The sequence below is a fragment of the Leucobacter chromiiresistens genome, assembly GCF_900102345.1.
GTDB classification, from domain to species: domain Bacteria; phylum Actinomycetota; class Actinomycetes; order Actinomycetales; family Microbacteriaceae; genus Leucobacter; species Leucobacter chromiiresistens.
Genome location: NZ_FNKB01000001.1, coordinates 1,754,099 through 1,866,812, shown reverse-complemented (window position 1 = coordinate 1,866,812; position 112,714 = coordinate 1,754,099). Strand labels below are relative to the sequence as shown.

Sequence of the window (112,714 nt, the reverse complement as noted above, 5' to 3'; positions counted from 1 at the left end):
TCCTGGTGTACCTCGTGATCGGGTTCTTCGTCTTCTTCGTCATGCGAGCGCTGGGCGAGCTGCTGCTCTCGAACCTGCACTACAAGACGTTCGGCGACATCGCGAAGGACATGCTGGGGCCCTGGGCCGGGTTCTTCGTCTCGTGGAACTACTGGTTCTCGTGGGTCATCGCGTGCGTCGCCGACATCGTCGCCATCACCGCGTACGTGCAGTGGTTCAATCCGAGCATCCCGGCCTGGGTGCCCGCGCTCATCACGGCCGCCGTGCTCACGCTGCTGAACCTGCAGCCCGTGAAGTTCTTCGGCGAGACCGAGTTCTGGTTCGCGATCATCAAGATCGTCGCGATCCTCGGCCTCATCGTCGTCGGCGTGATCCTCATGGCGACGCAGTTCCAGTCCCCGGACGGCACGACCGCCTCGATCGCGAACCTCTGGGAGCACGGCGGCGTGTTCCCGATGGGCCTGAGCGGCTTCGTACTCGGCTTCCAGATGGGCATCTTCTCGTTCATCGGCGTCGAGCTCGTCGGCACCGCTGCGGCCGAGACGGAGAATCCGCGGAAGAACCTGCCGAAGGCCATCAACTCGATCGTCGTGCGCATCCTGATCTTCTACATCGGCGCGCTCGCGGTGATCATGGCGGTGACGCCGTGGAACGAGATCTCCCCCGACGAGAGCCCGTTCGTGGCGACCCTCGCGACCGCCGGGTTCGGGCTCGCCGCGGTCGTGATCCAGCTCGTCGTGCTGACCTCCGCCGCGTCGAGCGCGAACTCCGGCCTCTACTCGGGCACGCGCATGCTCTTCGGCCTCGCGAAAGACGGCCACGCGCCCGCGAAGTTCGCGCTCACCGACGCCCGCGGCGTTCCGAAGCGCTCCGTCTTCTTCACCTGCGTCTTCCTCTTCGCGGCGATCCCGCTGCTGTTCGCCGGCGACGGCGTCATCGCCGCGTTCACGTTCGTCTCCTCGATGTGCGCGACCCTCATCCTGTTCACCTGGGGGTCGATCGTCGTGAGCTACATCGTCTACCGCAGACGGCACCCGGATCGCCACGCGGCCTCGGGGTTCAAGATGCCGCTGTCGCGGGTCGCCCCCTGGCTGGTGCTCGCCTTCTTCGTGTTCATCGCGGCGACGCTCCTCTACGGCGACGACACTCGGGCGTCGATCCTCGCCGCACCCGTCTGGTTCGCGATCCTCACCGTGCTGTGGCAGGTCCGCAAGCGCCGGCTGATCCGCGAGGGGCGCCCCCTCACCGGGGTCGTACCCACCGTGCCGCACCCGCTCGACCGCGAGTGAGGGTCGGGGTGCTGCCGCCCGTGCACCGCGCGCGGCAGCACCCGGGAATAGCGGGGGCCGGGCCGCGTTGCACCCCGCATGGTTGAAAATTCACATACCGGCGGCACGACGAGCGCTCCCACCGCCGCGACGGTGCGCACCCGGGTGCGCGTGCCCCTCCGCTTCCCCGACGGGTACACGGCCGAGGCCGACGTGTTCACCTTCGACGGCCTGGCCGACGGCGAGGAGCATCTGCTGCTCGGGCTCGGCGACTGGACGCGCACCCTCGCCGCCGCCACCCCGGCCGCTGCGGCGAGCGCGCCCGCGAGCGCACCGCCCGCTCCCCTCGTGCGACTCCACAGCGAGTGCCTCACCGGTGACGTCTTCGGCTCCGAGCGCTGCGACTGCGGGCCGCAGCTGCGCGAGGCCGTCGAGCGCATCTCCGCCGAGGGCGGCTTCCTGCTCTACCTGCGGCAGGAGGGGCGCGGGATCGGACTCTACGCGAAGCTCGACGCGTACGCGCTGCAAGACACCGGGCTCGACACGTACGCCGCCAACGTCGCCCTGGGCCGCGGGGAGGACGAGCGCGACTACACCGCCGCCGCGCAGATGCTCGAAGCGCTCGACGTCACCCGGGTGCGCCTGCTGAGCAACAACCCCGACAAGGCCCTCCAGCTCGGCGCCCTCGGCGTCGCGGTCGCCGAGCGAGTGGCCACGGGGGTGCACCTCACCGGATCGAACCGCACCTACCTCGAGGCGAAGCGCGACCGCACCGCGCACACCCTCGACCTCTCGGCCGCGTGAACGATCAGCCGACTCGGACCGGCACGGAGCGCCGGTTGGGCGACGACGAGATGCGGGCCTGGCTGCCCCTCATCAGGCTCGCGCAGCTCCTCCCCCAGGCGCTCGACCGCACCCTCCGCGTTCGCACCGGCATCAACCACGCGCACTACGCGATCCTCGTGATGCTCGCGCGCCCCGGAGACGCGCGACCGCCGATGTCGGAGATCGCCCGCGTCGCGGGGTTGAGCCGATCGCGCCTCAGCCACGCGCTCGATGCGCTCGGCGAACGCGGCTGGGTCGAGCGCTCGGCCTGCGGCGAAGACCGCCGAGCCCGCTCCGCGCACCTCACCCCCGAGGGCCTCGCGGCGCTGCGGTCGGCCGCACCGGCCCACGTCGCCCAGATCCGCGAGCTCGTGCTGGATCCGCTCGACGCCGCGGAGCGCGAGCAGCTCGGCGCGATCCTCGGCAAGCTGCTGCCGGGCATCGAAGCCGCCGTCTGATCCCGGCCCCGCGGCGCACCGGCCAGCGTGCTGCGGTCACCGCGCTGCGGTCACCGCGCGTCACCGCGCTCCGGTCACCGTGCGTCGCCGATCGCGATGCCCGCGGTGTGGATGCGATGCGCCTCGAGCTCCGTCTCCACGTTCGGCTCCGATCCCGCGAGCGGCCTGCCCGCGCTCTCGGGCACGAAGCACACGGCGACGAGCCCCACGACCGACATGCCGATCAGGTAGTACGCGGCGGCCAGCGGATCGCCCGTCAGGCGGATCAGCGAATCGATGACGAGCGGCGCGGTGCCGCCGAAGAGCGCGATCGACACGTTGTACGAGACGCCGAGGCTCGTATTGCGCGAGCGCGTCGTGAAGAGCGCGGGGTAGGTCGACGCCAGCGTGCCCATGTACAGGGCCACCGGCAGCCCGATCAGCGCGAGTCCGCACACGATGCCGAACGGCTGCGCGCCGCCGATGAGGCGGAACGCGGGCACGCTGAGCACGATGACCCAGATGGACGCCGCGAACAGCATCGGCTTGCGCCCCACACGGTCGGAGAGCATGCCGACGAGCGGCATGCAGACGGCCATGAGCAGCATCAGCGGCAGCGAGAAGAGGTTGCCCTGCACCGCGTCGTGCTCGAGCACCGTCGAGAGGTACGTCGGCATGTACGACGTGAAGGCGTAGCCCGCGGAGTTCGCCGCGGCGACGAGCAGCACGACCAGCAGCATGGGCTTCCAGTTCGCGGCGAACACGCGCAGGGGGTTCACCCGCAGCGTGGGGCGCGGGCCCCCGCCGACGCGCCCCTGCGACGCCTCCTCGGCGAGCAGCGCCGCGAAATGCGGCGACTCCTCGACGCGCATGCGGAGGTAGATCGCGACGAACCCGAGCGGCCCGGCGATGAGGAAAGGGATGCGCCAGAGGCCGTCGACCATCGCCTGCTGACCGAAGCCGATCTGCAGCACCGTGACGATCGCCGCGCCGAGCACGAACCCGAGATAGCTCCCCGCGTCGAGGAAGGCGGCGTAGAAGCCGCGCTTGCGATCCGGAGCCGACTCGCTGATGAAGGTCACCGCGCTGGTGAACTCCCCGCCGGCGGAGAAGCCCTGCACGATCTTCAGCAGGATGAGCAGCACCGCCGCCGCGATGCCGATGGTCGCATACCCCGGCAGGAGCCCGATGAGGAAGGTGGCGAGCGCGACCATGGTGAGGGTGAGGAACAGGACCCGCTTGCGCCCGATCTTGTCGCCGAGCCAGCCGAAGAAGAGCCCGCCGAGCGGCCTGAAGAGATAGGTGCTCGCGAACGTGCCCAGCATGAAGATGACCTGCGTGGCGGGGTTCGCCTCGGGCAGGAACACCGGGCCGAGCGTGACGACGAGGTAGCCGAAGACGCCCACGTCGTACCACTCCATGACATTGCCCACGAACGTGCCGCGCACCGCTCGGCCCAGTTCGCGCTTGCGCACGATGTTCACCGCGCCGGTGTCGAGCGCGGCAGCCCTCGGCTGCTGATCTTCCGTCATCGTCTCACTCCTGTGTTCGTCGTGCGGTACCGGGCGCGCGTCGTCGAACGCCCGGGGTGTTCAGCCCTCGGCGCGACGTCGCCCGAAGACCGCGAAGTAGTAGCAGAGATATGCGGCGAGCGTCGCCGTCATGTCCTGGTGGTCCGTCATCGGGTTGACCTCGGTCACGGCGAAGGAGTCGCAGTGGGGCGCGAGCGCCATGATCGTGTCGATCGCCTGCCGCGACGTGAGTCCTCCCGGTTCGAGCGCGCCCGCTCCGGGGGCGTGCGCCGGGTCGATCGCGTCGATGTCGAAGCTGAGGTGGACGTGATCGGCGCCGTCGGTGCGCGCGAGGATGCGCTCCACGGCCGCGGCGGTGCCGATCGCGTCGAACTCCGTCGCGGTGATGCGCGCCAGGCCCGACCGCTGCAGGTAGTCGTGCGATGACGGGAAGTTGAAGTGGCGCAGCCCCACCTGGATGCTGTGCTCGGTGCGCGCCCGCTCGAGTTCGAGCGACCGGCGCATACCGCTCGACTGGCTGTGGGTGCCCTGCTGCTCGTTGCGATCCATCACGTCGAGGTGCGCGTCGAAGTGGATCACCCCGACCGTGCCATCGGTGGCGTCGTGGAGCCCCTTCGTGCCGGCGAAGAGGAAGCAGTCGTCGCCGCCGAGGAGGATCGGCACGTTGCCCGATCGCACGCTCTCCGAGACGCGCGCACTCGTGTGCGCGAGGGTGGCCTGGAGATCGTGCCCCACGACGTGCGCGTCGCCGCCGTCGATGATCCTCGGCGCGTCGTGGAGCGCGCCGGTCTCGAGCGAGAACACCGCTCCCGCCTCGACGCGCTGCGTGATCCAGCCGAGCTGCTGCCGGATGCGGTCGGGCGCGTACCTGGAGCCCGGGTAGCCGAGCGTCGCCGCACCGTCGAACGGTGCTCCGATGATCTCGAATGAGCGTGCTGCGTCCGCCATGATCCCTCCCGGCTGTCGCGAATCGGTGAGGTTCCAGCATCGTGGCCGGGAGAACCGGACGCAATCGCGCTCAGCGCGAATATCGGCAGGTAAACTCACCCTGACAGTGATTCGCGAGTGCCGGCGCCCCGGCGCAGGAGGACCCATGCCCGCTCGCCGCCCGGCTCCCCACCCGACGCTCGCCGATCTCGTCTCCGCGCGCGAGCTCGATCTCACCTGCGTCGTCGGCCACGAATGGCTGAGCCGAGCCGTCACCTGGGTGCACGTCGCCGAGGTCACCGATCCGAGCCCCTGGCTCACCCGCGGCGTGCTGCTGCTGACGACCGGCCTCGTCGAACGCACCCCGGAATCGCTCGACGAGCTGTTCCGCCGGCTGCGCGACCACGGCGTCGCCGGCGTCGGGTTCGGGGTGGGGCTCACCGTGCAGGAGATCCCCGATGCCTGGCTCGTCGCGGCCGCAGCGCACGGGGTGCCGCTGCTCCGGGTCCCGCTCGACATCCCGTACATCGCCATCGCCGAGCACGTCTCCGCCCGCATCGCCGAGTCGCAGCTGAGCCAGGTGCAGCGCCTCCTCGACGTGCAGCAGCGCCTCGCCGCGACGACGGGCGAGGCGCTCGACGCCGAAGCGCTCGAGACGCTCGCCGCCGAACTCGACGCGGCCGTCGTGCGACACGACCGCAGCGGCGAACCGGTCGCCGTCGGAACGGGCCTCGGCGAGGGCGAACTCGACGCCATCGCGGGCGAGCTCTCCCGGCACGCCGCCTCGGGCCGGCGGTCGTCGAGCGTCTCCCTGGGCTCCCGGTTCGTGCACATCGCCAGCACCGCCGGCGGGCCGATCGCGGTGACCCGGATGCGACGCTACACGCCGCTGGAGCAGGGCATGATCGGGTCGATCGCGCTGTTCATCGGCGGCGAGCGCGATACTGAAGCCGGTGAGCTCATGGCGGTCTCGTTTCGCGAGCGGGTGCTCGCCGACGCCCTCTCCGGGCGACTCGACGACGAGGCCCGACTGTTCGAGCTCCTGCTCGGGTCGAGCCCCCGGTGCACCGTCGTGCATCTCGCCCCCTCTCCCGACCCGGAGGTGCGCAGCGCGAAGGATCCCGCTGCGGGTCTGCTGCTCAAGGCCCACCTCGCGAACGCCTGGAGCGGCGCCGAGCTCACCGTGGTGCCGCTGCTCTGCACGTTCGGCTCGGAGTTCGTCGTCGTGCTCGCGGGGGCCGATCAGCGGGATGTGCAGCCCGTCGTGGAGCGGTTCCTCGGGAACGAGACCGGCAACCTCGCGAGCTGGCGCGCCGGCATCAGCCGCACCGGGCCGGCGGGAGCCCTCCCCCGGCTGCGAACGGAGGCGGCGCGCGCCCACCGCGGCACGCGCGATCGCGGAGCCGTCACGCTCTCGTACGATGACCTGACCCGGCGCGAGGCCTGGGGCGCGGCGATCGACGCCGCGCAACCCGCACCGGTGTTCGCCGAATGGCGGCGGCGCCTCGATCTGCTCGATCCGGGCCGCGCGGAGCGCGCGCGCGCCGCCCTGCGCGCCTATCTCGCGGTCAACGGGGCGATCGAGCGCGCCGCGGGCCGGCTGGGCGTGCACCGCCAGACGCTGCGCAGCCGCCTCGACGCCGCCGAGCGGGATCTCGATGTGCGAGTCGACGCCCCGACCGATCGCGCGCTCCTCTGGCTCGCGCTCGAGTCGGGGGCCCTCGGCACGGACGCGGAGCCCTCAGGCGCCTGAGCCGTGAGCCCCGGGGGTCACGCGAACGCTGAGAGCCCGGTGATGTCGCGACCGATGATGAGCGCCTGAACGGTCTCCGTGCCCTCGTAGGTGTGCAGGGCCTCGATGTCGGCGAAGTGCCGCGCCACTCGGTTCTCGAGCAGGATGCCGTTGCCGCCGAGCAGGTCGCGCGCGTTGCGGGCGAGATCGCGCGCGGTGCGCGTCGCGGTGTACTTGCCGAGGGAGGCGCCCGGCCCCGAGAGCTCCCCGCGCTCCTCGGCCCGCGTGAGCTGCATGAGCAGCGTCTGCAGCGAGGTGAGCGCGCTCAGCATCTCGGCGAGACGCGCCTGCACGATCTGCGACGCCGCGAGCGGGCGCCCGAACTGCACTCGCTGACGCGCGTAGTGCACGGCGGACTCGTACACGGCGATCGCGTGCCCGAGCGCCGACCACGCGACGCCGAGCCGGGTCGCCTGCAGCACCCGGGCCGTGTCTGCGAAGCTGTTGGCCCCCGGCATGCGCGCGCTCGCGGGGACGCGCACGCCGTCGAGCTCGATGTGCGCCTGCCAGATGGCCCGCAGCGAGACCTTGCCCTCGATCGTCGTCGCCCGGTAGCCCTCCGCGCTCTGCGGCACGAGGAACCCCTGCACCTGGCCGTCGTCGCCGCGGGCCCAGACCACCGAGACCTCGCCGACGCTGCCCGACCCGATCCACTTCTTGTGACCGCTGATCACGTACTCGTCGCCGTCGCGCACGGCGCTCGTCTCGAGGCTCACGGAGTCGGATCCGTGCGTCGGCTCGGTGAGTGCGAACGCGCCGAGCTCGGTGCCGCGCGCCAGCGGCTCGAACCACCGCTCGTGCTGCGCTGCGGAGCCGCAGAGGGCGATCGAGCGCAGCGCGAGGCCGCCCTGCACGCCGACGATCGTGGCGATCGATCCGTCGCCGCGCGCGAGCTCCATCATCGTGAGGCTGGCGGCCAGCAGGCTCTGCTCGGGGAACCCCGGCACGTCGATGCCGTCGCGCAGCAGGTCGAGTTCGCCGAGGCGGCGGGCGAGTTCGAGCGGGTACTCGGCGCGATCCCAGATCCCCGCGATCACCGGGCGCACCTCCTCCTGCACGAAGGATCGGGCGCGGTCGCGGTAGGCGAGATCCTCGCGGGAAACGCCCCGGAAGACTCCGGCCACATCGGGGTCCAGCGGCTCCCAGAGCGCGTACTCGGGCTCGGCGGTTCCCTGGCTGACGATCTTGGACCTCGACATCGGTTCCTCCCCGCGGCGGGCCCGCGCCGCCGCATCTGCACCGAGCATGCCTGACACGCGGTGTCACGTCAAGCGATCCACGGCGCGCCCGTGTCGCCGTGCGGCTCGCTGACTCGCCGGGAGCGGTGGAACCGCGTCCCAATTCGTGGGTGCTGTGCTAGTTTCGGTGCATGTCAGCGCGCGCCTCCGCACCCCCGCCCGAGAGCTCGACCGCCGCGATCCGCCATCTCGCGGAGCGCGGCTACGAGGCGACCACCGCCGAGGCCCTCGCAGCGGCGGTCGGGATGAGCCGCAGCACGTTCTTCCGCAGGTTCGGCAGCAAGGACGACGTCGTCTTCGCGGATCACGACCTCGCGCTCGCCCGGCTGGAGGCCGCGCTCGACGGCACTCCCCTCGCGCCGGCGGAGGCGCTCGTGAGCGCGACCACCGACGTGCTGCGCCTGCTCCTCAGAGACCCGGAGGCGGCGCGCCTGCGCTTCGAACTCATGCGCGTCACGCCCGCGCTCCGCGATCGCGAACTCGTGATCACGCACCGCTACGAGCGGGTGTTCACGCGCTACATCCGAGCGGTGCAGCAGACGGGAACGCCGGCCTGGGTCGCGTCCACCCTCGGCGCATCGCTCGTCGCCGCCCACAATGCGGCGCTGCGGGCCTGGCTGCGGGGGCGCGTCGACGATGCCGCGTCGGCGCTGACCCGCGATCTGCGCGATCTGACGGGCCTGTACCGGCGCTGGCTCGACGGCGGCGACGGCCCGCAGGAGGAGACCCGCGTACTCGTCGCAGTCTACGACGCCGCCGGATCCCCCGATCGCGTGCTCGACGAGGTCGCGCAGCGCCTGCGCCGCTGAGCCGCGCCTCATCCCTCCCAGCGGTACCGCCCGCCGCGCGCCGCGAACTCGGCGTCGACCGCGGCGCGCAGCTCGGCGTCGGCGAGATAGTCGACGGCCACCGCGCCGAGGGCGGCCGCCGCATCGCCCATCGCCGCGAACGCCGCCGGCTGCACCGTCCACTCGGCGAAGGCGGCGTGGTGCGGGTGCACGTCGTCGGGCCCGCCCAGGCCGATCGACGGATGGATCGCGGGGATGAACTGCGTCACGTTCCCCATGTCGGTGGAGGGGCCGGCCTGCGCGGGCACGGCCGGCGGCGGCGGGGTCGCCCGCCCGCGGTCGCCGAGCGCACCGGCCCAGCAGCGCATGAGTTCGACGTTCGGCTCGAGCGGCAGGTACGGCGGCACCGGGTCCACCTCGATCTCGGCGGTCGTGCCGGTCGCTCGCGCAGCGCCCTCCAGCGCATCGACGACGCGCTCGGTGAGCACCCGGAGGGTATCGATCTCGCCTGATCGCACGTAGAAGAGCGCCGCCGCCCGCTCGGGCACGATGTTGGGCGCGGCGCCGCCGTCCGTGATGATCCCGTGCACCCGGTCGATCGGGAGGATGTGCTGGCGCAGCTGCGCCACCGACTGGTAGGCGGTGACGACCGCGTCGAGCGCGTTGACGCCGAGCCAGGGCTCGCCGGCGGCGTGCGCAGCGCGCCCCCGGTAGGTCACGGCCACCCGGCGCACCCCGGTGGTGCGCTCCCCCCAGATCGGGGAGACGCGCGATCCCGCCGCCGGGTGCACCATCGCGGCCGCGTGCACCTCGTCGAACACGCCGGCGCGCAGCAGAAGCTCCTTGCCGCCGCCGTTCTCCTCCGCCGGCGTGCCGAGCAGCGTGAGCGTGCCGCCGAGGTCGCGCACGATCGGCGCTGCGCCGAGGAACGCGCCGACGGCGATGGCGGCGATGAGGTTGTGGCCGCACGCGTGCCCGATGCCGGGCAGCGCATCGTACTCGGCGAGGATCGCGAAGTGCGGCCCCGCTCCCGTGCCGATACTGGCCCGGAGCGCCGTATCGAGGCCGTGGACGCCCACCTCGGCGTCGATGCCGTGCTCCTGCAGCACGTCGGCGACGGCTCGCACCGAGCGGTGCTCGGCGAACCCGATCTCGGGCGCCGCGAAGAGCCGGGCCGCCAGCGCCTCGAGTTCGGGCTGCAGGGCGTGCACCGACCGCGAGAGCCGCGCGCGGGCCTCCTCCCCCGCACCGTCGAAGCGCGAGGGCCCGTCGGCCGGAGGTTCCGGCGGGGTCCGCGCTCGTAGCTGGTAGTCGAGGTAGACGTCGTGGAAGTCGGTCACCGCTTCGCCCCTCAGAACTCGACGACGCCGCCGTCGGCGCGGCGCAGTGCCAGGCGATAGCGGGCTCGCGGCCCCGCGACGAGGCCGGCCGCCCCGTCGCCGAGGCCGAGTGCGTCGAGCGCGTGCTGCAGCGCCGCGGGGTCGGTCTCCTCGCGCACGAACGAGACGAGCTCGATGACGGGCAGGTCACCGGTGCCCGGCTGAGGCGTCGTGCCCCAGTCGATCAGGAACGGCACGTCGAGGCGATCCGCGGCCGCCCCGGTCAGCCGCCACTCGAGGAGGTCCCCGGCCGGGGTGCGCCGCGACAGCCCCCAGACGTCACCGGGATCGAATCCGTGCGCGCGGGCCCGAGCGACGACGGCGTCGATGTCGACGGGGTGCACCGCGTACGCCTGCACGCTGGGGCCGTCGAGCGCGTCGATGCCGAACGTGGTGGGGAGCGCCGCGTCGTCGCGATCCGGATCCGGCCCGATCAGCTCGATGTACTGCGGACCCCGCGCGCCGGCCACGGTGAGGGCGACGAGCGCATTCGCGGTTCCGGTCGGGTGCGCGCCGCCCGGGGCTGCGGTGACGCCGGTGCGCCGGGCGAACCAGTCCACGAGTTCGGGCAGGTCGGGGCCGGCGATGACGATGTGGTCGAGGAGGCGGGGAATGCTCATGTCGAGAGTCCACCACACCGGGCGCGCAGCGCGCGACGGTGTGCGTCACACCCCGTCACGCACCGCGTGCTAGTGCCCCCGAGCGATCCACTCCTCGAGGTGCGGCGCCTCGTCGCCGATGGTCGTCGTGTCGCCGTGGCCCGTGTACACGACCGTCTCCGCGGGCAGCGTCAGCAGCTTGCCCCGGATGGACTCGATGATGAGCGGGAAGTCGCTGAACGAGCGGCCGGTGGCGCCGGGGCCGCCCTGGAAGAGGGTGTCGCCGGTGAAGACCGCGCCGAGGCCGGGCGCCGAGAACGAGGTCGATCCGGGCGAGTGCCCCGGCGTGTGCAGCGCCGTCAGCTCCACGCCGGCGACGGAGAACGCGTCGCCCTCCGCGATCTCCGCGTCGGGAGCGGTCTCGTGCACGGTCTCCCAGAGCATCGCGTCCGCCGGGTGCAGGTGGAGCGGCGCTCCCAGACGCTCGGCGGTCTCGCGCGCGGCTCGAATGTGATCGTCGTGCCCGTGGGTGAGCAGAATCGCGACGGTGCGCCGGCCGCCGACGGCCTCCGACACCTCGGCGGCGCTGTGCGCGGGATCGATGACGATCACCTCGTCGTCGTCGCCGACGATCCACACGTTGTTGTCGACCTCCCATGTGCCGCCGTCGAGCGAGAACGTGCCGCTCGTGACGAGGCGCTCGATGCGCGCGGCCATCAGAGCACCACCACCGAGCGGAGCACGGTGCCCTCGTGCATGCGGTCGAACGCGGCCTCCACGTCGCCCAGCCCGATGCGCTCCGTGACGAAGCCGTCGAGATCGAGGCGGCCGAGCCGGTACTGGTCGATGAGCATCGAGAAGTCGCGGCTCGGCAGGCAGTCGCCGTACCACGACGACTTCAGCGATCCGCCCCGCCCGAACACGTCGAGCAGCGGCAGCTGGAGCTGCATCTCGGGCGTGGGCACGCCGACGAGCACGACGCGGCCCGCGAGGTCGCGCGCGTAGAAGGCCTGCGTGTAGGTCTCGGGACGGCCGACCGCGTCGATCACCACGTCGGCTCCGAAGCCGTCGGTGAGCGCGCGAATCGCCTCGACCGGATCGTCTGAGCGCGAGTTCACCGTGTGCGTGGCCCCGAAGCGCTTCGCCTGCTCGAGCTTCGCGTCGTCGATGTCGACCGCGATGATCGTGGTCGCCCCCGCCAGCTGCGCTCCCGCGATGGCGGCGGTGCCGACACCGCCGCAGCCGATCACCGCGACCGACTCGCCGCGCTGCACGCCTCCGGTGTTGATCGCGGCGCCGATGCCCGCCATCACCCCGCAGCCGAGCAGGCCGACGGCGGCCGCGTCCGATTCCTCGTCGATCTTCGTGCACTGGCCGGCGGCGACGAGCGTCTTCTCGATGAACGCGCCGATGCCGAGCGCCGGCGACAGCTCCGTGCCGTCCTCCAGCGTCATCTTCTGCCGCGCGTTGTGGGTGTCGAAGCAGTACTGCGGCTGGCCCTTGGCGCAGGCGCGGCACTGCCCGCAGACGGCGCGCCAGTTCAGGATCACGCGGTCGCCCACGGCGACCTCGGTGACGCCCTCGCCCACCGCCGCCACGCGGCCCGTGGCCTCATGACCCAGCAGGAAGGGGAACTCGTCGCTGATGCCGCCGAGCTTGTAGTGCAGATCGGTGTGGCACACGCCGCTCGTCAGGATGTCGACGACCGCCTCCCCCGGGCCCGGGTCGGGTACGATCACCGTCTCGATGGAGACCGGGGCGTTCTGCTCTCGAACGACGACGCCTTGCACTCGGTAGGGCATGTGGGTTCCTTTCGCGGGGTCTCGGGGGCGCGCCCGCCTGCTCGCGGCTCGCGCATGCGTTCACCCCAGGCTACCGAGTGCCGCCGACACCCGCCCCCGCGGTTCACCCGATCTCGGTCACGCCGCACCACTCGGCGATGAAGAGCGCCATCGACTGCGTGCAGCGCCGCACCGACTCGACGCTCACGCGCTCGTCGAATCCGTGGATGTTCTCGGAGACCGGGCCGTAGACGAGCGTGGGCGTGTTGCCGTAGTTCACGAAGACGCGGCCGTCGAGGTAGCCGGGCGTGGTGAAGCTCGTGAGATCGCGCCCGAACGCGGCGCGATGCGTGCGCTCGAGCACCGCCTCGGCCTCGCCGCCGGGTTCGAGCACGTAGCCCTCCGCGTAGAACCCGTCGGGGGTGACCCGCACGTCGAACGGGCGCCGCTCCGCCGAACCCGACGCCGCCGCTCGCACGCAGTCCTCGACGGCCGCGTGCGCCTCGGCGGCGGTCATGCCGGGGTAGAGCGCCACGCGCAGCCGCAGCTCGCACCACGCAGGCACGCTCGACGGCCAGTCGCCGCCCGAGATCCCGCCGATGTTGAAGTTGATGGGGTGATCCAGATCCTCGAAGAAGCGGTGGCGATCCCGCTCCGCGTTCCACTCCCGCTCCAGACCCCGCAGCGCGCCGATCACCGCGTAGGCCGCATCGATCGCGTTGAAGCCGCTCGCCATCTCGCGCGGATGCGTGGGCTCCCCGCTCACGCGGATCGTGCACCACAGCACCCCGACGTTCGCCCGCACGAGCGCGTCCTCCTCGGGCTCCGAGATGATGACGGCCTCGGCCTCGTAGCCGCGCAGCAGCGCCGCGAGCGACCCGTTGCCCGTGCACTCCTCCTCGACCACCGACTGCAGGTGCACCCGAGCGGTCGGCGCGAGGCCCGCGCGGCGCAGCGCGTCGAAGGCGAACAGGTTCGCGACGAGGCCCGCCTTCATGTCGCCCGCGCCGCGGCCGTACATCCAGCCGTCCCGCACCTCGGCGTCCCACGGGGAGCGCGACCACTGCGTCTCGGGCCCCTCGGGCACGACGTCGATGTGCCCGTTCAGAATGAGCGACCGGCCCTCCACGCGCTCCGGGGTGAAGGTGCCGACCACATTGGTCATCCGCGAGTAGTCGACCGTTGACGGGCCGTAGCCCGGGTGCGCCTCGAGCTCGGGCGACCCGATCGTCCACCGATCGATCTCCAGGCCGAGCGCCGCCATGCGCGCCTCGACGAGATCCTGCGCGGTCTCCTCGTCCGCGCGCAGCGACGGCGCGGCGACGAGGTCCGCCGTCGCGCGCAGCTGCTCGTCGAATGCCACGTCGACGGCGTCGAGAATGCGCTGCGCCTGCGTGTCCGAGATCATGGGTGCCTCCGATTCCGTGTGCTCACCCGGCGGCGCCGAGGCGGCCGGGCGCGGGTGATCCCGCATGCCTTCGAGGCTAGGGCGGGGGCGCGCCGCGATCCGTGTCGGATCGCCCCCGCTTGCCGCCGCTCCGTGTGCAATCGGACACTCGCCGGCCGGTCACAGGTCGAGCATCACCATCGCGATCGCCGCGTCGCGCGGCACGGTCACGTCGAGCCCGCTCAGATCTTCGAACGCCCGCAGCCGCTTGAGCACGGTGTTGCGGTGGAAGAAGAGCTCCTCCGCCGTGCGCTGCATCGATCCCGTCCTGATGAAGGTGCGCACCGTGACGGCGAGACGCTCGCGCTCGCCCGCGGGCGCGGCCTCGAACGCCCCGACGAGCTCGTGCGCGAAGCCGTCGACGCGTTCGAGCATCGTCTCGCGCGCGATCGAGGCGAACCCGTCGCGCAGCCGGCAGACCGAGCCCGCGGCGGCGCGCTCCGCGAGATCGACGGCGAGCGCCGCGGCCCGCCCCACGAGTGCGAGCCCCGGCACGCGCGACACGTACCCGCCCGAGAGCCGGTCGTCGGCGTCGACCCAGTCGACGGGGCCGCGCCGCGGCCGCAGCAGCATCGTCGTGTCGCCGTCGTCGAAGTACTGCCCGCCCGAGCTCACCACCTCGCTCACGAGGCGCTCCACGTCGTGGGCGGTCGCGAGCATCTCGTACTCGGCATCGGGGCCGAGCCGCAGCATCTCGGCGATCGCGGCGAGCTCCTCGCCCTCCGCCTGACCGGAGAAGAGCCGGGAGCGGGCGCGCTCCTTCGCCGTGCGATGCTGCTGCGCCATCGATGCGGACTCCGCGAGGAAGGCCCGCTGCACCTCGGTCGCGTAGCGCTCGACGACGTCGAGCACCTGCTCGCCGTGCGCGAGCAGCGCATCGGTCAGGTCGGGGCGGGCGGCGCGCTCGAGACCGCGCCACAGCACCCGGAAGTTGATGCGCACGGCCTCCATGAAGCGCTCGACGCGCACCCCCTGGCGCGCCCTGCGCCGGCCCAGGGCCTCCGCGAACGCCGACGGCTCCTCCGCGCCGGCGTCACCCGCGAGACGCGCTGCGAAGAGAGCGAAGGCACCGCGCGCCGTGCGCTCGATGTCTTCGGCGGCCACCGCGTCGCCCACATAGCCGTCGTGCGTGCGCAGTTCGGCGAGGAAGTCGTCGAGGAGCCGCGGTGTACCCGCGCGCACGCGTTCGATGAGCTGGAGCCAGCGCGGATCGTGCATCTTTCCATTGTGCGGCACGCGGCGCCCGGTGCTACTCCAACTCGGCGGAGAGCTCCAGCCAGCGCTCCTCGAGCGCCGCGACCTCGTCCTCGAGCGCGGTGATCTTGGTCATCTCCGCGTTCAGCGCGGTGTAGTCGCTCTGATCCTTGGATGCGAGGCCCGTGCGCGCCTGCTCGGCATCGCGCTGGAGGCGCTCCATCTTGCGCTCGACGGCTGCGAGCTCCTTCTCGGTCGCGCGCCGCTCGGCGCCGCTCAGCGCGGACGAGCGCCCGGCCGACCCGTGATCCGCACCGCCCCCGGCAGACGCCCCGCCCGCGGTGGTCGCCCCGCCCGCGGAGGTCGCAGGCGCCGGAGCCGGCACGGCGGGAGCGCCCGATTCCTCGGCGGCGCGCAGCTCGAGGTACTGATCGACCCCGCCCGGCAGATGCCGCAGGCGGCGGCCGAGGATCGCGTACTGCTGATCGGTGACGCGCTCCAGGAAGTACCGGTCGTGCGACACCACGATGAGCGTGCCCGGCCACGAGTCGAGCAGGTCCTCCATCGCGGCCAGCATGTCGGTGTCGAGGTCGTTGGTCGGCTCGTCGAGGATCAGCACGTTCGGCTGGTCGAGCAGGATCAGCAGCAGCTGCAGCCGGCGCTTCTGGCCGCCCGAGAGATCTTTCACGGGCGTCGACAGCTGCGCGCTCGTGAACCCCATGCGCTCGAGCAGCTGCCCGGGCGTGAGCTCCTGCGCCTTCGATCCGCTGCCGACCGTGAAACTCGTGCGCAGGCCGGCGATCACCGTGCGCACCGGATCCTGCAGGTGCTCCTCGAGCTCGTCGAGGCGCTGCGTGAGCGTGGCGACCTGCACCGTCTTGCCGCGCTTCACCCGACCCGAGGTGGGCTCGACCGCACCCGAGATGAGGCCCAGGAGCGTCGACTTGCCCGCCCCGTTCACGCCCAGGATGCCCGTGCGCTCGCCCGGCGCGAGCAGCCAGTCGACGCCGTCGAGGATCACCCTGCCGTCGTACGCGACCCCCGCTTCGACGAGGTTCACCACCTCTTTGCCGAGGCGCGCGACGGCCATGGACTGCAGCGACACGCGATCCCGGATCTCGGGCACGTCGGCGATCAGCTCGTTCGCCGCGTCGATGCGGAACTTCGGCTTCGACGTTCGCGCCGGCGCGCCGCGACGCAGCCAGGCGAGCTCCTTGCGGGCAAGGTTCTGCCGCTTCTGCTCGATGGTCGCCGCCTGACGGTCGCGCTCGACGCGCTGCAGGATGTAGGCGGCGTACCCGCCCTCGAACGGCTCGACGATGCGGTCGTGCACCTCCCACGTCGTGTTGCACACCTCGTCGAGGAACCACCGGTCGTGGGTGACGACGAGCAGCGCGCCCTGCCCGCGGGGCCAGCGCCGCTTCAGGTGGTCGGCGAGCCAGGCGATGCCCTCGACGTCGAGGTGGTTCGTGGGCTCGTCGAGGAAGAGGATGTCGTACTGCTGCACGAGCAGCCGGGCGAGCGCGACGCGGCGGCGCTGCCCGCCGGAGAGGGCGTCGAGCGGCGCGTCCCAGTCGAGATCGGAGACCAGGCCCGCGATCACCTCGCGCGCCTGCGGGTCGCCGGCCCACTCGTACTCCTCGCGGTCGCCGACGACGGTGCGCCCGACCGTCGCGCCGGCGTCGAACGCGTCCGCCTGGTCGAGCACTCCGATCGTCGTTCCGCCGCGCATCGTCACCTTGCCCGCGTCGGGTTCGCGTCGCCCGGCGAGCATCATCAGCAGACTCGACTTGCCGTCGCCGTTGCGGCCGACGATGCCGATCCGATCGCCCTCGCCGACGCCGAGCGTCACCGAGTCGAACACGGTCTTGGTCGGTACTTCGAGGTGCAGGGCCTCGGCTCCCAGTAGATGCGCCATATCCCCTCAAGCGTACTCGGCCCGGCGCGGTGCGTCGGAGATTCGGCGTGCGTGAGACGTGCTCCCCCGATCCGGTCTCACCGAGGCCGAATGTCTCACCGGCGCGGGCGCACGGCCCGCCCGCGCTTCAGGCGCTGCCGCTCATCGCACGGGCAGGGGCCGCTTCAGGCCGCGCAGCAGGATCCGCCGCAGCAGGATCCGCCGTCGCCGAGCAGGTTCATGATCTCCCGCGATTCGGCGTCGGCGAAGGAGGCGGCGCCGTCGAGGCCCGCGTACGCGGCCGTCGGCTCGGCGACCGTCGGGGCGGCCGCGGCATCGGCGCTGACGGCGCTCGTCGCGCTCCCGCTGCTCAGCGCGCTGTCGGCGGTCTCGGCTCGGTTCTGCTCGGTCATGGGGTGCTCCTTCGTCGTGGGTCGAGTCTAGACGGCGCTCGCCGGCGCGTCGCCGCGGCGGAACCCGAGCACCTGCTCGAGCACGTTCTCGAAGGCGTCGGCCGATTGCGCGCCCGAGACGCCGTACTGCTCGTCGAGCAGGAAGAAGGGGACGCCGCTGATGCCGAGCTGCCGGGCGCGCACGATGTCGCGCTGCACCGCTTCGCCGTAGGCGTCGTCGTCGAGCGCGGCCCGCGCCTCCGCCGAGTCCAGACCCGCCTCGGCGCCGAGCCGCGCGAGCGCGTCGGCGCTCGACAGATCCTCGCCCTCCGCGAAGTAGGCGCGGAACAGGCGCTCCAGCACCTCCGTCTGCACACCGCGCTCGCGGGCGAGGTGCAGCAGGCGGTGGGCGCGCTGCGTATTCGCGTGCCGCACCTCGTCGAAGCGGAACTCGACGCCCTCGGCGGCGCCGAGTGCGGTCATCTGCCCGAGCATCTGCTCGACCTGCTCCGCCGGCATGCCCTTGTGGCGCACGAGGAAGTCGACCTCGCTCCCCGAGAAGTCGAGCGGCGTGTCGGGGGCGAGCTCGAAGCTGTGGCTCTGCGTCTCGACCGCGACGTCGGGGTGGCGCTCGCGGAAGGCGCGCACGCCGGCTTCGAAGCGGTGCTTGCCGAGGTAGCACCAGGGGCAGGCGATGTCCGACCAGATGTCGACGCGGATCGTGGTGTCCGCAGGCGTCGTTTCACTCACGCCCAGTGCAGCGTCGGGCGATCCGCCCGTATTCCCGCCGCGCCCGAAACGCGCGGCGGCGGGCGTCGGCGCTCAGATGACGCGCGCTCCCGGAACGGGCCCCGACACGGTCAGCGCGCGGAAGCCGCGCCGACCGAGCACCGTGCGCACCTCCGCCGCTTCCTGCGGTGTGCCCACGAGGAACGCGATGGTGGGCCCGGAGCCCGACACGATTCCCGCGAGCGCGCCGCGCGACTCCCCGAGTTCGAGGATCTCGGTCAGCTCGGGCGCGAGTTTCAGGGCGGCGACCTGGAGGTCGTTGTGCATGGCGTCGGCGAGCGAATCCGCGTCGCCCACGCGCACCGCCTGCAGCACGGCGGTCTCCACCTTCACGAGGTCGGGCTGCGGGCCGAGCGCGCTCGCGTGACGGTCCCGGTGCTCGTCGAGCGTGCGGTAGACCACCGGGGTGCTGAGGCCGGAGTCGGAGAGCGCGAGCACCCAGTGGAAGTCGCCCTGCGCGAGCGCGGGGCTGAGCTCGTCCCCGCGGCCCGTGCCGACGGCGGTGCCGCCTTCGAGCGCGAATGGCACGTCGGCGCCCAGCTCTGCGGCGAGCGGCAGCAGGCCGGCGCGGCCGAGCCCGGTGCCCCACAGCTCGTCGCAGGCGACGAGCGTCGCGGCGGCGTCGGCCGAGCCTCCGCCCATGCCGCCCGCGATGGGCACGCGCTTGAGCACGGTCAGAGACACCCCTCGGCTGCAGCCGGTGCGCTCGGCGAGCAGCTTCGCGGCCGCGATGGCGAGGTTGGAGTCGTCGAGGGGCAGGGCCGAGGCGTCGACGGGGCCGACGAATCGGATCGAGAAGTCGTCGGCGTCGACGGCGGTGACCTCTTCGAACAGCGAGACGGCCTGGTAGAGCGAGGCGACGTCGTGATACCCGTCGGATTGCAGCGCTCCGACGCGGAAAAACACATTGATCTTCCCGGGTGCGCGCACCGTGACCGGGCCCCCTCGGCTCCTACCCATGGTCCTACGCTAGCGCAAGCGATCCCCTCGATCCGACGGATCCGCAACAGGCGTTCGTTAGTTGACACCCGTCAACCAAGTGCTATAGTTGATCTCCGTCAACAGTTGACTTGCATCAACCGACGCCTCTGCCGCATCCGGCGCCCCGCTCCGCGCCCGATGCCGCCCGTCAGCCCACAGAATCAGGTGTTCATGTCCCTTTCCGCATCCGCTCCGTCGCATCCCCCGAAGATGACCCATCGCCAAGTGCTCGAGGCGCTCTCGGGCCTCCTCCTCGGCATGTTCGTGTCGATGCTGGCCTCGACCGTGGTGTCGAGCTCGCTGCCCGTCATCATCCACGACCTCGAGGGCGACCAGGCCGCGTACACGTGGGTCGTCACGGCCACCCTCCTCACCACCGCGATCTCGACCCCGATCTGGGGCAAGCTCTCCGACCTCTTCAACCGCAAGCTGCTCTTCCAGCTCGCGATCGGCGTGTTCGTGCTCGCAACCGCTGCGGCCGGGTTCTCACAGGATCCCGGCACCATGATCGCGTTCCGCGCCGTGCAGGGCGTCGGCGCCGGCGGGCTCGCGGCCCTCAGCCAGGTCATCATGGCCGACATCATCAGTCCGCGCGAGCGCGGCCGCTACATGGGCCTCTTCGGCGCCGTCATGGCGCTCTCGACGGTCGGCGGGCCCCTGCTCGGCGGCGTCATCACCGACTCCATCAACTGGCGCTGGAACTTCTTCGTCGCCCTCCCGTTCGCCGTGGCGGCCCTGTTCATCGTGCAGAAGACGCTCCACCTGCCGAAGCGCCCCAAGAAGCAGACGAGCATCGACTACTTCGGCATCGTGCTGCTCTCCGCCGCCGTCTCGCTGCTGCTCATCTGGATCACCAACGCCGGCAAGGACTACGACTGGTGGAGCCTCACCACCGTGCTCATGGTCGGCGGCGCGATCGTCGCCACGGTGCTCTTCATCATCGTCGAGCTGCGGTCGAAGGAGCCGCTCATCCCGCTGACGCTGTTCCGCAGCCGCACCTTCACGCTCGCGGTCGTCGCATCGATCGCGACCGGCATCGCGATGTTCGGCTCCTCGGTGTTCCTCAGCCAGTACATGCAGCTCTCGCGCGGCGCCACCCCGACCCAGGCCGGCATCATGACGATCCCGATGATCGCCGGGCTGCTGCTCGCATCCATCGGCGTGGGCGGCCTCATCACGAAGTACGGCAAGTGGAAGCCGTACCTGATCGTCGGCGGCGTGCTGCTCATCGCCGGGTCGACGATGCTCTCGACCATCCACTACGACACCAACTTCGCCCTCGTCTCCCTCTACATGTTCCTGCTCGGCGCAGGCGTCGGCATGACCATGCAGAACCTCGTGCTCGTCGTGCAGAACACCACGGAGCCCTCGCAGATCGGCGTCTCCAGCTCGGGCGTCACGTTCTTCCGCAGCCTGGGCGGCACCATCGGCGTCTCCGTGATGGGCGCGGCACTCGCGACGAAGGTCGCCGACCTGATGGGCTCGGAGTCCATCACGGCGAAGATGACCGCCGCCCTGCGGTCGCTCGGCAAGGAGGGCCTCGCAGTCGCGGAGCAGCTCCAGTCGGGCGCGCTCCCCGAGGTCTCGAAGCTGCCCGAGGCGGTTCGCGTGATCATCGAGGACGTGTATGCGCAGGGCATCTCCCATTCGTTCCTGATCGCCGTGCCGTTCGCCGTGATCAGCCTCATCGCGATCGTGTTCCTCCCGAACGCGCCCCTCACGCAGATGACGAACACCGAGCGCGCGCAGGCCGCGGAGGCCGATCTCGCGACGGTGTCGACCTCCGAGGGCATGGGCGTGCTGACCGCGACGGGCGGCATCCCCGTGATCGACGACGAAGAGCCGAATCGGTCGTCGAGGAGGTAGCGACGTGCCTGCTCAGCCCGATCGGGGTCCGGTCGATCCCGCTCCGTCCGCCGATCCCGCCGGACTCCCCGCGGAGGCGGCGGGATCGGCGGGATCGGACGGCCCGGCGGCAGCGGCCGGCCCGGCGGGGTCGCCCGGCGGCGACTCCCGATCCCGGGCCTTCGAAGCGCTCGAGCGGGAGTTCGAGCACATCTTCACCCAGTTCCGCCGCTCGGCGATGGCCAATGCATCGCAGGTGAGCGCGGGCATGCTTCCCGGGGCGTACAAGGTGCTCACCACGATCTCGCGGATCGGCAGCGCCACGCTCTCCGAGCTCACCGAGATCCTGCTGACCGACAAGGGCCAGATGAGCCGTACGATCCGCGAGCTCGACGAGCGGGGGCTCATCGACCGCTCCCCCGACCCGTGCGATGGCCGCTCGATGCGCATCTCCCTGAGCGAATTCGGCGCCCACCGCCTCGCGGTGACCCGCGGCGAGAAGGAGCACGAGCTGCGCGACGCGATGGGCCGGTGGACGGTCGGCGACATCGTGCGGTTCACCGAGCTGCTCCACGCCCTCTCGCGCGGGCTTACGCCGCGGGATCCGTGACCCGAGCCGCAGCGCGCGCGATCGCGAGGAACTCGTCGATCGTCAGCTGCTCCGCCCGCGCCTCGGGGTTCACCCCGGCGTCGGCGATGATGCCGACCGTGCGATCGAACGCTCCGAGCACCGGCTGCAGCGCCTGCCGCAGCATCTTCCGCCGCTGGGCGAACGCCGCGCCCACGACATCGAAGGTCAGGCGTCGCTCCGGCTCGGTGCCGAGCGGCGACTCGCGCCGCTCGTAGCGCACCAGCACCGAGTCGACGCCGGGCACGGGCCAGAAGATCTTGCGGCTGACGGTGCCCGCGATGCTCCACCGGCCGTACCAGGCCGCCTTCGCGCTCGGCGAGCCGTACTCCTTCGACCCCGACCGCGCGGCGATGCGGTGGCCCACCTCCGCCTGCACCATCACGAGGCCTCCCCGCAGCTCGCGGAGCAGCTCGAGCAGGTGCATGAGGATCGGCACCGAGACGTTGTAGGGAAGGTTCGCGACGAGCAGCGTCGGCGCACCGCCCGCCGTGAAGTCGTCGCCGGTCACCTCGAGCGCGTCGCTGCGCACCACGCGCAGGCGCGGGCTGCCCGCGTCTGCGAAGACGTCGGGCTGCAGCGCGGCGACCGTGGCGGGAAGCTCGGCGGCGAGGCGGTGGTCGATCTCGACCGCGGTGACGGCGGCTCCCGCCTCGGTGAGGCCGAGGGTCAGCGACCCCAGACCCGGGCCGACCTCGACGACGCATTCGCCGCGGCGCACATCGGCGAGGCGCACGATCTTGCGCACGGTGTTCGGGTCGATCACGAAGTTCTGCCCGAGCTTCTTCGTCGGCGAGACGCCGAGCCGTTCGGCGAGCTCGCGCACCTGCGCGGGCCCGAGCAGCGCGCTCGTCTCGCGAGCCGCGTCGTTCACGCGTCGACCGCTTCCGGCTCGGGCTCCCACGACCCGTAGACGCGCTCGGTGTTCGCCCCGAGCAGCGCACACACCTCGTCGAGCGGGCGACCCAGCGTGTCGGCGAGGCGCCGCACCGTGTACGGCATCAGGTAGGGCGCGTTCGGGCGGCCCCGGAAGGGCTCGGGGGTGAGGAACGGAGCGTCGGTCTCCACGAGCAGCAGCTCGGGCTTCGCGATCGCGATCGCCTCGCGCAGCTTCGGAGCGTTCTTGAACGTCGACGGCCCCGCCACCGACAGGTACCAGCCGCGCTCGTTGCAGATCTTCGCGAGCCTGACGTCCCCCGAGAAGCAGTGGAACACGGTGCGCTCGGGCGCGCCGACGCGCAGCAGCGTCGACACCACCTCGTCGTGCGCGTCGCGGTCGTGGATCTGCAGCGCGATGCCGTGCGCCTTGGCGATCTCGATGTGCGCCTCGAACGATTCGATCTGAGCTCCGCGGCCCTCCTCGCCGGTGCGGAAGAAGTCGAGCCCGGTCTCCCCGATGGCGCGGACGCGGGGTTGCGCCGCGAGCCGCGCGATCTCCGAGAGCTGCTCGTGCAGCAGCCCCTGCTCGGCCACGAGCGGCGCCTCATTCGGGTGCAGCGCAACCGCGGCGAGCACACGCGGGTCGCTGGCCGCCAGCTGCGCACTCCACCGGCTCGTCTCGAGGTCGGTGCCCACCTGCACGACGCCGCGCACCCCGACCGCCTCGGCTCGCGCGAGCGAATCGAGGGGGTCGAGCTGATCCACACCGTCCTCGAACTCGAGATGGGTGTGATTGTCGTAGAGGGGATGCGGAAGCGGTTCGGGCGCCTCGGGGCGCGAGAGATCGCGCCCCGAGGACCCGGCGCGCTTGCGCAGTCCTCCGGCGGGCACCTCCGGCGCGGCCCCGCTCACTTGCTCGTCTCGTCGGTCTCGATCCGGGGGAAGAGCACGGCGAGCGCCTGCTGCTCGGTGCCCGGCGCGAGCTTGCCCCAGACGGCCGCGTCGCGGATCGGCTGCTCGTCGAGCGCGCCGAGCGTCGCCTCCGCGCCGAGCGCGGCCCACAGCTTGCCCGTGGCGACGGGCACGACGGGGGCGAGCAGCTCCGCGAGCACGCGCAGCCCCTCCGTCGCGGTGTAGAGCACCGTGCCGAGCCGCGGCCGCTGCTCGGGGTCCTTCGCGAGCGCCCACGGCTCCTGCTCCGTGATGTACCCGTTCAGGGCATCGACGAGCTCCCAGATCGCCGCGATCGCCTCGTGGATCGCGAACGCCTCGATGTGCGCGTCGGCCCGCGCCGCCGCAGAGGCCGCCAGCTCGCGGATCGCCGCATCAGCGTCGGACTCGTCGCCCGCCTCGGGCACCTGCGATCCGAAGTACTTCGCGTTCATCGCGAGCACCCGGCTCGCGAGGTTGCCGAAGCCGTTCGCGAGCTCGGCCTGGTAGCGCGCCGCGAGGTCCTCCCAGCTGAACGAACCGTCGTGGCCGAACGAGATCGCGCGCATGAAGTAGTAGCGGAACGCATCGGAGCCGAAGGTGTCCGTGATCTCGTTCGGCGCGATTCCGGTGAGCTTCGACTTCGACATCTTCTCGCCGCCGACGAGCAGCCAGCCGTGCGCGAAGACGTGCTTCGGCACCTCGAGCCCGGCGGCCATCAGCATCGCCGGCCAGATCACGGCGTGGAAGCGCAGGATGTCCTTGCCGACCAGATGGTTCGCGGGCCAGCGCCGCGCGAACTCCTCGTCGTCCTGCCCGTAGCCGATCGCGGTGACGTAGTTCAGCAGGGCGTCGAACCACACGTAGGTGACGTGCGAGGAGTCCCACGGGATCGGGATGCCCCAGTCGAACGAGGTGCGGGAGATCGACAGGTCTTCGAGCCCCTGCTGCACGAAGACGACGACCTCGTTGCGCGCGCTGGCCGGCTGCACGAAATCGGGCCGCTCCTCGTAGAGGGCGAGCAGCCGATCCTGGAACGCGCTCATCTTGAAGAAGTAGTTCTTCTCCTGCAGCAGCTCCAGCGGCTTCGAGTGGATCGCGCACACCTTCTGGCCCGCGAACTCCCCCGCCCCGTCCACGATCTCGCTCTTCGGCTTGAACTCCTCGCACCCGACGCAGTAGAGCGCCTCGAACTCGCCCGCGTAGACGTGGCCGTCGTCGTGCAGCTTCTGCAGGAACTTCGCGACGCCCGACTCGTGGCGCTCGTCCGTCGTGCGGATGAAGTCGTCGTTGGAGATGTCGATCAGGTCAAGCAGCGGCTTCCACGCCGACTCGACGAGTCGATCGGCCCACTCCTTCGGGGCGACGCCGTTCGCCGTCGCGGTGCGCAGGATCTTCTGGCCGTGCTCGTCGGTGCCGGTGAGGAACCAGGTGTCGTCCCCGGCCTGACGGTGCCACCGTGCGAGCACGTCGGCCGCCACCTCGGTGTAGGCGTGCCCGATGTGCGGGGCGTCGTTGACGTAGAAGATGGGCGTCGTCAGGAAGAACGAGGAGGGGTTGGCCATGACCTCCATTGTATTGGGAAGCGGGGGCCGGGCCCGCCGATCCGCCTCCGCGCGGTCACGAGGCCGGGGCGACGACGATCTCGGGCTCGTGGCGCACCGGGAAGTTCACCGAGTTCGCGATGAAGCACGCCGCCGAGGCCTCCGCATGCGCCGCTCGCGCCGCTTCGACCATGCCGGCCTCGGCCACGACCACGCGCGGGCGCAGCACGACCTCCTCGAACGCGCCGCCGATCCCCCGCTGCCGCATGGCGCCGGTCGCAGCGTCGGTGTACGCCGTCACGACGACGCCGGCGCGCACCGCCATGTGCAGGTACGACAGCATGTGGCACTGCGCGAGCGCCGTGACGAGCAGCTCCTCGGGGTTCCACCGGTCGCGGTCTCCGTGGAAGGTCGGATCGGCCGAACCCGCGAGCGCCGGCTTGCCGTCGGCGCGGATCAGCAGCTCGCGCCCGTACGCGCGGTACCCGCTCGTCCCGCTCCCCCGGTTGCCCGTCCACTCGATGCCGACGCGGTACTCGTGGAGATCCTTCATGCCCCCACTCTAAACCGGCCCGCAGGGGCGCGAGAGTAGGATCGGCAGCATGAGTTCAGCGATCAGCACCGCAGCCGTCCGCACCGAATCCTCCATCCCCCAGGAGCGCCTCGTGCGCACCGAGATCCCGGGGCCCCGATCGCAGGAGATCCACGAGCGGCGCCGCGCGGTCGTGCCGCCCGGCGTGCACAGCGTCCTGCCGGTGTACATCGAGCGCGCGCACGACTCGATCCTCGTCGACGTCGACGGCAACCAGATCGTCGACGTCTGCGGCGGCATCGGGGTCACCACGGTCGGCCACACCGATGCCCGCGTGGTCGAAGCCGCGACGGCGCAGCTGCAGAACGTGACCCACACGCTGTTCACGATGACCCCGTACGAGCCCTACGTGCAGGTCGCCGAGCGCCTCGCGGCGCACGTGCCGGGGTCGACGACCGCCGCGCCCTACAAGACGCTGCTCATGAACTCGGGCGCCGAGGCCGTCGAGAACGGCGTGAAGATCGCGCGCAAGTTCACGGGCCGGCCGGGCGTCGCCGTGCTCGAGCACGCGTACCACGGCCGCACCCTGCTCACGAGCAGCATGAACCATAAGGCCGCGCCCTACGCGCTCGGCTACGGCCCGCGCGTCGGCGACATCTACAAGGCGCCGAACTCGTACCCGCTGCACGACGGCCTCTCGGGCGCGGAGGCCGCCGCGCGCACCATCGCCTTCCTCGAGAAGCAGGCGGGCGCGCAGGATCTCGCGTGCCTCGTCGTGGAGCCCATCCAGGGCGAGGGCGGGTTCATCGTGCCCGCCGACGGCTTCCTCCCCGCGCTCGCGGAGTGGTGCCGCGCGAACGGCGTCGTGTTCATCGCCGACGAGGTGCAGGCCGGCATGGCGCGCACCGGCACCGTCTTCTCCATCGAGCAGTTCGGTGTCGAGCCCGACATCGTGCTCTCGGCCAAGGGCATCGCCGGTGGCCTGCCCCTCGCCGGGATCACCGGCAGGGCGGAGATCATGGACCAGTCGCAGCCGGGCGGCCTCGGGGGCACCTTCGGCGGCAACCCCGTCGCCTGCGCTGCGGCTGTCGCCGTGTTCGAGCAGATCGACGCGCTCGACCTGCTCGGCGAGGCGCGGCGCATCGAGGCCGCGTTCGGCGGCGGCCTGCGCGCCCTGCAGGAGCGCGTTCCCGCGATCGCCGAGGTGCGCGGGCGCGGCGCGATGCTCGCCATCGAGGTCACGAAGCCCGGCACCCTCGAGCCCGACGCCGACCTCGTGGCCGGGGTGATCGACGCTGCGGCGCAGCGCGGCGTGCTGCTGCTCAGCAGCGGCGTGCACAATCAGGCCATCCGCTTCCTGCCGTCGCTGAAGATGACGGACGAGCTCATCGCCGACGTGATGCAGGTGCTCGAGGAGTCGTTCGCCGCCGCGAGCGCGTAGCAGCGGGAGCCGCTCGGGGGCGGGTGACGAGCGTCATCCGCGCCCGAGCCGGCTGTGATCAGGCGCGTTCCGCCCGCGGCGTCGGCGGCGCATCGGGGAGGATCACCGGTTCGAGGTCGTCGTACTCGGCCGAGCGGTCGTCCGCGAAGCCGTCGGCGGACGCGTCGTCTGCGCCGGGAACCTGCTCTCGGTCGGTGGACGCCCGATCTGCGTCCTCGCGGCCGGAACGCGGCGACGCGGTGACGGCCGCCGCAGCTCGACTCGCGCCGCTCTCGAGCGGTGCGCTCCCCCCGGCCTCGACGAGCTCGATGCCCGACCCTGCGAGGCTTCCCGTGTCGACGACGTCGCCCACTGCGTGCACGTCGATGACGACGACGGTCACGTTGTCGCGCCCTGCGTTCTCGAGCGCGTGCCGCACGAGCGAGCGCGCGGCGGACTCGGCGGTGGGCTCCGTCGCGAGGAAGTGCTGGATGCCCACGTCGGTGAGCTCCTTCGTGAGCCCGTCGGAGCAGATGAGGATGCGCTGCCCCGGGATGAGGGCGAGCGACGTGTAGTCGGGGATCGGCGCCTCGTTGAACCCGACCGCGCGCGTGATCACGTTCGCGTGCGGGTGCACTTCGGCTTCCTCCTCGGTGATCGCGCCGGTATCGATGAGGTGCTGCACCACCGAGTGATCGACCGTGATCTGACTGAGCGCGCCCTTGAAGTACTGGTACACCCGCGAGTCGCCGATGTTGAAGACCTTCCACGTCGGCTCGGCCTCGGTGCCGAGCACGACGCCCGTGACGGTGGTGCCGGCTCCGAGTTCTGTGTCGCCCGCGTCGAGCTCGATGTCGTCCACTGCGTCGCTGAGCGTCTCGTCGATGTCCTGCTCGCTCACGAGCTCTCGGCCGCCGAGTTCCGCGAGGCGCCGCACGACGGCGGCCGAGGCGATCTCGCCGGCGGAGTGCCCGCCCATGCCGTCCGCGATCGCGAAGACCGGCGGCGTCGTGACGTAGCTGTCCTGGTTGTTCTCCCGGCGCCTGCCGACATCGGTCACTGCGAACCACGAGAGCTCGAGCTCCAGCTCGCCCCCGGCGCGGTAGTTCAGGCGTCGCCGAACCCCGTTCTCTCCGCGAGCCGTCACAGCTTCCCTCTCATCGACACCCGAGCCATATTACCCTGCATCTGACGGGCGCGACGTCGCGTCTCCCGGAGCTCCGAGCTCGGTGACGAGGGTGATCGCCTCCGCGTCGGGGTCCACATGCAGTTCCAGGCCCGCCGCGGCGCCCCACGCGAGCAGGGCGTCGACGTCGCAGAACTCGGCCTGCGCCTGCGCGAGTCGGCGCACCAGGTCGCCCTTCGCCGCTTTGTTGAAGTGGTTCAGCGCGCGCACCCGACCGTCGGCGCTCCGCTGCGCGACGTTGACGAACCAACCGGCGCCTGCCGGAAGCGGGGCGAGCGCGGCGTAATCCTTCGAGCGCAGATCGAGCACGATGCCGCGGCCCTCCGCCCAGGGGATCGCCGTGTGCGCGGCGCTCCACACCCGCTTCAGCGGAGCGCCGAGCTCGGGCAGGCGAGAACTCGCCGAGAGCCGGTAGGCGGGAATCTCATCTCCGGCTCCGATCGTGCCGAAGAGGGCCGACTGGACGGCGACGTGCGCGTCGAGCCAGTCGCGGGCGGCTGCGTCGAGCGACGCGACGTCGAGTGCGTCGTACAGCACCCCGGTGTACCGCTCGATGGCCGGCAGCACACCGCTGTCGCCGAGACGGAGGTTGTGCGCCAGCTCCCCGCGGTTCTTGACGCCGAGCTTCAGCGCCTTCGCCGCCGCCGCCTCGTCGCCGCTCAGCGCCTCGAGCGCCTGCCGCACGCGCGTCCTGCCCTCAGAGAGCTCCGCTGCGAACCGCAGACGCGCGGGATCGAACGCGCCGGAGCCGCCGGGGCGCTTCGTCTCGGACGGAGGGAGCAGGATGAGCATGACGGCCTTTCGGGGTGGGCAGACGAAAGGCCGATCGCTGCTCCCGGAGGAGCACGACCGGCCTTTCGTGACTGCTGTGGACTACGCGACGGTGGCGCGGCCCGCGACGATGGTGATGGTGTCGTGGTCGACGGACAGGAACCCGTCCTCCGCCTCGACGGCGACCTTCTCGCCCCCGGCCGTGGTCACACGGACCTCGCCCTTCGCGAGCAGCGCGAGCAGAGGCTCGTGGCCGCTGAGGATGCCGATCTCGCCTTCGACCGTCTTCGCGACGACCTGGGAGGCCTCACCCGCCCAGACCTGCCGCTCGGCCGAGACGACGCTCACGTTCAGCGCCATCGGTTAGGCCAGATCCTTCTGCATCTTGGCCCAGTTCTCCTCGACGTCGCTGATGCCGCCGACGTTGAAGAACGCCTGCTCCGCGACGTGGTCGAACTCGCCCTTGGCGATCGCGTCGAACGACTCGATGGTCTCCTTGAGGGGAACCGTCGATCCCTCGACACCGGTGAACTTCTTCGCCATGTACGTGTTCTGCGAGAGGAACTGCTGGATGCGACGTGCGCGCGACACGGTGATCTTGTCCTCTTCGGAGAGCTCGTCGACACCGAGGATCGCGATGATCTCCTGCAGCTCCTTGTTCTTCTGCAAGATCGCCTTGACCGTGGTCGCCACGCGGTAGTGATCCTCGCCCAAGTAGCGGGGATCGAGGATGCGCGAGGTCGAGGTCAGCGGATCGATCGCGGGGTAGAGGCCCTTCGATGCGATCTCGCGCGACAGCTCCGTCGTCGCATCGAGGTGCGCGAAGGTGGTCGCCGGTGCCGGGTCGGTGTAGTCGTCCGCGGGAACGTAGATCGCCTGCAGCGAGGTGATCGAGTGTCCGCGGGTCGAGGTGATGCGCTCCTGGAGCACGCCCATCTCATCGGCGAGGTTCGGCTGGTAGCCCACGGCGGAGGGCATGCGGCCGAGCAGCGTCGACACCTCGGAACCGGCCTGCGTGAAGCGGAAGATGTTGTCGATGAAGAGCAGCACGTCCTGCTTCTGCACATCACGGAAGTACTCCGCCATGGTCAGCGCCGACAGGGCGACGCGGAGACGCGTTCCCGGCGGCTCGTCCATCTGGCCGAACACGAGCGCGGTCTTGTCGAAGACGCCCGCCTCCTCCATCTCGTGGATGAGGTCGTTGCCCTCACGGGTGCGCTCGCCGACGCCGGCGAACACCGAGACGCCGCCGTGGTCCTGCGCCACGCGCTGGATCATCTCCTGGATGAGCACGGTCTTGCCAACGCCGGCACCGCCGAACAGGCCGATCTTGCCGCCCTGCACGTACGGGGTCAGCAGGTCGATCGACTTGATGCCCGTCTCGAAGAGCTCGGTCTTCGACTCGAGCTGATCGAAGGACGGCGGTGTGCGGTGGATGCCCCAGCGCTCCGTGACCTCAATGCTCTCGCCCTCGGGCAGGTTGAGCACGTTGCCGGCAACGTCGAAGACCTTGCCCTTGGTGATGTCGCCGACGGGGACGCTGATGGGTCCGTCGGTGTCGAACACCTCCTGGCCGCGGACGAGGCCGTCCGTCGGCTTCAGTGCGATCGCGCGGACGAGGTTGTCGCCCAGGTGCTGGGCGACCTCGAGCACGAGCTTCGAAGAAGCGGTGCCATCGCCGAAGTCGACGCTCGTCTCGAGAGCGTTGTAGACGTCGGGAATCGCATCGTGGGGGAACTCGATGTCGACGACGGGGCCGGTGACTCGAGCGATCCGCCCGACAACCTTGGTGGCCTCAGTCGCCACTGCGGCGGTTTCGGTCATGATTCTCTCTCTTCGTGCTGGATTAACCGGACAGCGCGTCAGCGCCGCCCACGATCTCGGAAATCTGCTGGGTGATCTCCGCCTGGCGCGCGTTGTTCGCGAGGCGGGTGTAATCCCGGATCAGCGAGTCGGCGTTATCACTTGCGGACTTCATCGCCTTCTGCGTCGCTGCGTGCTTCGCCGCAGCCGACTCGAGCATGGCGTTGTACACGCGGGACTCGATGTAGGCGGGGAGCAGGCGGTCGAGCACGGTGTCTGCGTCGGGCTCGAACTCGTAGAGCGACTCCGGGGCATCGGTCGCCTCGGCCACGCCCTCGACGATCTGCAGGGGCAGCAGTCGGTGCACCTGGGGCACCTGACTGACCATGCTGATCAGACGGTTGTAGACGAGGTGGATCTCCTGGGCGCCGCCCTCGGCTGCCGGGCGACCGAAGATCTCGAGCAGCGACTCGGCGACTTCGCTGCCCGTCTCGAACGTCGGGTTCTCGGTATCGCCCGTCCAGACGCGCTCGGAGGGACGACGGCGGAACGAGAAGTACCCCTGGGCCTTGCGGCCGATCAGGTAGTACACGACGTCCTTGCCCTCGCTGCGGAGCAGCTCGCTGAGCTCCTCCGCTTCGCGCAGCACCTGCGAGTTGAAGGCGCCGGCGAGGCCGCGATCCGAGGTGAAGATGACGACCGCTGCGCGCTCGACCTTCTCAGCCTCGGTGAGCAGCGGGTGGTCGGAATTCGAGTGCGTGGCGACGGCGGAAACCGCGCGGGTGATCGCGGTGGTGTACGGCGTCGAGGCTTCGACCCGCGCCTTCGCCTTCTGGATGCGAGATGCCGCGATCAGCTCCATCGCACGGGTGATCTTCTTGGTCGTCTGGGCAGAACGAATCTTCTGCCGGTAGACCCGAAGTTGCGCTCCCATGTCTCTCCTGTAGTGGTTGGGGCTGGCTGGTGATCAAGGTTCGGGACGGGCGGGGGCGCGGCCCCCGCCCGGGGTTCCCTACTTCTTGGTGACGACCAGCTGCTCCTGCTGGATCTCGGCTTCGTCGATCGCGTCGAACTGCTCGCTCAGGCTCTGCCCGCTCGACGTGCGGAACTCGCCCGTGAACTTGCCGATCTGGCGCTCGAGCTCGGCGACGATCGCGTCATCGAGGACGTTGGTCTCGCGGAGGGTGCTCAGCACCTCGGAGTTGCGGCCGAGGTAGTCGAGGAACTCGCGCTCGAAGCGGAGGATGTCCTCCACCGGCACATCGTCCATGAATCCCTTGGTGCCGGCCCAGATCGAAACCGTCTGCTCCTCCACCGGGTACGGCGTGTACTGCGGCTGCTTGAGCAGCTCGGTGAGGCGCGCGCCGCGTGCGAGCTGCTTGCGGCTGGTCGCGTCGAGGTCGGAGGCGAACATCGCGAACGCCTCGAGCGCGCGGTACTGCGCGAGCTCGAGCTTCAACGTGCCCGAGACCTTCTTGATCGACTTCACCTGCGCATCGCCGCCGACGCGCGACACCGAGATGCCCACGTCGACCGCGGGACGCTGGTTCGAGTTGAAGAGGTCCGACTGCAGGAAGATCTGGCCGTCGGTGATCGAGATCACGTTGGTCGGGATGTAGGCGGAGACGTCGTTCGCCTTGGTCTCGATGATCGGCAGGCCGGTCATCGAACCCGCGCCGAGCTCGTCGGAGAGCTTCGCGCACCGCTCGAGCAGACGGGAGTGCAGGTAGAAGACGTCGCCCGGGTAGGCCTCGCGCCCCGGCGGACGGCGCAGCAGCAGCGACACGGCGCGGTAGGCCTCAGCCTGCTTCGAGAGGTCGTCGAAGATCACGAGCACGTGCTTGCCGGCGTACATCCAGTGCTGGCCGATGGCCGAGCCGGTGTAGGGAGCCAGGTACTTGTAGCCCGCGGGGTCGGAAGCCGGCGAGGCCACGATGGTCGTGTACTCCATGGCGCCGGCGTCTTCGAGCGCGCCCTTCACCGAGGCGATGGTCGAGCCCTTCTGGCCGATCGCGACGTAGATGCAGCGCACCTGCTTCGTGACGTCGCCCGACTCCCAGTTCGCCTTCTGGTTGATGATCGTGTCGATCGCGATCGCCGTCTTGCCGGTCTGGCGGTCGCCGATGATGAGCTGGCGCTGGCCGCGGCCGACGGGGATCATCGCGTCGATCGCCTTGATGCCGGTCTGCAGCGGCTCGTGCACCGACTTGCGCTGCATGACGCCGGGGGCCTGCAGCTCGAGCGCACGGCGGCCCTCGATCGCGGTGATCTCGCCGAGGCCGTCGATCGGCTTGCCGAGGGGATCGACCACGCGGCCGAGGTAGCCCTCGCCGACGGGAACGGAGAGGACCTCACCGGTGCGAGTGACCTGCTGGCCCTCTTCGATGCCGGTGAACTCGCCGAGCACGACGACGCCGATCTCGTTCTCCTCCAGGTTCTGCGCGAGCCCGAGCGTGCCGTCCGCGAAGCGGATGAGCTCGTTCGCCATCACGCCCGGGAGGCCCTCGACGTGCGCGATGCCGTCAGCGGCGTCGACGACCGTGCCGACCTCGGTCTTGCCAGCCTCGGTCGGCTCGTACGACGCTGCGAAGTCCTTCAGCGCGTTACGGATCTCGTCCGGGCTGATTGAGAGTTCTGCCATTTCGTTTCCTCTGTCTGTTCCGGAAGCGCCGCCCCCGGGGGTGAAAAGTTGTCGCTATGCAGCGAGCTGCTGTCGGAGATCGGCGAGTCGCGCGCGAACGCTGCCGTCGATGACGTCATCGGCGATCTGCACCCGGATGCCGCCGACCAGAGCCGGATCGACGACGGTCGTGATGCGCACGGGGCGCCCCGCCGACCGTTCGAGTGCGCGTGCCAGACGCTGCTGCTGCTCCGCCGTGAGCGGCGCTGCAACGGTCACCGTTGCGAGCTCGCTCCCGGCCTCATCCGCCGCGAGGCGCGCGGCCTGACGCAGAGTCGCATCGAGGCGACGCCCGCGAGGGCTTGCGACGAGATGCGAGAGGACCGCCAGAGCCGAAGCCGAGGTCTTCCCCTGGAAGAGGCGCTGCACGAGGGCGAGCTTGCCGGCGGGGTCCGCCAGCTTGCTGCCGAGACTGAGTTGCAGTTCATGATTGCGGTCGATCACACCGACCACGGCGAGGAGCTCGTCCGAGAGGGCCGCGTTCGCGGCTCCCTCGGCGCGGATCCCGAGCTCTTCGATGCCCGAGACGAACTCGGCGACATTCGACCACCGGGCCTGCACGGCGGCGGTGAGTACGGAGCGCGCGCCAGCGGAGAGACCGCTGAAGAGTCGCTCGACCAGCTGCGACTTCGCCTGAGCCGGAGCCGAGGCGTCGCCGAGCGCCGCTGCGAGCGCGGGGCTCTCAGCGATCCGACGCGCCGCCTGGAGCAGCTCGCCGCCGACGTTCGTGTCGAGACCCGACCCGAGCGCGGTGCGCGCCTGGGCCAGTGCTTCGCGTGACGCGCTTCCCATTACTGAGCCGCCTTCTCGGATGCTTCGAGGTCGGCCAGGAAGCGGTCGACGAGCGCCGATGCCTTCTGGTCGTCGGTCAGCGACGCGCCGACCACGCTCGAGGCGAGGTCGATCGCGAGCGATCCGACATCCTTGCGCAGAGACACGACTGCGCTCTGGCGCTCGGCCTCGATCTGCGCCTGCGCGGCGTGGGTGATGCGCGCCTGCTCGGTCACCGCATCCTCCTTCGCCTTCGCGACGATCTTGTTCGCATCGAGGCGGGCGGACTCACGGATCTCGCCGGCTTCCTGACGGGCGCTGGCGAGCTGAGCGGTGTACTCCTGGAGCGCGGCCTCGGCCTTCGCCTGAGCCTCGTCGGCCTTGGCGATGTTGCCCTCGATCGCCTCTGCGCGAGCATCCAGCATCGTCTGCATCTTGGGAAGGAAGACCTTCCAGAACGCGACGAGGATGATGGCGAAGACGACCGCAGACCACACGATGTCGTACGTTGCGGGGAGAAGCGGATTGAGGTTCGCGCCCTCCTCCGCTGCAACGAAGACTGCGTTATTCATCGAGCCTCCCTTTCGAGACTAGGGAAAGGTGAAAGCGGCTTACGCAGCGAAGATGAACGGCGTCGCGATCGCGATGAACGCGAGCGCCTCGGTGAACGCGATGCCGATCCACATGAGGACCTGGAGGCGGCCGGCGAGCTCGGGTTGGCGGGCGACACCCTCGATGGTCTTGCCGACGACGATACCCACGCCGATGGCGGGGCCGATAGCAGCGAGGCCGTAACCGACGGTTGCGATGTTGCCCGAGATTTCAGCGAGAACAGACACGGTATGTGTTTCCTTCCGTATGTGAGCGCGGCGGTTGCCGAACCCGATTGGTTAGTGCTCTTCAGCCAGCGCGAGCTGGATGTAGACGGCGGTGAGAAGTGCGAAGACGTAGGCCTGCAGTACGGCGACGAGGATCTCGAAGATCGTGAACGCTGCGCCGAATGCGAACGTGCCGACGCCGAAGAGCTTGAAGAAGCCCTCGCCCGAGAAGAGGAAGAACTGGGTCGCTGCGAAGAGGAGCACCAGGAGGAGGTGGCCCACCAGCATGTTCATCAGCAGTCGCAGGGTGAGGGTCACCGGGCGGATGATGAACGTCGACACGAACTCGATCGGCGTGACGATGATGTAGATGGCCTTCGGCACGCCCGACGGGAAGAGCGCGTTCTTGAAGAAGTTGCCCGGGCTCTTCTTGATGCCGGCGTAGATGAAGGTCACGTACGAGACCACCGCGAGCGTCAGCGGGAAGCCGATGACCGAGCTCGCCGCGATGTTCAGACCCGGGATGATGCCCGTGATGTTGAACGCCAGCACGGTGAAGAAGATGGCGGTCAGGATCGGCAGGAAGCGCCGGCCGTCCTTCTTGCCGAGCAGATCCTCCGCGATGTTGACGCGCACGAAGTCGAGCGCCATCTCGGCGAGCGACTGCCCGCGCGTCGGGATGACGCGCATGCGGCGGGTGCCGAGCCAGAAGAGGAGCAGCAGCACCACCATCATGAGGACGCGGATCAGCATGATCCGGTTCATGGCGAACGGCGTACCTTCGAAGAGCACGATGTCGGGGAAGAACTCGGCCATCGTCGGCGCGTGGAATTCACCCTCTTCGGCCGCGAAAAGAACGGGGGCCACGAGGTGCATAGCGTTAGCGAACAGCGCCATTCTCCTGACTTCGGTGCGGCCTGCAGCCTGCACGGTGTCGAACGGTGGTCGTGCCCCCGGGGCGGCGGTGGCACAGCGCAACCAGCCCAGCAGGGAACGTACTTGAGTCTATCAACCTTTCCGCCCCAGAAGAAACTCGGAGCGGCGTGATCACAGGTTCAGGGGCGCGAGCGGTCCGAGATGATCGGGATGCGCGACCGGGAGATGACTACCACGTCGAGCACCAGCGACGCGAACACGCTCGCGATGACGCCGAAGAACAGCATGCGGGTATCGAGCCACTCCGCGTCGCGCAGCAGCACGACGGCGGCGATGAAGACGATGAACTTGAAGACCCAGCTGCCCAGCACGATGCCGAAGAAGGCCGTGATGTAGAAGTCGCGGTCGATGAAGCGGTTCGCGAAGGCGATGCTGCCGACGGTCATCATGAGGAAGAGCCCGCCGAGCGCCGTGCCGATCATGCCGCCCCAGAGGCCGGGCTGCCCGGAGACCAGGAAACCGATCACGGCGAACGCCGCGATCAGCGCCGCCGTGACGATGAGCCCCCAGCGGAGCGCGCGCAGGAGCACGGGCTGGGAGGTCGGCATCGGGCGAGGGTCGGTCTCGTTCGGCTGCGCGAGATCACTCACTCTGGGATCCTTTCGGCGGCGCCGACTCGGCGAGCGCATCGACGCCGGCGGCGTCGGCTCGGGTGCGCCGTCCCGTCAACGGTACCAAGCCCCGCCGAGCCGCGGCTGCACGAACGCGCTGGGCCGGGAAGACAAGGAGCGCGAACGTCGCCGCTCCCCCGAGCACGAGCACGACGACGGGGAGCACGAAGCTCTGCGTCGTGAACACGAGCAGCACCGCCACCGAGAGCACGGCCGTGCCCGCGTAGAAGATGCAGACGGCCTGGAGCGGCGAATGCCCCATGTCGAGGAGACGATGGTGCAGGTGGAGGCGATCCGCCGTGAACGGGCTCTTGCCGGCCCGCAACCGCCGGGCGACGGCCAGGGAGAAATCGGCGAGCGGCAGGGCGAGCACCGCGATCGGGAGGATGATCGGGATGTAACTCGCGAGCACCAGCTTCTGGTCGAGCGAGGCGGGGTTCAGCTGCCCCGTCACCGACACGGTCGACGTCGCCATGAGCAGCCCGACGAGCAGCGCACCCGTATCGCCCATGAACATTCGCGCCCGATGCCAGTTGAACGGCAGGAACCCCGCGCAGATGCCGACGACGACGATGGCGATGAGGCTCGCGAGCACGACCGAGTCGACCCGCCCGATCTGATCGTTGAGCAGGCGCGTGTAGATGAAGAACAGCGAATTCGCGATGATCGCCACGCCCGCGACGAGCCCGTCGAGCCCGTCGACGAAGTTGACCGCGTTCATCACCAGCGTCATGAGGAAGACCGTCAGCACGAAGTTCACGACCGGCGAGCCGATGATGAGGGTGTCGCCGAAAGGAAGGGAGACGATCTGGATGCCGCTCCACGCGAGCAGGCCCGAGGCGACGAGCTGCGCCGCCAGCTTGATCATCCAGTCGAGGTCGAGCAGGTCGTCGAGCACCCCGACCACGGCGATGATGGCGCAGGCGCCGAGCAGCGCCCAGATCTGGTCGCGCTGCTCGAAGAGGGAGGCGAACTCGCTCTGCGTGCCCGCGACGACGAACGCGGCCAGAATGCCGAGGAACATGGCGACGCCGCCGAGCCGCGGCGTCGGGGCGCTGTGCACGTCGCGGGCGCGCACCTCGGGCGCAAGGCGGAGGCGACGGCTCAGCCGCAGCACTCCCCAGGAGGCGAGCGCAGTGACGAGAGCCGCGACCGCGACCACCGTCACGTAGGCCAGCACGCTACTCCCCGAACGCGACCTGCGGCAGCAGCTCCGCGATCAGCTCGCGCGAGACCCCGCCCTCGCGGAGGATGCGGAGCTCGCCGCCCTCCTCCGTGAGGCGGGTGGCGTCGACGATGGTCGAAGCGACGCCGTCCCCGGCCGCCGGCCCGGCCTCGAGGTAGACCGAGACGGAGTCCCCCAGCATTCCCCGGGCCTCGGCAGCGGTGCGTGCCGCGGGCTCGCCCGTGAGATTCGCCGACGACACCGCGAGCGGCCCCGTCTCGCGCAGCAGCTCCAGCGCCAGCGGCTGATGCGGGATCCGGAGCGCGACCGTGCCGCCCGTCTCGCCGAGATCCCAGCTGAGCAGCGGGTTCGCCTGCGTGATGATGGTCAGCGCGCCCGGCCAGAACGCGTCGGCGAGTGCGCGCACGGGCGCGACCACCTCGGCCGCGAGCGCCGCCAGCGTCTCCACGTTCGGGATCAGGACCGGCGGAGGCGACTGCCGACCGCGACCCTTCGCGTCGAGCAGTCGCTGCACGGCCTCGGGGGTGAACGCGTCGGCTGCGACGCCGTAGACGGTGTCCGTCGGCATGACGATCAGTTCGCCCCGCCCGATCGCCTGCCGCGCGGTGCGCGTGCCTGCGAGCAGTTGCGAACTGTCGGAGCAATCGAAGAACTCGGCCATAGCTCGCCAGTCTACTCCCGTCGGCTCGCCGGCGCGGGAGCTCCCGGCACCCGTCAGCGCAGTGCCGTCGTGACCCGGTCCCGACCGGTGAGATCGGGGTGCGTGGCGGCCGCGCGCCACCCGTCGGCGGCCAGCACCTCCCGGATCGCACGCCCCTGCGACTCCGCATGCTCGATCACGACGGCGCCTCCCGGGACGAGGAGCTCGCGCGCGGACCGGCTGATGCCGCGCACGACGTCGAGCCCGTCGACGCCCCCGTACAGCGCGAGCTGCGGATCGTGGTCGCGCACCTCGGGATCGCGCGGCACCATCCCGCTCGGCACGTACGGCGGATTCGAGACGACCACGTGCACGCGGCCGGCGAGCGGAGCGAGTTCGGGGATCGCCGAGAGCGCGGTCGCATCCCCCGCCACCAGCGCGACGCGCCCGTCGCCCCACTCCGCGACATTGCGCTCCGCCCACGCGCGGGCCTCCCGGCTCATCTCCACGGCCCAAACGCGCGCGCTCGGCACCTCGTGCGCCAGCGCCAGCGCCAGCGCGCCGCTCCCGGTGCACAGATCGACGGCGAGCGGCGCCGGATCGGGCACCGCCTGCAGCGCGTCGATGGCGAACTGGGCGACGACCTCGGTCTCGGGCCGCGGCACGAATACCCCCGGCCCCACCGCGAGCTCGATCGATCGGAACGGCGCGCGGCCGGTCAGGTGCTGGAGCGGAATGCGTCGGGCGCGCTCCTCGGCGAGCCCGCGCGCGCTCGCGGCGGCATCGGGGGCGAGTCGCTCGCGCATCACGGCGAGGGCCTGGACGCGCCCGCGCGTCGCGCCCAGCACGTGGGCGAGGAGCAGCTCGGCGTCGGTCGCGGGATCCTCGACGCCCCCCTCGCCGAGCCGCTGGCGCATCTCATCGAGCAGCGCATCGATCCGCGGGTTCGGGGTCGGCTCGCGGCCGGGTTCGTCGTGCATACCCTTACCCTTCCACACCCGGCCCCCTCCTCTGCGCCGGCGAGCACGGCGGCGGCGGGGTGCGCCGTCACACCGCGACATCCTGCATAACCTCTGCGAACGCGACCGATAACTGATCGATATAGTTGAGGAGGCCTCGACGCCCCACCGGCGCGCGACGATTCGATCCCAGGAGGATGCAGCACCATGGCACGGACCTACGACAACATCACCCAGGCATTCGGCAACACGCCCCTCGTCCGGCTGAATCGCGTCACCGAGAACGCGGGCGCCGAGGTGCTCGCGAAGCTCGAGTTCTACAACCCCGCCGGATCCGTGAAGGATCGCATCGGCATCGCCATCATCGACGCCGCCGAGCAGTCGGGCGACCTGCAGCCCGGCGGCACCATCGTCGAGGGCACGAGCGGCAACACCGGCATCGCCCTCGCCTTCGTCGGCGCGGCGCGCGGGTACCGCGTGATCCTCACCATGCCCGAGACGATGAGCATCGAGCGCCGCAAGATGCTGCGGGCGTACGGCGCCGAGATCGTGCTCACCGAGGGCCCGCTCGGCATGAAGGGCGCGGTCGCCAAGGCGGAGGAGATCGCCGCGAGCACCCCCGGAGCCGTGCTCGCCAAGCAGTTCGCCAACCCGGCCAACCCGGCGATCCACCGCGCCACCACCGGCCCCGAGGTGTGGAACGACACCGACGGGAAGATCGACATCTTCGTCGCGGGCATCGGCACCGGCGGCACGATCACGGGCGCCGGAGGATACCTCAAGGAGCAGAACCCCGACATCCGGGTCGTCGCGGTCGAGCCCATCGACTCCCCGCTGCTCACCGAGGGCACCGCGGGCCCGCACAAGATCCAGGGCCTCGGCGCGAACTTCGTGCCCCCGATCCTTGACCGCGAGGTGTACGACGAGGTCATTGACGTGACCCTCGCCGACTCCATCGCCACGGCGCGCGCGCTCGGCACCGACGAGGGCATCCTCGCGGGCATCTCGGGCGGTTCCGCGGTGTGGGCGGCGACTCAGGTGGCGCGCCGCCCGGAGAACGCCGGGAAGAAGATCGTCGTCGTCGTTCCCGACTTCGGCGAGCGCTACTTCTCGACGGTGCTCTTCGAAGACCTCAACTCCTGACCGCGGCCCCGCGAAGGCCGCCGACGCACCGCACCGCATGAGCGTGTTCTCCCGCATCCGCGAAGACATCTCCGCAGCACGCGCGCACGATCCCGCAGCGCGCAGTGCCGCGGAGGTGTTCTTCGTGTACTCGGGGCTCCACGCCGTGTGGTGGCATCGGCTCTCGCACGCGCTGTGGAGGCGGGGGCTGCGCTTCCTGCCGCGCGCCATCGCCCAGCTCTCGCGGTTCTGCTCGGGCATCGAGATCCACCCCGGTGCCACCATCGGCCGCCGACTCTTCATCGACCACGGCATGGGCGTCGTCATCGGCGAGACCGCCGTTGTCGGCGACGACGTGCTCATCTACCACGGCGTCACCCTGGGCGGCACGGGCCACGATCGCGGCAAACGGCACCCCACCGTCGGCAACCGCGTCGTCATCGGAGCCGGCGCGAAACTGCTCGGCGACATCGACATCGGGCACGACAGCGCGATCGGGTCGAACGCGGTCGTGGTGCGCTCCGCGCCCCCGTGGACGACGCTGACCGGCATCCCCGCCAGTGGGAGACCGCGCCGCGGCGCCCCGATCGAGCAGCCCGACATGGCCGACTTCTACGTGATCTGACCGGAGGGGCCACGGCGCTGCTTGCAGAGGCCTCAGCGCAGCGTGCGGGTGGCCTCAGCGCAGCGTGCGGGTGGCCTCAGCGCAGCGTGCGGGTGGCCTCAGCGCAGCGTGCGCCCGTTGTCCTCCATCCAGCGCTTCGTGCGGCGCTGCTCGACCACGATCATCACGATGCCCAGCACCCAGAACGGGATCTGCACCGCGAACGCCACCTGGAACGCGTGGAGCGAGTAGTCCTCGGGCGATCCCGCGCCCTGCACGTCGAGCACCAGGCCGATCAGCAGGATCACCAGCAGCGACGCCGTGAACCCGCCCGTATTCACGAGCCCGGTGCCGAAGCCCGCGTAGCTGCGCGGCGTGTGCGATCGCGCCACCTCGAACGCGATCATCGACGCGGGCCCCCCGAGGGGAAGGATCAGCAGCAGCACGAGCACCAGTGCAAGCGGCGGCGTCGCCGGCCACACGATCACCGCCGTCCACACGAGCGCGATCGCGACGGTGATGCCCAGATTGAACCAGACGCGGCGCTCGATGAAGCGAGAGCTCAGCGGGCCGAGCACCACGCTCGCGACCATCGACGAGATCACCGTGAGGCTCAACAGGCCCCGCGCCGCCACCTCGTCGAGCCCCAGACCACCGACCAGGAACGGGGTGCCCCAGAGCAGCAGGAAGACGTTCGCCGCGAACGGCGAGGCGAAGTGCACCCAGTACGCGAGTCGCACGCCCGGCAGGCGCAGCAGGCGGCGCGCCCGGTTCCAGAAGCCCAGCCCGCGCAAGCGCACCTCGGAGATCACCGGGATCATCTCCGTCGCCGGCGGCTGCACGGCCGCGAGCGCCGCCGTGCGCGAATCCGCGAATGAACGGGCGTTCTCCGTGATGCGCCCCCGCCTGCCGATGATGCGCTCGAGCAGCGTGCCCTCCCCCGGCGCATCGCGCAGCACCACGACGCCGAGAATGACGACGAGAAGCCCGACCGCGGCGAGCCCGAGGAACCCGCCCATCCACCCGGCGCCGCCGACCAGCACCGCCAGGGGCACGACCGAGACGAGCTGACCCGACTGACCGATCAGACCGGTCACCTGGCTGATCGTCGGCAGCTGCCGCAGCGAGAACCACTCGGGCAGCATCCGCATCACGCTGATGAAGGTGCAGGCGTCGCCCGCCCCCACCAGCACGCGCGCGAAGATCGCGAACGACACCTCGGGCACCGTCGCCATCGCCGCCTGCCCGGAGATCATCAACGCGCCCCCGATGAGGATCATCGCGCGCGCGCCGATGCGATCGAGCAGCACCCCGACGGGAATCTGCAGCCCCGCGTACACCACGAGCTGGATCACGGGGAACGCCGCCAGCGTCGTCGCGTCGATGCCGAAGTGCTCCTGCGCGGCCGGCCCCAGCGCCGACAGCGATGAGCGGTTGATGATCGCCACCGCGTACGACAGCGCCGCGATTCCCCAGACGACCCAGGGCAGGATCGGACGGGCGGCGCGCATGCAGCCATGCTACCGCCGCGCGGGCCGCGTCGGCCCGGTCGCCGACGGTCAGTCGCGCGGGGGCAGGGGCGGGCCGTCGGGGAAGTCGGAGCGGGTGATGTCGAGGAACACGGCGTCTTCGAGCGCTCCACCGGGGCGCACCTGGTAGTCGCGGAGCACGCCGATGCGCTTGAATCCGAGCCGCTCGTAACTGCGGATCGCCCCCGCGTTGTTGGCGTTCGGGTCGAGGGTGACGCGGCTGATCCCGGCTGCGAACTCCGAGCGGATCGCGAGCGCGAGCGCTTCTTCGCCGATGCGGCGCCCTCGGAATTCGGTGCCGATGAAGAGGTGCATCACCGTGGTGGGGTACTCGGGGTCCTCGCCGCGCAGCACGAACATCGCACCTGCGGTGCGCCCCTCGACCTCGATGATGCGCGCCGTCTCGGGAGCGTCGATGAACTCCTCGCGCACACGCTGCGGGGTGTACCCCACCCACCACAGCGCGACCTCGGGATCGCCGAGAATCGCGACGAGCGGATCGAGATCTTCGTGAGCGGGGGCGCGGAGGGTGACGAGCGGGCCCACGAGCGGCTGTGCGGCATCAGACATGCCCTCAGCGTAGCGGTACGGGGCGCCCGCCGTCTGTCTCGACCTGCCTGCGCGCGGGGTGCTCTGGCGAGATGCTTTGGCGAGGGGTGCTCTGGCGGGGTGTGCCTGCGGGGTGCTCTGGCGGCGTGCGCCTGCGGGGTGTGCCTGCGGGGTGTGCCTGCGGGGCACGGGTTCGGTGAGGGATTCGGCATCCGTGAGACGAATGCGCCGAGGGTGGCTCACGGAAGCCGAATCCCTCACCGAAGCGCCGAGCGCCGTCGGTCACCGGCGCGCCAGGTGCAACCCCTGGGCGATGCACTCCAAGAGCTGCGACTGCACGCTGTGCCAGTCCTCGACGATCTGCAGGTACCCGATGCGGATCACGGTATAGCCTCGGGCGACGAGCAGCGCGTCGAATGCGTTGTCGGCGTTCCATTGACGCCCGGTGTGCGACGCGCCGTCGATCTGCAGCACGAGGCGCTCCCCGATCAGCAGATCGACGCGATGCCCGAAGAGGTGCGCCTGCGGAAGGAGTCGGATCTTCGTCCACCGCAGGCGCGAGGCCACCAGCGTCTCGAGGCCCGAGTCGAAGAACGGTTTCGCCGCAGTCAGCAGACGTCGCGCCGTTCCCCGCAGCGGTAGCCGCGACAGCGCCGAGCGGTCGACGAGCCCGCGGTTCAGCGCCGAGTTCCAGACGACGAGCGCTTCTTCGAAGGGCTGGCAGTCGGCCACGAACTGCAGCACATTGACCACCGGATCGGCGAGCGTGCCCGGCGGGCGGAGTTGCAGCGGTCTTCCCCAGTGCACGGTGCAGCCTCGGACGCTCGGCCGCGCCGCGCTCGATGCCGCGACGTGCGTGCGGCCGTCGCTGAGGGTCCACAGCCCGAGGCGCTGCGCCTCCGTGATGCAGGTGAGCACGACGCCGTGCGCGGCTGCTGCGACGAGATCGGGATCGGCGTCGGGCAGTGCGAGCCAGCCGCGACGGGGGCGCTCGACCCGCCCATCGCGAACGGCGTGGGCGATGCGCGCGTCGCTGGCACCCCGATCCCGCAGCTCTCGAGTGCGGGCGACGCCGCCGAGCGCTTCGAGCAGGGTGGGGAGTGACATGCCGCCAGTCTGCATGCAGCATGGCCGCTCACGTGGGTCGGTTCGCGCACCTGTGGATCGCGCGGCGCCGCACCTCAGCTGCACGCCCTGTGAGCGGATGCTGCGGCGGCGCTTCGGTGAGGGATTCGGCTTCGGTGAGACTCTCCGGGAGGAATTCGCCTCACCGAAGACGAATCTCTCACCGAGGCAACGGCGGAAGGGGGGCTCCCCTACTGCCCCAGCTCGGCCAGCCGGGCCTCCTCGTCGGCGCGGATGCACGACTCGATGACCGCGTCGAGGGCTCCGTTCATCACCTGGTCGAGGTTGTAGGCCTTGTACCCCGTGCGATGATCGGCGATCCGGTTCTCGGGGAAGTTGTAGGTGCGAATGCGCTCGGAGCGATCCATCGTGCGGATCTGGCTCGATCGATGCGCGCTGGCCTCGGCCGCGGCCTCCTCCTGCTGGCGCGCGAGCAGGCGTGCGCGGAGCACGCGCATGGCCGCCTCGCGGTTCTGCAGCTGGCTCTTCTCGTTCTGCATCGCGACCACGATTCCCGTCGGGAGGTGCGTGATGCGCACGGCCGAGTCGGTCGTGTTGACGGACTGCCCGCCGGGGCCCGAGGAGCGGTACACGTCGATCTTGAGGTCGTTCTGATTGATGCCGACCTCCTCCGGCTCGTCGACCTCGGGGTACACGAGCACCCCGGTGGTCGACGTGTGGATGCGGCCCTGGGACTCGGTGACGGGGACGCGCTGCACGCGGTGCACCCCGCCTTCGTACTTGAGGTGCGCCCAAGCGCCCTGCGAGGGGTCGGAGGCGTTCGCCTTGATGGCGACCTGCACGTTCTTGTAGCCGCCGAGATCGCTCTCGTCGGCCTCGATCATCTCGGTCTTCCACCCCTTCGACTCCGCGTAGTGCAGGTACATGCGCAGCAGATCAGCGCCGAAGAGCGCGGATTCGGCGCCGCCCTCGCCGCCCTTGATCTCGAGGATCACGTCGCGCGCGTCGTCGGGGTCGCGCGGGATGAGCAGTCGGCGCACGCGCTCCTGCGCCTCGGCGAGAGCGGCCTCGAGCGCCGGAACCTCCTCGGCGAAGGCCTCATCCTCCTTCGCGAGCTCGCGCGCCGCTTCGAGGTCGTCGCCCATCTGCTGCCAGTGCTCGTGCGCCGACTTGATCTTGCTGAGCTCGGCGTACCTCCGGTTGACCTTCTTCGCCCGCGACGCGTCGGCGTGCAGCGCGGGATCCGCGAGTTCGTCCTGCAACCGCGCGTGCTCCGCGATCAGCCCTGCGACCTGTTCGAACATGTATCTTCCTTACGTCTCGCGGCGTGACCGCCATGACTCTACCGCCGCATCCGGCGACGACTGAGCCCGCCCCGGAACACCGGGGCGGGCTCGTGCGTGCTAGGACAGGCTGCCGGAGCGCTGCACCTCTGCGAGGAGCGCCGCATTCGTGGCCGTGGAGCGAAGACGCTCGCGCAGCCGATCGTCGGCGTCGTCCTCGTGGAGCGCCGCTCGCAGCGTCGCCAGTGCCGCGATCTCGTCGGCGCCGAGCATCGACTCGGGATTGCGGGTGCGCGACGCCTCGAAGTCGACCGCTGCGGGAAGCCCGGCAGCCGTCTTCGCGAACCGCACCTCGCTGTTGACGACGGCGAGCACCTCGCGCAGCAGCAGCTTGTCGGCCGCGATGCCGGTCTTCGACTGCACCGTCGCGACGACGGTCAGCGAGCCGCCGTTCTCGACGTTGCGCGCCGAGGCGAGCAGGCGCTTGATCTGCGCGAGCGCGAGCTCGTCGATCTCGTCGAGCGCGGGACGGGTCTGCGCATGCTGGGCCTGCGCGTACGCGCGGGCGAACCGGTTCAGCGAATCGACGAGCACGACGACGTCGTGGCCGAGTTCGACGAGTCGCTTCGCCCGATCGATCGCGAGCTCGGCGATGATCGCCTGATCCTCGGCCGCTCGATCGAAGCTCGCGGCGACGACTTCGCCGCGCACGGAGCGCTGCAGACGCGTGATCTCCTCGGGCTGCGCGTTCGCGAGCAGCAGCATGAGGTGCGCGTCGGGGCGGTTCGCGCTGACGGCCTCGGCGAGCTCGCCGAGCACGGCGCTGCCATCGAGATGCGCCGGCAGCACGAGGGCGGTGCGCTGGCCGAGACCCGTCGGGGCGACGAGGTCGATGGCGCGGCCGAGCACATGCTGCTGATCGGTCTCGAAGCGCAGTCGCTCCTCGGGGTAGATCGCGGTGAGGTCGGCGATATCGACGCGCTCCTCGGCCTGCTCGTCGACCGGCCGGCCGTTGACGGTGTCGATCTTGACGATCGCGTTGTACTTCTGGCGGCTGGCGCCGTCGTTGTCGCGGGGCTGCCGGATCGCGCCGACCACCGCGTCTCCGCGACGCAGGCCGTACTTCTTGACCTGTCCGAGGGAGACGTAGACGTCGCTCGTGCCGGGGAGGTAGCCGCTCGTGCGCACGAAGGCGTAGTTGTCGAGCACGTCGAGGATGCCCGCGATGGGCAGCAGCACGTCGTCCTCGGTGATCTCGGGCTCGATGTCGTCGCCCTGGCCCCGGCGCTTGCGGTCGCGCTGGCGGGTGCGGCTGGAGCGGCTCGAGTTCTCGCCGTTCTTCGCCTCGGCGTTCTTCGGGCCGTTCTGGCCGCCGTTGCCGTTCTGGCCGCGCTGCTTGCCCTCGTCCTCGGCCGCCTCGACCTGCTCGTTCGCGTCGGCGTTCTCGTTCTTCTGATTGCGGCCGCGCCCGCGGCGACCACGACTCGAACGCTCGCCATCGCCGTTCTCCGACTTCTCGCCACGGTCCGAACGATCGCCGCGATCCGACTTCTCGCCGCGCTCCGTCTTCTCGCCGCGGTCCTGCTCCGAGCGCTCGGACTGCTCCGTGCGCTCCTGCTCGCCGCGCTCCGCCTGCTCGGAGTTCCGGTCGCTGCGCGCTGCGTCGTCCGCCGCACCTGCGGGCGCGTCGGACTGCGCGGCATCAGTCGCCGCGGATGCCGCGTCGTCGGTCTTCGACGCCGCGGATGCCGACGTGGCGCGGCGGCTGCGCGTGCGCTTCGCGGGCGCCTCCGGCTCCGCCGCGGCAGCGGTCGCATCGCTCGACTGCGCGGGGGCTGCCGCCGAGGCGGCGTCGGCGGCCGCGGGCGCCTCGGAAGCGGCGTCGGCGGCGGCGTCGCTCGCCGGCTCGGCGGGGGTCTCGGCCTTCTTGCGGCTGCGCGTCGCGCGCTTCTTCGGCGCGGCGGCGGGCTGCTCGTCGGATTCGGTCGAGCCCGCTGCGGCAGGGGCCGGTGCGGCGTCGCCCGACGCCTCGTCGACAGCGGCTTCGACCTTCTTGCGGCTGCGAGTCGCGCGCTTCTTCGGTGCGGCGGCCGCGGGAGCCTCATCGGCGGCCGGCGCAGCGTCGGCTGCGGCCTGCGCGGCATCGGCGGCGGGCGCCGCGGCGGCCGGAGCCTCGGCCGCGGGGGCCTCGGCCGACCGCGCCGGCTCCGGTGCCGCCGCCCCGGCGGCTGCGCTCACCCGGCGCGAGGCGCGGCGGCGCGGCGGCGCTGCGGCTTCCTCGGCTGCGGGAGTGGTGTTGTCTTCGACGTTGGATTCCACGTTCTTCCTCTCGGAACGCCGTCGGGGCTGCGCGCGCAGAAGGGCGCGCATTCCCGCGGTGGTGCACGTACGTGCTTCGGGATCACCGTGCGATGTGTTCACGGTGCGATAACGGCCCACGGTCCCGCATGAGCGGACATCGACGGGCGAGACTAGAGCGTCGCTCCCGCAGGGGCCGTCTCCACTGTAGCACCCTTGGTATCGACGGCCAGGGTGAGCACGCGCCAGTCGGGGTGGTGCGCCGTCACGTAGTCCGCCGCCTGCATGCGGTCGAGCGGGCCGTTCGAGAGCACGAGCACCGAGGGCCCGGCGCCCGAGACCACGGCGGCATGGCCGGCGGATCGCAGCTCCCCGATGAGGTCGCGCGTCGCCGGCATCGCGGCGCCGCGATAGTTCTGGTGCAGGCGATCCTCGGTCGCCTCGAGCAGCAGCTCGGGGCTCTGCGTGAGCGCGGCGATGAGGAGCGCCGACCGCGAGACGTTGAAGACGGCGTCCTCGTGCGGCACCTGCTTCGGCTGCAGGCTGCGGGCGAGCTCCGTCGACATCGTGAAGCTCGGCACGAGCACGAGCGGCGCCACCCCGCGGTGCACCATGAGGCGCTTGAACCGGGGCCCCTGCTCGGTGGTCCATGCGATCGTCAGGCCGCCGAAGAGCGCGGGGGCGACGTTGTCGGGGTGCCCCTCGAGCTCGGTCGCGAAGGCGAGCAGCTGCTCCTCGGTCAGCGCCATCGGACGCTGCGGGTCGCTCTGCAGGAGCCCCGCCGCGATCATCACGCCGGCGACGATCGCGGAGCCGGAGGACCCCATGCCGCGCCCGTGGGGGATGCGGTTGGTCGCGGTGACCTCGATGCCGGGCATCTCGCGGCCCAGCTGCGCGAACACGTGGGCGGCGGAGCGCACGACGAGGTTCGTCTCGTCGGTGGGCACCTCCCCCGCGCCGACCCCGGAGACGTGCACGGTCGCCCCGGGCGCGTCGCGCACGACGACCGAGAGCTCGTCGCCGTAGGCGAGGGCGATGCCGAGCGTGTCGAACCCGGGCCCGAGGTTCGCGCTGGTCGCCGGGACGCGCACCTGCACGGTGCGGCCGACGCCGCCCGCGGCGGCGCTCACGCCTGGCCCTCGAGGCGCAGCACGCTCGTCACGGCGGTCACGACGTCGGCGGCGCGCAGCGCCTCGACGGTGGCGGCGAGATCGGCCTCGCGGGCGCGGTGCGTGCCGATGACGAGCGCCGCGCTCGGATCCTCGCCCGCGGCCGCACCCGCGACCGTCTGCTCGACGCTGGCGGCCGATACGCCCCGTTCGGCGAGGATGCCCGCGATGCTCGCGAGCACGCCCGGCTGATCGCGCACCTCGAGCATGATCTGGTAGGCCGTCGTCACCTCGCCGACGGGCAGGATCGGGAGCTCGGCGTGGAGCGATCCCGGGATGCCCGGGCCGCCGACCACGTGCCGGCGCGCCGCAGACACGAGGTCGCCCAGAACCGCGGACGCGGTCTCGGCGCCGCCGGCTCCGGCGCCGTAGAACATGAGCTCGCCGGCCGCCTCCGCCTCGACGAACACGGCGTTCTTGCCCTCGTGCACGGCCGCGAGGGGGTGGTCGCGGCGGATCAGCGCGGGGTAGACGCGCGCCGAGACGCCGTGCGTGCCGTCGGCGGCCTGCAGCCGCTCGGCGATGGCGAGCAGCTTGATGACGTAGCCGGCGCTCTTGGCCGCGTCGATCTGCTCGGCGGTGATCTGCGTGATGCCCTCGCGGTGCACGGCGTCGACCGGCACCTCCGTGTGGAAGGCGATGCTCGCGAGGATGGTCGCCTTCTGAGCGGCGTCGTAACCCTCGACGTCGAGCGTGGGGTCGGCTTCGAGGAACCCGAGCTCGCTCGCCACGCGCGACGCGTCTTCGGCACTGTCGCCGAAGCGGTCCATGCGATCCAGGATGTAGTTGGTCGATCCGTTCACGATGCCGAGCACGCGGGTGATGTGATCGCCCGCCAGGCTCTCGCGGAGGGGGCGGAGGATCGGGATCGCGGCGGCGACGGCGGCCTCGTACGAGAGCTGGGCGCCGACCTGCTCGGCGGCCTCGGAGAGCTCGGGCCCGTGCGCGGCGATGAGCGCCTTGTTCGCGGTGACCACGTCGGCGCCGCCCTGCAGCGCCTGCCTGATGAGGGTGCGTGCGGGCTCGATGCCGCCCATGAGCTCGACGACGATGTCGGAGCCCTGCACGAGGCGCTCGGCGTCGGTGGTGAACAGCTCTCGGGGCAGCTCGACGTCGCGGGGCGCGTCGACGTCGCGCACGGCGATCCCGGCGAGCGTGAGTCGCGCTCCGATGCGCGCCGCGAGCTCGTCGCCGTGGGCGAGGATCAGCCGGGCCACCTGCGCACCGACCGAGCCGCAGCCCAGCAGTCCGATGCGGAGGTCGCGGTATCCATTCATGTTCGTCTCCTTGGTGGTGCGTCGTGTTCGATTCGCCGAGAGCGGCGGAAGGTGATGGGCCGGCGATCCTCAGCCCGCGTGCGCCGGGGCCACCGGCGCCGGAATCACGGACTTGGCGAGCAGCTCGTCTTCGGTCTCGCCGCGCACGATGACGCGCGCCGCGCCGTTCGACACCGCGACGACGGGGGGCCGCGGCACGTAGTTGTAGTTGCTGGAGAGCGACCAGCAGTACGCACCGGTGACGGCGACGGCGAGTGTGTCGCCCGGCCGCACGTCGCCCGGCAGCACGTCGCGCTGCACGACGATGTCGCCGGATTCGCAGTGCTTGCCCACGACGCGCACGAGGGCGGGATCGGCATCGCTCACGCGGTTCGCGATGCGCACCTGGTAGTCGGCGCCGTAGAGCGCCGGCCGCGCGTTGTCGCTCATGCCGCCGTCGACGCTGACATAGAGCCGTTCGGGGAATCCGAGGTCGGCGGCGTCGGCGGCGGCGTCGGAGCCCGCGAGCGGCACGGGCTTGGTGGTGCCCACGGTGTAGAGCGTGACGCCCGCCTGGCCGATGACCGCGCGCCCCGGCTCGAAGGCGAGCTGCGGCACCGCGATGCCGATCTCGGCGCAGGTCTCCGCCACGATGTCGGCGAGCTCTCGGGCGATCGCCGCGACGTCGGGAGCCTCGTCGGCCTGCGCCGACGTGTAGGCGATGCCGAAGCCGCCGCCGAGATTGAGCTCGGGAACCGGCCCGCCGAGCAGGCGCTCGAGCTCGGGGTACGCCCCGAGCAGGCGCCGAGCCGATTCGCGGAAGCCGTCGGTCGCGAAGATCTGCGACCCGATGTGGCAGTGGAGCCCGACGAATTCGAGGCTGTCGTGGTCGAGGATCGCCGCGACGAGCCGGGGCGCCTCGGCGAGCGGCTGCCCGAACTTCTGATCCTCGTGCGACGTCGCGAGGAAGTCGTGCGTCGAGGCGTGCACGCCGCTGTTGACGCGGAGTCGCACCCGCTGGCGGCGCCCGGCGGCGGAGGCCGCACGGGCGATGCGCTCGGTCTCGAGCGCGCTGTCGATGATGATCGTGCCGACCCCGGCCGCGACGGCGCGCGCGATCTCGCCCTCCGACTTGTTGTTGCCGTGGAAGCCGATGCGCGCGGGATCCACGCCGGCGGCGAGCGCCACCGCGAGCTCTCCCCCGCTCGCGACGTCGATCGCGAGCCCCTCGTCGGCCATCCACTGCGCCACCTCGACGCACAGGAACGCCTTGCCCGCGTAGTACACGGTGGCGCCGGTGCCGATGCGCGCGGCCTCCGCTTCGAGCGCGGCGCGCACGTCGCGCGCCCGGGTGCGGGCCGCCTGCTCGTCGACGACGTACAGCGGAGAGCCGAACTCCGCGGTGAGGGCGGTGGCCCGGATGCCGTTGAGCTTCAGCTCGCGGCACTCGGCACCGCGTCGCGCGGACGGCGGGAACACGCGGGGGTCGATCGCGTTCGGATCGGCGGCGGGGTTCGCCTGTGCCATCGTCGCTCCTGGGATCGGTCTTCCTGGGGTGGGTCTGGTGTCCGTCGTGCCCGCGGGCCGCGGACGGGCGGCCGATGGCGAGCGGACCCGGATTGGCCCCTGAAGCCGTGCGCACGGAGACCCGGTCTCTGAACGAACCCGTCCAGCTTACCGGGTGGCACGGCCGGCCCCGGAATGCGGGCGGGCCGGCCGCGCCCTCCGCACGGGAGGGGTCGCGGCCGGCCCGATGGTCGGCGGAGCCGGCGCTAGCCGACGCCCTCGAGCATGTCGGTGTGGGTGTTGCCGATGCGCTGCAGCACCTCGGGGCGCTTCGCGCGGAGCCACCAGAAGCGGAGGAAGGCGATCAGCATGGTGGCGGCGAACAGGTACGGGAGGATGTTGATGGGGAACGCCGGCACCGGCCACACGTTCGCGAAGAACACGTACGCCATCGCGAGCACGGCGACGACCGCCGCGATCGTGATCGCCCCGCTCCGCATGCCGTTGCGCCGCGTGTAGGCGATGCCGGCGACGGCGACGAGCGCGTACGCCACCATGTACCCGTACGTCGCGTAGGTGTCGACCCACACGACGATGTCCATCGGGTGCGTGCCCGCGACGATCAGGACGACGTCGAGTGCGATCGCGGCGGGGCCGGCGACGAGCAGCACGCGGTGCGGGGTGAGGTGCGTGGCGTGCGTGCGGCCGAATCGCTCGGGCACGACGCCCTCCTTGCCCATGACGTAGACGATGCGCCCGACGACGTTCAGGGGCGCGACCACGACCGCGAAGAACGATGCCGCGACGCCGAAGACGAGGAGCGGCGCGAACCATGCGGGCATGCCGATGCGCTCGTCGATGGCCTGCAGCGGGCTCGCGACCTCGCCGAGCTCGTCGCCGAGCACCGCGATCTGCGTGTACGCGGCGAAGACGTAGAGCACGCCGACGGCGACGGCGCTCCACATGATGGCGCGCGGGATCGCGGTGTGGGGGTTGCGGGCCTCGCGCCCGAGGGCGTCGGCGGAGGAGAACCCGACGAAGCCGAGGATGCCGAGCACCATGCCGGCCGCGACTCCCTGGAACGGCACGCCCTCGAACGAGAACTGACCGGGATCCCACGCCTCGGGCCCGAGCCAGACGAGCGCTGCGACGAGCAGCACCAGGATGATGGCGACCGACACCAGTTCGAGCACGAGCGAGACCCGCGCCGAGATGCGGATGCCGCGGATGGTGAAGAACGTGGCCAGGCCGCCGATGACGACGGCCAATACGACGAGCCACACCGTTCCGCTCGCCGGGACGCCGAAGATTCCGAGCAGGTCGGAGGTGTACGAGATCGCGCCGCCGAGCGAGCCCGCGGCGATGCCCCACGAGCCGATGAGCAGCGCGACTCCGGCGGCGAACGCCCCGGTCGGGCCCAGCCCCTTCGCGACGTACGTGTAGAGGGACCCCGCCGACGCGTGCTGCCGGGCGAACATCGAGACGATGTAGCCGACGCAGAGGATCACGATGGTGGCGAGGAGGAAGGCGAACACGGTGCCGTTGCCGGCCCCGAGGTAGATGGAGGCCGCCGTGAAGGCGATGACGGCGCTCGGAGCGATGCTGGCGATGGCCTGCGCGGCGAGCTCGGGGCCCGACATCACGCCTTCTCTCAGGCCTGCGTCGGCGGTGCGTGGTGCTGTGGTGGTCATGACTGCTTTCCGGTGCGGTGCGGGTGGGGCGCTCAGGGGATGAGGAGGGTGCGCAGCACGCCCCCGGTCTCGAGATCGTCGAGGGCCTCGGCCGCCTCGGCGAGCGGGCGGCGGCCCGAGATGAGCGGGTCGAGCTTCAGCTGGCCGTCCATGTACCGGTCGACGAGGGCGGGGATGTCGATGGAGGGTCGCACCGAGCCGTAGTTGGAGCCGAGGATGCGCTGGTCGGCTTCAGCGAGCACGAGCGGCTCGAAGGAGGCCTTCGCGCCGGTCGGCGGCAGCCCCACGATCACCGCGGCGCCGCCGAGACCGAGCATGCGGATCGCCTGCTCCGTCGTCGAGGTGCGGCCGATCGCGTCGAAGACGTAGTCCGCTCCGTCGGGGAGCAGATCGAAGAGCTGCTCGACGGCGTCGCGCTCGGACGCGTCGATGCGGTCGGTCGCCCCGAACTGGAGCGCCATCGCCGTCTTCTCGGGCACGATGTCGATCGCGACGATGCGCTCCGCCCCCGCGAGCTTCGCGCCCTGCACGACGTTCAGGCCGACGCCGCCGCAGCCGATCACGGCCACCGTGGCCCCCGGCTCGACGCCGGCGGTGTTCAGCACCGCCCCGACACCGGTCGCGACTGCGCACCCGACGACCGCGATGACATCGAGCGGGGCGTCGTCGCGCACCTTGATGGCGCCGGAGACGGGCACCACCACCTCCTCGGCGAACGATGAGACGCTCAGGTAGTGGCGCAGGGGCTCGCCATCGTCGGTGCGGCTGAGGCGGGAGGTGCCGTCGAACAGCGACCCGTGCGCGTTGTTCACCTCGACCACCTTCTGGCACCGCGCCTCGTGCCCCTGCAGGCAGTAGCGGCACTCGCCGCACGGCGGCACCCAGCTGAGCACGACGTGGTCGCCGACGGCGAGCGAGGTGACGCCCTCGCCGAGCTCGACGACGGTGCCGGCGCCCTCGTGGCCCATGACCATGGGGGCCGGGGCGTCCCACTCGCCGCGCTTCACGTGCAGATCGGAGTGGCACACGCCGGCGGCGGCGATCTTCACCCGCACCTCGCCCGCTCGGGGCGCGGCCAGGGTCACATCGGTGACCTCCGCGCGAGTCTCGGGATCTCGGAACACGACAGCCTGCATGCTGCACTCCTTCGTTCGTTCGCTTGCGTCGAATCGCCGGCATGCGGGGCCCGTACGACCACGCTGGCGACGTAAGGATGCTACGGATCTCGCGCACCCCCTGTCTCTGCACCAGCGGCCGATCTTCGCGGACCCGGATCGACACTTGGTACACTTCGGCGATGGCCCTCGATCTCTCCGCGGTGGCGCGCGCCGTCGGCGGCGCTTGCGTCGCCGCCCGGCTCCCCGAGCGCACCCCCGTCGACGGCGTCGCCGCACTCGACGAGTACGTCGTGATCGGCAACCCCGCCTACGCGACGCTCGTCACGGCAGACCCCGAACGGCTGCTCGACGCCCTCGCGCAGCCGGCGTCGGGCGACGCGCTGCTCGGGGCGGTCTTCGTCTCCCCCGACGACGACGCCGCGCTGCGCGCACGGCTCGCAGCGCGCGGCATGACCGCGATCCTCGGCACCGCCCTCGCCGGACCCGCCCTGCACACCGCCCTCCGCGCCCTCATCGCCGATGACCGCGCCGCGGCCGACCGGCTCGTCACCGCGGGCATGAACGTGCTGACGCAGGTCGCGAGACGCGGCGGGGTCACCGCCGTGATCGCCGAGCTCGCCCGCCGCATCGACGGATGGGCCGTGCTGCTCGACGCCCACGGGCAGGTCATCGCGAGCGCCGGCGCCGGGCGGCTGCACGTCTCGGACGCGGCCGCCTTCGCGCTCGGGCGGCCGGTGCGCGTGCGCCACGACGGCCTGCAACTGCACCGCGTCGGCTCGGAGCAGGATCTCGCCGGATCGCTCGTCATCGCCACCCGGTCGAGCCGCACCAGCCACGCCCGTGACCTCTCATCGCTCGCCGCAGCCCTCTTCGACCTGCTGCTGCGCAGTCACGACCCGTCCCTGACGGAGCACCTGGGGCGCGGGGCCCTCATCGACATCCTCGTCGACGGCGGGCCGCGCGCGGAGGCGCTGCTGCACCGCTGGGGCGTGCACGAGCGCACCCTCACCGCGTTCGAGCTGGGCACCCGCACCCGCACCATCGACCTCGAGCGCCTGCTCCGGCGCTGGTTCGACGAGCTCGGCGCGGAGCACGTCTTCGCGGCGGACCACGGGCACATCCGCGGATTCGTGCGCGACGATCTCGTCGACGAGCTGATCGAGCGCGTCGCCTCGTTCGCGCCCGTCGCCGGGCTGCGCGTGCACATCGGGGTCGGCGATCCCGCGCCCGCCCAGTCCCTCGCCCGCACCGCAGCGCAGGCCCACCAGGCGCTCGACGCCGCACTCGACGACGGCAGGCCGACCGCGCGCTACGGCGAACTGCCGTCCGTGCGGCTGGTGCTCTCAGCGCTCGACGCCGCGACCGGCTCCCGGCTGACCGCTCTGCTCGAGCCGCTCGCGGAGACCCGCGGGCAGCACGACGATCTGGCGCGCACCCTGCACGTCTTCTTGGCCGAGAACGGAGCGCATCGGGCGAGCGCGGCGAGGCTCGGCATCCACCGTCAGACGCTCGTCGCGCGCATCCGCCGCGCCGAGGCCCTCACCGGGCTGGATCTCGCGCGCGCCGACGACCGCTCCGCCGCGTGGCTGGCGCTGCGCGCGATCGGCCTCTGACTCAGCCGCAGACGCCCGGCTGCTGCTGCTCGGGGTCGGAGAGGATGCCGGGAGCGAGGTCGGCGCGCACGGTCACCGAGCCCGTGCTCGAGAGCACGATGTCGGTGAGCGTCACCCCCACCGGCAGCTGGTCGGCGACGCACACGGTCTGCGGCTGCAGAATGGGGTCGAGCAGCGTTCCGGTGGCCTGGGCGAGCTGCTCGGCCGAGAAGTCGAAGCCCGCGGCCTGCAACCCCAGCGGGGTGATCTCGACCGCGCCGTCGACCACCTGCAGGCCGAGACGCGCCGAGACGCTGACCTGCTGGCCGAACGCCTCCAGCGCCCGGCCGACCACGAGCTCGCCGTCGCGCACCTCGCCGGACTGGGCGACGCCCTGCGTCACCGTCTCGATGACCGGACCGAGCTGCTCCTGATCCAGGCGGAGCTCGACGGAGCCGTCGGAGATCTCGCCCGACGTCGGGTTGAACGGCACCAGGTCGGCGCGCAGCGACGCATCCGCCTGCACGCCCTCGACGAGCGGCGCGTCGGGCACGTCGACCGTCACGTCGCCGACGCCGCCGCGGAACGCGTTGAGCAGCGCAGAGCCTCCGAGCGCCACGTCGACGGGATGATCGTCGGTCAGGTCGAGCTGCGAGCGCACCGCGCCGGCGACGACCCCCGGAATGATGAGCCGGAGTGCGAGCTCAGCGGCGCCGGCCAGCAGGCCGACGACCACCACGACGATGATCAGCTTCGTCCACCACCGGGATCCGTTCCGCTGCGCGTGCATGAGCCGACCGCCGCCGTCAGAGCCGCTCGGGCGCGGAGACGCCCAGCAGATCGAGCCCGTTGCGCAGCACCTGGCCCGCGGCGTCGTTCAGCCACAGACGGGTGCGATGCAGGTCGGCGACGGGCTCCTCGCCCAGCGGGATCACGCGGCAGTTGTCGTACCACCGGTGGTAGGCCCCTGCGAGCTCTTCGAGGAAGCGCGCGATGCGGTGCGGCTCGCGCAGCTCCGCGGCGCCGGCGACGATGCCCGGGTACTGCTGCAGCTTGCCGAGCAGCTCCGTCTCGGTCGCGTGCGTGAGCAGCTCGGGCGCGAAGGCGCTGCGGTCGACGCCGGCCGCCTCCGCGTTCCGATCCACCGCGCACGTGCGCGCATGGGCGTACTGCACGTAGAACACCGGGTTGTCGTTCGTGCGGCTGCGCACCTTCTCGCCGTCGAGCGACAACGGCGAATCGGCCGGGTACCGCGCGAGCCAGTAGCGGAGGGCGTCCGACCCGAGCCACTCGAGCAGGTCGTCGAGCTCGATGATGTTGCCGGCGCGCTTCGAGAGGCGCGCCCCGTCGAGGTTCACGAGCTGGCCGATGAGCACCGAGACGTCGGTCTCGATGTTGTCGCCCGCAGCGCCCGCGATCGCCGTGAGGCGCCCGATGTAGCCGTGGTGGTCGGCGCCCAGCAGGTAGATCTTCTCGCCGAAGCCGCGGTCCATCTTCGAGAGGTAGTAGGCGGCGTCAGCGGCGAAGTAGGTGTAGACGCCGTTGCCGCGGGTGAACACGCGATCCTTGTCGTCGCCGAAGGCCGTGGTGCGCACCCAGATCGCGTCGTCCTCCTCGAACACGTACCCCTGCTCGCGCAGGCGGTCGATGGCCGCGGAGATCGGGCTCGGCGATCCGTCGGGCCCCTCCTCGTGCAGCGAGCGCTCGGAGAAGTACACGTCGAAGTGCACGTTGAAGCGCTCGAGCGAATCCTTGATCTCGGCGAGCTGCGTCTGGTAGGCCGCCTCCTGCACCTCTTCGAGTGCGCGCGCCCGGTCGTTCGCGGCGAGCTCCACGACGTGCGGGAGCTGCTCGCGCACCTTGCGCCCGAGCTCCTGGATGTACTCCCCCGGGTAGGCGTCCTCCGGAGCATCCTCCCCGAGCACCGCTGCCAGCACGGATCGCCCGAACTTGTTCATCTGCGAGCCGGCGTCGTTGATGTAGTACTCGCTCGTGACCTGCGCGCCGGCGGCGCGCAGCACCCGCGCCGTCGAATCGCCGAGCGCCGCCCAGCGGGTGTGCCCCATGTGCAGCGGCCCGGTGGGGTTCGCCGAGACGAACTCCAGGTTGATGTTCTGCCCCGCGAGCACGTCCGAGCGCCCGTAGCGCTCCCCCTGCTCGACCACGCGCCGCGCCGTCTCGCCGGCGCTCGCGGCGTCGAGCGTCAGGTTGATGAACCCCGGCCCGGCGACCTCCGCCTTCGCGATGCCGTCGATCTGCAGTGCGCGCGCGACGATCTCGTCGGCGAGCTCGCGCGGGTTCGCCCCGACGCGCTTCGCGAACTTCATGGCCGCGTTCGACGCCCAGTCTCCGTGATCGCGGTTCTTCGGTCGCTCCACCTGCGTATCCTGCTCGGTGACCTCGATGTCGGATCCGCGAGCCGCGAAGAGGTCGGCGAGAATGGCGGCGAGAGCTTGAGAGAGTTCTTGTGGCGTCACGAGGATCGATTCTACCGGCGCGCCGACGCGCCCCGCGCACCGCCCTGGTGCGGAGCGTCTCCGGAATTGCGCTAGTCTGGTGGGGTTGCACATGCTCGCCTCCGTAGCTCAGGGGATAGAGCGCCGGTTTCCGGTACCGTAGGTCGGGGGTTCGATTCCCTCCGGGGGCACTGCAGCACTGGCTTCCACCGCTTCGGCGGTGGGAGCCTTTTCTCGTTCATGCGATACGCTCGCGAGTGGGTGGGTGGTCGGAACGAAAGGACTGGACACCCGATGGGTCACCTGGTGTACGGCGGAACCATGTACGAATTCGAGGATCGGCTGCTCGCGCATCTGCAGGTCGTCGTCGAGCGCAAGCTCATGAAGATGGAGTGCTTCTTCCTCACCTGGCACCCGCAGTGCCTCGCCGACACCGAGATGTCGGTGTGGATCTCCCCGCACTCGCCGATCGCGTTCCACTTCTCGGGGAGCCGCGAGCCGAAGATCAGCAAGGCCTGGGTCGTCGCGCTGAACGCGATCTCGCACACGTCGCGCGGACTGATGGCGATCAGCGAGGAGGACGCCGTGAAGTATCTGCGCGAGAACCCCGGCGTGCGGTAGCGGGGCGCGAGCGCCGACCGACGCCCGGCGTGCGGCAGCGCGGCGGCGCGCGCCGGGCGCCTCACGTCGCTGCGACGACGTCGGCGATGAGCCGGGCGGCCTCCTCCGGGTGCGTCAGATGGGGGTGGTGCCCGGCACCTCCCACGACGACGCTGCGTCTCGCCCGCTCCGGCGCGAGAGCCGCGTCGAGCGGATCCCGTTCGCCCACGATGATGAGCACCGGGCCGGCGTAGCGGTCGAGCATCGCTCGCAGCTCCTCCCGCCAGGCGGGCGAGGCGGCCTGCCGCAGGTACCTCGCGACGGCGCGCGCACCGCGGCGTCTGAGGTCTGCGGCCGTCGAGGCGAGGAGGCGCGCAGCGCCCCGATCCCCGGTGAGCATCCGCGAGAGCGAAGCCGCCGATGCGAACCGGAGATACGGTCGCACGGCGAGCCGCTGCGTCGCGGCGGGACGGGGCGCGGGCTGCAGGAAGAAGGGCGCCACCAGCGTGAGCGACCGCACCTGATCCGGGTGCCGGTCCGCGATCATCACGGCAGCGGCGGCGCCGAGCGAGTGCCCCACGAGGTCGACGGTCCGCTCGCCGACGACCGCCGACAGCCAGCGATCCCACTCCTGCCCCACCGAGCCCGGACGCCCCGCCGAGCCGCTCAACCCGATGCCGGGCAGGTCGACCACCCGAGCATCGAGATCCGCGGCGATCGGCGCCCACGTGTCGGCGTTCGTCGGCAGGCCCGGGAGCACGAGCCTCGAGGCGTTCGCGCGCCCGAGCGCGAAGGAGCGCACGCCCCCCGCGGAGTCGACGCTGCGCGCACCCGGGCCCGCAGCCGGCCCGTCCTCCGCGCCCGCCCCCGCCTCCGACACGTCGAACCGGCGAGCCGCCAGGTAGTCGGCCCACCGCTGCAGAGCAGTGGTGACGTCGGGCTGACGCAGACCGTGGCGCTCGGCCAGCTCGTTCGCCGAGCGGGTCGGGTAGCGGTCGGCCGAGAGGAAGGTGAGCGTCTCCGGGTCCGCGCCCGTCGCCCACCGGGGAAGACGCTTGATCACGGCGACGGGCACGCGCAGGCGCGGCGCGGCGACGCCGAGATGCTCGGCGAGGTCGGCGAGCATCACCGGAAGTGGAGGGGTGCGCTCGTCGAGCACCCAGTACGACTGATCGACAGCCCGCGCATCGGTGGCGGCGGCCGCCATGAACGCGGCCAGGTAGTCGACCGTGACGACGGGCAGAAAGGTCGTGTCGTTCCCCGGCAGCGCCCGAGTGCTCCCCGCCCACAGCTGCTGCACGGTGGAGGCGAGGCCGATGAGCTGATCCGTCTCCCCGGTGAGACTGTGCCCGATGACACTCGAGGGATTGACGATGGTGAAGGGTACGCCGCGCTCGCGCGCGCGGGCCTGCAGCACCGCATCCGACTCCACTTTCGAGGCCTCGTAGGCCCCCAGCCGACGATAGCGTCGGGCCCGGGCCTCCTCGGGCCAGGGAATCGACGCGGGATCCTGCCCGCCGACCCGGTAGCCCGAGATGTGCACGAGACGTTCGAGCTTCGGCAGCGAGGCGGCGAAGTCGACGATGCGCTCGACGATGCCCACGTTCGCCTCGCGCGCTTCGGCTGCGGACATGCCGAACCGGTACGTTCCGGCGCAGTTGTGGATCTCGGTGATGCGGGTGCGCGCCGCAGCCTCATCGTGCACGATCGCGGGCGCATGGAAGTCGGCGAGGGTGAAGCCGACGTGCTCGTGCAATCCGTGCTCGACGAGCCAGCGCTGCAGCCGCTCCTGCGAGGCCGCAGTGCGGACCGCGGCGGTGACGCGCGCGCCGGCTGCGGCGAGCGCGAGCACGAGGTGCCGGCCGACGAAGCCGGAGGCGCCGAAGACGAGCGCGTGGCGGGGCGCGGGGCGGTCGGTCGTCATGCTCGCTCCCCCGCGGCGGCGATCCGAAGGGCGACGAGCTGCGCGAGCACCTCCGCCGTCGCTTCGAGCGGCTGCGTGCTGCGCGCCGCTCTCGCGAGGATCACGGCACCCTCGATGGAGGCGACGACTGCGGTCGCGAGTCGTACCGCCTCAGCCTCCGCGAGTCCGCCGGACTGCAGCAGTCGGGCGGACGGTTCGATCCACGAGGCGAAGGCCGCGGCGCACGCGTCGCGCAGGCGTTCGCTCTCCGCCCCCATCTCGAGGGTGACGACCGAGACCGGGCAGCCCAGCTGATAGTCGCTGTCGCGCACCAGGCTGGTGAGGGCGCCGAAGGCGAACCGCAGCGCTTCGGCGGGACCGCGATCCGCTGCCGCCTCCTCGATCAGCGCGGCGAATCGCTGCGCCGCGAGATCGACCGCTGCGATGCCGAGGCCCTCCTTCCCGTCGGGGAAGTGGAAGTAGAGGGATCCCTTCGGCGCTCCCGCGTGCTCCACGACCTCGGTGATTCCGGTGCCCGAGAACCCCTGACGCTGCATCAGCGTCAGCATGGATTCCGCTACGCGCGATTTGGCTCGCTCGCCCTTGGCTGTCATACGTCAAATATAGAACGGTCTATATATTCTGCGCAGTCGACCTGCGCCCCGGGCGCGCCGCACCCCCCTGGCGCCCCGGTCGCCGAACCGCGACCGGTCGCGACCATCACCCCGCGCGGGTTCGACTCCGAACCTTCCGCAGCCGACCCGCGCTCAGTACGCTGACCCTAGGGGTGCGCGGGGGTGCACCGGGCAGGAGCCGCGATGGAAACCGTGCTGTTCGTCTCTCAGCTGCTGGTGGTGCTCGGCTGCATCGTGATGGGCACCCGTTCGAGCGGCGTCGGCCTCGGCCTCTGGGGCGGCACGGGGGTCGCGATCCTCGTCTTCGTCTTCAGGCTCGCTCCCGGAAGCCCGCCGGTCGACGCCCTGCTGATCGTGCTCGTCGTGGTGCTGGCATCATCCATGATGCAGGCGGCAGGAGGCATCGACTGGATGGTGTCGATCGCCGCGAAGCTGATCGAGCGGAGCCCGCGGCAGATCACACTGGTCGCGCCGCTCGTCGCATTCCTGTTCTCCGTGGGTGCGGGCACCTCGAACATCCTCTACCCGCTGCTCCCCGTGATCCAGGATCTCGCCTACCGCAACGGGATCCGGCCGTCGCGCCCGCTGTCGCTGTCGGTCGTCGCGACGGGTGTGGCACTCGCCTGCAGCCCGGTCTCCGCTGCGATGGCGGCGATGGTCACGCTCACCGACACCGCGCCCTGGAACTTCGAGCTGATCGACATCTTGAAGGTCACCATTCCCGCCGCCATCGTGGGCATCGTCCTGTCGAGCATCGTGGTGAATCGACTCGGCAAGGACATCGCCGACGACCCCGAGATCCAGGCGAGAATCGCAGCGGGTGACCTCGCGGCCCCCCACGCCGACGCTCAGGCGGTGCGCGCCGCGGTGACCGTGACGACCGCCGGCCGTAACGCCGCCACCGTCTTCCTGCTCGGCGTCGCGGCCATCGTCGTCTTCGGCCTCGTCAAGGGTCTGCGTCCGCTCGACGCCGCAGGCGATCCCATCTCGATGACGCCGATCATCGAGGTCGTCATGTTCGTCGCGGGCACGCTGATCCTGCTGATCTCGCGCCCCAAAGTCGCCGACATCCCGACGATGACGGTGTTCAAGGCCGGCATGGTGTCGGCGATCGCACTGTTCGGCCTCGCGTGGCTCACGGACACGTTCCTCAGCGCCCACACCGACCTCATCGCGGGCGGCGTCGGCGGACTGGTGACGGCCGCGCCATGGGTGTTCGCCCTCGGCATCTTTCTCGTGTGCGTGCTCACCACCAGCCAGTCGACCGCGACCCGCACGATCGTGCCGATCGGCCTCGCGGCCGGCATTCCGCTCGGGCTGCTCTCGGGCATGTGGGCCGGAGCCTTCGCCGGGATCTACCTGCTGCCCACGAACGGCTCGCAGATCGCGGCGGCGAACTTCGACACCTCGGGCAGCACGAAGCTGGGCACGAAGCTCATCGACCACTCCTTCTTCGTGCCGACGCTCGTGCTGGCAGCCACGACCATTGCAGCGGGAGCGGCCTTCGGAGCCCTGTGGGGCGGCTAGCCCTGCCGCGATCCGGTGGGCCGGGGCGCGCTCGCCCGCCCGCTGCAGCTCGCCCCGCCGCTACCGCTCGTCTCTGAACGCATCCCAGGAGCGCTTGCAGGCCTGGGCGAGCGCGTCGACGCGGGCCTCGTCCTCGACGATCCAGTCGGTTCCCGGCTCGTGCAGCGCCTCGGCGGCGGCGGCTCCGAGCAGGAACTCCCGGAGGAACTCCGCCTGCACGGCCCCGAGCCGCAGACCGGCATCCGTCGCGGCATCGACCAGCCGGCGGAACCTCGCCCCGTCGGCGCGGATCTCCTGGCTGCCGAGATACGGCTGATTGAGCAGGACGGAAGCGGCATCCGCGCTCTCGAACCCGGCGCGGTGCGCCGCCGCGAGCCGCCGCAGCCGCTCCGGCGGCATCGTCGGCGGATCCTCGGGATCGCGCTCCTCGCCGCGGTGATCGCCCCGATTCGACAGCGCGACGATCGAGGGGAGGCGATCCTGCTCGGCGCGCGGCACCGACACGGCCCCGTCACGCGTCGTCGTCGTGTTCATGGTGTCGTGGAACGACAGTCGCGTGAACGATCCGCCGTGCGCGAACCCGTGCTCCAGGAAGCGGTCGGTGAGCTCGTCGCGGGTGCGCTCGTAGACGTCGACCCCCTGCGCGGCGGTCGCCGCGAACGTATCGACCAGCCGCTGCACCCCGGCCTCCGTTTCGGGGATCCGCAGGATGGGGAAGAACGAGAACGTGACCGGGCGGATCGCGTCGACGCCCGCGAGATCGACCGGCTGCCACGGCCCCGCCGCGCGGACGCGCTCGACCGCCGCCGCGAGATCGGCTCGGGGGTCTGAGGGCTTCGGCCGGTTCGGATCCCGCACGAGTCTCGGATGCGGGTTCACGACGGCGACGATGCGCGGATCGATCTCGGCCCAGCGCCGCACCACCGCGGCCGTCGACACGTCGCTGAAGTCGTACTGGAGCCGGCGCGTGAGCTCCGGCGCGAGGAACTCGGCGACCTCCTCCGGGATCGCCGCACCCGCGTGCGGGGCGCTCACCAGCACATCGGCCTCCCCGATCGCCTCATCGATGGTGCGCGCATCGGGATCGGCGTAGTGCACGATCTGCGCCGGCGTGAACACGGTTCCCGCGGGAATGAGGTCGAGGTCGGTGGCCGCCATGCGCTCAGCGTAACCCCGCGAGCGTGCGCTGCCCAGGGGGCGGACGCGGTCGCCCCCGCTTAACGCCCACGGGTTTAAGCTGGGTGCAGCGATTCATCCGGGCGAATTCAGTCGCGCCACCCGATGCGCCGGCGGCCCGTGGATCGGGACGTAGAGGAGCAACGAATGGCATTCGCAGACAAGGTTGCGATCGTCACGGGCGGCGGATCCGGCATCGGAGAGGCCACCGCGAAAGAGCTCGCGGGGCACGGCGTCAAGGTCGTCGTGACCGACATCAAGCTCGACGCCGCGCAGCGCGTGGTCGACGAGATCACGTCGGCCGGCGACGAGGCGGTCGCGATCCAGGGCGACACCGCGCAGGCCGACGACAGCCGCAAGGCCGTCGAATTCGCCGTCGAGACGTACGGCAAGCTCAACTACGCGTTCAACAACGCGGGCATCGGCGGCCCGTCCGCCCCCACCGGCGAGCTCGACCTCGACGGCTGGAACACGGTGGTCGGCATCAACCTGAACGGCGTCGCCTACGGCCTGCGCTATCAGATCCCGGCCATCCTCGAATCGGGAGCCGCCGAGGGCGCGATCGTCAACATGGCCTCGATCCACGGCACCGTCGCGGCGCTCGGCAACTCCGCCTACACCGCGACGAAGCACGCCGTGGTCGGGCTCACGAAGAACGCCGCCGCAGAATACGGCCCCGCCGGGCTGCGCATCAACGCGGTCGGCCCCGGCTACATCGACACCCCGCTCCTCGCCGGAGCGCCCGCCGAGGTGAAGGAAGGCCTGATCGCCAAGCACCCGCTCGGGCGCCTCGGCCGCCCCGAGGAGATCGCGAAGGTGGTGCGGTTCCTGCTCTCGGACGACGCCTCCTTCGTCTCGGGCGCCTACTACCTGATCGACGGCGGCTACACCGCCGTCTGATCCGTCCGCGAACGGCCCTCCGATCAGCGATCGGGGGGCCGTTCGTCGTTTCGAGGGCGGGCGGGGCGAGGCGAGCGGGCGGAGCGGTCGGGCGGGCGGCGGGGCGGGCGGTGCGGCTCGCCACTGCACCGCTGAGCCGCCGATGCACCCTTTTTTCGCAGGTGCATCGGCGAGCGCGTGGTGCACCGGCGCCCGTTGTTTGGATACACTCGTATCCAAACACGTCCACACGCACCCGGGAGGCCGGCACATGGTACTGACAGCGATCGTGATCTGCGAGGTCGCCTTCTGGGCGGCGATCCTCGCCGGGCTCTCGGCACGGTATCTGCTCCGCAGGGCGAGACTCGGCGCGCTGCTGCTGATGCTCGCCCCCGTCATCGACGTCGTGCTGCTCGCCCTCGTTACGATCGACCTGCTGGGCGGGGGCACCGCCTCCTGGCAGCACGGGCTCGCAGCGATCTACATCGGCGTGTCGGTCGCCTACGGCAGACGCATGGTCGCGTGGGCCGATGTGCGCTTCGCGCATCGGTTCGCGGGCGGGCCAGCCCCCGAGAAGCCGACGGGCATGCGGTACACGGCGAAGTGCTGGAAGGACGTCGTGACCACCCTCATCGCCGTCGCCATCGCCGCGGGCATCCTCGCAGCGATCATCGCCGTCGTGAACGATCCGCAGCGCACCGAGGCGCTGTCGAACTGCTACGGCATCCTGGGCGTCATCCTCGCCATCGACGTCGTCTGGGCGGTGAGCTACACCATCTGGCCCAAGAAGCCCGCGCCGCATCCCGCTTCGCTACGCTCGTAGGCATGCCGCGGAGAATCGACCCAGCCGGCCGCACCGCCGAGATCGCCGCTGCGGCGCTGCGCATTCTCGAGCGCGAGGGGCTCAGCCACCTGTCGGTGCGCGGCGTCGCCGCCGAGAGCGGCGTCGCCCCGGTGTCGCTGCGCCGGCTCTTCCCGACGCAGCAGGCGCTCCGCGAGTACTGCCTCGAGCTCATCCAGGAGCGCGCGACGGCACGGATCGCCGCGCTCGAGCTCGAGGGCCGCGAACTCGCGGAAGCCCTGCTCGCGCAGCTCCTCCCCCTCGACGCGGAGCGCCGGCTCGAGATCGTCGCTCAGGTGCAGCTCGGCGTGCTCGCACTCACCGACCACTTCCTGCGCCCCGCGGCGCAGCGGCTCCACGACGGCGTCGATCGGGCCTGCAGTGCCGCCATCGGCATCCTCGACGATTCGGGCCGGCTCCACGCCGCACGACAGCCCGCCTTCGAGGCGACCCGGCTGCGCGCACTCCTCGACGGCATCGCGATGCAGGGCCTCTGGCGCGGTGACGCCGCCGCACCGGCGGACGCCCTCACAACGCTGTCGCGCCACCTCGACGAGCTCGCGCTGCCGCCTCCGTCGCCGGAGCAGCGCCGCGCGTGAGCTCCACGACGAGCGCCTCCACCCGTGCTCGGATCGCGTCGCGAATCGGGCGCACCGCCTCGACGCCCCGCCCGGCCGGGTCGTCGAGCTCCCAGTCCTCGTATCGCTTGCCGGGGAAGATCGGGCAGGTGTCGCCGCACCCCATCGTGATCACCACATCCGACTCCTGCACGGCCTCCGGCGTCAGCACGCGCGGGCCCGCGGCCGACATGTCGATGCCGACTTCGTCCATCGCGGCGACCGCCGCCGGGTTGAGCGACGAGGCAGGGGCTGAGCCCGCCGACCGCACGTCGATTGAACCGCCCGCCAGGTGCGCGAGGAACGCTGCGGCCATCTGCGACCTGCCGGCGTTGTGCACGCATACGAAGAGCACAGAGGGCCTCGACGAGTCGCCTCTCTGCGTCGAGCTGTGCATCGGATCACCTTCCGCGAGCGTGGGCATGCGTTCACGATAGCGGAGGGCGGTCGTGCCGACGGTCGCGGTCGCAGTCGATCCGCTTCCGTGATCCGACCTGCGCTCGGAACGGCTCGTTTCCTGAGACACTGGTCTCGCTCACTTCGCGACCGACCGATCGTCGCGGAACGAAAGGAAGAGTGACCCATGGGATCGATCCGATACGACGGCCTCACGACGCATTTCGAGGATCGCCTGCTCGCGCACCTGCAGATCGTCATCGTGCAGAAGCTCATGCGCGACGAGCCGTTCCTGATGTCGTGGAAGGACAGCATGAGCGCCGGAGACGGGCGCACCGCGATCTGGATCTCCCCCGAGACCCCGCTGACGTTCAAGTTCCTGGGCAGCCGCGTGCCCGAGATCAACAAGGAGTGGCTGCAGCGCCTCGGTGAGTCGGCGAACGCCACGACCGGGCTCGTCGTCACGAGGGAGGACGGCAAGCTCGCCGTCGCCGAGGCCAGCGGCAACCAGTACCCCGGAAATCTGCGCACCGACCGGAGCGCGTAACGCCGCACTGCGCCCGCCGCAGCACACCTCGGGGCGAAAAGCAACCCCTGCCGCCGTTTGTTTGAACTGACAGACTTCACCCTATGGGGAATTTGGTACACGGGGGACGAGAATACGAGTTCGAGGATCGATTGCTGGCTCACCTGCAATTCGTGATCGGGCAGAAGCTGAAGAAGCAGGAGTGCTTCTTCCTGAGCTGGCACAAGCCGCACGATCAGGGCGATGGGCGGCTGTCGATCTGGCTGTCGCCGTACACGACGGTGGCGTTCCGGTTCTCGGGCAGCCGCGATCCGGAGCTCAGCAAGGTCTGGGTGCGCGCGCTCAACGCGCTGGCCCACACGCCGCGCGGGCTGGTCGCGATCACCGAGGAGGAAGCGGAGCGGTACGTGAAGAAGAATCCGGACCTGATCTGAGACCGCGGCGAACGCCGCCCGACCGAGAGCACTCGGGCGGGCGGCGTTCGTCATTTGCGCGGAGTGCCGCGCCGGATCCGGCCGCCGCCTGCGCGAGCGTCGCCGAGCGGCTCGCCCATTCCGCGCCGCGCCGCGCGAACCCCGGCCTCGCACCCGACGCTCCCGCAAGCTGAAGGCATGAACCTCGCCGACGACGTGCGCTCCTACGACCTCGACGCGCTGCGGGAGCGCGTCCTGCCGGAGACCGCCGGCAGCGTGACGGAGAGCATTCCGCAGCTCGCCGAGGCGGATCCCGATCTCTGCGGCATGGCCCTCGTCGCGATGGACGGCGCGGTGCGCACGAGCTGGCAGGGCGAAGCCGCGTTCAGCATCCAGTCGGCCGTCAAGCCGTTCGTGTTCGCCCTCGCGCTCCAGGACACGGATCGCGCTGCGCTCGAGCGGGTCGGCATCGAGCCCACGGGTGAAGCCTTCGACGCCGTCAAGCTCGAGAGCGGAACCGGTCGTCCGCCCAACCCGATGGTGAACGCCGGCGCGCTCCTGACGAGCTCGATCGTCGACGGCCGTGACGCGGGCGCGCGATCCGAGCGCATCGCGGCGGGCCTCGCTGCGTTCGCCGGGCGACCGCTGCAGGTGGACGAGGAGGTCGCGGCGGCCGAGCAGCGGCTCGGAGACCGCAACCTCGCACTCGCGCACCTGATGCGATCGGAGGGCACGCTGCGGGTCGAGGCGGAGGATGCGATCGGCGTGTACGGCCGCGCCTGCGCGACCCTGGTGGATGCGGCCGCCCTCGCCGTCATGGGCGCGACGCTCGCCTCGGGCGGCGTCAACCCCTGCACGGGCGAACGGGTCGTCTCCCCCGAGGTGGCGCGCGACGTGATCTCGGTGATGGCGACCTGCGGCGTGTACGACGGATCGGGGCGCTGGATGCGCGAGGTGGGGGTGCCGGCGAAGTCGAGCGTCTCGGGCGCGATCGTGCTCGCTTCGCCCGGACTGCTGGGCGCCGCGATCTTCAGCCCCCCGCTCGACGATCAGGGCACGAGCGTGCGGGGCCACCGCGCCAGTGCGCTGCTGAGCGCTGACCTGGGGCTCCACGCCTTCCGCGTTCCGAGGTGATCGCCGCGGCGCACGGTACGTCACGCTTCTCGTGTGTGCAACCCCGTCGCCGCGATGGGGAAACGGGTGTGGGCCGGGCCTCATCGTCGGTCGCAGCAGGGCCGAACCGCGGGCCTCCGAACGGCGACGGAGAGGAAGCGCACGATGTATTTTCACCGGCAAGAACTCCAGCACAAGGCCACTCCCGACAAGCCCGATGCGGTGTACGCACGCAAGCTGCAGGAGGTGCTCGGCGGGCAGTACGGGGAGATCACGGTCGCGCTGCAGTACCAGTTCCAGGCGTGGAACATGCACATCCCCGGCAAGTACCGCGATCTCGTCTTCGGCATCGGCGCCGAGGAGATGGGCCACGTCGAGATGCTCGCCGTGATGATCGCGCAGCTGCTCGAGAAGTCGCCGCTCGGCATCATCGATGAGGCCGTGCAGAACGACCCGACGGTGGCCGCGGTGATCGGCGGCACCGACGTGCAGCAGGGCATCGTCGCCGGCGCCGGCGCCCGGCCGGTCGACAGCAACGGCAACCCGTGGATGGGCAGCTACATCACGAGCAGCGGCAATCTGCTCGCCGACTTCCAGGCGAACGCGAACGCCGAGATGCAGGGGCGCGTGCAGGTCGCACGGCTCTACCACATGACCGACGATCACGGCGTGCGCGATCTCCTCGGCTTCCTGCTCGCCCGCGACACGATGCATCAGAACCAGTGGCTCGCCGCCGCTGCCGAGCTGCAGGCGGAGGGCGTGGAGTCGCTGCCGGTGCCGAGCAACTTCCCGATCGGCAAGGAGAAGCGCGACGTGTCGTACCAGTACATCAACTTCTCGGACGGCGCGGCCGCGAGCGAGGGCAGCTGGGCGTCGGGCCCGACGCCCGACGGGCTCGGCGAGTTCAGCTACCACGAGGCTCCTGAGGCCGGGGTGCCGATGCCGCCGCCCACCCATCCCGACGCGCGCTTCTACGGCACGACCGACGTGCCGAACGTGGTCGAGAAGCTCGCGGGCCGCGCGCAGGACGCGCTGAAGAAGGAGTAGCCGGATCGAGCGGCTGAGCCCAGGCGCGGCGCGCCGCCCGCGGCTCACCCGAACGATCGCCGCGTCGACGCCGATGATGCATGCGGCGATCGCGACGAGGTAGAGCGCCACCGCCCCGTAGCCTCCCGACTGTGCGGGGTTCGTGAACGGGTACGGGTACCAGTCGACGAGCGCCCCGCGAACGAGGGTGTACGCGCCCCAGACGAGGGGGAACGCGGCGGCGAAGGCCAGGTGCCGCCACCGCAGCGCGGGCCGGGAGGGCGCGACGCACCAGAGCGCGACCACGAGGATCGGTCCGAACAGGTGGAGCACCTCGTTCGACCAGCCGAGCGTCGCCTCCTGATCGAGCGAGATGCCCCGCAGCAATGTGTTGTACACCACGCCCGTGGTCGCCATGTAGGTGGTCACGGCGCCGAAGACCCCCCAGAACCACTCGGGCGCGCCCCCACCCCGAGCGGTGACCCATGCTCCGATCGCGAGCGCGGCAGCTGCCGCGACGTTCGACAGGATCGTGAAGAAGCTGAAGAAGTTGACGGTGAAGAAGCCCAGGTCGTCGGGCTCGAAGCTGAGGCTGAAGGCCCACTGGCCGACGACTGCGGCCGCGATCAGCAGCGCCGTGAGCGCCGCGGCGATCGCGAACGCGCGCGGGATCGCCGCCACCGCGTCAGCCGTCCTGCCGAGCCGCGGAACCGCTGCGCCGAGCGCCCCAGCGGGCGAGCAGGTGGAGCACGACGCCGACGGCGATGAGGGCCGCTCCGAAGAGCCACACGGTGCCGCTCTGCTGCGTCATGAGCATCATGCACGATGCGATGCCGAGCACCGGCACGAACGTCCACACCTTGAAGTGCGCGTGCTCGACGCGGTCGCGCCGCAGCACCAGCACGGAGACGTTCGCGCTCAGGAACACGAAGAGCAGCAGCAGCACGACCGTCTCCGCGAGGGTGGCCAGATCGCCGACGAGCGTGAGCAGCGCGGCGACCAGGGTCGTCGCCAGGATCGCGACCCACGGCGTACTCCGCCGGGGCAGCACACGGCCGAGCTGCGCGGGGAGGAGGCCCTGCTCGGCCATGCCGAAGGCGAGGCGGCTCGTCATGATCATGGTCAGCAGCGCTCCGTTCGCGACGGCCACGAGCGCGATGGCGCTGAACACCCACGACGGAATGTGCGATCCGGATGCCTCGACGACGGCCAGCAGCGGACCGCTCGAGGCGGCGAGCTCGTCGGCGGGGAGCGCGATCGAGCTCGCCAGGCCGACCAGCACGTAGACGAGGCCGGCGACGGCGAGCGACGCGAAGAGCGCGCGCGGGTAGGTGCGCGTCGGGTTGCGCACCTCTTCGATCATGTTCGCCGAGGTCTCGAAGCCGACGAACGAGTAGAAGGCGATGATCGCGCCGCCGAGCACCGCAACCGCCGTGTTCGTGCCCTCCGGCCCCTCCATCACGCGCGACACGTCGCCTCCGCCGGAGCCGAGCAGGAGCCCGACGACGACGATGACGATCACGAGCCCGCTGAGCTCGACGGCGGTCATCACCAGGTTCGCGCCGAGCGATTCGCGGATTCCCCGCGCGTTCAGCAGCGCGACGAGCACGAGGAAGAGGATCGCGACGAGCGTGGTCGGCAGTTGCACGAACGTCTGCAGGTACTCCCCTGCGAACGCGATCGCGAGGCCGGCGGCGCTCGTCACGCCGGCGGCGAGCATGCAGAAGCCCACGAGGAACGAGACGACGGGCTTCTTGAAGGCCCGCTCGGCGAAGACGGCCGCGCCACCCGCTCGCGGGTACTTCGTCACGAGCTCGGCGTACGACCCGGCCGTGAGCAGTGCGAGTACCAGGGCGAGCAGCAGCGGCGCCCAGAGCATGCCGCCCACTTCCTCGGAGAGCACACCCATGAGGGCGTAGACGCCGGCGCCGAGCACGTCTCCGAGAATGAAGGCGAAGAGCAGGAGGCCGGATACGGAGCGGCGGAGTTTGGCGTCGGTCGGAGGGGATCCGGCCTCGGTGTCACGCGTCATCGCGCCAGCGTATCGGAGCGCCCGACGCCGACGGACGCCCCTTGACAGGGGCGAGCGGCCCCGCTTACTGGGTGTGCTCGGTCTCGTCTCCCGAGGCGTCCACGATCTGCACGGTGCCGAGAGCCTCGTTCTCGCTCGCGGAGAAGACGGCCTGCGCGAGCGCGTCTCGATCCGCGTCGGCGAGGTCGCCCTCCACGATCACGCGAATCGTATCGGTCGACACGTCCTCGTACTCGTCGATGCGCTCCAGCAGCGCCACCTCCTCCGCACTCACGCCCTCCGCGTCGCCGACCGCCAGGCGATCGTCGATCTGCTCCTCCACCTCATCGCCGAGCCCGTTCGGCGCATCGTGCTGGTCGCGCACCTCGCCCGACCCCTCGGTGGGCGACACCCCGCCGCACCCCGTCGCCCCTCCGAGCAGCGCGAGCGAGATGACACCGGTGGCGACGAGTCTGAGCTTGTTCACTGACATGCCTCGAGACTAGGAAATCGCACTCCCCGCGACGAGGGGGTTGCGTTCTCAGGAACCGTCACCCCGCAGGCGACGGTGCATGCCGACCGCGTCCTCCCTCGTGAACCCGAGCGACTCGTAGACGCCGACCGCGGCGTCGCTCGCGAACAGCCCCACGAAGAGCTCGACGTCGCCCTCCGGCTGCAACAGCTCCAGGAGCCGCTCGACCATGCGCGTCGCGATACCCGATCCCTCGTGCTCGGGATCGACGATCACGTCTTGCACGTAGGCGTACTGCAGCCCGTCGCCGACCGCTCGCGCCATACCCACGACATCGTCGCCCGCGTCGACGCACACCACGCCCGCGAGCGACGCGCGCAGCGAGGCGGCGCGCACCTCGTCGTCGAAATGCGACTGCCATCCCACGGCGGCGGCGAGCGCGGCGTGTTCGTCGGCGGAGGGAGCGCGGTCGAGGATGCGGAGGGTCATGCGTCCACGATACGCGCGCCGGCGCGGCGACGGCAGGGGCCTCGCGATCCGCTAGCCTCGAGCCATGGACGACCGACTGCAATCCGTTGCGCGCAGAACCGAGCGCACCCGTGCCTTCCGCGCGATGGCGCGCGGCGGGTACGCGGCTAGCGGCGTCGTCCACGGCCTCATCGGAGCGCTCGCGATCGCGCTGGTCGTGCGGCACGGTCGCGCAGAGGCGGATCAGGTCGGGGCGCTCACCTCCATCGCGAACGCCCCGTTCGGCCTCGCCGGGCTGTGCGCCGTCGCCGTGCTGCTCTTCGCACTCGGCGTCTTCCACGTCGTGCACGGCTTCGCCCTCGATCGCGACTCCCGCCGGCGCCGCTGGGGGCGTCGGCTCGCCGAGTGGGGTCAGGGCGCCGCCTTCTGCGTCATGGGCGGCATCGCGACGGCGGTCGCCGTCGGTGCGCGCCCCGACCCCGATCGCACCACGCGCGACGCGAGCCGCGGCCTGCTCACGATCCCCGGCGGCACGGTGCTGCTAATCCTCGTCGGCATCGGCGTCGCCGGCGTCGGGGCGGCGTGGATCTGGATGGGCGTCTCGCGCAGCTTCCGCAAGCAGATGAGCATTCCGTCGGGTCGCGGGGGCCGGGCCATCGCGGCGCTCGGGGCGGTGGGCTTCGTCGCGAAGGGCGGCGCCCTCCTCGCGATCGCGGTTCCGCTCGCCGGGGCGGGTTTCAGCGGCGATTCGAGTTCGGCGGGCGCGCTCGACTCCGCGATCACCTCGCTCTACGATCTGCCCGGCGGCCCCGCCATGATCGTCGGGATCGGCGTCGGCTTCCTGGCCTACGGCCTCTTCTGCCTGTTCCGCGCCCGCCTCGCCGACCTCTAGCCCGCCTCGCCGACCCTGAGCAGGCCTCGCCGACCGCTAGCGCTCTGCGGCCTGCGGCGCGGAGGGGGGCGCTGCCGCATCCGCCGCCGGGTCGAGCACCACCTTGATGCAGCCGTCCTCCTTCTTCTGGAAGAGCTCGTACATCTCGGGGGCGCTCGCGAGCGGCACGCGGTGCGTCGTGAGGTCGGCCGTTCCCAGCGGATCCCCCTCCTGCTCGACGAGCGGCAGCAGATCGTCGATCCACCGCTTCACGTTGCACTGGCCCATCTTCAACGTGATCTGCTTGTCGAAGAGCGTCTTCATCGGCAGCGGGTCGGCGTTGCCGACGTACACTCCGCTGATCGAGACGGTGCCGCCGCGGCGCACCAGGTCGATGCCCTGCAGCAGTGCCGCCGTGCGGTCGATACCCGCGTGCTCCATCATCGGGCGCGCGAGCACGTCGGGGAGCGCCCCGATCGCGGTGTGCGCGGCGTGCACGCCGGGGCTGCCGTGCGCCTCCATGCCGACGGCATCGATCACGCCGTCGGGCCCCCGCCCGTCGGAGAAGTCGGTCGCCGCCGCCTCGACGTCGCCCGGTTCGCAGACGGCGATGCCGTGCCGCGCCGCCATCTCCCGGCGCTCGGGCACCGGGTCGACGGCGAGCACGCGCGCGCCGCGGTGCGCGGCGAGCCGCGCCGCGAACTGGCCGACGGGGCCGAGGCCGAGCACGAGCGCGGTGTCGCCGCGCCCCACACCGGCATAGGCGACGCCCTGGGCGGCCGTCGGGAGAATGTCGCTGAGGAAGAGGTAGCGCTCATCGGGGAGCGCGTCGCCCACTGCGATCGTGTTGTAGTCGGCGATGGGCACTCTGAGCAGTTCGGCCTGACCGCCCGGCACCTGGCCGTACAGCTTCGTGTACCCGAAGAGCGCGGCGCCCGAGCCGTACTCGGTCACCTGGGTGCTCTCGCACTGCGACTGCAGGCCGCGCGTGCACATCCAGCACGCGCCGCAGGAGATGTTGAACGGGATGACGACGCGCTGCCCGACCGTGAGCGAGGTCACGCCCGGCCCCACCTCCTCGACCACGCCCATCGTCTCGTGGCCCAGGATGTCGCCCGCGTCGAGGAAGGGGCCGAACAGCTCGTACAGGTGGAGGTCCGAGCCGCAGATCGCGGTCGATGTGACCCTGATGATCGCGTCCCCCGGTTCCTGGATCACCGGATCCGGGACGGTGTCGACCGAGATCTTCCGCTTGCCCTGCCAGGTCACTGCGCGCATGCTGCTCTCCTCTGCTGCTGTTCGATGTGTGAAGAATTGGGGGTGGGGAGGTCGTGGGTGTCGAGGCGAGTCAGGTCACTCGCCGGGCGACAGGCGGGCGAGCACGGCTTCGAGCGCCGCCTCGACCGTCTGCTGCATGACCTCGATGGGGTCGCCCGAGAACGAGAGGTGCTCGACGGCGGTGGGCGATCCTCCCCCGGTCACCGCGAGCACGACCGTGCCCGCGGGCTTGCCCTCGTCGGGCTCGGGGCCGCCCACGCCGGTCACCGCGACCACGATGTCGGCGAGCAGGAGCCGCGCCGTCGACTCCGCCATCGCGATCGCCGTCGGCTCGGTCACCACGGGCCCGCGCGGCGCCCCCAGCAGCGAGTACTTCACCTCGGGGTGGTAGGCGATGACGCCTCCGCGGAACCAGGTGCCGGATTCGGGTGCGGCGGCCAGGGCTGCGCCCAGCTGGCCTCCCGTCAGCGATTCGGCGACGGCGATCGTGGCGCCCGACGCGCCCGCCTGCTCCGCGATGCGCTCGACCAGTCGGTCGACGCGGCCCTCAAGTGCAGATTCGACCATGGATGCTGTACTCCTCTCGTTCCGCAAGCATCGGTGTTGACGCGGCCGACTGTACGGGTGTCGGTTTCTCGGCGCAGGGGCCTTGACGCCTCGGGCCGCGGCACGCAACCCCCTGGGCATGCGCGCCACGGCGCGGCATCGTGGGATCACGAGCGATTCGAGGAGGACTGCAATGCCAGAACGACCCCACGCCGACCCCGCGACCACCCCCGTCGACACCGCCCCCGTCGGCACCACCCCCGCCGACACCGCCGCCGGCGGCGACGACCGCGCGACGCCGCATGCGGCGGGCCTGCGGGTCGCCGTCGTCGGCGCCACCGGCAACGCGGGCACCGCGCTGCTGCGCGCCCTCACCGCCGCCCCCGAGGTGTCGTCGGTGCTCGGCATCGCCCGCCGCATGCCCGACGAGACCGTCGAGCCCTACGCCTCGTGCGAGTGGGCGTCGATCGACATCGCGGCTGCGTCATCCGAGCAGGCTGCCGCGGATGCGCTGCGCGAGGCGTTCGCCGGCGTCGACACGGTCGTGCACCTCGCCTGGCTGATCCAGCCGATCGCGGAGCGGGAGCTGCTGCGCCGCGTCAACGTCGAGGGCACACGGCGCGTGCTGCGCGCAGCGGCCGAGGCCGGCGTCGGCCACGTCGTCATCGCATCCTCGGTGGGCGTGTACGCGGCCGACCCGTCTCGGGCGCTGCGCTCGGAGGACTGGGAGCGCGGCGGCATCGAGTCGTCGCAGTACAGCGTCGACAAGGTGGCGCAGGAGAAGGTGCTCGACGACTTCGCGAGCGCGCACCCCGACGTGGTCGTGACGCGCATGCGCCCCGCGCTCATCTTCCAGGGCGATGCGGCGTCGTCCATCCAGCGCTACTTCCTCGGCAGCGCAGTGCCCGTGCAGGCGCTCGGCCGGGCGAAGCCGCCGGCGCTCCCGCTGCCGAAGGGGCTCCGCGGCGTGCAGGCCGTGCACTCCGACGACGCAGCGGCGGCCTTCACCGCGGCCGTCGTGCAGCGCGCGCCGGGCGCCTTCAACGTCTGCGCCGACGACGTGCTCGGCGCGCAGCAGCTCGCCGACATCATCGACCACGGCCGCTACTTCGAGCTGCCCACCGCGGTCGTCAGAGGATTCGTGACCGCGGCGCACCGAGCGGGCATCGTGTCGGTGGACGCCGGATGGTTCGACCTCGGCCTCGGTGCGCCGCACATGGACAACTCGCGCGCCAAGCGCGAGCTCGGCTGGGAGCCGAAGCACTCCGCGGAGAGCGCCCTGCGCGAGCTGCTGCAGGGCATGATCGACGGCCGCGGTACGGGATCGCTGCCGCTGCGCGCCCGCGACGTCGACGATGCACGGCTCTCCTCGCTCGACGGGCGCGTCGGCGAGGGCGCCGAGGCGGCAACGGGCGGGGGCGGTCCGTCCGCCACCGCGAAGGATCCGTCGGGCGGTCGAGCGGACGGCTCGGGAGAGCTCGACTGGGAGCTGTTCGGGCTGTACCTCTCAGACCATCTCACCGGCGCGACGGCGGGCGCGGAGCGCATGGAGCGGATGTCGGCCGCCTACATCGACACCCCCGTGTACGCGGGTCTCTCGGAGCTCGCCGAGGAGCTGCGGCTCGAACGCGCGTTCCTCGCGCACCTCATCGACGACCTCGAGGTGCGCCGGCGGTTCACCCGCCAGGCCGCCGCCTGGGTCGGCGAGCGCGTCGGCCGGCTGAAGCTCAACGGGCGCACCTTCACGCGCTCGCCCCTCTCGCTGATCCTCGAGCTCGAGCTGCTGCGCAGCGCCGTCATCGGGAAGCTCGGGCTGTGGCAGGTGCTCAGCGAGCACGCACCGGATCTCGACCTCGACGCCTCCGTGTTCGACGAGCTGGGCGAGCGCGCGCTGGCGCAGGCCGAGATGCTGGGGGCGGCGCACGCCTTCGCGCGCAGCCGCGCCTTTCGAGACGGTCGCGACGTCTTCGGCGAGGACGGCGACGCGGCGGCCGCGGTGCCGTCGGGAGCGGAACCCCTCGGCGCGGACGCCGAGGCGGGAGGCGGAGACGTGGACGAGACGCCGGCGATCCCCGCGGATCCTGACGCGGCTGCCGATCCCGAAGCCGCCGGCGACCCCGACGGGCGGCGACGCCGCCGCGGGGATCACGACGATGCGCTCGCCGACGAGTGGGGCGAGGAGTCGTTCCCGGGCAGCGACCCGCCCGCGAACTACTGAGCCGCGCGTGTGAAGGTGAGGTGGGTGACGCCGCTCGGGGTCGTCTCCGCGGCGACCTCGTAGTCGCGCTCCCACCCCTCCAGACCGCGCCAGAGATGCGACCCGCGGCCGAGCAGGATCGGCACCTGCACCACGTGGAGCAGGTCGACGAGCCCCTCGGCGAGGAACCGCCGCACCGTCGAGGGGCCGCCGCCGATCCGCACGTCGAGGCCCTGAGCCGCATCGAACGCGCGTCTCAGGGCCTCTCGCGGCGGTGCGTCGAGGAAATGGAACGTGGTCTCCCCCAGCTGCAGGTCGCCGCGCGGCGTTCCCGTCAGCACGAAGACGGGCGAGTGGAACGGCGGCTCCTCCCCCCACCAGCCGCGCCAATCGGCGTCGCGCTGCCATCCCGGAGGGCCGAACTTCCCGGCCCCCATGATCTCGGCGCCGATGCCCGCGAATGAGCGCCGCGCGTACCGATCGTCCGCCTCCGTCGCGGGGTCGATCGGCACCCGCTCCCGTACGCCCGTCAGCGCCTGGAACGTCGGCGTCGGGAAGAACCACTCCATCAGGCGCGTGCCCGCGTGCCCGAAGGGCGCTTCGCGCGACGGGTGCGCACCCGAGCCGAAGCCGTCGAGCGAGACCGCGAGGTTGTGCACGCGTGCGCTCGGCATGGGGGCTCCTCCCGACGGGTGGGAGCCAGTCTAGGCGCGCGCAGCCGCCGAGTCAGCCGACGAGGCGTCACGCGCAGGCTGCGACCCGCGCACCCGCGAGCGCATGCCCGCCTCGTCGTCGAGCCAGTTCGAGCTCTTGTTCTTCAGCACGAAGATGTACACGAGCAGCGACACGGCGATCACGGCGGTGACGTAGACGATGAACCACGTGACCCGATCCGCCTCGCCCGCGGCCTGATACAGCAGCGGCGCCGTGCCGCCGAACGCGGAGTTCGCGAGCGCGTACCCGAACCCGACGCCGAGGGCGCGGATGTGCGTGGGGAAGAGCTCGGCCTTCACGACGGCGTTGATGGACGTGTAGCCCGTGAGGATCACGAAGCCGACGACGAGGATCGCGAAGGCGATGAACGGGTTCTGCTGCTGCGGCAGCTGCGTGAGGAGCACCCAGGTGTACAGCACGCCGCCGACGCCGAAGAACACGAGCAGCGACTTGCGGCCGACCCGGTCGGAGATCCAGCCGCCGAGCGGCTGGAGCAGCATCAGAATCGTCAGCGCGATGAGGTTGATGACAGTGCTCGCCACGACGTCGCTGCCGGCGAAGGCGCCCTTCACGATCGACGGCCCCGTCACGGAGTACGTGTAGAACGCGACGGTGCCGCCGGCGGTGACCAGGAAGCAGGTGAGGAGCGGGCGCCACTGGTGCACGAGCAGTTCGCGCATCGATCCCGACTCGCGGGATTCGCCCGACCGCACGGCCTGCAGCGTCGCCGTCTCCAGGGTCTCGTCCATGGTGCGACGCAGCCAGATCACCACGAGCGCGCCGGCCCCGCCGATGAGGAAGGCGACGCGCCACCCCCACGAGGCGATGGCCTCGTGCGGCAGGGTGAGCACCATGACGAGCAGCGTCGTCTGGGCGAGCACGTGGCCGCCCACGAGGGTGACGTAGTGGAACGACGACAGGAACCCGCGATGGCCCGACACGGCCGTCTCCGACATGTACGTCGCGCTCGTGCCGTACTCGCCGCCGGTCGCGAAGCCCTGCAGCAGACGCGCGAACACGAGGATCACCACAGCGCCGACGCCGATGGTCTCGGCCGTGGGCGAGAGCGCGATGAGGATCGAGCACGCCGCCATGAGCGACACCGAGATGGTGAGCGACAGGCGGCGCCCGTGGCGGTCGGCGAACCGGCCGAAGAACCACGAGCCGATCGGCCGCATGAGGAACGTGACCGCGAAGATCGCCCAGATGTAGATCGACGAGTTCTCCTCGTCGGAGGCGAAGAACTGCGACTCGAAGTAGGTGGCGAACACCGAGTAGACGTAGACGTCGTACCACTCGACGAGATTGCCCGCCGAGCCCTTGAGTGTGTTCGAGACCGACCGGCGCAGGGTCGGCGAGGTCGCCGTCGACGTTGACATTGACAGTCCAATCATCAGGGGTGGGAGCTGACGCGGCTCGGCTGAGCTGCAGTCCCATTCTGCGAGCCCGCGCGGGCGTGCGGGCGAAAGTCTTAACACTGCCTTAACACTCGTGACACACGGGAGCGGCGGCATACTGGAAGGCATGCGTGTGCTGGTGACCGAAGACGATGCCTCGGTCTCCGCAGCCCTCGCGGGAGCGCTCGCCCGCGCCGGGCACAGCTGCGATCGCGTGACGAGCGGCGGCGCGATGCTGCAGCAGCACCGGAGCGCCGACATCGTGCTGCTCGACCTCGGCCTCGACGATATGGACGGGCTCACCGCGCTCGAGCAGCTGCGCGCCGTGAGCGAGATCCCCGTGATCGTGGTCACCGCCCGCGGCGACGAGCGCTCGACCGTGCAGGCGCTGCGGCTCGGCGCCGACGACTACCTCGTGAAGCCCGTGCGCCTGCACGAACTGCTCGCCCGACTCGCCGCCGTCGCGCGCCGCTACACCGGCCTCGCCACCGACCGCATCGAGCTGGGCGAGGTCGTCGTCGATGAGTCCGAGCGGCGGGTGCTGCATCGGGGCGCCGCGATCGCGCTCACCCCCACCGAGTGCGCGCTGCTCGCGGTGCTGGCGCGGCACGCGGATGCGGTGGTCGGTCGCCAGCAACTGCTCGACGCCGTCTGGGGAGACTCCTACTCGGCGACCTCCCGAGCATTCGACGTGCACCTCGCCGGGCTGCGCCAGAAGCTGCCGATGCTGCGCATCACCACCATCCGGGGCCGCGGGTTCCGCCTCGAGAGGCCGCGATGAGGTTCCGCGTGCTGCTCCCCCTGTTCGTCTTCGGCGTGCTCGCGGTCACCGCGATCCTCATCCCCGTCGGCGCCGCGATCGCGGAGTCGCGCACCCAGGAGCTCCAGCTGCAGCGCGGCGCGGCGCTGCAGCAGATCGCGCAGCGGGCCTCCGCCGCCCTGGCGGCCGACGACCCCGGAGAGCTGGATCGCTACCTGAACCGATTCTCCGAGACGTTCGGCGAGGCCGTCGTCGTCGTCGACGGGGCGGGCGCGCGTCTCACGGGATCGGGCGCCCCCGTCGACGACGCCGCGATCAGCGCCGTGATCTCGGGTGCGCTCCGCGGCGTTCCGCAGCGCGACCTCGGCACCGTGACCCCGTGGAGCGAGCCGAACGCCGTCATCGCCGCCCCCGTCACCCTCGACGGCCGCACCCCCGAAGGAGCGGTGGCCCTGCAGGTCGACCAGCAGGCGGCGCAGCGCGACATCGCCGCGGGATGGGCGACCATCGTCTCGGTCGGGGCGGCGCTGCTGTTCGCCGTGCTGCTCGCGTCCGTCCTCTGGACGCGGTGGGTGCTGCGCCCCGTCTCCGCCCTCGACACCGCCGCGAACGCCCTCGCGGAGAACCGGGCGTACGCCCTCGACGCCGACGCCGGCCCGCCCGAACTGCGACGCCTCTCCCGATCCTTCGCGCGCATGGCGCGCAGCGTCGAACTCGCGCTCGACCAGCAGCACGGGCTGGTGGCCGACGCCTCGCACCAGCTGCGGAACCCGCTCGCCGCTATCCGCCTGCGCATCGACGGGCTTCCGCGCGGGGTCGACGCGGGCGGCGACGGGCGCGACGAGGAGATCGCTGCGATCGAGCGCGACCTCGATCGCCTGGAGCACACCGTGGCGCGGATGCTCGCGCTCGCGAACGCCGAGCACCGCGCGACGGCCGCCGCGAGCGGGCACGGTGCGGCGGCCAGCGAGGCCTCGCCCCCGGCGAGCGACGACCTCCCCGTCTCCGTCTCCGCGGCCCGGCTCATCGCACCCCACCTCGCCCGCCTCGCCGACGCCGGGATCGCCGTGATCGCCGACGAGCAGCCGCACATGCTGCGCTTCCGCAGGCACGACCTCGCAGAGGTCGTGGAGCTCGTCGCCGACAACGTCGCGAAGTACGCCCCCGGCTCGACCTTCCGCGTCGAGCTGACGCCGTGCGGTTCCGATGAGGGCGCGGGGCGCACCGGCCGCGCTGGGGGCGCGGGGCCCGCCACCGCGCTCGTGATGAGCGACTCCGGCCCGGGGCTCGCGACGACGGAGATCGCACTCGTCGGCAGACGGTTCTGGCGCGCCCCCGCGCACGCGCAGCTGCCGGGGAGCGGGCTGGGGCTCGCGATCGTCGAGCAGCTCGCGCGGGCCAACGACGCTGAAGTCGTGGTCGATCGCGCTCCCACCGGCGGCCTGCGCATCAGCATCATCGCGGGAGCCGCGTGATGGGCGCGAGGATCGGGCGCGGCATGCCCGGCGCCCGCGTCTCGCGCCGGGGCCTGCTGCTCGGCGGCGTCGCGGGCTGGGCGCTGGCGCTCGCCGGCTGCGCCCCCGCGCGCACGCGGGATCTCGCGCTGGCCTGCGGCGAACCGGGCGGCGCCTACCTGCAGTTCGGCGAGCTGCTGGCCGACGCGCTCGCAGCGCGCGCGGGAGCCGCGCTCGACCTGCACGTGACCCACGGCAGCGCGGAGAACCTCGAGATGCTCGCGAGCGGAGAGGCGGATCTGGGCCTGTCGCTGGCCGATACCGCGAACGAGACCGCCGCGTCGCACGACCTCGCGGCGATCGGCCGCGTGTACCAGAACTACCTGCAGTGCCTCGTGCTCGCGACGAGCGACATCGCATCGATCGCCGATCTCGCCGGGCGCCGCGTCTCGATCGGAGCGCCCGGGTCGGGAAGCTCGCGCACCACGAGGCGGCTGCTGGAGGCGGCCCTGCCCGCCGCGGGCGGCACCGCGCCTCAGGCGACCGAGCTCGAACTCGCGGCCGCGCTGCGGGCGCTCGCGGAGGGCGGCATCGACGCGCTGTTCTGGTCGGGCGGCATCCCCACCCCCGAGATCACCGCTGCCGCGAGCGCGCACCCCGTGCGGGTGATCGACCTCGGCGATGCGGTCGCGCCCCTGCGGGCGGCGCATCCGCGGGAGTACCTCGACGCGCGCATCCCCGCCGGCGTGTACGGCACGACGCGCACGACCGCGACAGTCGGCATCTCGAACCTGCTGATGTGCCGCGCCGACCTGGCGCGCGATGCGGCGCGCGCGCTCGTCGACGTGCTCGTCGGCGACGCGACCCGGCTCGTTCCGACCGGATCGGTGGGGCTCCAGTACCTCGCCCTCGACACCCTCATCGACACGGGAGACGTGCCGCTGCACCCCGCGGCGATGGAGCGCTACCGCGAGCACTACCGCTGAGCCGTGGCGGGAGCGCTCGCGCCTCGCGCGGCGCGCTCCGGTCAGCGGTCGTCGAGGGCCGCGCCCCTGCGGTCGACGAGCCCCCACGCGGCGCCCGCCGCCACGATGAAGAAGACCGCGAACACGGTGAAGGTGAGACCCGGCCCGCCAGCCGCGAGCAGCACCGGAACGAGCAGGGGCGCGGCGATCGACGCGATGCGCCCCACGCCCGCGGCCCACCCCGCCCCGGTCGCCCGCGACGAGGTGGGGTAGATCTCGGGCGTCACCGCGTACAGCGCACCCCAGGCTCCGAGATTGAAGAACGACAGCGCCATGCCCGAGGCGATGATCGCCGACTCCGTGTGCACGGTGCCGAACACGATCGCCGATGCCGCCGATCCAACGAGGAACACCGAGAGGGTCAGACGTCGGCCCCAGACCTCGATCAGCCAGGCGGCGACCGCGTACCCGGGCAGCTGCGCGAGCGTGATCACCAGGGTGAACCCGAACGAGCGCACCAGACTGAAACCGGCGTCGACGAGGATGCTCGGAATCCAGATGAAGGCTCCGTAGTACGCGAAGTTCACGCAGAACCAGACCACCCAGATCGAGAGGGTGCGGCCGCGGAACTCCGCGGACCAGAGCGCCGCGAGCCGGCCGCCCGTCGTGACGGCGACCGGAGCAGCGGGTGCGCTCGGCGAAGCTGGCGCGTGAGCTCCGGCGACCGGAGCAGCGGGTGCATCGGGTGCATCGGGTGCATCGGGTGCCGGCGCCGTCGCAGGCGCAGCGCTCGGCGCCCTCCGCGATCCCGCCGCCTCGAACGATGCGACGATCGCCTCCGCCTGCTCCGCGCGCCCCCGACCCGCGAGCCACCGCGGCGATTCGGGCAGCCCCCAGCGCACGACGAGCGCGTACACCGCCGGGATCGCTCCGAGCGCGAACGCCCACCGCCAGCCGTGCTCGGAGGCGGGAACCACGAAGTACCCGATGACGGCCGCGGCCGTCCAGCCCACCGCCCAGAACGCTTCGAGGATGACGATGAGGCGGCCGCGGATGCGGGCCGGCGCGAACTCGCTCACGTACGTCGATGCGACGGGCAGCTCGGCCCCGAGCCCGAGCCCGACGAAGAACCGCAGCACGAGCAGCAGGCCGACGCCGCCGACCAGGGCGCTCGCGCCGGTGGCGACGCCGTAGACGAGCAGGGTCACGGCGAACACCTGCCGCCTGCCGAACCGGTCGGCGAGCAGCCCGCCGAGGCTCGCGCCGACCGCCATGCCCGCGAACCCGACCGACGCGATGAGGCCGCTCTGGCCCTTGTCGATGCCCCACTGCTGGGCCAGCGCCGCGATGATGAACGAGATCAGGCCGACATCCATCGCGTCGAGCGCCCAGCCGATCCCGGAGCCGCCGAGCACCCTGCCGTGCTTGCGCGTGAAGGGGAGCGCGTCGAGCCGCTGCGCGAGCGAACGCCGCTCGACCGTCGAAGTACCGTTCATGGGATCATCGTAGGGGCAAAGCGGAGCGCACGGCGGCGTGCGACGTCGTGCGACGTCGCGGGGTGGCGCGCGGCGTCGTGCGGCGGCGCGGGGCGTCGTGCGGCGTCGCGCGGCGGCTTCCGTGAGGGATGCGGCTTCGGTGAGGGCGGCGACCCGCGAAGCGTCTCACCGAAGCCGAATCTCTCACCGAGGATCAGCCGCGCGCCGGCAGAGCCGCCGCGCACCCGCGCCTCGAAGCCCCCGCGCCTCGAAGCCCCCGCGCCTCGAAGCCCCCGCGCCTCAGCACTCGATGACGTTGACGGCGAGCCCGCCCATCGAGGTCTCCTTGTACTTGTCGCTCATGTCGCGCCCGGTCTCCCGCATCGTCGCGATGACCTGGTCCAGGCTGACGTGGTGGTCGCCGTCGCCCATCAACGCCATCTTCGCGGCATTCACCGCTTTCGACGCGGCGATCGCGTTGCGCTCGATGCAGGGGATCTGCACGAGCCCGCCGATGGGGTCGCACGTAAGGCCGAGATTGTGCTCCATCGCGATCTCCGCGGCGTTCTCCACCTGCTCGGGCGTTCCGCCGAGCACCTGTGCGAGCCCCGCAGCGGCCATCGACGACGCCGACCCGACCTCTCCCTGGCAGCCGACCTCGGCCCCCGAGATCGACGCCTGCTCCTTGTAGAGCACGCCGATCGCGCCGGCGGCGAGCAGGAAGTCGGCGACCGCGCGCTCCCGCTCCTCCCCCGTCCACGTCGGGGCACCCGGCGCGTAGTGCGTCGCGTAGAAGAGCACGGCGGGGATGATGCCCGCCGCGCCGTTCGTCGGCGCCGTGACGACGCGCCCGCCGGTCGCGTTCTCCTCGTTGACGGCGAGCGCGACGAGGTTGATCCACTCCTGCCAGTACACGGGGTCGCGATCCGGGTCTCGCTGCGAGAGGCGGCGATGCCATTCGGGGGCGCGACGGCGCACGTCGAGCCCGCCCGGGAGCACGCCGGTGCGCGCAAGCGCGGCGTTCTTGCAGGCCTCCATGACCTCCCAGATGTGCGCGAGCCCCTCCGAGACCTCGGTCGCGGTGCGCTGCACCCGCTCGTTGGCGAGCATCACCTCGGCGATGGTGAGCCGGTTGCTGCGGGCGTGCGCCAGCAGCTCCGCCGCAGTGGTGAACGGGTACGGCTGCTCGGCGGAGCGCTGCGAGCGGCGGTCGAGCACCGCCTCCTCCGCGCCCTCGCGCACCACGAAGCCGCCGCCGACCGAGAAGTACGTCTCCTCGGCGATCACCCCGCCTGCCGCATCGGCGACGGCGAAGCGCATGCCGTTCGTGTGCCGCGGCAGCAGCGTGAGAGGGTGCAGCACGATGTCGCTCGCGGCGAAGCGCAGGATCGCGGTGGGCCCGCCCAGCTGCTCCCCCATGCGCAGCTCGCCGGTGCGCTCCAGGCGGGCGAGCGCCGCGTCGACCTGCTCGGGCAGCACCGTCTCGGGATCGAATCCCTCGAGTCCGAGGAGCACCGCGGTGAAGGTGCCGTGGCCGCGCCCCGTCGCCGCGAGCGAGCCGTACAGGTCGACGCGGAGCGACGACACCGCTGCGAGACCGCTGCCCGCAGCGGCGCCGCGGCCGGCGTCGATTCCCGTGGGCGCAGCAGCTCCCGCGCCCGCAGCGTCGACCGCGCGGGCGTCGCCCCGGGCGACGCGCGCCGCGAACTCGCGGGCGGCGCGCATCGGACCCACGGTGTGCGAGCTCGACGGCCCGATGCCCACCGTGAAGAGGTCGAACACGCTGACGGGCATGGACGTGCGCCGATCGCGCCTACGCGGAGACCTGCGCGTCGTTGTCGGACGCGTACTGGTCGGCGTCGAGCAGCGGCCCCTCCTCGGTCACGGCGACCTTGAACAGCCAGGCCGCCCCGTAGGGGTCGGCGTTGAGCTGTGCCGGGTCGGCGACGACCGCGTCGTTCACCTCGACGACCTCGCCGGCCACCGGCGAGAAGATCTCGGAGACCGACTTGGTGGATTCGACTTCTCCGACGACGGCGCCGACCTCGATGGCGGCGCCGACCTCGGGCAGGTCGACGTAGACGATCTCTCCGAGCGCGTCGGCCGCCACTTCTGAGATGCCGACGACGGCGGGGCTGTCGTTCGTGACCCACTCGTGCTCTGCGGAGTACCGGAGGCCGGCCTTGACGTTGCTCATGGTGCGTGTTTCCTATCTGGTGTGTGGCGGTGGTGGGAGTGCGGTGCCGGGTCGCCGGTGCGCTACCGCGCGCGGCGGTAGAACGGCGGTTCGACGACGGTGAAGGGCTCTGCCCGGCCGCGCAGGTCGACGTCGACCCGCGTTCCGGGAGCGGCGTGCTGCCGCGCGACGAACGCGAGGGCGATGGGGTGCCCGAGCGTCGGGCTCGGCTGCCCGCTGGTGACACGGCCGATCGGCTCTCCGTCGACGAGCACGGCGTAGCCGGCGCGGGCGGCGCGCCGCCCCTCGCCGCGGAGGCCGACGAGCACGGTCTCGGGGTCGGCGTCGCGGCGGGCCTCGAGCGCCCGGCGCCCGACGAACGTCTCGGGCTTCGCGAACGAGACGATCGGCCCGAGCCCCGCCTCGAACGGGGTGACGTCGCGGCTCAGCTCGTTGCCGTACAGGGGCATGCCCGCTTCGAGCCGCAGCGAGTCGCGGGCCGCGAGCCCGGCGGCGATGAGCCCGTGGGGTTCGCCGGCGGCGAGCAGCGCCCGCCACAGCTCCGGCGCCTCGGCGTTCGGCAGGTACAGCTCGAAGCCGTCCTCCCCCGTGTAGCCCGTGCGCGCGAGCAGCACCGGGTGGCCGGCGACCGTCGCCTGCTCGGCGGCGTAGTACTTCATGCCGGTCACGAGCTCGTGCTGCTCCTCGGGAACGACGTCGAGCAGGATCGCGGCGGCGTTCGGCCCCTGCACCGCGATCAGGCTGAGCTGCTCCGACTGGTCGTCGATCTCGACGTCGAATCCGGCGGCGCGGTCGGCGAAGGCCGCCGCGACGACGCCCGCGTTGCCCGCGTTGGGCACGACGAGATAGACGTCGTCGGCGAGGCGGTAGCTGATGAGGTCGTCGATGATCCCGCCGTCGTCGTCGCAGATCAGCGAGTACTTCGCGCGGCCCACCGCGACTGCGCCGAGGTTGCCCACGAGGGCGGTGTTCAGGAACGCGGCGGCGTCGGGCCCCGACACCCGGATCTCGCCCATGTGCGAGAGGTCGAACAGGCCGGCGGCGCCGCGCACGGCGCGGTGCTCGGCGAGTTCGGAGCCGTAGCGCAGCGGCATGTCCCAGCCGCCGAAATCGGTGAACGCGGCGCCGAGCGCGGCGTGCTCGGCGTGCAGTGCGGTCTGCTTCGGAGTGCTCATCGTGCTCGTCCTCAATTCTCGAAGGCTTCGGGGGCGGGGCAGGCGCAGATCAGGTTGCGGTCGCCGTAGGCGCCGTCGATGCGGCCGACCGGCGGGAAGTACTTGTCGGTTCGCAGCCGCTCGACGGGGTACGCGCCCTGCTCGCGGCTGTAGGGGCGGGTCCACTCTCCCGAGATCACGCTCTCAGCGGTGTGCGGCGCGAGACGCAGCGGGGATTCCTCGACCGCGATCTCCCCCGCGATCACCGCGTCGATCTCGCCCCGGATCGTCGCCATCGCCTCGATGAACCGGTCGATCTCGGCGAGATCCTCCGACTCGGTCGGTTCGACCATGAGGGTGCCGGCGACGGGGAAGGCGAGCGTCGGGGCGTGGAAGCCGAAGTCGATGAGCCGCTTCGCCACGTCCTCCGCGGTCACCCCCGACTTCGCGGTGAGCGCGCGGAGATCGAGGATGCACTCGTGCGCGACGAGCCCCGTCGCGCCGGTGAAGAGCACCGGGAAGTGCTGCGTCAGCCGCGAGGCGATGTAGTTCGCGCTGAGTAGCGCGGTCTTCGTCGCGCGGGTCAGGCCGTCGGCGCCCATCATCGCGATGTAGGCGTACGAGATCGGCAGCACTCCGGCGGAGCCGAAGAGGGTGGAGACGACGGGTACGCCCCCGCTCACCGTGTAGGCGCCGGTGGGGTCGTCGGGCACGAACGGCAGCAGGTGCTCGGCGACGCCGATCGGCCCGACGCCCGGGCCGCCGCCCCCGTGGGGGATCGCGAAGGTCTTGTGCAGGTTGAGGTGCGAGACGTCGCCCCCGAAGCGGCCCGGCTGCGCGAGGCCGACGAGCGCGTTCATGTTCGCGCCGTCGATGTAGACCTGCCCGCCGGCCCCGTGCACGAGGTCGCACACCTCGCGCACGTCGTCGTCGTAGACGCCGTAGGTGGAGGGGTAGGTGATCATGATGGCGGCGAGCTCGTCGCGGTGCGCGTCGATCTTCGCCGAGAGATCGGCGAGGTCGATGTGCCCCGTGTCGGTGTTCCGCACGACCACGACGCGCATGCCGGCGAGCACGGCGGATGCCGCGTTGGTGCCGTGCGCCGACCCGGGGATGAGGCAGACCGTGCGCTGGTCGTCGCCCCGGGAGCGGTGGTAGCCGCGGATCGCGAGGAGGCCGGCGTACTCGCCCTGCGCGCCGGAGTTCGGCTGCAGCGAGATGCCCGCGTAGCCGGTGATCTCGACGAGCCGGCCTTCGAGGTCGGCGATGAGCTCCCGCCACCCGGCGGTCTGGTGCTCGGGGGCGTACGGGTGGATGCCGGCGAACTCCGGCCACGAGATCGCCTCCATCTCGGCGGTGGAGTTGAGCTTCATGGTGCACGAGCCGAGCGGGATCATGGTGCGGTCGAGCGCCAGGTCGCGGTCGGCGAGCCGCCGCAGGTAGCGGAGCATCTGGGTCTCGGAGGTGACCGAGGTGAACACCGGGTGCGTGAGGAAGTCGCTCGAGCGCGCGAGCGCGGCCTCGAACCCGAAGCCCGCGTCGCCGTCGGCGGAGTCGCCCGCGCGGGAGCGTGCGTCGGGCGCGACGAGCGGCGCGCCGAACGCGTCGACGACGGCCGCGACGTGCGCCTCCGTGGTCGTCTCGTCGGTCGAGACGCTCACGGTGTCGGCGTCGACGCGGCGCAGGTTGATGCCGCGCTCCGCTGCGGCCGCGACGACCTCGTCGGCGCAACCCGGCACGCTCGCCCGCACCGTGTCGAAGAAGGAGTCCGCGGCGAGCGCGATGCCGGCCTCGCGCAGCGATGCGGCGATCGTGCGGGCGTGGCCGTGGGCGCGCGCCGCGATCGCCGTCAGGCCGTCGGCCCCGTGGTAGACGGCGTACATCGACGCGGTGATGGCGAGGAGCGCCTGGGCCGTGCAGATGTTGCTCGTGGCCTTCTCCCGGCGGATGTGCTGCTCGCGCGTCTGCAGGGCGAGCCGGTAGGCGGCGCGGCCCGCCGCGTCCTTCGAGACGCCGACGAGGCGACCCGGCAGGGCGCGCTCCAGCCCCGACCGCACGGCGAGGTACGCGGCGTGCGGCCCGCCGAAGAAGAGCGGCACCCCGAATCGCTGGGTGCTGCCGACCGCGACGTCGGCGCCCTGCTCGCCGGGCGGAACGATGAGGGTGAGCGAGAGCAGGTCGGCGATCACCGTGATCATCGCCCCCCGCTCCTTCGCGGCGGCGATGATCGCGGAGTGGTCGACGACCGATCCGTCGTCGCCCGGCTGCTGCAGCACGATGCCGAAGATCTCGCCCTCCGGCAGCCCCTGGGAGAGGTCGGCGACCTCGACCTCGAAGTCGAGCGCCTCGGCGCGGCCGCGGATCACGGCGATGGTCTGCGGGTAGAGGTTCGCGTCGATCACCGCGCGCGCCGACGCGGGGGCGCGGTTCGCGCGCCGCATCAGCAGCACGGCCTCGGCCGCCGCCGACGACTCGTCGAGCATCGAGGCGTTCGCGATCTCGAGGGCGGTGAGGTCGGCCACCATGGTCTGGAAGTTGAGCAGGGCTTCGAGCCGCCCCTGGGAGATCTCGGGCTGGTACGGCGTGTACGCCGTGTACCAGGCGGGACTCTCGAGCACGTTGCGACGGATCACGGGGGGCGTGTGGGTGTCGAAGAAGCCCTGGCCGATCATCTGCGTCTGCACGACGTTCTTCGCCGCGAGGGCCCGCAGGTCGGCGAGGATCTCCTCCTCGCTGCGGGCCGGCGGCAGGTCGAGGGGCTCCGACTTGCGGATGGCGGCGGGCACCGCGTCGTCGACGAGCGCGTCGAGCGAGTCGTATCCGAGCTCGGCGAGCATCGCCTCGACGTGCGCCGGGTCGGTGACCCCGATGTGGCGATCCGGGAAGGTACGGGGAGCGGAAAGGGCTGTCACGAGGATCTCCGAGGGCTGTCGCGCGCGGACGCGCGGATGTACTGGGATCCTCCCCGCTCTGTAGGGAACCTGAGAGATTCGGTCGCCGCGAGCGCGGGTCCCTTGCACCGTCGGTGAGCGGACGCGGGTCCGCTGCTTTCCAGAGTCGCCGTGCTGAGGCGGTACGGGGGCCTGAGAGATTCCCGGGGAGGGATTGCTCCTACGGCGTCGGGGCTGCATCGTTCGGCCCTGAACTCTCCCGCCACAACTTGATGGCCGGTATTCACGATTGTCTGCTCACTCTAGCATCGCGCCGCACGCGGCGCGCCGGGGCGTTCCGGGGCGGACGGCGCCCGCCCCGGAACGGGCCTCAGCGATCCTCGTCTCTGCCGTCCATCGCCAGCAGCTCCTCCTCGACCGCCCCGCCGTAGCCCTCCTGCTGCGGGTCGCCGTGCAGCCCGCCCGAGACGGCGTACTCCTCCTCGGGCGACAGCACGAGGCGATGGCGGGTGTAGATGCCGAAGATGATCAGCCCGGCGATGTACACGACGACGATGGCGATGATCGCGGGGCGGAAGGTCTCGTTCAGCAGGAACCCGACGAAGACGAGCGCGGCGATGACGGCGGCGATCACGGCCCCGGGCACGCCCCACGGGCTGCGGTAGGGGCGCTTCGCGTTCGGGAATCTGCGGCGCAGGATGATGAAGGAGACCATCTGCATGAAGTAGGCCAGCACCGCGCCCCAGACGGCGATATTGAGCACGATCGCGCCGCCGACGCCGCTGTCGCCGCCGGTGAGCTCGACGGTGACGAGCGCGGCGAGTCCGATGAGCGCTCCCGCGATGAGCGCCACCCAGGGGGTCTGCCTGCTGCCGGTGAGCGACAGGAAGCGCGGGTAGTACCCGGCGCGGGAGAGCGAGTACATGTTGCGCCCGTAGGCGAACATGATGCCCTGCAGCGAGGCGAGCAGACCGAAGAGCGCGAAGAGCGCCAGCAGTCCGGCGACCCAGGCGAGGTCGTCGCCGAGGATCGCGCGGAAGCCGTCGAGCAGCGGTTCGCCTGCGACGCCCGTCGTCTCCGAGCCGAGCACGCCGGTGTTGAGCACGAGCACGAGCAGGCCGGTGACGATCAGCGTACCGCGCGCCCAGAGCCCCGCGCGGGGGATGTCGCGCACCGGGTCGTGCGACTCCTCGGCGGCGAGCGGCAGCTCCTCGATGCCGAGGAAGAGCCACATGGCGAACGGCATCGCGAAGAGGATCGGCAGTACCCCGTGCGGCAGGAAGAGGCTCTGGCCGGGGTCGGGCTCGATGTCGAAGAGGCTGCCCCAGTCCATCGCACCGCTCGCGAGGGCCATGACGGCGAAGAGCACCAGCACGCCGATCGAGATGACGGAGACGACGATGGCGAACTTCAGGGAGATCGCGGCGCCCGCGGTGTTCAGCCCGACGAAGGCCGCGTACAGGATGATCCACCACAGCCAGGTCGGCAGGCTGAAGCCCATCAGCCCCTCGGTGACGCCGTTCGCGTACCCGGCGGAGAAGTAGACGATCACCGCCGTGGTGGCGACGTATTCGATGGTCTCGGCGAGGCCGGTCACGAAGCCGCCCCACGGGCCCATCGCCGCGCGCCCGAACGAGTATGCGCCGCCGGTGTGCGGCATCGCCGCCGCCATCTCGCCGATCGAGAAGATGAGCCCGTAGTACATGGCGACGAGGATCGCGAACGCGATGAGCATGCCGCCGAATCCGGCCGCGTCGATGCCGAAGTTCCATCCCGAGAAGTTGCCCGAGATCACGGCGCCGACGGCGAGGCCCCAGAGGCCCCACACCCCGGCTGCGCGCTTCAGCCTGCGTTTCTCGAAGTACCCCGACTCGGCGGTGGTGTACGTGGCACCTGAGACTTTCAGGGTGTCCTTGGCCATGTCGACCTCTTTCACTCCGGTGTGATGGATACGAGCTGCTGCGGTGCGATTCCCGACACTGGGAATCGGCTGAGCGGTGCGCCACTGCCGACTATAGCGATCTATTGGTGGTTCGCAACAACCTTTTATCGACCCGAAACCCGATCGGGCTTGCGCGCGCGTGGCGCGGTCGTGATGTAATGGTCTTGAAACCGACCTTTCCGAGCTGCGGCACCGCAGCAGCGCTCGGCGAGTGCGGCGCGAACCAGCATTCTCACCTCGACGACGAGCCCCAGGAGCGCACATGATCCCCGCGAGCGGCAATCTCACCCCCGAAGAACTCCGCGGAGCGGTCGCCTCCGGCGAGATCGACACCGTGATCGTCGCCTTCACCGACATGCAGGGCCGGCTCGTGGGCAAGCGGGTTTCCGCACGGCTCTTCCTCGAAGACGTCATGGAGCACGGCGCGGAGTGCTGCAACTACCTGCTCGCCGTCGACGTCGAGCTCAACACCGTCGACGGGTACGCGCTCACCAGCTGGGAGAGCGGGTACGGCGACATGGCCATGATTCCCGACCTCGGCACCCTGCGCCGCACCCCCTGGCTGCCGGGCACCGCTCTCGTCATCGCCGACCTCACGCTCGCGAGCGACCACTCCCCCATCTCGGTGTCGCCGCGGCAGATCCTCAAGCAGCAGATCGACCGTCTCGCCGCCCACGACCTGGTGCCTTACGTCGGCACCGAGCTCGAGTTCCTCGTCTTCGACGACGACTACCGCAGCGCCTGGCGGCGCGGCTACCGCGATCTCATCCCCGCGAGCGACTACAACACCGACTACGCGCTGCACGGCTCCACCCGGCTCGAGCCGCTGCTGCGCGACATCCGCAACTCGATGGACGCGGCCGGCATGTACTGCGAGGGCGTGAAGGGCGAGTGCAACCTCGGCCAGCAGGAGATCGCGTTTCGGTACACCCACGCGCTCCCCACCTGCGACAACCACTCCATCTACAAGAGCGGCTCGAAGGAGATCGCCGAGAAGCACGGCAAGAGCATCACCTTCATGGCGAAGTTCAACGAGCGCGAGGGCAACAGCTGCCACGTGCACGCCAGCCTGCGCACCGCCGCCGGAGACCCCGTGTTCGCCGACGAGCACGAGCCCGACGGCATGTCGCAGACGTTCCGCCACTTCATCGCCGGCCAGCTCGCCGCGATGCGCGAGTTCACCCTGCTCTACGCCCCCAACATCAACTCCTACAAGCGGTACGTCGACGGCAGCTTCGCCCCCACCGCGGTCGCATGGGGGCACGACAACCGCACCTGCGCGCTCCGCGTCGTAGGGCGCGGCCAGGCCATGCGCGTCGAGAACCGCGTGCCCGGCGGCGACGTGAACCAGTACCTCGCCGTCGCCGGCATGCTCGGCTCGGGCCTCGCCGGGATCGAGCAGCAGCTCGAGCTCGGCGAGCCGCTGCGGGGCAACGCCTACACGAGCGAGGTCGAGCGCGTGCCGACGACGCTGCGCGAGGCGGCCGACCTGTTCGAGCAGTCGGCGCTCGCCCGTGAGATCTTCGGCGACGAGGTCGTGGAGCACTACACCCACGCGGCTCGCGTGGAACTGCGCGCGTACGACGCCGCCGTCACCGATTGGGAGCGGGTCCGTGGCTTCGAACGACTCTGAGACGCGCCCGACGCCCGCGGCGGCGAGCGCTCCGCCGCTCATCGGCATCACGAGCTACCTGGAGCAGGCGCAGACGGGGGTCTGGGACGTGCCCGCATCCTTCCTCCCGCAGGTGTACCTCGACGCGGTCACCGACGTGGGCGGCGTCGCGATCGTGCTGCCGCCGCAGCCGGTCGCCCCGGGGATCGCACGAGCGATCGTGTCGAGCCTCGATGGGCTGATCCTCTCGGGCGGCGCCGACGTCGATCCCGCGCGCTACCGCGCCGACCCCCACGAGCGCACCGGGGCCCCCCGCACCGACCGCGACGCGTTCGAGGCGGCGCTCCTCCACGCCGCCATCGAGGCGCAGCTGCCCCTGCTCGGCATCTGCCGCGGCGCGCAGGTCATCAACGTCGAGCTCGGCGGCACGCTGATCCAGCACCTCCCCGACATCGTCGGCGACGACCGCTACCAGGCCGGCCAGGGCGTCTTCACCGAGATCGACGTCGAGGTCGACGCCGGCTCGCGCATCGGCGCACTCCTCGGCGACGACCGCAGCGCCCGCGCCCACCTCTACCACCACCAGGCCATCGACGAGCTCGCCGACGGCCTGACCGCCACGAGCCGCACCGCCGACGGCATCATCGAATCGATCGAGATCGACGCGATGCCCTTCGGGGTCGCGGTGCAGTGGCACCCCGAGGAGAACCGCGAGGATCGCCGCCTCTTCACGGGCCTCGTCGAGGCGGCAGCGCAGTACCGCGCCCGGCGCGCCCGGCGCGAACCGCCCGCCCCGCCCCCCGTTCCGCACGCCGAGCACCCATCGAAGGAGCAGCCGTGAGCTACACCGTCATCAATCCCGCGACCGGGGCAGCCGTCACCGAGGTGCCGCACCTCGACGTCGACGCCACCGACGCCGCCATCGCCGCGGCGGCCCGGGCGCAGCGCGACTGGGCCGCGGTCGCGCCCGTCGACCGGGCCCGCGTGCTGCGGCGCTTCGCCGACGCCGTCGACGCCGACATCGAGCACCTCGCTCAGCTCGAGACCACCAACTCGGGCCACCCCATCACCCAGTCGCGGTGGGAGGCCGGCCACGTGCGCGACGTGCTCGAGTACTATGCCGGGTCGCCCGAGCGACTCATCGGGCAGCAGATCCCCGTGGCCGGGGGCATGAACGTCACCTTCCACGAGCCCCTCGGCGTCGTCGGCGTCATCACCCCGTGGAACTTCCCCATGACGATCGCCTCGTGGGGGTTCGCGCCCGCGCTCGCCGCCGGCAACGCGGTGGTGCTGAAGCCCGCCGAGTGGACGCCGCTCACGAGCCTGCGCCTCGGCGAGCTCGCGCTCGAGGCAGGCCTGCCCGAGGGCCTCTTCCAGGTGCTCGCCGGCCGCGGCTCCGTCGTCGGCGAGCGCTTCGTGACGAACCCCGCGGTGCGCAAGGTCGTCTTCACGGGCTCCACCGAGGTGGGCAAGCGCATCATGGCGGGCTGCGCCGAACAGGTGAAGCGCGTGACGCTCGAGCTCGGCGGCAAGAGCGCGAACATCGTGTTCGCCGACGCCGACATCGAGCGCGCCGCGGCCACGGCGCCCTACTCCGTCTTCGACAACGCCGGTCAGGACTGCTGCGCGCGCAGCCGCCTCCTCGTGCAGCGCAGCGTGTACGACCGGTTCATGGAGCACTTCGAGCGGGCCGTGCAGGGCGTGCAGGTCGGCGACCCGGCACTCGAGACGACCGAGGTCGGGCCGCTCGTCACCGAGCAGCACCGCGAGAGCGTCGCCGCCTTCCTCACCGACGACGTTCCGGTCGCCTTCCGCGGCTCGGCGCCCGACGGCCCGGGCGCGTGGTTCGCGCCGACCGTCGTCACCCCCGAGCGCGGCGCCCGCATCGCCACCGACGAGGTCTTCGGCCCGGTCGTGTCGGTGCTGCCCTTCGAGGACGAGGCCGATGCGGTGCAGCTCGCGAACGACTCCGACTACGGCCTGAGCGGGTCGATCTGGACGTCGGATCTCGGGCGGGGCATCCGCGTCGCCCGAGGCGTCGAGGGCGGCAACCTCTCCGTCAACTCGCACTCGTCGGTGCGGTACGCGACTCCGTTCGGCGGCTTCAAGCAGTCGGGGCTCGGGCGAGAGCTCGGGCCCGACGCCGCCGAGCACTTCACCGAGACCAAGAACGTGTTCTTCGCGAGCGAGTGACCGCCGCAGCCCCGAACCCCAGACCTCGAAGGAACCCCTCATGAGCGACATCACCCCCATCGACCTGACGCAGCGCCTCGCCGGCAAAGTCGCCGTCATCACCGGCGGCGCCAGCGGCATCGGCCTCGCGACCGCGAAGCGCATGCGCGCCGAGGGCGCCCGCATCGTCATCGGCGATCTCGACGCGACGAGCGGCGAAGCGGCCGCAGCCTCGGTCGACGGCATCTTCGTGCGCGTCGACGTGACCGACGAGGCGCAGGTGAACGACCTCTTCGACACGGCGGCGCGCGAGTACGGCTCCGTCGACATCGCCTTCAACAACGCCGGAATCTCCCCCGACGACGACGACTCCATCGAGGTGACCGAGCTCCCCGCGTGGGAGAAGGTGCAGAACGTGAACCTCAAGAGCGTCTACCTGTGCTCGCGGGCGGCGCTGCGCCACATGACGCAGCAGGGATCCGGCTCCATCATCAACACGGCCTCGTTCGTCGCCGTCATGGGCTCGGCCACGTCGCAGATCTCGTACACCGCGTCGAAGGGCGGCGTGCTCGCCATGACGCGCGAGCTCGGGGTGCAGTTCGCTCGCCAGGGCATCCGCGTCAACGCGCTCTGCCCCGGGCCCGTCAACACGCCGCTGCTGCAGGAGCTGTTCGCGAAGGATCCGGAGCGCGCCGCCCGGCGCCTCGTGCACGTGCCCGTCGGCCGCTTCGCCCGGCCCGAGGAGCTCGCCGCCTCCGTCGCGTTCCTCGCCAGCGACGACGCGTCGTTCATCACCGCATCGACCTTCCTCGTCGACGGCGGGCTGACCAGCGCCTACACGACGCCGCTCTGAACGGCGCGGCATGACCGGGGCGACCGAGGGGATCGAGCTGCTCATCCGAGCGGCTCGACCGACGAACGCCTACGAGGAGACGATGCAGCGACTGCTCCAGTCCATTCGGCTGGGGATGATCGGGCCCGGCGAGCGACTGCCGGCGGAGCGGGATCTCGCCACCATGCTCAAGGTGAGCCGCGACACCGTGCGCGAGGCGCTGGCGACGCTCGCCGAAGCGGGGTACGTCGTCTCGCGGCGCGGGCGCTACGGGGGCACCTTCGTCGCCGGGCGGATACCGCACGATGGCGCGCTGGGGAGCGCCGGGGCCGCGCCGGGCGCCGCGGAGGTCGAGGACGTCACGACGCTGCGCCGCGTGCTGGAGGTCGGGGCCGCACGCGAGGCGGCGGGGCGCGAGCTCACCGCGGAGGAGCGCGCCGCGCTCGCGCGCGCGCTCGACGAGTGCTCGGGATCCGACGTGAGCGACCACCGGCGGCTCGACTCGCGGCTGCACCTGCTGATCGCCGAGCTCTCGGGATCGCCGAGCCTCGTCCCGCTCGTCGCGAACCTCCGCACCCGCGTCAATGCGCTGCTCGAGGAGATCCCCGTGCTGCAGCCCAACATCGCGCACTCGAGCGACCAGCACGAGGCGATCGTCGCCGCGATCCTCGCCGGGAGACCCGCAGCGGCGGCGGAGGCGATGCTCGAGCACGTCGAGGGATCCTCCGCACTGCTGCGCGGCTTCCTGTCGCCCGACGCCGCCGTCGGCGAGGGCCGCCGCCCGGCGTAGCCTGCCGCGCCGCGCCGCCCCGTTCTCTCCGAGCGGGGTCGCTTTCAGTGCGTGTCGCGCCCCCGACACGCACCGGAATCGACCCCGCTCGCAGGCGGGAGGGGCGGGAGGGGCGGACCGGCCGGGAGCACTACGGTGACCACGAGACCGCCCTCGGCTCGGGCGACGAGGTCGAGCGCGCCGCGGTGCGCGCGCACCACGCTCTGCACGATCGCGAGGCCGAGACCGAACCCGGCGTGATCGGAGCGCACCCGCTCCGCCCCCCGCTGGAACGGCTCCGTCAGCATCGCGACGCGCTGCTGCGGAAAGGGGGCGCCCGAGTTCTCGACCCGGAGCACCACCGCGCCCGGCGCATCGGCGCCCGCGCCCGGCGCTTCCGCCCCTGCTTCCGCCCCCGTCCAGACGCGCACGAAGCCGCCATCGCCCGGCCGCTCCGCACTGTTGTGGCTGATCGCGTTGTGCACGAGGTTCGCGACGACCTGGAGCAGGAGCGAGCGGGAGCCGAGCGCGAGCGCCTGCTCTCCCGAGACCTGCAGCGCCACGCCGCGCTGCTCGGCGAGCGGCAGGAGCTCCTCGGCTGCCTCCTCGGCGAGGAGCGACAGGTCGACCGCGCCCTGCTCCAGCACGCGCTGCTCGGCGCGGCTCAGCGTCAGCAGCGCCTCCGTGAGCTGGATCGCCCGGGAGTTGACGCCGCGCAGCCTTGCGAGCGTCGCCGCGTGGTCGGCATCGGGATCGCTCTCGGCGACCTCGAGCAGCGTCTGTGTAATGGCGAGCGGCGTGCGGAGCTCATGCGAGGCGTTCGCGGCGAACCGCTGCTGCTCGGCGAGCTGCGCCTCCAGCCGGCCGAGCATCTCGTCGAAGCTGTCGGCGAGTTCGCGGAACTCGTCGGCGCGGCCCGGGAGCCCGATGCGGTGCCCGAGCGACCCCGCGGCGGCGGCGCGCGTCGCGCGGGTGATGTGCGCGAGCGGACCGAGCATGTACCCGGCGAGCACCCACCCGCCGACCGCGCTCACCCCGAGGAGCGCGAGCAGCGTCCACGCCGCGGCGGGCACGAATGCGCGGATCAGGTCGTTGCGACCGGGGAAGAACCCCTCGGCGGAACTGCTCGCCTCCGGCGGCACGTAGCGCAGGAGGAAGAGGTACACGACGGCGAGCAGCAGCCCCCCGGTGAGCATGAGCACCGCCACGTAGCTCAGCGTGAGCTTCGCCCGAACCGAGGGCCCCGGCCGGCGCCGCCGGGCGCGATCATCGAGGAGTGGCATCGCGTTCCTCGCGATCCGCCGGGTCCGCGTCGACGGCGATGCGGTACCCGACCCCCGCGACCGTCTCGATGACCCCGGGGCGGCCGAGGCGCTTGCGCAGCGACGACACGGTGATGCGCACCGCGTTGGTGAACGGGTCGGCGTTCTCGTCCCACGCCCGCTCGAGCAGCGTCTCGGCGCTCACCACGCCGCCGCCGGCGTCGACGAGCACCTCCAGCACGGCGAACTGCTTGCGCGTGAGCGCGATGAAGCGCCCGTCGCGGGTGACCTCGCGGCGGAACGCATCGATGCGGAGGCCCGCGATCTCCCGCACCGGAGGCCGGTGGTGCGCCCGCCGGCGATCGAGCGCCCGCAGACGCAGCACCAGCTCGCGCAGGGCGAACGGCTTCGTCAGGTAGTCGTCGGCCCCGGCTGCGAAGCCCGACGCCTTGTCGTCGAGCCGGTCGGCGGCGGTGAGCATGAGGATCGGCATGCCCGATCCCGACGCGACGATGCGGGCCGCGACCTCGTCGCCCGACGGGCCCGGGATGTCACGGTCGAGCACGGCGATGTCGTACTCGGTGATCGCCAGGAGTTCGAGTGCGGCGTCGCCGTCGGCCGCGATATCGCCCGCTATGGCTTCGAGCCGCAGCCCGTCGCGAATGGCGCCCGCCATGAGCGGCTCGTCCTCGACAATCAACACGCGCATGCTCTCATGCTAGGCAACGCGGCGTATCGTCGGCGTATCGAAAAACGCGTACGCTCTCGCAACATCGACTCCCGTCGAATAGCAGCATGCATCTCACCCGATCGGCCCCCGCCGCACGCCCGCTCCCGATTCTCCAGCGACGCAGCACCGTCGTCGCGCTGCTCGTCGCCGTCTCGCTCGGGCTCGCCCTCGCCGCGCTCCTCGGCGTCTCGCTCGCGGTGCGCCACCTCCCCGGTGCCGACGCGCAGCGCGCGGCGCCGCCCGGCACGGCCGAGGCCCCCGGCTCTGAGGCGGAGGAGATGCTGCGCGGCCTTTTCGGGACGGAGCCGACCGAGCGCGACGGAGTGCTCCCCGATGGCGCCTCCCCGTTCGACACGCAGTACCCCCGCGTCTCCGGTCTCGATCCCGCCCTGCTCTCGGCCGTGCAGGCGGCGGCGAGCGCCGCCGCGGTCGACGGGGTCGAGTTCGCCGTCACGAGCGGGTGGCGGTCGGCCTCCTACCAGCAGCAGCTGCTGCGCGACGCGGTGGAGCAGTACGGGTCGGAGAGCGAGGCCTCGCGGTGGGTCGCCACGGCGGAGACCTCGGCCCACGTCTCGGTCGACGCCGTCGACATCGGCGACCTCGACGCCACGCTGTGGCTGTCGCAGTACGGTGCGCAGTACGGCCTGTGCCAGACCTACGCGAACGAGTCGTGGCACTTCGAGCTGCGGCCCGACGCCGCTGCGGTCGGCTGCCCCGACGCCTATCTCGACCCCACCTTCGATCCGCGCCTCACCGGACGGTGACGCGCGTCACCGCAGCAGCGCGACGACCTCCGCGGCGGGTCGCACCCGCGTCACGCCGCCGACCCCTTCGCCCGCATCGACCGGGACGATCGAGTAGTCGCCCGCGTCGACCGCCGCCGCGAACGCGGCGCGAGCTGCGGCGTCGTTCGCCAGCGCCTCCTCCCGGCCGTGCCAGCGGTCGACGAAGGGCGTGCGCAGCAGCCGTTCGGGGAAGCGCCGCGGCCAGGGCCGTTCGAGCGCGACGTCGTACACCCGCGTCACCAGGGTGTCGGCGCCGCTGCCGCGGATGAGCGCCTCGCGGGCGCCCGGCGGCGTCAGCGCCTCCTCGCAGGCGGCGAACGCGGTGCCCACCCATGCGGCGGCCGCGCCCGCGTCGAGCACCCGCTCCACGTCGCGCGCCGAGCCGATGGCCCCCGCCGCGAGCACCGGAACGTCGACGGCCCGCACGACCTCTGCGAGCAGGGCGTGCAGCGGCTCCCGGTGATCGCCGTGACCGCCGCCCTCGCGCCCGCGCGCCACCACGGCGTCGACGCCCGCATCGGCCGCCCGCTTCGCCTCATCGGCCGTCGCCGCTTGGGTGACCGCCTGCGCTCCGACTGCATGCACCCGCTCGATCCACGCCGCGTCGCCGCCCGGCGACTCCCAGTCGCCGAAGCTGACCGACACGAGCGCCGGGCCGGCGGCGAGCGCCCGGTCGAGCAGCTCGGGATCCCGTGCGATGCCCCACGCCACCAGGCCGATGCCGAACGGGGCGCCGCCCGAGCCCGCCCCGGCGTCGAGCGCGCGCAGTTCGCGTTCGAGCGCGGGCACCGAGCCGGCACTCCCCATGCCGATCATTCCGAGGCCGCCGGCGCGCGTCACCGCGGCCGCGAGGCGCCCGCCGGCGACTCCGCCCATCGGCGCGCACACGATCGGCGCGGCGAGGCCCAGCGCCGCGGCCCAGTCGGAGAGTCTGCGGTCGCTCATACGGACACGCTACTCCTGCGTGCGCCGGTACGTCAGGTCGCGGATGCGGCGATCCTTGTCGATGCCCTTCTCCTCGAAGGCGGTCAGGATGCGCCCGTCGAAGCGCTCCGCCCACTCCCCCGCGAAGTCGCGCGCGAAGCCGTCGGCCGCGTCGAGCACCTCGCGCATCTGCTCGGCGTAGTTCTCCCAGTCGGTGGCGAGGCGCAGCACGCCGCCCGGGCGCAGCGCGCGGCGGGCCACCCGGGCGAAGTCCGCGTCGACGAGCCGCCGCTTGTGGTGCCGCACCTTCTTCCACGGGTCGGGGAAGAACACCCAGATCTCGTCGACCGACCCCTCGGGCAGGTACTTCTCGAGCAGTTCGGGCGCGTTCACCTCGGCGAGGCGCAGGTTCTCGACGCCGGCGACCTCGGCGCGGATGATCGTGCGGGCGAGCCCCGCCCGGAACACCTCGATGGCGAGAAAGTTCGTGTCGGGCCGGGTCTGCGACGCGTGCAGGATCGCATGCCCCTGCCCGGAACCCACCTCGACGACGAGCGGCGCCGCGCGGCCGAAGATCTGCTCGGGATCGCCGCGCTCTCCGTCCGCGACGCTCGTCGCAGCGGGGCCGTGCGCGATGTCGAGCACGTACTTCTCGTGGTGATCGGCCCACGCGCGCTCCTGCGACGGCGTCATGCGGCCGCTCCGTCGCACGAACGACACCGGCTTCTTGCGGAACGTCGTCGGGTCGAAGCTCTTGTACGGAAGTGGCTGCTGCTCGGTCACCCCATAACGGTAGTCGCGGCCGCCGCCCGGAGCAAAGCCGGGCGGGTGGCGGACAGTAGCATGGAGTCGGCCGTACCGACCGTGCCCGAGTGAAGGAGCGCATGATGACCAGACGGATCCTGCTGGTGAACGGACCGAACCTCAACCTGCTCGGCACGCGCGAACCCGAGATCTACGGCACCGAGACGCTCGCCGACGTCGAATCGCTCGTCGCGCGCGTCGCCCGCGAGCACTCCCTCGAGCTGCGCGCCGTGCAGAGCAACCACGAGGGCGAGCTGATCGACGCCATCCATGCGGCCCGCGAGGACTGCGCGGCCATCGTCATCAACCCGGGCGCCTTCACGCACACATCGATCGCGATCCGCGACGCCATCGCCGGCGTCGCCCTGCCCACGGCCGAGGTGCACCTCTCCAACGTGCACGCGCGCGAGGCGTTCCGCCACCACTCGTACGTCTCCGACATCGCGGCGTGCGTCATCGTCGGCTGCGGAGTGCAGGGCTACGAGTTCGCGGTGCGCAGGATCGCCGCGCTGCTGGGCGACTGAGGCTCTCTGGGCCGCTTCGGCGCGCCGGCCCCGGGACCCCGGTGCCCGGGAGTCTCGGAGTTCCGATCGATGACGTTACGCCTCGCCGCATGTTCGGAGCGGTGCGCGCATCTCCGAAAGGCGACAGAAGGTCCGTGCAATCCGTTCTCAGAATCGGAAGTATTGTCGCCTTCCGCGATGGCGATGGCGATGTCGGCGGCGACGGCGATGGCCGCAAGTGAACCGCGCCGCGCTCGCGACGGCCTCGCCGTCACGGCGCCGTCGGAAACCAGTCGAAGAGCTCCGGCTGGTGCGCGTGCACGAGCACCGCGAACACCACCGCGTCGAAGAGCAGGTGCACGGTCACGACGTAGGAGAGGGAGCGGGTGCGCAGATAGATGATGCCCTGCACGAGCGCGAAGGGGATGGTGAGGAGCGGCCCCCAGGCGCGGTAGCCGAGCTCCCACAGGAACGAGACGAAGACGACCATTTGCAGCAGGTTGGCGATCCACACCGGGAAATGCCGCAGCAGCACGGCGAACACCGTGCAGATGAAGAACAGCTCATCCCAGATGCCCACGGCGCCGACCCCCACGAAGAGCCGAGCGATCAGCTCGGGCGTATCGACGACGGGCCAGTTCGCGTACACCCCCGAGGTGATGAAGTACCAGGGCAGGATCAGCCAGGCCAGCACGATCACGGCGACGAGCCAAGCCCAGTGGTACGGCCCCCAGCGCTCGCCCCGCGCGTCGCCGGCGCCCCGCCACGGGAAGCTCGTCGCGCGGTCGCGGTAGACGAATCGCGACACGACGTAGGGCACGGCGACGGCGCCGCCGAGGGCGAGCGTGAACTTCACCATCGACCAGTTGTCGAGCTGCGCGGCGAGCGGGATGAGGCGCACCACGCCGAGTCCCATGACGATGAGGGAGAGGTCGCGCAGCAGGGAGGGCGCACGGCCGTTCGCGGCGCGGGGCCGCGCGTCGACGTCGGGAGCCGAGGAGGCGTCGACCGGCCCGGGCTCCGCGGATCGAGCCCGGCCCGCACGGGCCGCCAGCCCGAGGCCGGCGACGCCGAGGGCGATGCCCGCCCAGATCCAGTGGAGCACGAACCAGGCGGGCGCCATCGCGCAGACGCATACCGCTGCGGCGATGCCGAGGGCCGAGGGCCGCGCGCTGCGGCTCGCGGGCATGGTCATAGGGCGAGCCTAGCAAGCGCGAGAACTCGGGGCGGCGAATGTCGGCGGCTCGCACTACTCTGACTCCATGGCCACCACGCACATCGCAGATTCGCACGATCGCATCCGAGTGCAGGGCGCGCGCGAGCACAACCTGAAGAACGTCAGCGTCGACCTGCCGAAGCGGCGGCTCACGGTGTTCACCGGGGTCTCCGGGTCGGGCAAGAGCTCGCTGGTCTTCGGTACGATCGCGGCCGAGTCGCAGCGACTCATCAACGAGACCTACAGCGCGTTCGTGCAGGGGTTCATGCCGTCGCAGAGCCGGCCCGACGTCGACGTGCTCGAGGGGCTCACCACGGCGATCATCGTCGACCAGGAGCGCATGGGCGCGAACCCGCGCTCGACCGTGGGCACGGCCACCGACGTGAACGCGATGCTCCGCATCATCTTCTCGCGCCTGGGCAGCCCGCGCATCGGCTCCCCCAACGCCTTCTCCTTCAACGTCGCGTCGATCAGCGGGGCGGGCGCCGTCACGATGGAGAAGGGCGGCAAGCAGGTGAAGGAGCGGCGCAGCTTCGAGATCCTGGGCGGCATGTGCCCGACCTGCGAGGGCCGCGGCTCGGTCAGCGACTTCGCCCTCGATGAGCTCTACGACCCCGAGAAGACGCTGGCCGAGGGGGCGCTCACGGTGCCCGGCTTCAGCATGGACGGCTGGTACGGGCGCATCTTCGCGGCGCTCCTGCCGATGGAGACGCCGATCCGCGACTTCACCGACGAGCAGATGCACCTGCTGCTGCACGAGGAGCCGCGCAAGGTCAAAGCGGACGGCGTGAACGTCACCTACGAGGGGCTCATTCCGCGCATTCAGAAGTCCATGCTCGCGAAAGACCGCGAGGCCATGCAGCCCCACATCCGCGCCTTCGTGGACCGGGCGATCGTGTTCCACGCCTGCCCCGCCTGCGCGGGCACCCGGCTCAACGAGACGGCGCGCTCGTCGAAGATCTCGGGCAAGTCGATCGCCGACGTCTGCGCGATGCAGATCACGGACCTCGCCGAGTGGGTGCGGGGCATCGACGACGCCGGCATTGCCCCCCTCGTGGAGAAGCTCGTCGACACCCTCGACTCGTTCGTGCAGATCGGCCTCGGCTACTTGAGCCTCGACCGCCCGACCGGCACGCTCTCGGGCGGCGAATCGCAGCGCACGAAGATGATCCGCCATCTCGGCTCCCCCATCACCGATGCGACGTACGTCTTCGACGAGCCGTCGATCGGCCTGCATCCGCACGACATCCAGCGAATGAATCAGCTGCTGCTCAAGCTGCGCGACAAGGGCAACACCGTGCTCGTGGTCGAGCACAAGCCGGAGATGATTGCGATCGCCGACCACGTGGTCGACCTCGGCCCCCGCGCCGGCCTCGACGGCGGCGAGATCTGCTTCACGGGCACCGTGGAGGCGCTGCGCGCCTCGGGCACGCTCACCGGGGCGCACCTCGACGACCGGGCGCGCCTCAAGCCGACGGTGCGCGCCGCGAGCGGAGCCCTGCAGGTGCGGGGCGCGGATCGCCACAATCTGCGCGGCGTCGACGTCGACGTGCCGCTCGGCGTGCTCTGCGCCGTGACCGGCGTCGCCGGCTCCGGCAAGAGCACCCTCATCGGCAACTACGTCGCGAACCGCGACGGGGTCGTCGCCGTCGATCAAGGGGCGATCAAGGGATCGCGGCGCTCGAACCCGGCGACCTACACCGGCCTGCTCGACCCGGTGCGCGCCGCGTTCGCGAAGGCGAACGGCGTGAAGCCCGCCCTGTTCAGCGCGAACTCCGAGGGCGCGTGCCCCGAGTGCAAGGGCGCCGGCATCATCTACACCGACCTCGGCATGATGGCGACGATGGAGAGCGTGTGCGAGGTGTGCGAGGGCAAGCGCTTCGCTCCCGCCGTGCTCGAGTACACGTTCGGCGGCAAGAGCATCGCCGAAGTGCTCGACCTCTCCATCGCGGAGGCGCACGAGTTCTTCTCGGCGGGCGAGACGAGGATCGCGAAGGCCGCGAAGATTCTCGGCCGCCTCGCCGACGTCGGCATCGGCTACATCAAGCTCGGCCAGCCGCTCTCCACCCTTTCCGGCGGCGAGCGGCAGCGGCTCAAGCTCGCGATCCACATGCTCGAAGACGCCGACATCTACGTGCTCGACGAGCCCACCACCGGCCTGCATCTCGCCGACGTCGAGCAGCTGCTCGCCCTCCTCGACCGGCTCGTCGACGACGGCAAGAGCGTGATCGTGATCGAGCACCACCAGGCCGTGATGGCCCACGCCGACTGGATCATCGACCTCGGCCCGGGCGCCGGCCAGCAGGGCGGCTCGATCGTGTTCGCAGGCACACCCGCCGATCTCGTCGCCTCGCGCGCGACGCTCACCGGCGAGCACCTCGCGACCTACGTGGCGGAGTGACCCCCGGCCGCGGCGGCCGCGCTCCCGGCGGGCACCTCGCGCGGCGCGCTCTCCAACTCGTTCAGGGCGCGGATCAGCCGGTAGAGATCTCCCACCGCCCGGCGCCGCGGCGTGAACACGATGCGCGGCAGATCGAGCGCTTCGGCATCGGCGACCTCTGAGGGCAGCGGAGCAGTGCGGGCGATCTCGCCCGACTCGCAGAGGCCCGAGAACCGCTCGTTCAGGTCGGCGAGCTCCGCATCGCTCGGGGCGGAGCGCACCCGCAGCACCAGCTGCTCCCCCTGCCACCGCAGCGAGTCGTAATTGCGCCAGAACCCGGTCACCTCGGCGATCGCCGCCTCCGGCGAATCGGTGACGAGCACGCGGTCCAGATCGTCCACCGCGATGAGCCCCGCCCCCGCGAGCTCCTCGACCACGAAACGGGCGAAGCTCCGCCAGTACGTGCCGCCGTCGCGATCGAGCAGCACGATCGGCATCGGTTCCATCTTGCCGGTCTGCTGCAGCGTCAGCAGTTCGAAGGTCTCATCCATCGTGCCGAAGCCCCCCGGCAGGCAGATGAATCCGCGCGACTCCTTCACGAGCATGAGTTTGCGCGTGAAGAAGTACTTCATCGCGATGCGGTGGTCGTCGTCGGCCGCCACATCGAGCGGAGCCTCCTCGAACGGCAGACGGATCGAGATGCCGAGCGACCGCTCGGGGCCCGCGCCGGTCGCCGCCGCCTCCATGATCCCCGGCCCGGCGCCCGTGACCACCATCCAGCCCTGCTCCGCGAGACCGCGGGCGGCGGCCTCCGCCCCCACCCAGAGCGGGTCGTGCGACTGCGTGCGGGCCGACCCGAAGATCGTGACCTTCGGCACCCCGCGGAAGGGAGCGAAGAGGCGGAACGCCGCCCGCATCTCCTCGACCGCGGTCGCCGTGATCTTCAGATCGAGACGCGTCGCCCCGTCATGGCCGAGACCGAGCCCCGCTTCGGCGATCCGCCGGATCAGACTGCGCTGCGCCGTCACCCCCGCTTCCGCGATGAGCGCGTCGAGCCGCTCGCGCACGCCGGCGGTCTGCGTATCCTCTGAATGCTGCTGCTTCGCGGTCGTCACGCTCACAGTCTACGAGCGGTGCGCAGTAGGCTGACGGCATGCCGAACCGGCGCGCCCGACTCTCACCCCAATCCGCTCACGGCCAGCTCGCCGCAGCGCTCGCCGCGCTGCGCGAGGGCGACGACGTTCCCGTCGACTTCTCCCCCGAAGCGCTCGCCGAGGCCGCATCGGCGGCCCCTGCCGACACCGAGCTCGATCTGCGGCGCATCCCGTTCGTGACGCTCGACCCGCCGGGGGCGCGCGACCTCGACCAGGCGTTCCACCTCGAGCGCTCCGGCGACGGCTTCCGCGTGCGCTACGCGATCGCCGACCTGCCCGGATTCGTGCCCGCAGGCGGCGCGCTCGACCGCGAAGCGCGGCAGCGCGGGCAGACCCTCTACCTGCCCGACGGGCGCATTCCGCTCCACCCCGCCGCACTCAGCGAAGATCGCGCGTCGCTGCTGCCGGGCTCCGACCGCACCGCCTACGTCTGGACCCTCGACCTCGACGCCGCCGGCGCCCTCGCCTCGGCACGGGTCGAACGCGCGCACGTGCGCTCCCGCGCTCAACTCGACTACCCGTCCGCGCAGGCCGCGATCGACGGGGGCGGCGCAGACGAGCTGCTGGAGCTGCTCCGCACCGTCGGCGTGCTGCGCATCGAGCAGGAGCGCCTGCGCGGCGGTGCGAGCCTCAACATGCCGGACGAGGAGATCGTGCGGGATCCGGGCGGCTACCGGATCGTGCGCAGTTTCGCGCTGCCCGTCGAGGAGTGGAACGCGCAGCTCTCCCTGCTCACCGGCATGGCGGCGGGCCGCATGATGCTCGACGCGGGCGTCGGCATCCTGCGCACCATGCCGGGCCCCGACGAGGAGGCCCTCGCAGCGTTCCGCGCACGCGTAGCGTCGCTCGGGCACCCTTGGCCCGCGGAGCTCGGCTACGGGGCGTACCTCGAGCGACTCGATCCCGCCTCGCCCACCACGCCCGCGGTGCTGCAGGCCGCCGCGTCGCTCTTCCGGGGCGCCGACTACACGCCGTTCGACGGGGAGCCCCCGCAGCAGACGGTGCAGGCGGCGATCGCCGCGCCGTACGCGCACGTCACCGCTCCGCTGCGGCGACTCGTCGATCGCTGGGGCCTCGTCATCTGCGCCGCGATCTGCGCGGATCGGCCGGTTCCCGAGTGGGTGCGCGCGTCGCTCGGCGAGCTCCCGGCGCTCATGCGGGCCTCGAACCAGCGGGCCGGCCGCTTGGGGTCGCAGGCGCTCGATCGCGTCGAGGCGGCCCTGCTGCGCGACCGCGTGGGCGACATCCTCCCCGCCGTCGTCGTCGAGGTGCGGGGCGATCGCGCGCGCGTGCAGCTCGACGACCCGGCGGTGACGACGCAGATCTCGGCGGCCGGCTGCTCCGCCGGCACCCACGTCGACGTGCGGGTCGTCGCGGCGGACGTCGCGACCGGCGCCATCGAGCTCACCCTCGTCGCTCGCGATGCGGATCCGGACGCGGGCGGCGACTCGAACTCCGAATCCGCCGCCCCGAACCGGAGCTCGGGCGCCGCCGACGCCGCGTGAGGGCTAGGCGGTGACGACCTCGGGAGCGCCCGTTCCGGCCGCAGCGGGCATCTCCGCGGCGAGACGGTTCGCCTCGGCGATCAGCGTTGCGACGATCTCGCTCTCGGGCACGGTCTTGATGACCTCCCCCTTCACGAAGATCTGCCCCTTGCCGTTGCCGGAGGCGACGCCGAGGTCGGCCTCGCGCGCCTCACCGGGGCCGTTCACCACGCAGCCCATGACGGCGACGCGCAGCGGCACGCTCATGCCCTCGAGCCCCTGGGTGACCTCTTCGGCGAGCGTGTAGACGTCGACCTGGGCGCGGCCGCATGACGGGCAGGAGACGATCTCGAGCTTGCGCTCGCGCAGGTTCAGCGACTGCAGAATCTGCAGCCCGACCTTCACCTCTTCGACCGGGGGCGCCGACAGGGAGACGCGGATGGTGTCGCCGATGCCCTCGGAGAGCAGGATGCCGAAGGCGGTGGCGCTCTTGATGGTGCCCTGGAAGGCGGGCCCGGCCTCCGTCACGCCGAGATGCAGCGGCCAGTCGCCGCGCTCAGCCAGCTGGCGGTAGGCCTGCACCATGATGACGGGGTCGTTGTGCTTCACCGAGATCTTGAAGTCGTGGAAGTCGTGCTCCTCGAAGAGCGATGCCTCCCACACGGCGCTCTCCACGAGCGCCTCGGGTGTCGCCTTGCCGTACTTCTGCAGGAGACGGGGATCGAGGGATCCGGCGTTCACGCCGATGCGCAGCGACACCCCTGCGGCCTTCGCGCGGCGGGCGATCTCGCCGACCTGGTCGTCGAACTTGCGGATGTTGCCGGGGTTGACGCGCACTGCGGCGCAGCCCGCGTCGATGGCGGCGTACACGTAATTCGGCTGGAAGTGGATGTCGGCGATGACCGGGATCTGGCTCTTCATCGCGATGATCGGCAGCGCCTCGGCGTCGTCGCGGCTCGGGCACGCCACCCGCACGATGTCGCAGCCGGCCGCCGTCAGCTCCGCGATCTGCTGCAGCGTCGCGTTGATGTCGGTGGTGGGAGTGGTGGTCATCGACTGCACCGACACCGGGGCGTCGCCGCCGACCGTGACCGATCCGACCTTGATGGCGCGGGACTTGCGCCGCGGAGCGAGCACTGCGACGGTCTGCGGCATTCCCAAGTTGACTGCTGGCACGGGGCGAGTCTACTCGCGGAGTCTGCGCGCGGCCCGCGGGCGCGCGAGCGACCGGCCGCGGTCACCCGAAGAGCGACACGGGTTTCACGAGGTCGGCGTAGATGAGCAGCACCGTCATCGCTCCGAACACGATGGCGACCGCCATCGTCACCGGCACCATCTTCGCCGTGTCGATCGGACCGGGATCGGGCTTCCGCCGCAGCTTCGCGAAGCCCCGCTTCAGCCACTCGTAGATCGCACCGATCACGTGGCCGCCGTCGAGCGGCAGGAGCGGCACGAGGTTGAACACGAACAGCGCGACGTTCAACGACCCGAGCAGGCTGATCATCGTCTGCGCTCGGGCGGCGACCGGAGCGTCGTCGAGGCTCACGATCTCCCCCGCCATCCGGCCCACGCCGACGACGCTGATGGGGCCGTTGGGGTCGCGCGCCTCGCTGCCGAACGCCGCGTTCCACACGTCGACCATGCGCTCGGGCATGCGGACGACGATGCCGGCGACGCGCTGCACGTTGTCGCCGACGAAGGCGGGCACGGCCGTGATGGGCTGTGCGACGTTCTCCGTCGCGGGTACGGCCCCGATCATGCCGACTGATTCGGTGAGCACATCGCCGTCGTCGCTGGTCACGGCGTTCCCGTCCGCATCGGTGACGGTGCGGGCATTCACCACCGGTTGCAGAGCGACCGTCTGCCGATCCCCGCCGCGCTCGATCTCGACCGCGAGCGATCGGCCCGGCGATTCGCCGACGATGGTGCGGAACTGATTCCAACTCGTGATGCGGGTCCCGTCGACCGCGATCAGCCGATCGCCCGGGCGCAACCCGGCTGCGGCTGCGGGCGCCGCCGGGTCGTCGGCCCCGCAGGCGGTCGCGTCGCTCGTGGCCGGGACGAGGCACTCGTTGACCTGGCCGAGCGTCGTGCTGTTCTGCGGCGTGCCGAACCCGACGAGCACGATCGCGAAGAACACGAACGCCAGCACGAGGTTCATGAGGGGCCCGCCGAGCATGATGACGATCTTCTTCCACGGCGGAAGCCGGTAGAAGGTGCGGTGATCCTCACCGGACTCGATCGACTCGGCGCTCGCGAGCCGCGCGTCCTCGACCACGGCCGCCATTCCGCGCTTCGGTTCGGCGTCGGTCTTGCCGAACGACGTCCCCTCCTGCACGACCGAGTTCAGAAACCCCGTCGTCGAGGGGCGCGCAGCCGCACCGGGCCGCTCGGGCGGGTACATGCCCGACATCGCGATGTAGCCCCCGAGCGGGATCATCTTCACGCCGTACTCGGTCTCGCCCCGGCGCTTCGCCCAGATCGTGCGCCCGAACCCGAGCATGTACTGCGTCACCTTGACGCCGAAGAGCTTCGCGGGAACGAGGTGCCCGATTTCGTGCAGGCCGATGGAGACGGCCAGGCCGATCACGAAGATCAGGATGCCGAGCACGTAGAGCAGAACCTCAGTCACCCGCTCAGGCTACTGCGCACCGCTGGGGAGTTTCGGGGAGCGGCCGGGGATCGGACGGGGAGCGGACGGAGGACAGCCGGAGGAGCCCCGTGCACCCGCCAGGGCGCCCCGGGCCGACCCGGCGCACGGGGTCAGCGGGCGCGCGCTCCGATGGCCCGCTCGGCCTGCTCGCGCGCCCAGCGCTCCGCCTCGGCGAGGCTCTCCAGGGTGAGCTGCGCCGGCGCCTCGTGCGCCTCGACCACCCGCCGCACCGTATCGACGATGTCGAGGAACCCGATGCGTCCGGAGTGGAACGCCTCGACGGCCTCCTCGTTCGCCGCGTTGTAGACCGCGGGGTAGGTGAGGCG

103 protein-coding genes, 1 tRNA gene, 1 pseudogene and 2 riboswitches (2 of these 107 cut by a window edge) are annotated in these 112,714 nt (G+C 71.4%); of the genes and pseudogenes, 35 read left to right on the top strand and 70 right to left on the bottom strand.

Annotation, left to right across the window (positions count from 1 at the left end):
- From BLT44_RS08560 to BLT44_RS08550, 3 genes are all read left to right on the top strand, one after another.
- Positions 1-1,289: the 3' portion of an amino acid permease gene (locus tag BLT44_RS08560; RefSeq protein WP_010157538.1), read on the top strand. 190 nt of this gene lie to the left of the window's left edge; 1,289 of the gene's 1,479 nt are visible here — the last part of the coding sequence; its start codon lies off the left edge, out of view; the stop codon is at positions 1,287-1,289.
- A 78-nt stretch (positions 1,290-1,367) separates the two neighbouring features.
- Positions 1,368-2,072: a GTP cyclohydrolase II gene (locus BLT44_RS08555; protein ID WP_050803139.1), complete on the top strand. Its 705-nt coding sequence runs from the start codon at positions 1,368-1,370 to the stop codon at positions 2,070-2,072.
- Positions 2,069-2,551, top strand: coding sequence for a MarR family winged helix-turn-helix transcriptional regulator (locus BLT44_RS08550; protein WP_029608373.1), 483 nt, complete (start codon positions 2,069-2,071; stop codon positions 2,549-2,551). The genes BLT44_RS08555 and BLT44_RS08550 overlap by 4 nt, the downstream gene beginning before the upstream one ends.
- Before the next feature lie 74 nt (positions 2,552-2,625).
- On the opposite strand, the gene BLT44_RS08545 is transcribed toward BLT44_RS08550, so the two are convergent.
- Both BLT44_RS08545 and BLT44_RS08540 read right to left on the bottom strand, forming a co-directional pair.
- Entirely contained in the window at positions 2,626-4,062 is a 1,437-nt protein-coding gene (locus BLT44_RS08545) for an MFS transporter (RefSeq protein WP_010157541.1), read from the bottom strand.
- A 60-nt stretch (positions 4,063-4,122) separates the two neighbouring features.
- A complete protein-coding gene (locus BLT44_RS08540; protein WP_010157542.1) occupies positions 4,123-5,010 on the bottom strand; it encodes an arginase family protein in 888 nt (295 codons plus the stop codon).
- 145 nt (positions 5,011-5,155) lie between these two features.
- Here BLT44_RS08540 and BLT44_RS08535 point away from each other — a divergent pair, with 145 nt between their 5' ends.
- Positions 5,156-6,742: a PucR family transcriptional regulator gene (locus BLT44_RS08535; protein ID WP_010157543.1), complete on the top strand. Its 1,587-nt coding sequence runs from the start codon at positions 5,156-5,158 to the stop codon at positions 6,740-6,742.
- Positions 6,743-6,759: 17 nt separating this feature from the next.
- Here the strand turns inward: BLT44_RS08535 and BLT44_RS08530 are convergent, their stop codons facing one another.
- A complete protein-coding gene (locus BLT44_RS08530; protein WP_010157544.1) occupies positions 6,760-7,980 on the bottom strand; it encodes an acyl-CoA dehydrogenase family protein in 1,221 nt (406 codons plus the stop codon).
- 170 nt (positions 7,981-8,150) lie between these two features.
- On the opposite strand from BLT44_RS08530, the gene BLT44_RS08525 reads away from it, so the two are divergent.
- Positions 8,151-8,828: a TetR/AcrR family transcriptional regulator gene (locus BLT44_RS08525; protein WP_010157545.1), complete on the top strand. Its 678-nt coding sequence runs from the start codon at positions 8,151-8,153 to the stop codon at positions 8,826-8,828.
- 8 nt (positions 8,829-8,836) lie between these two features.
- On the opposite strand, the gene BLT44_RS08520 is transcribed toward BLT44_RS08525, so the two are convergent.
- The 10 genes from BLT44_RS08520 to BLT44_RS08475 all read right to left on the bottom strand — a co-directional run bounded on the left by BLT44_RS08520 (position 8,837) and on the right by BLT44_RS08475 (position 19,245).
- Entirely contained in the window at positions 8,837-10,147 is a 1,311-nt protein-coding gene (locus BLT44_RS08520) for an amidohydrolase (RefSeq protein ID WP_010157546.1), read from the bottom strand.
- 11 nt (positions 10,148-10,158) lie between these two features.
- Positions 10,159-10,806, bottom strand: coding sequence for a VOC family protein (locus tag BLT44_RS08515; RefSeq protein ID WP_010157547.1), 648 nt, complete (start codon positions 10,804-10,806; stop codon positions 10,159-10,161).
- A gap of 69 nt (positions 10,807-10,875) precedes the next feature.
- Positions 10,876-11,502: an MBL fold metallo-hydrolase gene (locus BLT44_RS08510; protein WP_010157548.1), complete on the bottom strand. Its 627-nt coding sequence runs from the start codon at positions 11,500-11,502 to the stop codon at positions 10,876-10,878.
- Positions 11,502-12,587, bottom strand: coding sequence for an S-(hydroxymethyl)mycothiol dehydrogenase (locus BLT44_RS08505; RefSeq protein ID WP_010157549.1), 1,086 nt, complete (start codon positions 12,585-12,587; stop codon positions 11,502-11,504). The genes BLT44_RS08510 and BLT44_RS08505 overlap by 1 nt, the downstream gene beginning before the upstream one ends.
- 103 nt (positions 12,588-12,690) lie before the next feature.
- A complete protein-coding gene (locus BLT44_RS08500) occupies positions 12,691-13,974 on the bottom strand; it encodes an ArgE/DapE family deacylase (RefSeq protein ID WP_010157550.1) in 1,284 nt (427 codons plus the stop codon).
- A 159-nt stretch (positions 13,975-14,133) separates the two neighbouring features.
- A complete protein-coding gene (locus BLT44_RS08495; RefSeq protein ID WP_010157551.1) occupies positions 14,134-15,231 on the bottom strand; it encodes an RsbRD N-terminal domain-containing protein in 1,098 nt (365 codons plus the stop codon).
- A gap of 31 nt (positions 15,232-15,262) precedes the next feature.
- The gene (locus BLT44_RS08490) at positions 15,263-17,125 is read right to left on the bottom strand and encodes an ABC-F family ATP-binding cassette domain-containing protein (RefSeq protein WP_010157552.1); all 1,863 of its coding nucleotides are present in this window, start codon (positions 17,123-17,125) and stop codon (positions 15,263-15,265) included.
- A 164-nt stretch (positions 17,126-17,289) separates the two neighbouring features.
- Entirely contained in the window at positions 17,290-17,517 is a 228-nt protein-coding gene (locus tag BLT44_RS08485; protein ID WP_010157554.1) for a hypothetical protein, read from the bottom strand.
- A 27-nt stretch (positions 17,518-17,544) separates the two neighbouring features.
- A complete protein-coding gene (locus BLT44_RS08480) occupies positions 17,545-18,246 on the bottom strand; it encodes a DsbA family oxidoreductase (RefSeq protein WP_010157556.1) in 702 nt (233 codons plus the stop codon).
- 72 nt (positions 18,247-18,318) lie between these two features.
- Positions 18,319-19,245 (bottom strand): 4-(cytidine 5'-diphospho)-2-C-methyl-D-erythritol kinase, encoded by a 927-nt coding sequence (locus BLT44_RS08475; protein ID WP_029608374.1) that lies wholly within the window; start codon positions 19,243-19,245, stop codon positions 18,319-18,321.
- A 231-nt stretch (positions 19,246-19,476) separates the two neighbouring features.
- On the opposite strand from BLT44_RS08475, the gene BLT44_RS08470 reads away from it, so the two are divergent.
- Positions 19,477-21,132, top strand: a complete 1,656-nt coding sequence (locus BLT44_RS08470; protein ID WP_040504994.1) for an MDR family MFS transporter — start codon at positions 19,477-19,479, stop codon at positions 21,130-21,132.
- A gap of 4 nt (positions 21,133-21,136) precedes the next feature.
- Positions 21,137-21,721: a MarR family winged helix-turn-helix transcriptional regulator gene (locus tag BLT44_RS15900; protein ID WP_010157559.1), complete on the top strand. Its 585-nt coding sequence runs from the start codon at positions 21,137-21,139 to the stop codon at positions 21,719-21,721.
- Here BLT44_RS15900 and rsmA read toward each other — a convergent pair.
- The 4 genes from rsmA to BLT44_RS08445 are packed head-to-tail and all read right to left on the bottom strand — an operon-like array spanning position 21,702 to position 25,645.
- Positions 21,702-22,613: a 16S rRNA (adenine(1518)-N(6)/adenine(1519)-N(6))-dimethyltransferase RsmA gene (gene rsmA / locus BLT44_RS08460; RefSeq protein ID WP_010157560.1), complete on the bottom strand. Its 912-nt coding sequence runs from the start codon at positions 22,611-22,613 to the stop codon at positions 21,702-21,704. The two genes, BLT44_RS15900 and rsmA, sit on opposite strands and share 20 nt — an antisense overlap.
- Positions 22,610-23,530, bottom strand: a complete 921-nt coding sequence (locus BLT44_RS08455; protein WP_010157561.1) for a TatD family hydrolase — start codon at positions 23,528-23,530, stop codon at positions 22,610-22,612. The genes rsmA and BLT44_RS08455 overlap by 4 nt, the downstream gene beginning before the upstream one ends.
- Positions 23,527-25,113, bottom strand: coding sequence for a methionine--tRNA ligase (gene metG / locus BLT44_RS08450; RefSeq protein ID WP_010157562.1), 1,587 nt, complete (start codon positions 25,111-25,113; stop codon positions 23,527-23,529). Before metG ends, BLT44_RS08455 begins: the two co-directional genes overlap by 4 nt.
- 55 nt (positions 25,114-25,168) lie before the next feature.
- Complete coding sequence (locus BLT44_RS08445; protein WP_010157563.1) at positions 25,169-25,645, bottom strand: OsmC family protein; 477 nt, start codon at positions 25,643-25,645, stop codon at positions 25,169-25,171.
- 49 nt (positions 25,646-25,694) lie between these two features.
- Here BLT44_RS08445 and BLT44_RS08440 point away from each other — a divergent pair, with 49 nt between their 5' ends.
- On the top strand, positions 25,695-27,065 hold the full coding sequence (locus BLT44_RS08440; RefSeq protein ID WP_010157564.1) for an aminotransferase class III-fold pyridoxal phosphate-dependent enzyme: 1,371 nt from the start codon (positions 25,695-25,697) through the stop codon (positions 27,063-27,065).
- Between the two features lie 58 nt (positions 27,066-27,123).
- Here BLT44_RS08440 and BLT44_RS08435 read toward each other — a convergent pair whose 3' ends face one another.
- From BLT44_RS08435 to prmC, 14 genes are all read right to left on the bottom strand, one after another.
- Complete coding sequence (locus tag BLT44_RS08435) at positions 27,124-28,191, bottom strand: PP2C family protein-serine/threonine phosphatase (protein WP_010157565.1); 1,068 nt, start codon at positions 28,189-28,191, stop codon at positions 27,124-27,126.
- 30 nt (positions 28,192-28,221) lie between these two features.
- Complete coding sequence (locus BLT44_RS08430) at positions 28,222-29,022, bottom strand: YaaA family protein (protein ID WP_010157567.1); 801 nt, start codon at positions 29,020-29,022, stop codon at positions 28,222-28,224.
- A gap of 81 nt (positions 29,023-29,103) precedes the next feature.
- The gene (locus BLT44_RS08425; RefSeq protein WP_010157568.1) at positions 29,104-29,361 is read right to left on the bottom strand and encodes a F0F1 ATP synthase subunit epsilon; all 258 of its coding nucleotides are present in this window, start codon (positions 29,359-29,361) and stop codon (positions 29,104-29,106) included.
- A gap of 3 nt (positions 29,362-29,364) precedes the next feature.
- Complete coding sequence (gene atpD, locus BLT44_RS08420; RefSeq protein ID WP_010157569.1) at positions 29,365-30,825, bottom strand: F0F1 ATP synthase subunit beta; 1,461 nt, start codon at positions 30,823-30,825, stop codon at positions 29,365-29,367.
- Positions 30,826-30,847: 22 nt separating this feature from the next.
- Positions 30,848-31,738 (bottom strand): F0F1 ATP synthase subunit gamma, encoded by an 891-nt coding sequence (locus tag BLT44_RS08415; RefSeq protein WP_010157570.1) that lies wholly within the window; start codon positions 31,736-31,738, stop codon positions 30,848-30,850.
- A gap of 78 nt (positions 31,739-31,816) precedes the next feature.
- Positions 31,817-33,445, bottom strand: coding sequence for a F0F1 ATP synthase subunit alpha (gene atpA / locus BLT44_RS08410; RefSeq protein ID WP_010157571.1), 1,629 nt, complete (start codon positions 33,443-33,445; stop codon positions 31,817-31,819).
- A 54-nt stretch (positions 33,446-33,499) separates the two neighbouring features.
- A complete protein-coding gene (locus BLT44_RS08405) occupies positions 33,500-34,276 on the bottom strand; it encodes a F0F1 ATP synthase subunit delta (RefSeq protein ID WP_010157572.1) in 777 nt (258 codons plus the stop codon).
- Positions 34,276-34,827 (bottom strand): F0F1 ATP synthase subunit B, encoded by a 552-nt coding sequence (locus BLT44_RS08400; protein ID WP_010157573.1) that lies wholly within the window; start codon positions 34,825-34,827, stop codon positions 34,276-34,278. The genes BLT44_RS08405 and BLT44_RS08400 overlap by 1 nt, the downstream gene beginning before the upstream one ends.
- A gap of 39 nt (positions 34,828-34,866) precedes the next feature.
- Complete coding sequence (gene atpE / locus BLT44_RS08395; RefSeq protein ID WP_010157574.1) at positions 34,867-35,094, bottom strand: ATP synthase F0 subunit C; 228 nt, start codon at positions 35,092-35,094, stop codon at positions 34,867-34,869.
- Positions 35,095-35,145: 51 nt separating this feature from the next.
- Complete coding sequence (atpB, locus tag BLT44_RS08390; RefSeq protein ID WP_010157575.1) at positions 35,146-35,970, bottom strand: F0F1 ATP synthase subunit A; 825 nt, start codon at positions 35,968-35,970, stop codon at positions 35,146-35,148.
- A gap of 158 nt (positions 35,971-36,128) precedes the next feature.
- Entirely contained in the window at positions 36,129-36,599 is a 471-nt protein-coding gene (locus BLT44_RS08385; protein ID WP_010157576.1) for a Cg1360 family ATP-synthase-associated protein, read from the bottom strand.
- Positions 36,592-37,800, bottom strand: a complete 1,209-nt coding sequence (locus BLT44_RS08380; protein ID WP_010157577.1) for an MraY family glycosyltransferase — start codon at positions 37,798-37,800, stop codon at positions 36,592-36,594. The genes BLT44_RS08385 and BLT44_RS08380 overlap by 8 nt, the downstream gene beginning before the upstream one ends.
- 1 nt (position 37,801) lies before the next feature.
- Positions 37,802-38,467 carry an L-threonylcarbamoyladenylate synthase gene (locus tag BLT44_RS08375; protein ID WP_010157578.1) on the bottom strand — a complete coding sequence of 222 codons (666 nt, stop codon included), beginning with the start codon at positions 38,465-38,467 and terminating at the stop codon, positions 37,802-37,804.
- Positions 38,468-38,520: 53 nt separating this feature from the next.
- Positions 38,521-39,426 (bottom strand): peptide chain release factor N(5)-glutamine methyltransferase, encoded by a 906-nt coding sequence (gene prmC / locus BLT44_RS08370; RefSeq protein ID WP_010157579.1) that lies wholly within the window; start codon positions 39,424-39,426, stop codon positions 38,521-38,523.
- Positions 39,427-39,612: 186 nt separating this feature from the next.
- Between prmC and cysK the strand changes: the two genes are divergently transcribed.
- A complete protein-coding gene (gene cysK, locus BLT44_RS08365; protein WP_010157580.1) occupies positions 39,613-40,548 on the top strand; it encodes a cysteine synthase A in 936 nt (311 codons plus the stop codon).
- A 37-nt stretch (positions 40,549-40,585) separates the two neighbouring features.
- Positions 40,586-41,152 (top strand): serine O-acetyltransferase, encoded by a 567-nt coding sequence (cysE, locus tag BLT44_RS08360; RefSeq protein WP_010157581.1) that lies wholly within the window; start codon positions 40,586-40,588, stop codon positions 41,150-41,152.
- A gap of 98 nt (positions 41,153-41,250) precedes the next feature.
- On the opposite strand, the gene BLT44_RS08355 is transcribed toward cysE, so the two are convergent.
- The 10 genes from BLT44_RS08355 to BLT44_RS08310 all read right to left on the bottom strand — a co-directional run bounded on the left by BLT44_RS08355 (position 41,251) and on the right by BLT44_RS08310 (position 54,634).
- Positions 41,251-42,642, bottom strand: coding sequence for an MFS transporter (locus BLT44_RS08355; protein ID WP_010157582.1), 1,392 nt, complete (start codon positions 42,640-42,642; stop codon positions 41,251-41,253).
- A gap of 48 nt (positions 42,643-42,690) precedes the next feature.
- Positions 42,691-43,230 carry a GNAT family N-acetyltransferase gene (locus BLT44_RS08350; RefSeq protein ID WP_010157583.1) on the bottom strand — a complete coding sequence of 180 codons (540 nt, stop codon included), beginning with the start codon at positions 43,228-43,230 and terminating at the stop codon, positions 42,691-42,693.
- Positions 43,231-43,491: 261 nt separating this feature from the next.
- Complete coding sequence (locus BLT44_RS08345; protein ID WP_010157584.1) at positions 43,492-44,316, bottom strand: type IV toxin-antitoxin system AbiEi family antitoxin domain-containing protein; 825 nt, start codon at positions 44,314-44,316, stop codon at positions 43,492-43,494.
- Between the two features lie 209 nt (positions 44,317-44,525).
- Complete coding sequence (gene prfA, locus BLT44_RS08340) at positions 44,526-45,599, bottom strand: peptide chain release factor 1 (protein WP_010157585.1); 1,074 nt, start codon at positions 45,597-45,599, stop codon at positions 44,526-44,528.
- A gap of 99 nt (positions 45,600-45,698) precedes the next feature.
- Positions 45,699-47,897, bottom strand: a complete 2,199-nt coding sequence (locus tag BLT44_RS08335) for a transcription termination factor Rho (RefSeq protein ID WP_074690138.1) — start codon at positions 47,895-47,897, stop codon at positions 45,699-45,701.
- A 152-nt stretch (positions 47,898-48,049) separates the two neighbouring features.
- The gene (gene thrB / locus BLT44_RS08330) at positions 48,050-49,006 is read right to left on the bottom strand and encodes a homoserine kinase (RefSeq protein ID WP_010157587.1); all 957 of its coding nucleotides are present in this window, start codon (positions 49,004-49,006) and stop codon (positions 48,050-48,052) included.
- A complete protein-coding gene (locus tag BLT44_RS08325) occupies positions 49,003-50,322 on the bottom strand; it encodes a homoserine dehydrogenase (protein WP_010157588.1) in 1,320 nt (439 codons plus the stop codon). The genes thrB and BLT44_RS08325 overlap by 4 nt, the downstream gene beginning before the upstream one ends.
- A gap of 69 nt (positions 50,323-50,391) precedes the next feature.
- Positions 50,392-51,828, bottom strand: a complete 1,437-nt coding sequence (lysA, locus tag BLT44_RS08320; protein WP_010157589.1) for a diaminopimelate decarboxylase — start codon at positions 51,826-51,828, stop codon at positions 50,392-50,394.
- A 245-nt stretch (positions 51,829-52,073) separates the two neighbouring features.
- Positions 52,074-53,498, bottom strand: coding sequence for an APC family permease (locus tag BLT44_RS08315; protein WP_029608377.1), 1,425 nt, complete (start codon positions 53,496-53,498; stop codon positions 52,074-52,076).
- A 32-nt stretch (positions 53,499-53,530) separates the two neighbouring features.
- The gene (locus tag BLT44_RS08310; protein ID WP_010157591.1) at positions 53,531-54,634 is read right to left on the bottom strand and encodes an alcohol dehydrogenase catalytic domain-containing protein; all 1,104 of its coding nucleotides are present in this window, start codon (positions 54,632-54,634) and stop codon (positions 53,531-53,533) included.
- Between the two features lie 161 nt (positions 54,635-54,795).
- Between BLT44_RS08310 and BLT44_RS08305 the strand changes: the two genes are divergently transcribed.
- Positions 54,796-56,229: a PucR family transcriptional regulator gene (locus BLT44_RS08305; protein WP_010157593.1), complete on the top strand. Its 1,434-nt coding sequence runs from the start codon at positions 54,796-54,798 to the stop codon at positions 56,227-56,229.
- Position 56,230: 1 nt separating this feature from the next.
- On the opposite strand, the gene BLT44_RS08300 is transcribed toward BLT44_RS08305, so the two are convergent.
- Together BLT44_RS08300 and argS are read right to left on the bottom strand one after the other, a co-directional pair.
- A complete protein-coding gene (locus BLT44_RS08300) occupies positions 56,231-56,998 on the bottom strand; it encodes an LmeA family phospholipid-binding protein (protein ID WP_010157594.1) in 768 nt (255 codons plus the stop codon).
- A gap of 16 nt (positions 56,999-57,014) precedes the next feature.
- Positions 57,015-58,685, bottom strand: coding sequence for an arginine--tRNA ligase (argS, locus tag BLT44_RS08295; protein ID WP_010157595.1), 1,671 nt, complete (start codon positions 58,683-58,685; stop codon positions 57,015-57,017).
- A 97-nt stretch (positions 58,686-58,782) separates the two neighbouring features.
- On the opposite strand from argS, the gene BLT44_RS08290 reads away from it, so the two are divergent.
- Positions 58,783-58,855, top strand: a tRNA-Arg gene (locus BLT44_RS08290).
- Between the two features lie 103 nt (positions 58,856-58,958).
- A complete protein-coding gene (locus BLT44_RS08285) occupies positions 58,959-59,285 on the top strand; it encodes a DUF7882 family protein (RefSeq protein WP_010157596.1) in 327 nt (108 codons plus the stop codon).
- 61 nt (positions 59,286-59,346) lie between these two features.
- Here BLT44_RS08285 and BLT44_RS08280 read toward each other — a convergent pair whose 3' ends face one another.
- Positions 59,347-61,188 (bottom strand): alpha/beta fold hydrolase, encoded by a 1,842-nt coding sequence (locus tag BLT44_RS08280; protein WP_010157597.1) that lies wholly within the window; start codon positions 61,186-61,188, stop codon positions 59,347-59,349.
- Complete coding sequence (locus BLT44_RS08275) at positions 61,185-61,781, bottom strand: TetR/AcrR family transcriptional regulator (protein ID WP_040504996.1); 597 nt, start codon at positions 61,779-61,781, stop codon at positions 61,185-61,187. Before BLT44_RS08275 ends, BLT44_RS08280 begins: the two co-directional genes overlap by 4 nt.
- A 204-nt stretch (positions 61,782-61,985) precedes the next feature.
- Between BLT44_RS08275 and BLT44_RS08270 the strand changes: the two genes are divergently transcribed.
- Complete coding sequence (locus BLT44_RS08270) at positions 61,986-63,329, top strand: anaerobic C4-dicarboxylate transporter (protein ID WP_010157599.1); 1,344 nt, start codon at positions 61,986-61,988, stop codon at positions 63,327-63,329.
- Between the two features lie 60 nt (positions 63,330-63,389).
- On the opposite strand, the gene BLT44_RS08265 is transcribed toward BLT44_RS08270, so the two are convergent.
- Complete coding sequence (locus tag BLT44_RS08265) at positions 63,390-64,487, bottom strand: N-formylglutamate amidohydrolase (protein ID WP_010157600.1); 1,098 nt, start codon at positions 64,485-64,487, stop codon at positions 63,390-63,392.
- A gap of 165 nt (positions 64,488-64,652) precedes the next feature.
- Here BLT44_RS08265 and BLT44_RS08260 point away from each other — a divergent pair, with 165 nt between their 5' ends.
- From BLT44_RS08260 to BLT44_RS08250, 3 genes are all read left to right on the top strand, one after another.
- Positions 64,653-65,405: an SDR family NAD(P)-dependent oxidoreductase gene (locus tag BLT44_RS08260; protein ID WP_010157601.1), complete on the top strand. Its 753-nt coding sequence runs from the start codon at positions 64,653-64,655 to the stop codon at positions 65,403-65,405.
- A 250-nt stretch (positions 65,406-65,655) separates the two neighbouring features.
- A complete protein-coding gene (locus tag BLT44_RS08255) occupies positions 65,656-66,207 on the top strand; it encodes a hypothetical protein (protein WP_010157603.1) in 552 nt (183 codons plus the stop codon).
- A gap of 2 nt (positions 66,208-66,209) precedes the next feature.
- Positions 66,210-66,824, top strand: coding sequence for a TetR/AcrR family transcriptional regulator (locus BLT44_RS08250; protein WP_010157604.1), 615 nt, complete (start codon positions 66,210-66,212; stop codon positions 66,822-66,824).
- Here the strand turns inward: BLT44_RS08250 and BLT44_RS08245 are convergent.
- Positions 66,754-67,239: an arsenate reductase ArsC gene (locus tag BLT44_RS08245; RefSeq protein WP_050803202.1), complete on the bottom strand. Its 486-nt coding sequence runs from the start codon at positions 67,237-67,239 to the stop codon at positions 66,754-66,756. The genes BLT44_RS08250 and BLT44_RS08245 overlap by 71 nt on opposite strands.
- 186 nt (positions 67,240-67,425) lie before the next feature.
- Here BLT44_RS08245 and BLT44_RS08240 point away from each other — a divergent pair, with 186 nt between their 5' ends.
- The 4 genes from BLT44_RS08240 (at position 67,426) to BLT44_RS08225 (ending at position 70,337) form a co-directional block, all read left to right on the top strand.
- A complete protein-coding gene (locus tag BLT44_RS08240) occupies positions 67,426-67,785 on the top strand; it encodes a DUF7882 family protein (protein WP_010157606.1) in 360 nt (119 codons plus the stop codon).
- Positions 67,786-67,868: 83 nt separating this feature from the next.
- Positions 67,869-68,198, top strand: coding sequence for a DUF7882 family protein (locus tag BLT44_RS08235; RefSeq protein WP_029608378.1), 330 nt, complete (start codon positions 67,869-67,871; stop codon positions 68,196-68,198).
- A gap of 177 nt (positions 68,199-68,375) precedes the next feature.
- Positions 68,376-69,311 (top strand): glutaminase A, encoded by a 936-nt coding sequence (gene glsA, locus BLT44_RS08230; RefSeq protein WP_010157608.1) that lies wholly within the window; start codon positions 68,376-68,378, stop codon positions 69,309-69,311.
- A gap of 144 nt (positions 69,312-69,455) precedes the next feature.
- Positions 69,456-70,337 (top strand): manganese catalase, encoded by an 882-nt coding sequence (locus BLT44_RS08225; protein WP_010157609.1) that lies wholly within the window; start codon positions 69,456-69,458, stop codon positions 70,335-70,337.
- A gap of 51 nt (positions 70,338-70,388) precedes the next feature.
- Here the strand turns inward: BLT44_RS08225 and BLT44_RS14960 are convergent.
- The 4 genes and pseudogenes from BLT44_RS14960 to BLT44_RS08210 form a co-directional block, all read right to left on the bottom strand.
- Positions 70,389-70,997 (bottom strand): annotated as a pseudogene (locus tag BLT44_RS14960) (Pr6Pr family membrane protein); the annotation flags it as partial.
- A 4-nt stretch (positions 70,998-71,001) separates the two neighbouring features.
- Complete coding sequence (locus BLT44_RS08220) at positions 71,002-72,348, bottom strand: APC family permease (RefSeq protein ID WP_010157610.1); 1,347 nt, start codon at positions 72,346-72,348, stop codon at positions 71,002-71,004.
- 64 nt (positions 72,349-72,412) lie between these two features.
- A complete protein-coding gene (locus tag BLT44_RS08215) occupies positions 72,413-72,820 on the bottom strand; it encodes a hypothetical protein (protein ID WP_074690136.1) in 408 nt (135 codons plus the stop codon).
- Between the two features lie 48 nt (positions 72,821-72,868).
- Positions 72,869-73,288, bottom strand: a complete 420-nt coding sequence (locus BLT44_RS08210) for a GNAT family N-acetyltransferase (RefSeq protein WP_010157612.1) — start codon at positions 73,286-73,288, stop codon at positions 72,869-72,871.
- Positions 73,289-73,352: 64 nt separating this feature from the next.
- On the opposite strand from BLT44_RS08210, the gene BLT44_RS08205 reads away from it, so the two are divergent.
- Positions 73,353-74,159, top strand: coding sequence for a DUF1206 domain-containing protein (locus BLT44_RS08205; RefSeq protein WP_010157613.1), 807 nt, complete (start codon positions 73,353-73,355; stop codon positions 74,157-74,159).
- 36 nt (positions 74,160-74,195) lie between these two features.
- On the opposite strand, the gene BLT44_RS08200 is transcribed toward BLT44_RS08205, so the two are convergent.
- Positions 74,196-75,416, bottom strand: coding sequence for an alcohol dehydrogenase catalytic domain-containing protein (locus tag BLT44_RS08200; protein ID WP_074690134.1), 1,221 nt, complete (start codon positions 75,414-75,416; stop codon positions 74,196-74,198).
- Between the two features lie 75 nt (positions 75,417-75,491).
- A complete protein-coding gene (locus tag BLT44_RS08195; protein WP_074690132.1) occupies positions 75,492-75,983 on the bottom strand; it encodes a CinA family protein in 492 nt (163 codons plus the stop codon).
- A 172-nt stretch (positions 75,984-76,155) separates the two neighbouring features.
- Between BLT44_RS08195 and BLT44_RS08190 the strand changes: the two genes are divergently transcribed.
- Positions 76,156-78,180 carry an NAD-dependent epimerase/dehydratase family protein gene (locus BLT44_RS08190; RefSeq protein WP_244887472.1) on the top strand — a complete coding sequence of 675 codons (2,025 nt, stop codon included), beginning with the start codon at positions 76,156-76,158 and terminating at the stop codon, positions 78,178-78,180.
- Here the strand turns inward: BLT44_RS08190 and BLT44_RS08185 are convergent.
- Both BLT44_RS08185 and BLT44_RS08180 read right to left on the bottom strand, forming a co-directional pair.
- Complete coding sequence (locus tag BLT44_RS08185) at positions 78,174-78,833, bottom strand: dihydrofolate reductase family protein (protein ID WP_010157616.1); 660 nt, start codon at positions 78,831-78,833, stop codon at positions 78,174-78,176. The genes BLT44_RS08190 and BLT44_RS08185 overlap by 7 nt on opposite strands.
- A 30-nt stretch (positions 78,834-78,863) precedes the next feature.
- Positions 78,864-80,252 carry an MFS transporter gene (locus tag BLT44_RS08180; protein ID WP_010157618.1) on the bottom strand — a complete coding sequence of 463 codons (1,389 nt, stop codon included), beginning with the start codon at positions 80,250-80,252 and terminating at the stop codon, positions 78,864-78,866.
- A 145-nt stretch (positions 80,253-80,397) separates the two neighbouring features.
- On the opposite strand from BLT44_RS08180, the gene BLT44_RS08175 reads away from it, so the two are divergent.
- From BLT44_RS08175 to BLT44_RS08165, 3 genes are read left to right on the top strand one after another with little or no spacing between them, the layout of a single operon-like run.
- On the top strand, positions 80,398-81,051 hold the full coding sequence (locus tag BLT44_RS08175; RefSeq protein WP_010157619.1) for a response regulator transcription factor: 654 nt from the start codon (positions 80,398-80,400) through the stop codon (positions 81,049-81,051).
- A gap of 8 nt (positions 81,052-81,059) precedes the next feature.
- Positions 81,060-82,505 (top strand): sensor histidine kinase, encoded by a 1,446-nt coding sequence (locus BLT44_RS08170; protein ID WP_010157620.1) that lies wholly within the window; start codon positions 81,060-81,062, stop codon positions 82,503-82,505.
- Between the two features lie 23 nt (positions 82,506-82,528).
- Entirely contained in the window at positions 82,529-83,470 is a 942-nt protein-coding gene (locus tag BLT44_RS08165) for a TAXI family TRAP transporter solute-binding subunit (protein ID WP_074690349.1), read from the top strand.
- Between the two features lie 41 nt (positions 83,471-83,511).
- Here BLT44_RS08165 and BLT44_RS08160 read toward each other — a convergent pair whose 3' ends face one another.
- The 6 genes from BLT44_RS08160 to BLT44_RS08135 all read right to left on the bottom strand — a co-directional run bounded on the left by BLT44_RS08160 (position 83,512) and on the right by BLT44_RS08135 (position 93,087).
- Positions 83,512-84,945: an MFS transporter gene (locus tag BLT44_RS08160; RefSeq protein ID WP_010157622.1), complete on the bottom strand. Its 1,434-nt coding sequence runs from the start codon at positions 84,943-84,945 to the stop codon at positions 83,512-83,514.
- 279 nt (positions 84,946-85,224) lie between these two features.
- Entirely contained in the window at positions 85,225-86,718 is a 1,494-nt protein-coding gene (locus BLT44_RS08155; RefSeq protein ID WP_074690130.1) for an L-serine ammonia-lyase, read from the bottom strand.
- A gap of 19 nt (positions 86,719-86,737) precedes the next feature.
- Positions 86,738-87,121, bottom strand: coding sequence for a glycine cleavage system protein GcvH (gene gcvH / locus BLT44_RS08150; RefSeq protein WP_074690128.1), 384 nt, complete (start codon positions 87,119-87,121; stop codon positions 86,738-86,740).
- 62 nt (positions 87,122-87,183) lie between these two features.
- Positions 87,184-88,296 carry a glycine cleavage system aminomethyltransferase GcvT gene (gene gcvT, locus BLT44_RS08145; RefSeq protein WP_074690126.1) on the bottom strand — a complete coding sequence of 371 codons (1,113 nt, stop codon included), beginning with the start codon at positions 88,294-88,296 and terminating at the stop codon, positions 87,184-87,186.
- A gap of 11 nt (positions 88,297-88,307) precedes the next feature.
- Positions 88,308-91,187, bottom strand: a complete 2,880-nt coding sequence (gene gcvP / locus BLT44_RS08140) for an aminomethyl-transferring glycine dehydrogenase (protein ID WP_010157625.1) — start codon at positions 91,185-91,187, stop codon at positions 88,308-88,310.
- Between the two features lie 48 nt (positions 91,188-91,235).
- A riboswitch (glycine riboswitch) is annotated at positions 91,236-91,335 on the bottom strand.
- A gap of 1 nt (position 91,336) precedes the next feature.
- Positions 91,337-91,438: riboswitch (glycine riboswitch) on the bottom strand.
- A 98-nt stretch (positions 91,439-91,536) separates the two neighbouring features.
- The gene (locus BLT44_RS08135; RefSeq protein ID WP_010157627.1) at positions 91,537-93,087 is read right to left on the bottom strand and encodes an amino acid permease; all 1,551 of its coding nucleotides are present in this window, start codon (positions 93,085-93,087) and stop codon (positions 91,537-91,539) included.
- Positions 93,088-93,370: 283 nt separating this feature from the next.
- Here BLT44_RS08135 and BLT44_RS08130 point away from each other — a divergent pair, with 283 nt between their 5' ends.
- From BLT44_RS08130 to BLT44_RS08110, 5 genes are read left to right on the top strand one after another with little or no spacing between them, the layout of a single operon-like run.
- The gene (locus tag BLT44_RS08130) at positions 93,371-94,741 is read left to right on the top strand and encodes a glutamine synthetase family protein (protein WP_010157628.1); all 1,371 of its coding nucleotides are present in this window, start codon (positions 93,371-93,373) and stop codon (positions 94,739-94,741) included.
- Positions 94,722-95,561: a gamma-glutamyl-gamma-aminobutyrate hydrolase family protein gene (locus BLT44_RS08125; protein ID WP_010157629.1), complete on the top strand. Its 840-nt coding sequence runs from the start codon at positions 94,722-94,724 to the stop codon at positions 95,559-95,561. The genes BLT44_RS08130 and BLT44_RS08125 overlap by 20 nt, the downstream gene beginning before the upstream one ends.
- Complete coding sequence (locus tag BLT44_RS08120) at positions 95,558-96,913, top strand: aldehyde dehydrogenase family protein (RefSeq protein WP_074690124.1); 1,356 nt, start codon at positions 95,558-95,560, stop codon at positions 96,911-96,913. The genes BLT44_RS08125 and BLT44_RS08120 overlap by 4 nt, the downstream gene beginning before the upstream one ends.
- A 40-nt stretch (positions 96,914-96,953) precedes the next feature.
- Positions 96,954-97,745 (top strand): 3-oxoacyl-ACP reductase, encoded by a 792-nt coding sequence (locus tag BLT44_RS08115; RefSeq protein ID WP_010157631.1) that lies wholly within the window; start codon positions 96,954-96,956, stop codon positions 97,743-97,745.
- A gap of 10 nt (positions 97,746-97,755) precedes the next feature.
- Positions 97,756-98,514, top strand: a complete 759-nt coding sequence (locus BLT44_RS08110) for a FadR/GntR family transcriptional regulator (RefSeq protein ID WP_010157632.1) — start codon at positions 97,756-97,758, stop codon at positions 98,512-98,514.
- A gap of 44 nt (positions 98,515-98,558) precedes the next feature.
- Here the strand turns inward: BLT44_RS08110 and BLT44_RS08105 are convergent, their stop codons facing one another.
- Together BLT44_RS08105 and BLT44_RS08100 are read right to left on the bottom strand one after the other, a co-directional pair.
- The gene (locus tag BLT44_RS08105; protein ID WP_010157633.1) at positions 98,559-99,776 is read right to left on the bottom strand and encodes a sensor histidine kinase; all 1,218 of its coding nucleotides are present in this window, start codon (positions 99,774-99,776) and stop codon (positions 98,559-98,561) included.
- Positions 99,760-100,464, bottom strand: coding sequence for a response regulator transcription factor (locus BLT44_RS08100; protein ID WP_010157634.1), 705 nt, complete (start codon positions 100,462-100,464; stop codon positions 99,760-99,762). The genes BLT44_RS08105 and BLT44_RS08100 overlap by 17 nt, the downstream gene beginning before the upstream one ends.
- Before the next feature lie 86 nt (positions 100,465-100,550).
- Here BLT44_RS08100 and BLT44_RS08095 point away from each other — a divergent pair, with 86 nt between their 5' ends.
- Positions 100,551-101,249, top strand: coding sequence for a M15 family metallopeptidase (locus BLT44_RS08095; protein WP_010157635.1), 699 nt, complete (start codon positions 100,551-100,553; stop codon positions 101,247-101,249).
- Between the two features lie 6 nt (positions 101,250-101,255).
- Here BLT44_RS08095 and BLT44_RS08090 read toward each other — a convergent pair whose 3' ends face one another.
- Both BLT44_RS08090 and trmB read right to left on the bottom strand, forming a co-directional pair.
- Entirely contained in the window at positions 101,256-102,215 is a 960-nt protein-coding gene (locus BLT44_RS08090) for an NAD(P)H-dependent flavin oxidoreductase (protein ID WP_010157636.1), read from the bottom strand.
- Positions 102,216-102,224: 9 nt separating this feature from the next.
- Positions 102,225-102,977 carry a tRNA (guanosine(46)-N7)-methyltransferase TrmB gene (gene trmB / locus BLT44_RS08085; RefSeq protein ID WP_010157637.1) on the bottom strand — a complete coding sequence of 251 codons (753 nt, stop codon included), beginning with the start codon at positions 102,975-102,977 and terminating at the stop codon, positions 102,225-102,227.
- A gap of 104 nt (positions 102,978-103,081) precedes the next feature.
- Here trmB and aroQ point away from each other — a divergent pair, with 104 nt between their 5' ends.
- Positions 103,082-103,522 (top strand): type II 3-dehydroquinate dehydratase, encoded by a 441-nt coding sequence (gene aroQ, locus BLT44_RS08080; protein WP_143026030.1) that lies wholly within the window; start codon positions 103,082-103,084, stop codon positions 103,520-103,522.
- Between the two features lie 250 nt (positions 103,523-103,772).
- On the opposite strand, the gene BLT44_RS08075 is transcribed toward aroQ, so the two are convergent.
- The gene (locus tag BLT44_RS08075; RefSeq protein WP_143026107.1) at positions 103,773-104,690 is read right to left on the bottom strand and encodes a CPBP family glutamic-type intramembrane protease; all 918 of its coding nucleotides are present in this window, start codon (positions 104,688-104,690) and stop codon (positions 103,773-103,775) included.
- Between the two features lie 73 nt (positions 104,691-104,763).
- Here BLT44_RS08075 and BLT44_RS08070 point away from each other — a divergent pair, with 73 nt between their 5' ends.
- Positions 104,764-107,118: an ATP-binding cassette domain-containing protein gene (locus BLT44_RS08070; RefSeq protein ID WP_010157640.1), complete on the top strand. Its 2,355-nt coding sequence runs from the start codon at positions 104,764-104,766 to the stop codon at positions 107,116-107,118.
- Here BLT44_RS08070 and BLT44_RS08065 read toward each other — a convergent pair.
- Positions 107,103-108,212: an LOG family protein gene (locus BLT44_RS08065; protein WP_010157641.1), complete on the bottom strand. Its 1,110-nt coding sequence runs from the start codon at positions 108,210-108,212 to the stop codon at positions 107,103-107,105. The genes BLT44_RS08070 and BLT44_RS08065 overlap by 16 nt on opposite strands.
- A gap of 38 nt (positions 108,213-108,250) precedes the next feature.
- On the opposite strand from BLT44_RS08065, the gene BLT44_RS08060 reads away from it, so the two are divergent.
- Positions 108,251-109,756: an RNB domain-containing ribonuclease gene (locus BLT44_RS08060; RefSeq protein WP_010157642.1), complete on the top strand. Its 1,506-nt coding sequence runs from the start codon at positions 108,251-108,253 to the stop codon at positions 109,754-109,756.
- A gap of 3 nt (positions 109,757-109,759) precedes the next feature.
- Here the strand turns inward: BLT44_RS08060 and ispG are convergent, their stop codons facing one another.
- The 3 genes from ispG to dxr form a co-directional block, all read right to left on the bottom strand.
- Positions 109,760-110,890 (bottom strand): flavodoxin-dependent (E)-4-hydroxy-3-methylbut-2-enyl-diphosphate synthase, encoded by a 1,131-nt coding sequence (ispG, locus tag BLT44_RS08055; RefSeq protein WP_029608381.1) that lies wholly within the window; start codon positions 110,888-110,890, stop codon positions 109,760-109,762.
- 82 nt (positions 110,891-110,972) lie between these two features.
- A complete protein-coding gene (locus BLT44_RS08050) occupies positions 110,973-112,367 on the bottom strand; it encodes a M50 family metallopeptidase (protein ID WP_010157644.1) in 1,395 nt (464 codons plus the stop codon).
- 131 nt (positions 112,368-112,498) lie between these two features.
- Positions 112,499-112,714: the end of a 1-deoxy-D-xylulose-5-phosphate reductoisomerase gene (gene dxr / locus BLT44_RS08045; protein WP_010157645.1), read on the bottom strand. The gene runs 873 nt beyond the window's last position; only the last 216 of its 1,089 coding nucleotides appear in the window; the start codon falls outside the window, past its right edge; its stop codon occupies positions 112,499-112,501.

Bases quoted from the DNA above. Each gene is read 5' to 3' on its own strand.
- BLT44_RS08555 (WP_050803139.1), top strand. From the start codon at position 1,368: ATGGTTGAAAATTCACATACCGGCGGCACGACGAGCGCTCCCACCGCC.
- BLT44_RS08545 (WP_010157541.1), bottom strand. From the start codon at position 4,062: ATGACGGAAGATCAGCAGCCGAGGGCTGCCGCGCTCGACACCGGCGCG.
- BLT44_RS08540 (WP_010157542.1), bottom strand. From the start codon at position 5,010: ATGGCGGACGCAGCACGCTCATTCGAGATCATCGGAGCACCGTTCGAC.
- BLT44_RS08535 (WP_010157543.1), top strand. From the start codon at position 5,156: ATGCCCGCTCGCCGCCCGGCTCCCCACCCGACGCTCGCCGATCTCGTC.
- BLT44_RS08530 (WP_010157544.1), bottom strand. From the start codon at position 7,980: ATGTCGAGGTCCAAGATCGTCAGCCAGGGAACCGCCGAGCCCGAGTAC.
- BLT44_RS08525 (WP_010157545.1), top strand. From the start codon at position 8,151: ATGTCAGCGCGCGCCTCCGCACCCCCGCCCGAGAGCTCGACCGCCGCG.
- BLT44_RS08515 (WP_010157547.1), bottom strand. From the start codon at position 10,806: ATGAGCATTCCCCGCCTCCTCGACCACATCGTCATCGCCGGCCCCGAC.
- BLT44_RS08510 (WP_010157548.1), bottom strand. From the start codon at position 11,502: ATGGCCGCGCGCATCGAGCGCCTCGTCACGAGCGGCACGTTCTCGCTC.
- BLT44_RS08505 (WP_010157549.1), bottom strand. From the start codon at position 12,587: ATGCCCTACCGAGTGCAAGGCGTCGTCGTTCGAGAGCAGAACGCCCCG.
- BLT44_RS08500 (WP_010157550.1), bottom strand. From the start codon at position 13,974: ATGATCTCGGACACGCAGGCGCAGCGCATTCTCGACGCCGTCGACGTG.
- BLT44_RS08495 (WP_010157551.1), bottom strand. From the start codon at position 15,231: ATGCACGATCCGCGCTGGCTCCAGCTCATCGAACGCGTGCGCGCGGGT.
- BLT44_RS08490 (WP_010157552.1), bottom strand. From the start codon at position 17,125: ATGGCGCATCTACTGGGAGCCGAGGCCCTGCACCTCGAAGTACCGACC.
- BLT44_RS08485 (WP_010157554.1), bottom strand. From the start codon at position 17,517: ATGACCGAGCAGAACCGAGCCGAGACCGCCGACAGCGCGCTGAGCAGC.
- BLT44_RS08475 (WP_029608374.1), bottom strand. From the start codon at position 19,245: ATGGGTAGGAGCCGAGGGGGCCCGGTCACGGTGCGCGCACCCGGGAAG.
- BLT44_RS08470 (WP_040504994.1), top strand. From the start codon at position 19,477: ATGACCCATCGCCAAGTGCTCGAGGCGCTCTCGGGCCTCCTCCTCGGC.
- metG (WP_010157562.1), bottom strand. From the start codon at position 25,113: ATGGCCAACCCCTCCTCGTTCTTCCTGACGACGCCCATCTTCTACGTC.
- BLT44_RS08445 (WP_010157563.1), bottom strand. From the start codon at position 25,645: ATGAAGGATCTCCACGAGTACCGCGTCGGCATCGAGTGGACGGGCAAC.
- BLT44_RS08440 (WP_010157564.1), top strand. From the start codon at position 25,695: ATGAGTTCAGCGATCAGCACCGCAGCCGTCCGCACCGAATCCTCCATC.
- BLT44_RS08430 (WP_010157567.1), bottom strand. From the start codon at position 29,022: ATGCTCATCCTGCTCCCTCCGTCCGAGACGAAGCGCCCCGGCGGCTCC.
- BLT44_RS08425 (WP_010157568.1), bottom strand. From the start codon at position 29,361: ATGGCGCTGAACGTGAGCGTCGTCTCGGCCGAGCGGCAGGTCTGGGCG.
- atpD (WP_010157569.1), bottom strand. From the start codon at position 30,825: ATGACCGAAACCGCCGCAGTGGCGACTGAGGCCACCAAGGTTGTCGGG.
- BLT44_RS08415 (WP_010157570.1), bottom strand. From the start codon at position 31,738: ATGGGAGCGCAACTTCGGGTCTACCGGCAGAAGATTCGTTCTGCCCAG.
- atpA (WP_010157571.1), bottom strand. From the start codon at position 33,445: ATGGCAGAACTCTCAATCAGCCCGGACGAGATCCGTAACGCGCTGAAG.
- BLT44_RS08405 (WP_010157572.1), bottom strand. From the start codon at position 34,276: ATGGGAAGCGCGTCACGCGAAGCACTGGCCCAGGCGCGCACCGCGCTC.
- BLT44_RS08400 (WP_010157573.1), bottom strand. From the start codon at position 34,827: ATGAATAACGCAGTCTTCGTTGCAGCGGAGGAGGGCGCGAACCTCAAT.
- atpB (WP_010157575.1), bottom strand. From the start codon at position 35,970: ATGGCGCTGTTCGCTAACGCTATGCACCTCGTGGCCCCCGTTCTTTTC.
- BLT44_RS08375 (WP_010157578.1), bottom strand. From the start codon at position 38,467: ATGGCCGAGTTCTTCGATTGCTCCGACAGTTCGCAACTGCTCGCAGGC.
- prmC (WP_010157579.1), bottom strand. From the start codon at position 39,426: ATGCACGACGAACCCGGCCGCGAGCCGACCCCGAACCCGCGGATCGAT.
- cysK (WP_010157580.1), top strand. From the start codon at position 39,613: ATGGCACGGACCTACGACAACATCACCCAGGCATTCGGCAACACGCCC.
- cysE (WP_010157581.1), top strand. From the start codon at position 40,586: ATGAGCGTGTTCTCCCGCATCCGCGAAGACATCTCCGCAGCACGCGCG.
- BLT44_RS08355 (WP_010157582.1), bottom strand. From the start codon at position 42,642: ATGCGCGCCGCCCGTCCGATCCTGCCCTGGGTCGTCTGGGGAATCGCG.
- BLT44_RS08350 (WP_010157583.1), bottom strand. From the start codon at position 43,230: ATGTCTGATGCCGCACAGCCGCTCGTGGGCCCGCTCGTCACCCTCCGC.
- BLT44_RS08345 (WP_010157584.1), bottom strand. From the start codon at position 44,316: ATGTCACTCCCCACCCTGCTCGAAGCGCTCGGCGGCGTCGCCCGCACT.
- prfA (WP_010157585.1), bottom strand. From the start codon at position 45,599: ATGTTCGAACAGGTCGCAGGGCTGATCGCGGAGCACGCGCGGTTGCAG.
- BLT44_RS08325 (WP_010157588.1), bottom strand. From the start codon at position 50,322: ATGAATGGATACCGCGACCTCCGCATCGGACTGCTGGGCTGCGGCTCG.
- lysA (WP_010157589.1), bottom strand. From the start codon at position 51,828: ATGGCACAGGCGAACCCCGCCGCCGATCCGAACGCGATCGACCCCCGC.
- BLT44_RS08315 (WP_029608377.1), bottom strand. From the start codon at position 53,498: ATGACCACCACAGCACCACGCACCGCCGACGCAGGCCTGAGAGAAGGC.
- BLT44_RS08310 (WP_010157591.1), bottom strand. From the start codon at position 54,634: ATGCAGGCTGTCGTGTTCCGAGATCCCGAGACTCGCGCGGAGGTCACC.
- BLT44_RS08305 (WP_010157593.1), top strand. From the start codon at position 54,796: ATGGCCCTCGATCTCTCCGCGGTGGCGCGCGCCGTCGGCGGCGCTTGC.
- BLT44_RS08300 (WP_010157594.1), bottom strand. From the start codon at position 56,998: ATGCACGCGCAGCGGAACGGATCCCGGTGGTGGACGAAGCTGATCATC.
- BLT44_RS08285 (WP_010157596.1), top strand. From the start codon at position 58,959: ATGGGTCACCTGGTGTACGGCGGAACCATGTACGAATTCGAGGATCGG.
- BLT44_RS08280 (WP_010157597.1), bottom strand. From the start codon at position 61,188: ATGACGACCGACCGCCCCGCGCCCCGCCACGCGCTCGTCTTCGGCGCC.
- BLT44_RS08275 (WP_040504996.1), bottom strand. From the start codon at position 61,781: ATGACAGCCAAGGGCGAGCGAGCCAAATCGCGCGTAGCGGAATCCATG.
- BLT44_RS08270 (WP_010157599.1), top strand. From the start codon at position 61,986: ATGGAAACCGTGCTGTTCGTCTCTCAGCTGCTGGTGGTGCTCGGCTGC.
- BLT44_RS08265 (WP_010157600.1), bottom strand. From the start codon at position 64,487: ATGGCGGCCACCGACCTCGACCTCATTCCCGCGGGAACCGTGTTCACG.
- BLT44_RS08260 (WP_010157601.1), top strand. From the start codon at position 64,653: ATGGCATTCGCAGACAAGGTTGCGATCGTCACGGGCGGCGGATCCGGC.
- BLT44_RS08255 (WP_010157603.1), top strand. From the start codon at position 65,656: ATGGTACTGACAGCGATCGTGATCTGCGAGGTCGCCTTCTGGGCGGCG.
- BLT44_RS08250 (WP_010157604.1), top strand. From the start codon at position 66,210: ATGCCGCGGAGAATCGACCCAGCCGGCCGCACCGCCGAGATCGCCGCT.
- BLT44_RS08245 (WP_050803202.1), bottom strand. From the start codon at position 67,239: ATGCACAGCTCGACGCAGAGAGGCGACTCGTCGAGGCCCTCTGTGCTC.
- BLT44_RS08240 (WP_010157606.1), top strand. From the start codon at position 67,426: ATGGGATCGATCCGATACGACGGCCTCACGACGCATTTCGAGGATCGC.
- BLT44_RS08235 (WP_029608378.1), top strand. From the start codon at position 67,869: ATGGGGAATTTGGTACACGGGGGACGAGAATACGAGTTCGAGGATCGA.
- glsA (WP_010157608.1), top strand. From the start codon at position 68,376: ATGAACCTCGCCGACGACGTGCGCTCCTACGACCTCGACGCGCTGCGG.
- BLT44_RS08225 (WP_010157609.1), top strand. From the start codon at position 69,456: ATGTATTTTCACCGGCAAGAACTCCAGCACAAGGCCACTCCCGACAAG.
- BLT44_RS08220 (WP_010157610.1), bottom strand. From the start codon at position 72,348: ATGACGCGTGACACCGAGGCCGGATCCCCTCCGACCGACGCCAAACTC.
- BLT44_RS08215 (WP_074690136.1), bottom strand. From the start codon at position 72,820: ATGTCAGTGAACAAGCTCAGACTCGTCGCCACCGGTGTCATCTCGCTC.
- BLT44_RS08210 (WP_010157612.1), bottom strand. From the start codon at position 73,288: ATGACCCTCCGCATCCTCGACCGCGCTCCCTCCGCCGACGAACACGCC.
- BLT44_RS08205 (WP_010157613.1), top strand. From the start codon at position 73,353: ATGGACGACCGACTGCAATCCGTTGCGCGCAGAACCGAGCGCACCCGT.
- BLT44_RS08200 (WP_074690134.1), bottom strand. From the start codon at position 75,416: ATGCGCGCAGTGACCTGGCAGGGCAAGCGGAAGATCTCGGTCGACACC.
- BLT44_RS08195 (WP_074690132.1), bottom strand. From the start codon at position 75,983: ATGGTCGAATCTGCACTTGAGGGCCGCGTCGACCGACTGGTCGAGCGC.
- BLT44_RS08190 (WP_244887472.1), top strand. From the start codon at position 76,156: ATGCCAGAACGACCCCACGCCGACCCCGCGACCACCCCCGTCGACACC.
- BLT44_RS08185 (WP_010157616.1), bottom strand. From the start codon at position 78,833: ATGCCGAGCGCACGCGTGCACAACCTCGCGGTCTCGCTCGACGGCTTC.
- BLT44_RS08180 (WP_010157618.1), bottom strand. From the start codon at position 80,252: ATGTCAACGTCGACGGCGACCTCGCCGACCCTGCGCCGGTCGGTCTCG.
- BLT44_RS08175 (WP_010157619.1), top strand. From the start codon at position 80,398: ATGCGTGTGCTGGTGACCGAAGACGATGCCTCGGTCTCCGCAGCCCTC.
- BLT44_RS08165 (WP_074690349.1), top strand. From the start codon at position 82,529: ATGCCCGGCGCCCGCGTCTCGCGCCGGGGCCTGCTGCTCGGCGGCGTC.
- BLT44_RS08160 (WP_010157622.1), bottom strand. From the start codon at position 84,945: ATGAACGGTACTTCGACGGTCGAGCGGCGTTCGCTCGCGCAGCGGCTC.
- BLT44_RS08155 (WP_074690130.1), bottom strand. From the start codon at position 86,718: ATGCCCGTCAGCGTGTTCGACCTCTTCACGGTGGGCATCGGGCCGTCG.
- gcvH (WP_074690128.1), bottom strand. From the start codon at position 87,121: ATGAGCAACGTCAAGGCCGGCCTCCGGTACTCCGCAGAGCACGAGTGG.
- gcvT (WP_074690126.1), bottom strand. From the start codon at position 88,296: ATGAGCACTCCGAAGCAGACCGCACTGCACGCCGAGCACGCCGCGCTC.
- BLT44_RS08135 (WP_010157627.1), bottom strand. From the start codon at position 93,087: ATGGCCAAGGACACCCTGAAAGTCTCAGGTGCCACGTACACCACCGCC.
- BLT44_RS08130 (WP_010157628.1), top strand. From the start codon at position 93,371: ATGATCCCCGCGAGCGGCAATCTCACCCCCGAAGAACTCCGCGGAGCG.
- BLT44_RS08115 (WP_010157631.1), top strand. From the start codon at position 96,954: ATGAGCGACATCACCCCCATCGACCTGACGCAGCGCCTCGCCGGCAAA.
- BLT44_RS08110 (WP_010157632.1), top strand. From the start codon at position 97,756: ATGACCGGGGCGACCGAGGGGATCGAGCTGCTCATCCGAGCGGCTCGA.
- BLT44_RS08105 (WP_010157633.1), bottom strand. From the start codon at position 99,776: ATGCCACTCCTCGATGATCGCGCCCGGCGGCGCCGGCCGGGGCCCTCG.
- BLT44_RS08100 (WP_010157634.1), bottom strand. From the start codon at position 100,464: ATGCGCGTGTTGATTGTCGAGGACGAGCCGCTCATGGCGGGCGCCATT.
- BLT44_RS08095 (WP_010157635.1), top strand. From the start codon at position 100,551: ATGCATCTCACCCGATCGGCCCCCGCCGCACGCCCGCTCCCGATTCTC.
- BLT44_RS08090 (WP_010157636.1), bottom strand. From the start codon at position 102,215: ATGAGCGACCGCAGACTCTCCGACTGGGCCGCGGCGCTGGGCCTCGCC.
- aroQ (WP_143026030.1), top strand. From the start codon at position 103,082: ATGACCAGACGGATCCTGCTGGTGAACGGACCGAACCTCAACCTGCTC.
- BLT44_RS08075 (WP_143026107.1), bottom strand. From the start codon at position 104,690: ATGCCCGCGAGCCGCAGCGCGCGGCCCTCGGCCCTCGGCATCGCCGCA.
- BLT44_RS08070 (WP_010157640.1), top strand. From the start codon at position 104,764: ATGGCCACCACGCACATCGCAGATTCGCACGATCGCATCCGAGTGCAG.
- BLT44_RS08060 (WP_010157642.1), top strand. From the start codon at position 108,251: ATGCCGAACCGGCGCGCCCGACTCTCACCCCAATCCGCTCACGGCCAG.
- ispG (WP_029608381.1), bottom strand. From the start codon at position 110,890: ATGCCGCAGACCGTCGCAGTGCTCGCTCCGCGGCGCAAGTCCCGCGCC.